Source organism: Rhodanobacter panaciterrae (assembly GCF_014651895.1).
In the GTDB taxonomy this organism is placed as follows: Bacteria; Pseudomonadota; Gammaproteobacteria; order Xanthomonadales; family Rhodanobacteraceae; genus Rhodanobacter; species Rhodanobacter panaciterrae.
In genome coordinates, this window is the sequence record NZ_BMXT01000004.1 from 56,366 (window position 1) to 156,065 (window position 99,700).

General features: G+C 64.8%; 80 protein-coding genes (1 of these 80 only partly in view). 42 read left to right on the forward strand and 38 right to left on the reverse strand.

Going from position 1 to position 99,700, the window contains the following annotated elements; translation table 11 throughout:
- The 9 genes from IE071_RS14505 to IE071_RS14545 all read left to right on the forward strand — a co-directional run.
- Positions 1-283 carry the final stretch of a TonB-dependent receptor gene (locus tag IE071_RS14505; RefSeq protein ID WP_425503468.1) on the forward strand. It extends 2,528 nt beyond the left edge of the window, so only the last 283 of its 2,811 coding nucleotides appear in the window; the start codon falls outside the window, past its left edge; it ends in the stop codon at positions 281-283.
- 282 nt (positions 284-565) lie between these two features.
- Positions 566-2,245: an alpha-amylase family glycosyl hydrolase gene (locus IE071_RS14510; RefSeq protein ID WP_189442189.1), complete on the forward strand. Its 1,680-nt coding sequence runs from the start codon at positions 566-568 to the stop codon at positions 2,243-2,245.
- On the forward strand, positions 2,242-4,647 hold the full coding sequence (locus IE071_RS14515; RefSeq protein ID WP_229792925.1) for a glycoside hydrolase family 31 protein: 2,406 nt from the start codon (positions 2,242-2,244) through the stop codon (positions 4,645-4,647). The genes IE071_RS14510 and IE071_RS14515 overlap by 4 nt, the downstream gene beginning before the upstream one ends.
- 128 nt (positions 4,648-4,775) lie before the next feature.
- The gene (locus IE071_RS14520; RefSeq protein ID WP_425503469.1) at positions 4,776-6,314 is read left to right on the forward strand and encodes a GH39 family glycosyl hydrolase; all 1,539 of its coding nucleotides are present in this window, start codon (positions 4,776-4,778) and stop codon (positions 6,312-6,314) included.
- Between the two features lie 246 nt (positions 6,315-6,560).
- Positions 6,561-8,750 carry an alpha-L-rhamnosidase-related protein gene (locus tag IE071_RS14525; protein WP_189442193.1) on the forward strand — a complete coding sequence of 730 codons (2,190 nt, stop codon included), beginning with the start codon at positions 6,561-6,563 and terminating at the stop codon, positions 8,748-8,750.
- Entirely contained in the window at positions 8,747-10,210 is a 1,464-nt protein-coding gene (locus tag IE071_RS14530; RefSeq protein ID WP_189442195.1) for an MFS transporter, read from the forward strand. The genes IE071_RS14525 and IE071_RS14530 overlap by 4 nt, the downstream gene beginning before the upstream one ends.
- 38 nt (positions 10,211-10,248) lie before the next feature.
- Positions 10,249-11,937, forward strand: coding sequence for an alpha-amylase family glycosyl hydrolase (locus tag IE071_RS14535; RefSeq protein WP_189442196.1), 1,689 nt, complete (start codon positions 10,249-10,251; stop codon positions 11,935-11,937).
- A gap of 166 nt (positions 11,938-12,103) precedes the next feature.
- A complete protein-coding gene (locus IE071_RS14540; protein ID WP_189442198.1) occupies positions 12,104-12,556 on the forward strand; it encodes a DUF4826 family protein in 453 nt (150 codons plus the stop codon).
- Positions 12,557-12,734: 178 nt separating this feature from the next.
- Positions 12,735-13,097, forward strand: a complete 363-nt coding sequence (locus IE071_RS14545) for a cytochrome-c oxidase (RefSeq protein ID WP_189442200.1) — start codon at positions 12,735-12,737, stop codon at positions 13,095-13,097.
- 48 nt (positions 13,098-13,145) lie between these two features.
- Here the strand turns inward: IE071_RS14545 and IE071_RS14550 are convergent, their stop codons facing one another.
- The 6 genes from IE071_RS14550 to IE071_RS14575 form a co-directional block, all read right to left on the reverse strand.
- On the reverse strand, positions 13,146-16,037 hold the full coding sequence (locus tag IE071_RS14550; RefSeq protein WP_189442202.1) for a sensor domain-containing protein: 2,892 nt from the start codon (positions 16,035-16,037) through the stop codon (positions 13,146-13,148).
- 112 nt (positions 16,038-16,149) lie between these two features.
- Positions 16,150-17,178 (reverse strand): LacI family DNA-binding transcriptional regulator, encoded by a 1,029-nt coding sequence (locus IE071_RS14555; protein WP_229792930.1) that lies wholly within the window; start codon positions 17,176-17,178, stop codon positions 16,150-16,152.
- A gap of 153 nt (positions 17,179-17,331) precedes the next feature.
- Positions 17,332-18,753, reverse strand: coding sequence for a sugar porter family MFS transporter (locus IE071_RS14560; RefSeq protein ID WP_189442205.1), 1,422 nt, complete (start codon positions 18,751-18,753; stop codon positions 17,332-17,334).
- Between the two features lie 103 nt (positions 18,754-18,856).
- Positions 18,857-20,572: a cation:proton antiporter domain-containing protein gene (locus IE071_RS14565; RefSeq protein WP_189442207.1), complete on the reverse strand. Its 1,716-nt coding sequence runs from the start codon at positions 20,570-20,572 to the stop codon at positions 18,857-18,859.
- 166 nt (positions 20,573-20,738) lie between these two features.
- Positions 20,739-22,553, reverse strand: coding sequence for a DNA helicase RecQ (recQ, locus tag IE071_RS14570; RefSeq protein WP_189442209.1), 1,815 nt, complete (start codon positions 22,551-22,553; stop codon positions 20,739-20,741).
- Positions 22,554-22,627: 74 nt separating this feature from the next.
- Complete coding sequence (locus IE071_RS14575; RefSeq protein WP_189442211.1) at positions 22,628-22,969, reverse strand: MGMT family protein; 342 nt, start codon at positions 22,967-22,969, stop codon at positions 22,628-22,630.
- A gap of 70 nt (positions 22,970-23,039) precedes the next feature.
- Between IE071_RS14575 and IE071_RS14580 the strand changes: the two genes are divergently transcribed.
- Complete coding sequence (locus IE071_RS14580) at positions 23,040-23,444, forward strand: hypothetical protein (RefSeq protein WP_189442214.1); 405 nt, start codon at positions 23,040-23,042, stop codon at positions 23,442-23,444.
- 6 nt (positions 23,445-23,450) lie between these two features.
- On the opposite strand, the gene IE071_RS14585 is transcribed toward IE071_RS14580, so the two are convergent.
- Positions 23,451-24,563, reverse strand: a complete 1,113-nt coding sequence (locus IE071_RS14585; RefSeq protein WP_189442216.1) for an inorganic phosphate transporter — start codon at positions 24,561-24,563, stop codon at positions 23,451-23,453.
- A gap of 108 nt (positions 24,564-24,671) precedes the next feature.
- On the reverse strand, positions 24,672-25,301 hold the full coding sequence (locus tag IE071_RS14590) for a DUF47 domain-containing protein (protein WP_189442218.1): 630 nt from the start codon (positions 25,299-25,301) through the stop codon (positions 24,672-24,674).
- Between the two features lie 147 nt (positions 25,302-25,448).
- On the opposite strand from IE071_RS14590, the gene IE071_RS14595 reads away from it, so the two are divergent.
- Positions 25,449-26,771, forward strand: coding sequence for a hemolysin family protein (locus IE071_RS14595; protein WP_189442219.1), 1,323 nt, complete (start codon positions 25,449-25,451; stop codon positions 26,769-26,771).
- A 45-nt stretch (positions 26,772-26,816) separates the two neighbouring features.
- Here IE071_RS14595 and IE071_RS14600 read toward each other — a convergent pair whose 3' ends face one another.
- Positions 26,817-27,575, reverse strand: coding sequence for an RNA methyltransferase (locus tag IE071_RS14600; RefSeq protein WP_189442221.1), 759 nt, complete (start codon positions 27,573-27,575; stop codon positions 26,817-26,819).
- A gap of 125 nt (positions 27,576-27,700) precedes the next feature.
- Between IE071_RS14600 and IE071_RS14605 the strand changes: the two genes are divergently transcribed.
- Complete coding sequence (locus tag IE071_RS14605) at positions 27,701-28,504, forward strand: inositol monophosphatase family protein (protein ID WP_189442223.1); 804 nt, start codon at positions 27,701-27,703, stop codon at positions 28,502-28,504.
- 51 nt (positions 28,505-28,555) lie between these two features.
- Here the strand turns inward: IE071_RS14605 and hda are convergent, their stop codons facing one another.
- Genes hda through IE071_RS14620 form a run of 3 tightly spaced genes read right to left on the reverse strand, consistent with a single transcriptional unit; the run spans position 28,556 to position 31,421 of the window.
- Complete coding sequence (hda, locus tag IE071_RS14610; protein WP_189442225.1) at positions 28,556-29,263, reverse strand: DnaA regulatory inactivator Hda; 708 nt, start codon at positions 29,261-29,263, stop codon at positions 28,556-28,558.
- Positions 29,260-30,429 carry an AI-2E family transporter gene (locus IE071_RS14615; protein WP_425503470.1) on the reverse strand — a complete coding sequence of 390 codons (1,170 nt, stop codon included), beginning with the start codon at positions 30,427-30,429 and terminating at the stop codon, positions 29,260-29,262. The genes hda and IE071_RS14615 overlap by 4 nt, the downstream gene beginning before the upstream one ends.
- 2 nt (positions 30,430-30,431) lie before the next feature.
- On the reverse strand, positions 30,432-31,421 hold the full coding sequence (locus IE071_RS14620) for a DUF2066 domain-containing protein (protein ID WP_189442229.1): 990 nt from the start codon (positions 31,419-31,421) through the stop codon (positions 30,432-30,434).
- Between the two features lie 152 nt (positions 31,422-31,573).
- Between IE071_RS14620 and purM the strand changes: the two genes are divergently transcribed.
- Genes purM through IE071_RS14635 form a run of 3 tightly spaced genes read left to right on the forward strand, consistent with a single transcriptional unit; the run spans position 31,574 to position 34,039 of the window.
- Positions 31,574-32,602, forward strand: a complete 1,029-nt coding sequence (gene purM, locus IE071_RS14625; RefSeq protein ID WP_189442231.1) for a phosphoribosylformylglycinamidine cyclo-ligase — start codon at positions 31,574-31,576, stop codon at positions 32,600-32,602.
- A 22-nt stretch (positions 32,603-32,624) separates the two neighbouring features.
- A complete protein-coding gene (purN, locus tag IE071_RS14630) occupies positions 32,625-33,296 on the forward strand; it encodes a phosphoribosylglycinamide formyltransferase (protein WP_189442233.1) in 672 nt (223 codons plus the stop codon).
- A gap of 35 nt (positions 33,297-33,331) precedes the next feature.
- Positions 33,332-34,039 (forward strand): DUF3108 domain-containing protein, encoded by a 708-nt coding sequence (locus IE071_RS14635; RefSeq protein ID WP_189442235.1) that lies wholly within the window; start codon positions 33,332-33,334, stop codon positions 34,037-34,039.
- Between the two features lie 80 nt (positions 34,040-34,119).
- Here the strand turns inward: IE071_RS14635 and murA are convergent, their stop codons facing one another.
- Positions 34,120-35,379, reverse strand: coding sequence for a UDP-N-acetylglucosamine 1-carboxyvinyltransferase (gene murA / locus IE071_RS14640; protein WP_189442237.1), 1,260 nt, complete (start codon positions 35,377-35,379; stop codon positions 34,120-34,122).
- 81 nt (positions 35,380-35,460) lie between these two features.
- Positions 35,461-35,703: a BolA family protein gene (locus tag IE071_RS14645; protein ID WP_189442238.1), complete on the reverse strand. Its 243-nt coding sequence runs from the start codon at positions 35,701-35,703 to the stop codon at positions 35,461-35,463.
- Between the two features lie 210 nt (positions 35,704-35,913).
- Between IE071_RS14645 and IE071_RS14650 the strand changes: the two genes are divergently transcribed.
- The 13 genes from IE071_RS14650 (at position 35,914) to IE071_RS14710 (ending at position 47,082) form a co-directional block, all read left to right on the forward strand.
- Positions 35,914-36,924 carry a KpsF/GutQ family sugar-phosphate isomerase gene (locus tag IE071_RS14650; protein WP_189442240.1) on the forward strand — a complete coding sequence of 337 codons (1,011 nt, stop codon included), beginning with the start codon at positions 35,914-35,916 and terminating at the stop codon, positions 36,922-36,924.
- 80 nt (positions 36,925-37,004) lie between these two features.
- A complete protein-coding gene (locus IE071_RS14655; protein ID WP_189442243.1) occupies positions 37,005-37,553 on the forward strand; it encodes a KdsC family phosphatase in 549 nt (182 codons plus the stop codon).
- Positions 37,550-38,152: an LPS export ABC transporter periplasmic protein LptC gene (gene lptC, locus IE071_RS14660; RefSeq protein WP_189442245.1), complete on the forward strand. Its 603-nt coding sequence runs from the start codon at positions 37,550-37,552 to the stop codon at positions 38,150-38,152. The genes IE071_RS14655 and lptC overlap by 4 nt, the downstream gene beginning before the upstream one ends.
- Positions 38,109-38,756 carry a lipopolysaccharide transport periplasmic protein LptA gene (gene lptA / locus IE071_RS14665; protein ID WP_189442247.1) on the forward strand — a complete coding sequence of 216 codons (648 nt, stop codon included), beginning with the start codon at positions 38,109-38,111 and terminating at the stop codon, positions 38,754-38,756. Before lptC ends, lptA begins: the two co-directional genes overlap by 44 nt.
- 3 nt (positions 38,757-38,759) lie before the next feature.
- Positions 38,760-39,479 (forward strand): LPS export ABC transporter ATP-binding protein, encoded by a 720-nt coding sequence (gene lptB / locus IE071_RS14670; RefSeq protein WP_189442249.1) that lies wholly within the window; start codon positions 38,760-38,762, stop codon positions 39,477-39,479.
- A gap of 97 nt (positions 39,480-39,576) precedes the next feature.
- Positions 39,577-41,040: an RNA polymerase factor sigma-54 gene (locus IE071_RS14675; RefSeq protein WP_189442333.1), complete on the forward strand. Its 1,464-nt coding sequence runs from the start codon at positions 39,577-39,579 to the stop codon at positions 41,038-41,040.
- A gap of 148 nt (positions 41,041-41,188) precedes the next feature.
- Entirely contained in the window at positions 41,189-41,512 is a 324-nt protein-coding gene (gene hpf / locus IE071_RS14680) for a ribosome hibernation-promoting factor, HPF/YfiA family (RefSeq protein ID WP_189442250.1), read from the forward strand.
- A 135-nt stretch (positions 41,513-41,647) separates the two neighbouring features.
- The gene (gene hprK / locus IE071_RS14685) at positions 41,648-42,598 is read left to right on the forward strand and encodes an HPr(Ser) kinase/phosphatase (protein WP_189442252.1); all 951 of its coding nucleotides are present in this window, start codon (positions 41,648-41,650) and stop codon (positions 42,596-42,598) included.
- A gap of 4 nt (positions 42,599-42,602) precedes the next feature.
- A complete protein-coding gene (gene rapZ, locus IE071_RS14690) occupies positions 42,603-43,511 on the forward strand; it encodes an RNase adapter RapZ (RefSeq protein ID WP_189442255.1) in 909 nt (302 codons plus the stop codon).
- A 37-nt stretch (positions 43,512-43,548) separates the two neighbouring features.
- Positions 43,549-43,941, forward strand: a complete 393-nt coding sequence (locus IE071_RS14695; protein ID WP_189442256.1) for a PTS sugar transporter subunit IIA — start codon at positions 43,549-43,551, stop codon at positions 43,939-43,941.
- A gap of 8 nt (positions 43,942-43,949) precedes the next feature.
- Entirely contained in the window at positions 43,950-44,219 is a 270-nt protein-coding gene (locus IE071_RS14700; protein ID WP_189442258.1) for an HPr family phosphocarrier protein, read from the forward strand.
- An 86-nt stretch (positions 44,220-44,305) separates the two neighbouring features.
- A complete protein-coding gene (gene ptsP / locus IE071_RS14705) occupies positions 44,306-46,051 on the forward strand; it encodes a phosphoenolpyruvate--protein phosphotransferase (RefSeq protein ID WP_189442260.1) in 1,746 nt (581 codons plus the stop codon).
- 227 nt (positions 46,052-46,278) lie between these two features.
- Positions 46,279-47,082 (forward strand): hypothetical protein, encoded by an 804-nt coding sequence (locus IE071_RS14710; RefSeq protein WP_229792926.1) that lies wholly within the window; start codon positions 46,279-46,281, stop codon positions 47,080-47,082.
- Between the two features lie 42 nt (positions 47,083-47,124).
- On the opposite strand, the gene IE071_RS14715 is transcribed toward IE071_RS14710, so the two are convergent.
- Positions 47,125-48,036 (reverse strand): LysR family transcriptional regulator, encoded by a 912-nt coding sequence (locus tag IE071_RS14715; RefSeq protein WP_189442262.1) that lies wholly within the window; start codon positions 48,034-48,036, stop codon positions 47,125-47,127.
- Between the two features lie 99 nt (positions 48,037-48,135).
- Here IE071_RS14715 and IE071_RS14720 point away from each other — a divergent pair, with 99 nt between their 5' ends.
- Positions 48,136-49,176, forward strand: a complete 1,041-nt coding sequence (locus tag IE071_RS14720) for a YeiH family protein (protein ID WP_189442263.1) — start codon at positions 48,136-48,138, stop codon at positions 49,174-49,176.
- Between the two features lie 60 nt (positions 49,177-49,236).
- On the opposite strand, the gene IE071_RS14725 is transcribed toward IE071_RS14720, so the two are convergent.
- The 7 genes from IE071_RS14725 to yoaA form a co-directional block, all read right to left on the reverse strand.
- The gene (locus IE071_RS14725) at positions 49,237-49,554 is read right to left on the reverse strand and encodes an EF-hand domain-containing protein (RefSeq protein WP_229792927.1); all 318 of its coding nucleotides are present in this window, start codon (positions 49,552-49,554) and stop codon (positions 49,237-49,239) included.
- A gap of 172 nt (positions 49,555-49,726) precedes the next feature.
- Positions 49,727-50,197: a hypothetical protein gene (locus IE071_RS14730; protein ID WP_189442265.1), complete on the reverse strand. Its 471-nt coding sequence runs from the start codon at positions 50,195-50,197 to the stop codon at positions 49,727-49,729.
- Positions 50,198-50,252: 55 nt separating this feature from the next.
- Positions 50,253-50,945 (reverse strand): tRNA (adenosine(37)-N6)-threonylcarbamoyltransferase complex dimerization subunit type 1 TsaB, encoded by a 693-nt coding sequence (tsaB, locus tag IE071_RS14735; RefSeq protein ID WP_189442267.1) that lies wholly within the window; start codon positions 50,943-50,945, stop codon positions 50,253-50,255.
- Positions 50,942-52,315, reverse strand: coding sequence for a cell envelope integrity protein CreD (creD, locus tag IE071_RS14740; RefSeq protein ID WP_189442269.1), 1,374 nt, complete (start codon positions 52,313-52,315; stop codon positions 50,942-50,944). The genes tsaB and creD overlap by 4 nt, the downstream gene beginning before the upstream one ends.
- A 329-nt stretch (positions 52,316-52,644) precedes the next feature.
- Positions 52,645-53,085, reverse strand: a complete 441-nt coding sequence (locus tag IE071_RS14745) for a nuclear transport factor 2 family protein (RefSeq protein WP_229792928.1) — start codon at positions 53,083-53,085, stop codon at positions 52,645-52,647.
- Positions 53,067-53,435: a VOC family protein gene (locus IE071_RS14750; protein WP_189442271.1), complete on the reverse strand. Its 369-nt coding sequence runs from the start codon at positions 53,433-53,435 to the stop codon at positions 53,067-53,069. Before IE071_RS14750 ends, IE071_RS14745 begins: the two co-directional genes overlap by 19 nt.
- 3 nt (positions 53,436-53,438) lie before the next feature.
- Positions 53,439-55,421 carry a DNA repair helicase YoaA gene (gene yoaA / locus IE071_RS14755; protein ID WP_189442340.1) on the reverse strand — a complete coding sequence of 661 codons (1,983 nt, stop codon included), beginning with the start codon at positions 55,419-55,421 and terminating at the stop codon, positions 53,439-53,441.
- Between the two features lie 123 nt (positions 55,422-55,544).
- Here yoaA and IE071_RS14760 point away from each other — a divergent pair, with 123 nt between their 5' ends.
- The 4 genes from IE071_RS14760 (at position 55,545) to IE071_RS14775 (ending at position 57,665) form a co-directional block, all read left to right on the forward strand.
- Positions 55,545-56,093: a redoxin domain-containing protein gene (locus IE071_RS14760; protein ID WP_189442273.1), complete on the forward strand. Its 549-nt coding sequence runs from the start codon at positions 55,545-55,547 to the stop codon at positions 56,091-56,093.
- Positions 56,094-56,176: 83 nt separating this feature from the next.
- Positions 56,177-56,566, forward strand: a complete 390-nt coding sequence (locus IE071_RS14765) for an MAPEG family protein (RefSeq protein ID WP_189442274.1) — start codon at positions 56,177-56,179, stop codon at positions 56,564-56,566.
- 24 nt (positions 56,567-56,590) lie between these two features.
- Entirely contained in the window at positions 56,591-57,136 is a 546-nt protein-coding gene (locus IE071_RS14770) for a hypothetical protein (RefSeq protein WP_189442276.1), read from the forward strand.
- Between the two features lie 79 nt (positions 57,137-57,215).
- Positions 57,216-57,665: a GFA family protein gene (locus tag IE071_RS14775; protein ID WP_189442278.1), complete on the forward strand. Its 450-nt coding sequence runs from the start codon at positions 57,216-57,218 to the stop codon at positions 57,663-57,665.
- Between the two features lie 71 nt (positions 57,666-57,736).
- On the opposite strand, the gene IE071_RS14780 is transcribed toward IE071_RS14775, so the two are convergent.
- From IE071_RS14780 to hrpA, 6 genes are all read right to left on the reverse strand, one after another.
- Entirely contained in the window at positions 57,737-58,270 is a 534-nt protein-coding gene (locus IE071_RS14780) for a tetratricopeptide repeat protein (protein ID WP_189442280.1), read from the reverse strand.
- A 2-nt stretch (positions 58,271-58,272) separates the two neighbouring features.
- Positions 58,273-60,618, reverse strand: a complete 2,346-nt coding sequence (mrcB, locus tag IE071_RS14785; protein WP_189442281.1) for a penicillin-binding protein 1B — start codon at positions 60,616-60,618, stop codon at positions 58,273-58,275.
- Positions 60,619-60,730: 112 nt separating this feature from the next.
- The gene (locus IE071_RS14790; RefSeq protein ID WP_189442283.1) at positions 60,731-61,570 is read right to left on the reverse strand and encodes an SDR family oxidoreductase; all 840 of its coding nucleotides are present in this window, start codon (positions 61,568-61,570) and stop codon (positions 60,731-60,733) included.
- A gap of 7 nt (positions 61,571-61,577) precedes the next feature.
- Positions 61,578-63,269 (reverse strand): tetratricopeptide repeat protein, encoded by a 1,692-nt coding sequence (locus tag IE071_RS14795; protein WP_189442285.1) that lies wholly within the window; start codon positions 63,267-63,269, stop codon positions 61,578-61,580.
- A gap of 86 nt (positions 63,270-63,355) precedes the next feature.
- A complete protein-coding gene (locus tag IE071_RS14800; RefSeq protein ID WP_189442287.1) occupies positions 63,356-65,470 on the reverse strand; it encodes a bifunctional (p)ppGpp synthetase/guanosine-3',5'-bis(diphosphate) 3'-pyrophosphohydrolase in 2,115 nt (704 codons plus the stop codon).
- A gap of 91 nt (positions 65,471-65,561) precedes the next feature.
- A complete protein-coding gene (gene hrpA, locus IE071_RS14805; protein ID WP_189442289.1) occupies positions 65,562-69,617 on the reverse strand; it encodes an ATP-dependent RNA helicase HrpA in 4,056 nt (1,351 codons plus the stop codon).
- A 351-nt stretch (positions 69,618-69,968) separates the two neighbouring features.
- On the opposite strand from hrpA, the gene IE071_RS14810 reads away from it, so the two are divergent.
- The 4 genes from IE071_RS14810 to IE071_RS14825 all read left to right on the forward strand — a co-directional run bounded on the left by IE071_RS14810 (position 69,969) and on the right by IE071_RS14825 (position 80,464).
- Entirely contained in the window at positions 69,969-72,572 is a 2,604-nt protein-coding gene (locus IE071_RS14810) for a glycosyltransferase family 2 protein (RefSeq protein WP_189442291.1), read from the forward strand.
- Positions 72,573-72,714: 142 nt separating this feature from the next.
- Complete coding sequence (locus IE071_RS14815) at positions 72,715-74,490, forward strand: autotransporter assembly complex protein TamA (RefSeq protein WP_189442293.1); 1,776 nt, start codon at positions 72,715-72,717, stop codon at positions 74,488-74,490.
- A 1-nt stretch (position 74,491) separates the two neighbouring features.
- A complete protein-coding gene (locus IE071_RS14820; RefSeq protein WP_189442295.1) occupies positions 74,492-78,295 on the forward strand; it encodes a translocation/assembly module TamB domain-containing protein in 3,804 nt (1,267 codons plus the stop codon).
- Positions 78,296-78,394: 99 nt separating this feature from the next.
- Positions 78,395-80,464, forward strand: a complete 2,070-nt coding sequence (locus IE071_RS14825; protein ID WP_189442297.1) for a M13 family metallopeptidase — start codon at positions 78,395-78,397, stop codon at positions 80,462-80,464.
- An 82-nt stretch (positions 80,465-80,546) separates the two neighbouring features.
- Here the strand turns inward: IE071_RS14825 and murD are convergent, their stop codons facing one another.
- From murD to IE071_RS14845, 4 genes are all read right to left on the reverse strand, one after another.
- Positions 80,547-81,920: a UDP-N-acetylmuramoyl-L-alanine--D-glutamate ligase gene (gene murD, locus IE071_RS14830; protein ID WP_189442299.1), complete on the reverse strand. Its 1,374-nt coding sequence runs from the start codon at positions 81,918-81,920 to the stop codon at positions 80,547-80,549.
- Complete coding sequence (gene murL, locus IE071_RS14835) at positions 81,920-83,254, reverse strand: UDP-N-acetyl-alpha-D-muramoyl-L-alanyl-L-glutamate epimerase (protein WP_425503472.1); 1,335 nt, start codon at positions 83,252-83,254, stop codon at positions 81,920-81,922. Before murL ends, murD begins: the two co-directional genes overlap by 1 nt.
- A 34-nt stretch (positions 83,255-83,288) precedes the next feature.
- Positions 83,289-85,901, reverse strand: coding sequence for a bifunctional aspartate kinase/diaminopimelate decarboxylase (locus IE071_RS14840; RefSeq protein WP_268244969.1), 2,613 nt, complete (start codon positions 85,899-85,901; stop codon positions 83,289-83,291).
- A 228-nt stretch (positions 85,902-86,129) separates the two neighbouring features.
- Entirely contained in the window at positions 86,130-87,644 is a 1,515-nt protein-coding gene (locus IE071_RS14845; RefSeq protein WP_189442303.1) for a fumarate hydratase, read from the reverse strand.
- A 435-nt stretch (positions 87,645-88,079) separates the two neighbouring features.
- Here IE071_RS14845 and IE071_RS14850 point away from each other — a divergent pair, with 435 nt between their 5' ends.
- From IE071_RS14850 to IE071_RS14870, 5 genes are all read left to right on the forward strand, one after another.
- Entirely contained in the window at positions 88,080-90,002 is a 1,923-nt protein-coding gene (locus IE071_RS14850; protein ID WP_189442305.1) for a S53 family peptidase, read from the forward strand.
- A 175-nt stretch (positions 90,003-90,177) separates the two neighbouring features.
- A complete protein-coding gene (locus IE071_RS14855; RefSeq protein ID WP_189442307.1) occupies positions 90,178-91,071 on the forward strand; it encodes a PhzF family phenazine biosynthesis protein in 894 nt (297 codons plus the stop codon).
- 69 nt (positions 91,072-91,140) lie between these two features.
- Positions 91,141-92,460 (forward strand): APC family permease, encoded by a 1,320-nt coding sequence (locus IE071_RS14860; protein WP_189442310.1) that lies wholly within the window; start codon positions 91,141-91,143, stop codon positions 92,458-92,460.
- Between the two features lie 53 nt (positions 92,461-92,513).
- Positions 92,514-93,050, forward strand: a complete 537-nt coding sequence (locus tag IE071_RS14865; RefSeq protein WP_189442312.1) for a (2Fe-2S)-binding protein — start codon at positions 92,514-92,516, stop codon at positions 93,048-93,050.
- A complete protein-coding gene (locus IE071_RS14870; protein ID WP_189442313.1) occupies positions 93,047-95,320 on the forward strand; it encodes a xanthine dehydrogenase family protein molybdopterin-binding subunit in 2,274 nt (757 codons plus the stop codon). The genes IE071_RS14865 and IE071_RS14870 overlap by 4 nt, the downstream gene beginning before the upstream one ends.
- A 30-nt stretch (positions 95,321-95,350) precedes the next feature.
- Here the strand turns inward: IE071_RS14870 and IE071_RS14875 are convergent, their stop codons facing one another.
- From IE071_RS14875 to IE071_RS14900, 6 genes are all read right to left on the reverse strand, one after another.
- Positions 95,351-96,373, reverse strand: a complete 1,023-nt coding sequence (locus tag IE071_RS14875; RefSeq protein ID WP_189442315.1) for an urea transporter — start codon at positions 96,371-96,373, stop codon at positions 95,351-95,353.
- Positions 96,374-96,472: 99 nt separating this feature from the next.
- The gene (locus tag IE071_RS14880) at positions 96,473-96,994 is read right to left on the reverse strand and encodes a dihydrofolate reductase family protein (RefSeq protein WP_189442317.1); all 522 of its coding nucleotides are present in this window, start codon (positions 96,992-96,994) and stop codon (positions 96,473-96,475) included.
- Positions 96,995-97,091: 97 nt separating this feature from the next.
- Positions 97,092-97,466 (reverse strand): VOC family protein, encoded by a 375-nt coding sequence (locus tag IE071_RS14885; RefSeq protein ID WP_189442319.1) that lies wholly within the window; start codon positions 97,464-97,466, stop codon positions 97,092-97,094.
- 26 nt (positions 97,467-97,492) lie between these two features.
- Positions 97,493-97,918: an LIC_13387 family protein gene (locus tag IE071_RS14890; RefSeq protein WP_189442321.1), complete on the reverse strand. Its 426-nt coding sequence runs from the start codon at positions 97,916-97,918 to the stop codon at positions 97,493-97,495.
- 105 nt (positions 97,919-98,023) lie between these two features.
- Positions 98,024-98,518: a hypothetical protein gene (locus IE071_RS14895; RefSeq protein ID WP_189442322.1), complete on the reverse strand. Its 495-nt coding sequence runs from the start codon at positions 98,516-98,518 to the stop codon at positions 98,024-98,026.
- A 324-nt stretch (positions 98,519-98,842) separates the two neighbouring features.
- Positions 98,843-99,184: a nucleoside triphosphate pyrophosphohydrolase family protein gene (locus IE071_RS14900; protein ID WP_189442324.1), complete on the reverse strand. Its 342-nt coding sequence runs from the start codon at positions 99,182-99,184 to the stop codon at positions 98,843-98,845.
- Between the last annotated feature and the right edge of the window lie 516 nt (positions 99,185-99,700).

The following is a 99,700-nucleotide window of genomic DNA, read 5'->3' on the forward strand; positions in this document are numbered from 1 at the left end:
CGACGCACGCATCAGCGAGCGCAAGCGTTCGGACTTCATCGGCGAGATTGGCAACTTCGACGGCGCCCGCACGCTGCGCTACGTCGTCGGTGAAAATATCTTCGACGCCCAAGTCGGTTACACCTTCGGCCCCGCCAGCAGCCTCCATGGGCTGAGCGTGCAGTTGCAGGCCAGTAACCTGACGAACGCGCCCTACCGCACTTACGCTGGCACGAAGGATCGCCCACTCGAGTACATCGAGTGGGGTCGCACCTACCTGCTTGGCGCTACCTACAAGTTCTGAGCTAACGCGCCCCCATCCTGCCGGCGGCGACGCTGGCAGGTTTTTTTTGGCTGACCTTTGTATAGCGTTCGCGACTCGACAAGCCTGCCCAAAACGTCGACTGTCCACGCCTGCTGTTGTCGATCGGAGTAACCACGCTCCGCCTGTGCAATTAAAAACCTGCCGCTCACCCCGCATTGCTTCGCGGAAAACCGCACGACCGTGCGGATGAATAAATATGCAAAACCAATGGCACCCGCCGCGCTGCGGCCTGCCATGAAGAGCGCTCCCGAGGATTGATCGATGCCGTTCCGTGCACATCATCAGCCACACGAGAACAACGCGATCACCCGCAAGTTGTCGGAGTCTCCGTTTATACGCCTGATACGCCCTGCTGCCCTCGCCCCACTCCTGTGCACCACCCTGCTCGCCACCGGATGCGCGACGCAATCACCGCATGCGCCCGTCGCTGACCACGGTACCGCCACCAAGACGTCGCCGCCGAGCGAGTCATCCATCGCCTGCTCGGATGTCTGGTACGAAATCTTCGTGCGCAGCTGGTACGACACCAATGGCGACGGCATCGGTGACCTCAACGGCGTCACCGCGAAACTCGATTACCTCAAGTCGCTCGGTATCAGCGGCATCTGGCTGATGCCGATCAATCCATCGCCGAGCTACCACGGCTACGACGTCACCGATTACTACGGCATCAACCCGCAATACGGCACGATGAAGGATTTCCAGCGCCTGCTGGATGAAGCGCACAAGCGCGGTATCAAGGTGATCATCGACCTGGTGATCAACCACACCAGCGACCAGCATCCGTGGTTCCTCGCCGCCAGCAACCCTGCCGACCCGCATCACGACTGGTACAGCTGGGCAAAACCCGGCACCGATCTGAATGCCACCAGCGCCACTGACACACCTGCGTGGCATGCCACACCGAGCGGCCAGCACTACATCGGCGTGTTCACCGGCACGATGCCGGATCTGGATTACGACACGCCGGCGGTACGCGAAGAGATGGTTCGCCTGGGCCAGTTCTGGCTGAAGAAGGGTGTCGACGGCTTCCGTCTCGATGCGGCCCAGCACATCTATTACGACTTCAAGTCGCAAGATGGCGATCCAGCCGTGCTGAAAAAGAACCTAACCTGGGGGTCGGAGTTCCGCCGCGGTCTCGACGAGGTCAGGCCCGATGCCTACGTGGTCGGCGAGGTTACCCAGGACGACGCGGAAAAACTCGCACCCTGGTTCAAGCCACTGAGCGCCGTGTTCGATTTTCCACTGGCGACGCATCTGATCGACAGCGCGAAGAGTGAACGCGCAGGCGATCTTGGTGGCGTCCTCGCACGCACCGATGCCGCCTATCGCAAGGCCACCGGCAAGTCAGGCGTGGATGCGCCGTTCCTGTCCAACCACGATCAGGAGCGCGTGATGAGCCAGCTCGACGGCAATGCGCAGCACATGCGCATGGCCGCCGCGCTGCTGCTCACCCTGCCCGGCCAGCCGTTCGTCTACTACGGCGAGGAACTCGGCATGCGCGGCAAGAAGCCCGATCCGGATCTGCGCGAACCGATGCGCTGGAACCGCGATCCGCACGCCAGGGGCACCACCGCGTGGGAGGCATCGACCTCCGGCAACGGCTCGGCAGTGTCGGTCGCGGCCGAACAGGCCGACCCCGATTCGCTGCTCAACTACTACACGAAGTTGATCCACTGGCGCAGCACCATCCCCGCACTGCGCGACGGCGACTACCGCATCTACCCGGAGGCGAACGACCACCTGCTGGCGTGGCAGCGCGCCGACGCGCATGGCGCGGTACTGGTTATCCACAACCTTTCCGGCCAGCCGCAATCGATGCCTCTGGACGTGCCCGGCCAGCCGCGCTACACCCGCGTGCTGCGCCAGAGCACGCACGGTGCTTCCCTCCACGACGGCCGCGTGCAGCTGCCGCCCTACAGCAGCGTGGTCCTGCAATGACGACACGACAACACTTCCTCGCCACGTTCGCTGCGATTGCCTTCGCAGTGGCCATGCCTGCGGCCGGAGACGCTGCGGACACCGCTGCATCGGCCACGTCGGTCGATGGCCGCGGCGTCACGTTCCAGCTCGACCACGAGCAGGTCTGGATCCACCTCGACGGCCCCGGCGTGGTGCACGTGCAGGCGCTGCCCGCCGGCGCCACCGACACGCATACGCTGGTGCTCGATCCTCATGCGAAGCCGGCGGTCGTCGCGAACGCGCGCGTGCACGATGACGACGACACGCTCACCCTAGCCAGCGACCGCCTCGCCGCGATCTGGCACAAGCGGACCAACACGCTGGAGCTGCAGGACGCGCAACGCCACCCGCTGCTCACGCTCGACCTGGCCGCGCTGGCGCATGGCGAAGTGCAGCTGACCCACGCGCCGGGTGACGCACTGTACGGCATCGGCGGCTACGACAAGGACGCCGACGCCTCCGCCGGACTGCTGCGCACCGGTGCGCAGGTGGCCAAGGCCGGCGAACAGGGCCACGCCGGCGCGCCGTTCGTGTGGAGCACGGCCGGCTACAGCGTGCTGGTGGACAGCGACGGCGCGGACTTCAAACTGCACGACGGGCGCATCGACATCGGCGGCATGTCAAAACCAGAGACAGACGTCTATTTGATGGTCGGCGATCCGCCGCAACTGTTCGGCGATCTGGCGAACCTCAGCGGCCACGCGCCACTGTTCCCGAAGTGGGCGAACGGCTTCATCAACAGCCAGTGGGGCATCGACGAGCCGGAGTTCCGCTACATCATCGCCAACTACCGTCAACGACACATCCCGCTCGACGCCTTCACCTTCGATTTCGACTGGAAGGCGTGGGGCGAGGACTGGGGTGAGTTCCGCTGGAACGCGGAGAAATTCCCCAACGGCCCCATCGGCCAGCTGAAGGCCAACATGGACAAGCTCGGTGTGCACATGACCGGCATCATGAAGCCGCGCGTGCACGTGGACACCGTCGAGGGCCGCTATGCCACCGCGCACGACCTGTGGCTGCCCAACGAGAAGGCATCGCCGGACTACTTCTCGCACAAGAGCGTGAAGGACATCGACTTCGACAAGTCCGCCGCGCGCGTGTGGTGGTTCAACGATGCGCTCAAGCACAGCTTCGACACCGGCATCGTCGGCTGGTGGAACGACGAGGCCGACACCACTCAGAGCGACACTCAGTTCCTCAACATGCAGCGTGCCACCTACGACGGCCAGCGCGCGATTTCCAACCAGCGCGTGTGGTCGATCAACCGCAACTTCTGGCTAGGCTCGCAGCGCTACGCCTACGGCCTGTGGTCGGGCGACATCGACACGGGCTTCGCCAGCATGGCCGCGCAACGGCCGCGCATGTTGAGCGCGATCAACGTGGGCGAGATGCAATGGGGCATGGATGGCGGCGGTTTCAAGGGCCATCCGTCCGACGAGAACTATGCGCGCTGGATCGAGTTCGGCGCGTTCACGCCGATCTTCCGCGTGCACGGTGAGCAGGGCGAAAAGCGCCAGCCATGGGTGTACGGCGCGGAGCACAGGCTGCCTGACGCCCCACTGCCGATCGGTTACAACGGCGCAGCGGCCGAAGTGGCGGCAATCAAGGCGATCCGCCTGCGCTACGCACTGCTGCCCTACATTTACGCCTACCAGCACCGCGCAAGCAGCATAGGCATTGGCTTGGTACAACCGCTCGCCTTCGTCTGGCCGCACGATGCCAACGTGCGCAACGATGTCGACAGCTGGCTGTTCGGCGACTGGCTGCTGGTGTCGCCGGTGGTCGAGCCAGGCCAGACTTCGAAAGACGTCTACCTGCCGGCCGGACGCTGGACCGACTGGTTCAGCGGCAAGGTCCATCAAGGCGGTCAGACCATCCACCTCGCCATCGACAACACGCATTGGAACGACATCCCGCTGTTCATCCGCGACGGCGCGATCATCCCGACTCAGCCACCGATGGATTACGTCGGTGAGAAGCCGCTAACCCAACTCGATGTCGAGGTGTTTCCCGCCGCCCAGCGCAGCCACTTCGATTACTACGACGATGACGGCGCAACTTACGATTACGAGCACGGCGCGTATTTCAGCCAGCTTCTGTCCGTGCAGCAGAATGGCGATGGCGTGCAGTTCGAGACCAGCGCAGTCACCGGCAGCTACAAGCCGGCGTTGCAGTTCTATCTGCTGAAGATTCACGGCAACACGACCACTACGATCACCGGCAACAACACGCAGCTACCGTCCTTCGCCAGTCTTGATGCCTTGCAACACAGTCAGGGCGAAGGCTGGGCCAGCGGCCACGACCGTTTCGGCGCCGTAACCTGGGTACGGATCGCCACAGGCAAGTCGCAAACCCTGGTGCTTGCGTCGAAGCACTGAGCGCTCGGAGCTTTGCCGCAGCAGTGGACGCAGCGGCCGGCTCGGACGAGACTCTACGTCTCGGTGCCTGCTTGGTCAGCCACCAACGATCCCGCGGGCCTTTCCGCCGCGACAGCATGGACATCGCCATGTCATCCGCTCGCCACTTCGCCATTGCCGTTTGCATCGCCCTGCTGCTCGCCGGCACGCTCCACGCGTCACCTGCCGTCACCGAGCAGATCCGCGTCGACGCCAGCGCCAGCACCACGCCCTTCCCGCATTTCTGGGAGCAGATGCTCGGCTCCGGCCGCGCCTCGCTGGCCCTGCGCGACGACTACCGCAAGGATCTGGACGCGGTACACCAAGCCACCGGCGTCGGCTACATCCGCTTCCACGGCATCCTCGACCACGACGTAGGCCTGGTGCAACGCGACGCGCAAGGAAAGATTTCCTACAACTTCTCCTACGTCGACCAGATCTACGACGGCCTGCTCGAGCATGGCTTCAAACCGTTCGTCGAACTCGGCTTCATGCCGCCGGAACTGACTTCGGACCCGAACGCGCTGCATCCATTCTGGTACCACCCGAACATCGCGCCGCCGAAAGACTACGCCGAGTGGGACGCGATGATCGGCGTGCTGGCGAAGCACCTGGTCGAACGCTATGGCATCGACGAAGTGGCCAGCTGGTACTTCGAGGTGTGGAACGAACCGAACATCGGGTTCTGGGCGGGCACGCCGCCGCAGGCCACCTACTTCACCCTGTACGACCACACCGTGCGCGCGCTCAAGGCCGTGAGCCCGCGCATCCGTGTGGGCGGCCCGTCCACCGCACAGGCCGCATGGGCCACCGAGTTCCTCGCGCACACGCACAAGAACAACGTGCCGGTCGATTTCGTCAGCACGCACGTCTACGGCGACGACACCGCCGACAATGTGTTCCACACCAACGAGAAGATTCCGCGCGCCGACATGGTCTGCCGCTCGGTCGACAAGGTGCACAAGGAAATCGCCGCCTCGCCCTACCCGCACCTGCCGCTTGTCTTCAGCGAATACAACGCCAGCTACGCCAACCTGCCCAACGTCACCGACACCGTGTTCATGGGGCCGTGGCTCGCCAACACGATCCGCGAGTGCGCCGGCAAGGTCGAGATCATGAGCTACTGGTCGTTCTCCGACGTGTTCGAGGAACAAGGCGTCGTGCGCAACCCGTTCTACGGCGGCTTCGGCCTGATCGCCGCCGACCGCATTCCCAAACCCGCGTTCAACGCGTTCAGCATGCTACACAAGCTGGGCGACAAACGGCTCGCGGTCGATTCCGATTCCGCCCTGGTCACCCGGCGCGACGATGGCAGCGTGGTCATCGCGCTGTGGAACTACGCCCCACCCGTCGGCGACACCGCCAGCTATACGCCGGGCGTACCCGCCGGCACACCGAAACACTTCAGCATCGACGTGCAGCATCTGCCCGCCAGCGCCCATGCCACGGTCTGGCGGGTAGACGCCACCCACGGCAATGCTGTCGCCCCGTTCGACCGGATGGGCCGCCCCGACTTCCCCAGCCGCAAGCAGATCGTCGAACTGCGCAAAGCCGGTGAGCTGGCCGCACCGGAGTCCATGGCGGTGAGCAACGGCAAGTTCGAGCTCACCGTTCCGGTACAGGGGCTGGTCGTGGTGGTGATTCGCTGAGGCCGGCCAACCCGACGGAAGCTCAACGCCCATCCCGCAGCTCGCGCCGGTCTCTGCCGCCCATGAATACGTATGCATGGGCTGGTTGCTGCAGTGCGACGCTATCTACCATGCGGTAGTCCAAGCCAATCGGCATGAACCGACATGCTGCGCCTGCCGGGCGAAGTCCAGACGTGACACAACAGCTGCAGGAGGGGTCATGCCGATCGAGCACATCATCCAACGCGGGCCGCGCGCGGCACACGCATGCTGAGCATCGCCCTGGCTGCCGCGCTGGCCGCAAGTGCGGCGACACCGGCCTGGCACGACGGACTGGATTGGCACGGTGTGCACGTGAGCATGAGCCAGGACGCGCAAGGCAGCTACACGCTGGCGTGGCCTTACGGGCAACGCGTGATTCCAGTCCAGCCATTACACACGGATACCGCCAGTCCGCTGTTCGATGGTTTGTTCGCCATGGCGCAAGACGACCTGAAGCAGGACTCGGTGACGGCGATCCGCGATGGCGCGTTCGATCACGGCCAGCCGATTCCCTGCCAGTGTTTCGAGACCGGGTTGAAGTGGCCGTATGTATGGACACGCGACCTGTCGTATTCGGTCGACCTCGGGCTGTGGCGCTTCGATCCCGCACGTTCGCGCAACGGCTTGCAGTTCAAGCTGTCCGACGTGCGTGTGCCGTCTGCGCCGCAAGGCCTGTATGTGATGCAGGACACCGGCTCCGGCGGCAGCTGGCCGATCAGCACCGATCGCGTGGTGTGGTTCCTCGGCGCCCAGCACCTGCTCGGCGACAAGGCGTTCGCTGCGGACGTCTACCGCGCGCTGGGCAACACGCTGGCGCAGGATCGGCAGTACGCATTCGATGCCGGGTTCGGGTTGTACCGCGGCGAGACCTCGTTCCTCGACTGGCGCGAACAGACCTATCCGGCGTGGACGGCGGACAACGTCGTCGCCATCGGGCAATCGTTCGCGCTATCCACCAATGTGTTGCACTACCAGGCGCTTCAGCTGGCCGCATCACAGGCCGATGCGCATCACGATGCGAAAGCCGCCAGCGATTACCGCGCTCAAGCCGCCACACTGAAGACCGCGATCAACGCGCACTTCTGGCGCGCCGATCGCGGTCTGTACATGAGCTATCTCGGTGGCGACGGTACGCCATACGACACCTACGACCTGCTCGGCATCGCGCTGGCGATCACCAGCGGCGTAGCCGATGGCGAGCGTGCGCGACAGACGCTGGCGAACTATCCGACCTGGCCGGCCGGCAGTCCGGTGATCTGGCCCGAACGCGCCGACCAGCCGATCTACCACAATCGCGCGATCTGGCCGTTCGTCAGCGCCTACGCGCTGCGCGCTGCGCGCACAGTGAACGCACCGTCACGCATCGCGCACGAGATCGAGTCGGTGATGCGCGGCGCGGCACTGTACGGCTCCAATATGGAGAACTACGAGCTGCTGACCCAGGGCCAGCACGTGGACGAGGGCAAGCTCAGCGGCCCGGTGGTCAATTCGCCGAGGCAGGTGTGGTCGGTGGCAGCCTATTTCGCGGTAGTGACCGAGGGCGTGTTCGGTCTCACCGAAGATGGGCATGTCGAACCCAAACTCCCCACCTCGCTGGTGCCGATGCTGTTCGGCCAGCGCACGTCGATCACGCTGAACCTGCCGGATCGACAGATCACGCTACAGCTTCCCGCGCATCACGACGGCAACCTGCTGGTCGCCGACCGCGCCGACACCCATGGCACCAGTACGGTCGTAACGCTCAAGGCGATCCAGGTGCAAGACACGCCGCTGCGCACCGACGCACCGCTGTACGCACCAACCGCTCCCGCCGCGCCGGTGCTCACCGCCGATGCCGGCAGCTGGCACGTGCAAGTCGATGGCAAGGTGATGCTCTTCATCAACGGCCAGCGCCATGGCAGCATCGACGGCAATGGCCAGCTCGCACGTCAGCCGGGACTGCTCTGCGTCAACGCCACGCGCATCGATGCACAAGGCCTCGAATCACTGCACAGCCCCGACATCTGCGTGGGCGATGTGACGAAAATGGCTGGCAACTGGCCGCGCATGTGGATGGCATCAGCCACCGGCAACTATCGCGTCTCACTCGACTACGCCAATGAACATGGCCCGATCAATACCGGCATCACCGCCACGGTGAAAATGCTACTGATCCGCTGCGCCGGCAGCGACGAGCAACGCCTGCCGATCGTGATGCCGCACAGCATCGGCGTGCAGCACTCGACCTGGGGCCGCTTCGCCGCGAAAGCCGGCGCCGGCTGCCAGTTCACCCTCGATGACGGCTTCAACATGAGCTATCTCACCCACTTCGCCCACTACACCGGCGGCGCCGGCGGCAGCGACGGCCCGTTGAACCAGGCCGACGTGCGCGAGCTGGTGATCGCCCCTCTTGCCACGGAAACCACCACTCCATGAAGTCAAAACCCGAACTGTCGTTCTGGCAGATCTGGAACATGTGCTTCGGCTTCCTCGGCATCCAGTTCGGCTTCGCGCTGCAGAACGCCAACGTCAGCCGGATCTTCCAGACGCTGGGCGCGAACGTGGACCAGATTCCGGTGCTTTGGATCGCCGCGCCATTTACCGGGCTGATCGTGCAGCCGGTCATCGGCTACTTCTCCGACCGCACCTGGAACCGCTTCGGTCGGCGCCGGCCGTATTTCTTCGCCGGCGCGGTGCTGGCGACGATCGCCCTGCTGGCGATACCCAACTCGCCCACGCTGTGGATCGCCGCCGGCCTGCTGTGGATCATGGATGCGTCGTTCAACGTCTCGATGGAACCGTTCCGCGCCTTCGTCGGCGACCAGCTGCCGCCATCGCAGCGCCCGCTGGGCTACGCGATGCAAAGTGTGTTCATCGGCGTGGGCGCGGTGGTGGCCTCGTTCCTGCCCTATCTGCTCACCCACTTCGGCGTGGCCAACACGGCACCGGCTGGCGTGGTGCCGCACTCGGTGAAGTACGCCTTCTTCGCCGGCGCGCTCGTGCTGCTTGCGGCGATGCTGTGGACCATCCTGAGCACCCGCGAGTATCCACCGGAACAACTGGAGTCGTTCTCGGACAACCGCATCGCGGAGGCGCCCGGCAGCGTGGCCGGCGCGTGGAAGATCGGCACGCTGTTTCTGGTGCTGGGGCTGGTGCTGCTCGGTCTGATCCTGCGCTTCGCGCTGGACAAGGAGCTGTACCTGCTGGCCGCCGGGCTGGTCGGTTTCGGCGCACTGTTCGTGTGGCTCAGCCAAACCCGCAGCGATGGCGCGCTACGCCACATCATGGGCGATCTGCATGGCATGCCCAAACCGATGCGCCGGCTCAACTGGGTGCAATTCTTCTCCTGGTTCGCCATGTTCGCGATGTGGATCAACACCACCTCGGCCGTATCGCAGACTTTCTACGGCAGCAGCGATACGACGTCCGTGGCCTATAACGAGGGCGCCAACTGGGCCGGCGTGTTGATGGGCACCTACAACGGCGTGGGCGTGCTTGCGGCGATCCTGATCCCGCTGCTGGTGCGCGCCTGTGGGCTGCGCATGAGTCATCTGATCAACCTGTGGCTGGGCGGGCTGGGTCTGCTGTCGTTCCTGGTGATCCGCGATCCGCACTGGCTGATCGCGTCGATGGTTGGCGTGGGCTTCGCCTGGGCGTCGATCCTCTCGCTGCCCTACGCGATGCTGTCGGACAACCTGCCGGCGGCGAAGATGGGCATCTACATGGGCATCTTCAATTTCTTCATCGTGATCCCGCAACTGCTCGCCGCCAGCGTGCTGGGTGTGCTGCTGAAGCTGTTCTTCCACAACCAGCCGATCTGGGCGCTGGGTATGGGTGGCGCCAGCCTGCTCATCGCGGGCCTGTGCACGCTGCGCGTGCCCGACCCCGAAGCCTGACCAGACACGCCCGCGCCCCGCTCCACGGAACCCGAACCATGTCCAAGCTGCGCCTGCTTCCCGCCCTCGTCGCCACCCTCGCCTGCAGCTTCGCGCACGCGGCCACACCGGCGAAGGCAGCCGAGTTCGTTGGCACCGACGAGCCGTTCGCCTCCAACGCGATCTACTTCGTGATGACCGACCGCTTCGTCAACGGCGATCCGTCCAACGACCAGCGCCACCAGGGTGGTGCGCATCCCACCTTCGACATTCCGGTACCAGGCGCGCCCGAGGGCCAGAGCGACAACATCGGCTACCTCGGCGGCGACTTCAAGGGCGTGCTGAACAACGCCGGCTATATCCGCGGCATGGGCTTCGGCGCTGTGTGGATCACGCCGATCGTGCAGAACCCGGACGAGGCGTTCACCGGCGGCGACCCGGTGAGCTGGGGCTCGAAGTTCACCGACCGCGGCAAGACCGGTTTCCACGGCTACTGGGGCGTCAACTTCTACAAGCTCGACCCGCACCTGCCCAGCAAGGGCCTCGACTTCGCCCAGTTCACCACGGCGATGCATGCGCAAGGCCTGAAGGTGGTGCAGGACATCGTCGCCAATCACGGCTCGCCCGCCTTCAGCATGCCGAAGGCGCAGCCGATGTTCGGCCAGATCTACGACAAGGACGGCAAGCTGATCGCCGACCATCAGAACCTGCGCCCGGACCAGCTCGACCCCGTGCGCAATCCACTGCACCGCTTCTATCACGCGTATGAAGATCTAGCGCAACTGTCCAACAACGACGACGAGAACCCGGCCGTACTGGACTACTTCGTCGGTGCCTACCTGCAATGGGCCGGCGAAGGCGCTGACGAGTTCCGCATCGACACCATCAGCCACATGCCCACCGCGTTCTGGAAACAGTTCGCCGCGCGCATACGCGCGAAGCATCCGGGCTTCTTCATGTTCGGCGAGGCGTTCGACTACAGCCCCGACAATATCGGCCAGTACACCTGGGCGAAGAACGGCGGCATCAGCGTGCTCGACTTCCCGCTGCGCGGGCGCGTCGCCGACGTGTTCGAACATCCCGGCAGCGACTACGCCCACCTGCTCGACCGCCTCTACCTCACCAACGGCCCCTACGCGAACCCGTACGACCTAGTCACGTTCTACGACAACCACGACATGGCCCGACTCAAGGCCAGCGACAACGGCTTCATCGACGCCAACAACTGGCTGTTCACCGCGCGCGGCATCCCGGCGGTCTATTACGGCTCGGAAACCGGCTTCGAGCGCGGCAAGGCCGAGCACGAAGGCAACCGCAACTACTACGGCCAACAGCGCATCGACGACGCGTCAAAGAGTCCGATCTACCATCAGCTCAAACGCATCGCACAACTGCGCGAAAAGGCGCCAGCACTGCAACGCGGCCTGATGCTGCCGCTGCGCTTCGCCGGCGACCAGGCCGCGTTCTATCGCGTGTACCAGAAAGGCGACGTACACCAGATCGCGCTGGTGCTGCTCAACAAGGGCGACCAGCCAGCCGACTTCACCATCAGCGACAAGCTGCAGTCGGGGCACTGGCAACCCGCCTTCGGCGGCAACGCCATCGAAGTAGCGGACGGCGGCAACCTGCACACCAGCGTCGCCGCCCACGACGTGCAGGTCTACCTGCTCGACGCCACTGCCACCCGCGCCGATTTCGTCGCCGAGCTGACGCGGCTGATGGAAGAGCGCGGGCACCCTGTCAACTGAACCACCTTGCTAAACACTGCGTGATTAGGCTGCAGAATTAGACGACACCCCAGAACACAAGCTATTGATCTGCGTAAACCGACGCATCGAAAACAACAGCCACCGCACGGGATAGGCTGCAGGATTACACTGCGTTATGAAATCTACTAAGCGTTAGCACTCATCTATGGAAGATCGCGACGATCCCTACGCCGATCCCGAAGTTGAAGCTCGGTGGTTCGCTGAGCAACGCAATGACGTGCTCGATTACCTCATGCAAGAAGGTGTGAGCCACGGCGGCGTCCCAGAAGCGCCTGCCTGGTCCGCATCACCGTATGTTTCTGTCTGGCGCGTCGGCAGTGTCAAAACGCCAGCGACTGTCGGTTGGTGGGCTATCTGTGGCGACTGCCCTTGCGACTACGTTTCAGCAGCGGACGCCAGCAACCCACGCGAAGCAATCAAAGCCATCGCATCACTTTGGCAAGAGAAGGCAGCGTTCATGGCACGTGGCGAAACGCATCCAACCTTTGTCATCGGTTTGGGCGAGAGCGACGAGGAGCTTGCTCCACTGCTGTCATCAAGAGCTGAACTGCTTCTTGAGTGGGTTGAGGACGATGACGCATGGGGCGATGAGTCGTAGCATCAAGTTTGAACTGCACGGTTGATCAGTCTTCATCGAAGCACTCCTGGGGTGTTTGGTAGTTCAACCTCTTTCGCGGTCTGGCGTTGAGAGCATCAGCGATCAGACTGCAATCGAGCTGCGTGATCGCGTGCATGCTGGTGCCTTTAGGCAAGCGCATTCAAAAAGGGGAAAACTCATGGCACATCGACTGATCTGGATCGCGGCGCTGTATCTGGTCTTGGGCGCCACTCTCGGCCTGTATATGGGGGCCACCCAGAACTTCATACTGGCACCGGTTCATGCCCACATCCTGTTGGCTGGTTGGCTTTCGTTGGCAATGGCTGGCGTCATCTATCGCTTATACCCAGCCGCAAGCGACACCCGACTCGCCAAGGCACATTTTTGGCTGCACAACCTGGGACTTCCCATCTTCATGCTTGGCCTGGCGTCCATGCTGACGGGTCACAATGTGCCTGCCCTGGTACCCGTAGGAGCGCTTGCTTTCTTCGTTGGCTTGCTGTGTTTCAGCATTAACCTGTGGCGTCGTGTCAGAGGCTGAGGCGGTCTAACTTCAGCATCAGGCCGATGTGCTGACGACGCGCTCGACTCAGGGGCGCGCCTTCGGCAACGCGCTGAAGAACGCCTCTGCCTCCCGCACCGGCAGCGCAGGGCCGAGATGATTGCCCTGCAGTTCGTCACAGCCCATCTCTGCCAGAAAATCTGTCTGCGCCTGCGTCTCCACGCCCTCGGCGGCCACCGTCATGTGCAGTTGATGGCCGAGCGTGATGATGGCCTGGGCGATCGCGGCGTCATCGGCGTCCGTCGGCAGACCACGCACAAAACTCTGGTCGATCTTCAGCTTGTCGATGGGAAACTGCTTAAGGTAGGCCAGGCTGGAATAGCCGGTACCGAAGTCGTCCAATGACAGCAGGGTACCGAGTGCCTTGAGCCCGGTCAGGGTGCGACGAATCCACTCGACGTTTTCCATCAACGAGCTCTCGGTCATTTCGATGTCCAGCATTGCCGGCGGCACGGCTTGCCGCTGCAATGCCGCAGCCACCGTATCGACCAGGCCTGGACGCAAAAGCTGTTGCGCCGAGACGTTCACTGCCACGCAGAAATCGCGATGGCCGCGATCCAGCCATGTGCGCACCTGTCTGCACGCGGTATCAAGCACCCATTCACCGATCTCGGGCATCAATCCAAGCGCCTCGGCCACAGGTATGAAGCGGCCTGGCGATACCAGACCGAGTTCATGACTGTTCCAGCGCAGCAGCGCCTCGAACCCGGTCAAGGCGTGATCGTGCGCCCGATGCTGTGGTTGGTAGTAAAGCTCCAGCTCGTTGTCGCGAATCGCATCGCGCAGATGAGTGCCCAGCACCAGCCGCTCTTCGAGTGCGCGCATCTGCTCGATGGAAAATTCGGAAACGCGGTCGCGGCCATCGCGCTTGGCTCGGGTCATCGCGGCCTCGGCACTGCGCAGCAGACTCTTCGGCGTATCGCCATGATCGGGCGAGTGGCTGATGCCGACACTGGCGGTCAGCAGCAGCCGGTAGTCGTCACCCTCGATGGGCTCGGCCACCGCTGCACGCAATCGTTCGGCCAGTTCAAGCACGCTTTGCCGAGACATGCCGCGAATCGCGACGACGAATTTGTCGCCGGCAAAACGCGCGACCTGGCCCTGCCGTCCCAGCGCCGCCTGCAACCGGCTGGCCAGCCGTTTCAGCACGTCATCGCCGGTCGCGTGCCCCACGGATTCATTGACCACCTGGAAACGATCCGGCCCGACAATCATTACCCAGACTGACGCCGCCCTATCCTGCAGCATCGCAGCGAGGACCTGCTCGATCACCAGGTGATGAGGCAGTCCGGTGACCGCGTCGTGGCTGGAGGCGTAGGCCAGCTCCGCCTCGGCGCGACGACGTTCGGTGATGTCGCGCGCCACGGCATAGAGCATGCCGTCCGGCGCGGCAAACGACACCCACTCCAACCAGTGCTCGCTACCATCCTTGTAGACGCAGCGATTGACGAACTCATGGACCTGCGGCCCCGACCCGCTCAACGTCAGCATCGGGTCCGCGCTGTCCGAACCAACTTCCGGCCGCAGGAATTCCCGGTAGTTCCTCGACATCAGCTCGTCGGCGCTGTAGCCGGTGGCGTGCGACAACGCCGGATTGAACTGGACGATCCGCTCGCTCTGCGGATCGAGAATGCAGAAGATCTCCAGCGACATCTCGAAGAAGCGGTTGCGCTCGCGCAGCCGCCCGACCAGCCGGGCGCTCTCGATGGCGATGCCGGTGATCGGCAACATGCGATCGATGCTCTGCAGTTCCTCCAGGCGTGGCTCGCGCGGCTCGCGGTAATACACGGCAAACGTACCCAGAACCTGGCCGTGGCTGCCAGGCACAGGTGTCGACCAGCAAGCCCTCAGTCCGTGGGCCAGCGCTGGCGCCTTGTAGTTCTCCCAGTACGGGTGACTGGCGATGTCGGCCACCACGACGCGCTCGCCACGCCACGCCGCGGTACCGCATGAGCCGCATGCCTCGCCGACTTCCAGTCCATGAATGGATTGGTTGTAGGTTTCCGGCAGGCTCGGCGCAGCACCGTGCAATACGTGCCGCCCATCGTCGTCCAGCAGCAGCAACGAGCAGAGCGCACCGGGGTTCAGCACCTCGTGCAGGCGCGCGATGCGCTCCAGACTTTCAGCCAGTGGCCGGTGTGCGGCGATTCCCACCAGAATCTCGTGCTGGCCGGCCGCCATCTGCTCCGTTCTCTTGCGCTCGGTGATGTCCTGACAGGCACCCAGCATGCGGACAGCACGACCGGTCTCATCGACATCCACGGCACCACGGCTCAGCAAGCTGCGCTCGGAGCCGTCCGTGCGAACAATGCATTCCTCGAACTCGAACGGCTGGTGATTGTTGGCCGCCAGCTCGATGACTTGCTGCACCCGTGCGCGATCCAGCGGATGCACCAGGGCGAGATAGGCCTCGAACGTGGCCGCATACTGCTCCGGTGTCACGCCATAGATGCGGTACAGCTCCGTCGACCAGGTCACCCGATTGCTGGCGATGTCCCACTCCCAACTGCCGAGGTGTGCCACCTGCTGCGCTTGATCGAGCATCCGCTGCTGCTGTTGCAGCATCTGCTCGGCCTGCTTGCGCTCGGTGATGTCGCGGAAATAAATGGTCAGACCGTTCAGCGACGGATAGATACGGTTCTCGAACCAGCGGTTGTACGGAGGGTAGAACGCCTCGATCTGGATCATCCGCTGTTCGGCCATCGCCTGCTCGTAGGCACGCTGGAATGGCTGGTCGACGCCCTCCGGAAATTCCGTCCAGATGTGCCGGCCGATCAGTTCCTCGGCGCGGCGCCCGAAAAATTCGCAGGCTTTCGCGTTCAGAAAGGTGTAGCGCCACTCACAATCCAATGCCACATAGGCATCGGTGATGCGCTCGAACACCTGATGAAACTCCATCTCTGACGGGGTACGTCCCATGGCGTGCTCGTTCCTGTCATTTGGGAATGCGCGGTGCAGGGTAAGTGATCGCGCAGGCGCGCCACAATGGCGGCTTGCCGATGGCACTACCAGGCCGCGTCAACCCCGCAGCTCAGCGCAGGCTCGACCGCCGCACCATCAGCTTCACCGGCAACACCTCGCTGTCAGCCGGCTCGCCGCGGATCAAGGCGAGCAGGCTGTCGACGAGCACTTCACCGGCCTGCTTGGTGTCCTGCAATACGGTGGTCAGCGGCGGGTTGACGAAGCTGGCCATGGCAATGTCGTCGAAGCCGGCCAGCGCCACATCCTGCGGCACGCGCAGGCCGTGATCGCTGAGCGCACGCATGGCGCCGATCGCGATCAGGTCGCTGGCGGCGAATACCGCATCGAAACCGGCCTCGCGGGTGATCAGGTTGCGCATCGCTTCATAGCCGGAGCGTTCGGTGCTCTCGGCATTTTCCTGCAGCGCCGGGTCGACCTCCACACCAGCCTGCTGCAGGGCATCGGCATAGCCGCGATAGCGTCCGAAGAATTCCGGGTAGTGGCTGGAGGCGTCGCCGAGGAAGGCGATGCGGCGGCAGCCGCGCTCCAGAAGGTGTTCGGCCACAACCTGGCCGCCGCGGAAGTTGTCGCTGCCGATCGAGACGCCCGGCTGGTCCGGCAACACCGCGCCCCAGCGCACGAAACGGGTGCCCTGGGCGACCAGTTTTTCCAGCTTGTCGGTATAAGCCAGATAGTCGCCGTAGCCGAGCAGGATCAGGCCATCGGCTTTCTTGCTGTCGGCAAAATCGGCGTGCCAGTCGCGCGAGAACTGCTGGAACGAGATCAGCAGGTCGTAGCCCTGCAGCGCGCAGGCACGGGTGATCGAGCCGAGCATCGACAGGAAGAACGGGTTGATGTGCGACTCGTCGGCGGTGGGGTCTTCGAAGAACAGCAGCGCCAGCGTGCCGGTATGCATCCGACGCAGGTTGGAGGCGTTCTTGTCGAGTTTGTAGTTGAGCTGTTCGGCCGCGGCCTCGATGCGCCGGCGGGTTTCCTCATTGACCAGCGGACTGCCACGCAGCGCACGCGACACGGTGGCCTGGGAAACCCCGGCCAAGTGGGCGATGTCGATCGAGGTGGACTTTCCCTTCATCTGCAGCCTGATCCGGAATCCGCCCAACCGACCGTGAAGCGCCGTGGGCTGATCCGAATCCTAGCTGCTTTGCGCGCAGCCTGCCGCCCACCGCTCCGGTGGCAGCCACAAGCCGGCTGCGGAGACCGCCGACCGTCTGACGATCTGGCTTTGAAGCCCTCAGGCTTGCATGTCCTCCAGCTCGATCCCCTTGGTCTCACGCACCGCGTACAGCACGAACAGCAGCGACAGCAGCGCAAAGCCGGCGTACAGCCCGTAGGCGAAGGTAAGCCCGATCTCGGCCAGCGCCGGGAAGCTGCTGGTGATCGCGAAGTTCGCCAGCCACTGCGCCGCCGCGGCCACCGCCAGCGCGGTGGCGCGGATCCGGTTCGGGAACATCTCGCCCAGCAGCACCCACACCACCGGACCCCAGCTCACCCCGAAAAACACCACATAGGCATTCGCGGCAATCAGCGCGACGATGCCGGTGGCACCGGGCAGGCTGAGCGTGGCACCGCTGCCCGTCGCCTGCGAGAAGCACCACGCCATCAACCCCAGGGTGATCGCCATGCCGGCCGAACCGATCACCAGCAAGGGCTTGCGGCCGATCCGGTCGACCAGGGCGATCGCCACCAGCGTCACCAGCACGTTGACGATCGAGGTAGCCACCGTGATCGTGAACGAGTCGGCCTCGCTGAAGCCGACCGAATGCCACAGGGTCGACGAGTAATAGAAGATCACGTTGATGCCGACGAACTGCTGGAACACCGACAGCAGGATGCCGATCCACACCACCGGCAACAGGCCGGCAGCCTTGCCGAGCAGATCGCTGAGGCGCGGCTGATGCTCGGAACGCAGGCTGTCCTCGATGTCGTGCAGTTTGCTGTCCAGCGCGGCTTCGTCGTGCAGGTTCAGCACACTGCGCAGCACCACCTTGGCTTCGGCCAGACGGCCCTTGGCCACCAGATAGCGCGGTGACTCCGGCACGCCCAGCACCAGGGTGCCGTAGACCAGCGCGGGCAGCACCGCCGCCAGGAACATCCAGCGCCACGCGGCCAGCCCCAGCCACGACGGCAGCGACGAACCGCCGGCCGCACCGGCCAGCCACGCATCACTGAGCAGCGCGGCGAAGATGCCAAGCACGATCGCCAGCTGCTGCATCGAGCCGAGTCGGCCACGAATGTATGCGGGCGACACTTCGGCGATATAGGTCGGTGCGATCACCGAGGCCACGCCGACGCCGATGCCGCCGACCAGTCGCCACAGAATCAGTTGCCACACGGCACCGGCCAGTCCCGAGCCCAGCGCACTGGCGACCAGCAGCACCGCGGCCACCTGCATGGTGCGCACGCGACCCCAGCGGTTGGCCAGCATGCCGGCATACCAGGCGCCCAGCGCCGAACCGAGCAAGGCGCACGACACCGCGAAACCGGTCTGTGTGGCATCCAGCGTAAAGGCGCCACGGATCGCATCGACTGCGCCGTTGATCACCGCCGTATCGAAACCGAACAGGAAGCCACCCAGCGCCGCTGCGGCCGAGATCAACACCACCCGCGTGGTGGCATGCTGGTCCGATCCATCTGTCGCGTGCACTGTGCTCATCGCGTCTCCCCAACGTCATGGCATAAAGATGTACGCCGAGTCTGCACTGCGGCCTTGGCCATGTCCGGCTGAATACGTATGCAGCCGGATGGGACGGCGTGGATCAGGCCGCGTCCGGCGTGACCGTCTGACCGGCCTGCCCCGCACGCAGATGTTCGAGCATGCCGCGCGCCAGTTCGGACTGTGCCAGTACCACCAGGTCGGCACCCTGCTGCTGCAGGTGCGCCTCGCTGGCCGCGGAGTCGGCGCGCGCGATGATCTGCAACCGCGGATTGGCCAGCCGCGCCACTCGCACCACCTCGCCGCTCTCGAACGCATCGGGCACGGTCACCACCAAAGCGCGCGCGTGGGCGAGATTGGCCGCTTCCAGCACATCGTCCCGCGCCGCGTTGCCGACGATCGTCGCGATGCCGTGCTGATGCAGCATCGCGACACGCTCCTTTTCCTCTTCCAGTACAAGCACCGCCTGACCCTGATCGTGCAACGCCTCGCCGATCAGCCGCCCCACACGACCGTAGCCGGCCACCACCACATGTGCGCTCAGCGTGCTGGTGATCAAAATTTCGGGGGGCGTTGCGATGATCGTGGCGGCGTCATGACCACGTTGCCGTGCCTCGCGCGCATCCAGCCATGGCTTCGCGCGATCGAGCAGCTTGAACAGCAGCGGATTGAGCAGGATCGACAGGATCGCGGCGGCCAGCAGCACGTCCTGCGCCTCTTTCGAGACCAGGTTCTGCACCACGCCCACGCCGATCAGGATGAACGAGAATTCGCCGATCTGCGCCAGGCTGGTGGCGATCGTCAGCGCGGTGCGCAACGGACGTCCGGACACCAGCACGATGCCGAACGCGGCCAACGACTTGCCGAGCACCACGATCAGCAGCGCCGCCAGCACCACCCATGGCTGGGTCAGCACCACCTGATAGTTGAACAACATGCCGATCGAGACGAAGAACAGCACCGCGAACGCATCGCGCAGCGGCAACGTTTCCTCGGTGGCGCGCTGAGCCAGCTTCGACTCGCCCATCATCATGCCGGCGAAGAACGCACCCAGTTCGAACGACACCCCGAACAGACCGGCCGCCCCAAACGCCACACCCAGCGCGATCGCCAGCACGGCCAGACGAAACAGTTCGCGCGAACCGGTATATGCGACGACCTTGAGAATCCACGGGATCAGCCGCTTGCCGACCACCAGCATCAGCGCCACGAACAGCGCCACCTTGCCGATAGTGAACGCGACCGTGCCGGCGATCGCGCCGAACGACAACGCGGCGCCACCTTGCGTGCCACTACCCAGCGCCAGCCCGATCGCCGGCAGCAGCACCAGCGCCAACACCATCGCCAGGTCCTCGACGATCAGCCAGCCGACCGCGATGCGGCCGCGTTCGGTTTCCATCAGGCGGTGCTCTTCCATCGCCCGCAACAGCACCACCGTGCTGGCCACCGACAGCGCCAGACCGAACACAAAGCCCTGCGCAAACGGCCAGCCCAGCGCCCAGCCCAGCAGCATGCCGAGCACGGTGGCGACCGCCATCTGGCCGAGCGCGCCGGGGATCGCGATGTTCTTGACCGACAGCAGATCCTTCAACGAAAAGTGCAGGCCGACACCGAACATCAGCAGCACCACGCCCACCTCGGCCAGCTGATGCGCCAGATGCCCGTCGGCGACGTAGCCCGGCGTGAACGGCCCGACCACCACACCGGCCATCAGATAACCGGCCAGTGGCGGCAGCCTCAGTTTGTGCGCCAGCGCAGCAAACACGAAGGCCAGCACGATGCCGCTGACGAGGGTGGCGATGAGTGGGGCGTCGTGCATGCGCGATCCTTTCAGTGCAACGATGGAAACCGCACGACGTGACAGCCGCGCGACATGCAGAGGTGTGCGCCGCCGTCGTCCGACGCTGGCCTGCACGTGCAAGATCCTTCAGTTGTAAGGGCGATCCATGGCCAGCGCAAGCGCCACGGGAACTTTGAACAGGCGCTTATTCCTGCGCGTTGATGACTGCCAGAAAATCGCGGCCGTAACGCTTCAGCTTGGCCTCGCCGACACCGCTGATGGTGGCCAGCTCGTCCTCGTTCGCCGGCAGCGCACGCAGCATCGCCAGCAAGGTGGCGTCGTGGAACACCACGTACGGCGGCACGCCCTGCTGCTTGGCCAGCTGCGTGCGCAGCGCGCGCAGTTCGTCCCACATCGACTGCTCGTAGGCTTCGATGCCGAGGCTGCCGCCGGTCACCAATTTACTGTCGCGGCGGCGCCGGCTGCCACGCTCTGGCCGCGCATCCTCGCGCAGCTTCACCGGCTTGCCGCCGCTGAGCACGGCGCGACTGGCGGCGGTCAGCCGCAGCGTGCCGTAGCCTTCGACATCCGCTTCGAGCAGGCCGGCAGCGAGCAATTGGCGAAACACCGAGCGCCACTGCTTCTCGTCCATCTCGGCACCGATGCCGAACGTGCTGAGACGATGATGGTCGAGGCTGAGCACACGCTCGGTTTCCTCGCCGCGCAACACGTCGATCACGTGGCCGGAGCCGAAACGCTGGCCGGTGCGATACACCGCCGACAGCGCCTTCTGCGCCGGCACGGTGGCGTCCCACGTCTTCGGTGGAGCGATGCAGTTGTCGCAATGGCCGCAGGGGCCGGGATAGGTCTCACCGAACGTGCCGAGCAGCAGCTGGCGACGGCAATCGGTGGCCTCGGCATAGGCCAGCAGCGACTCCAGCTTCTGCCGCTCGACCCGCTTGCGCTCGTCGGCAGACTCCGACTGCGCGATCATCTGACTCATCGTCACCACGTCGGACAGGCCGTAGATCATCCACGCCTCAGCCGGCAGGCTGTCGCGGCCGGCGCGACCGGTTTCCTGGTAGTAGCCCTCGATGCTGCGCGGCAGGTCCAGGTGCGCCACGAAGCGCACGTCGGGCTTGTCGATGCCCATGCCGAACGCGACCGTGGCGACCATCACCACGCCGTCCTCACGCAGGAAACGCTTCTGGTTTTTCGCGCGCGTCGGCGCGTCGAGGCCGGCGTGATACGGCAACGCCTCGACACCCATTTCAGCCAGCCATTCGGCGGTGTCGCCCACCTTCTTGCGACTGAGGCAGTACACGATGCCGGACTCGCCCTGATGTCCCTGCAGGAATTCGGTGAGCTGACGCTTCGCGTTGTGGCGCAGGCCGACCCGGTAGCCGATGTTCGGTCGGTCGAAACTCGACACGAACTGGCGCGCGTCCTGCAACGACAGACGCTCGACGATCTCCTCGCGCGTGCGCGGGTCGGCGGTGGCGGTGAGCGCGATCCGCGGCACCGCGGGGAAGCGCTGATGCAAGATCGCCAGCTCGCGGTATTCCGGACGGAAATCGTGACCCCACTGCGATACGCAATGCGCTTCGTCGATCGCGAACAATGCCACTTCGGTGCGCTCGAGCTGACCGAGGAAGCGCTGGGTCAGCAACCGCTCCGGCGCCACGTAGAGCAGGTTCAGTTCGCCGGCCAGCAACTGCCGCTCGACCTCGCGCTGTTCGTCCGCACCGAGACTGGAGTTGAGATACGCGGCGGCCACGCCGGCCTCGCGCAGCGCGTCGACCTGGTCCTGCATCAGCGCGATCAGCGGCGACACCACGATGCCGGTGCCCTGGCGCAGCAGCGCGGGGATCTGATAGCACAAGGATTTGCCGCCGCCCGTCGGCATCAGCACCAGCGCGTCACCACCTTCGCTCAGATGCTCGACGACGGCCTGTTGCTGGCCGCGGAAACTGGAATAACCGAAAACGCTTTGGAGCAGGTCGAGGGCAGAGGCATTCATCGGCCACATGCTACCAAACCGGGCCAGCCGACCCGACGGCAAAGCCTGTGGCGTATCGTCAGAGCCGCCGCCATTCAGGCGTCCGGCATGCCCCACAAAGCGTGGTCGAGATCACCGTCCAGGCCGAATCGCGACAGTGGCACGCGGCCATTCTTCACCTCGACGCCTTCGGCCCGCAGCAGCCGGGATTGCTCGCGAAAACCACAACTGCCCGGCGGCATCGCGATGTGGCCGCTGGAACGCAGCACGCGATACCACGGCAGTTCCATGCCATCGGGCACTTCGCCGAGCAGCCGGCCGACCAGTCGCGCCCGTCCCGGCAGGCCCGCGCGGGCGGCAATGGCGCCATAACTGGCCACGCGACCGGGCGGAATCGCGGCGATGGCAACGTAAATACGGGTGGCGGGATCGTTCATGGCAGGCGCGACTTGGACACGGAGTCGTGTCAGAGTAGCAGTGCTTTTCGCCAGCCAAGGAAGTCGCACCATGCGCCACTTCGAAGCCGTGCGTTCCCATATCGGCAGCCAGCACGAGCTGCGCCACAACGATCCGTATCTGATCAGTTTCGATCTGGAACTGGCGCATGAGCGCCATCAGGGCATCTATCTGGCCGAACTCGAGGACGAAGCGGGCCGCCGTTACCTGCGCATCTCCACTCCGATCGGTCCGCTCGCCGGCACCGATCCCAACCGCTGCCTGCGCTTCAATTGGCAGCAGCGCACCGGCTTTCTGGCGGTGGCCGATCTGGACGGTTCACCGTACCTGCATCTGTGCGAGAACCGCCCCTACGAATATCTCGACACTGCCGAACTGCAGCGCGTGGTGCGCGAGCTGGGCACGTTGGGCGACCAGCTGGAACAGATCATCGCCAGCGGTGGTGACGCGCTCTGAGCCGAATCAGGACACCATCTTGACCAGCATCACCAACCCGTAGGCCAGCAACGCGGTGATCGGCAGGGTCAGGATCCACGCCCACACCATCCGTTCGACCACCGACCAGCGGATCGCATTGAAACGCTTGGCCGCGCCCACGCCCATGATCGAGGCGGACACGTTGTGGGTGGTCGACACCGGGATGCCGAACGCCGAAGCGGTGAGGATCACCAGCGCGGAACTGGTCTCGGCGGCAAAACCGTTGATCGGATGCAGCTTGACCATCTTGTGGCCGAGCGTCTTGATGATGCGCCAGCCGCCACCGGCAGTGCCGGCAGCCATGGTCAGCGCGGACACCACTTTCACCCACACGGGAATGGCGAAGCCACCAGCCGGATTCTCGTCGATGCGCAGGAAATCCAGCCACGCCGGTAGCTGGTCGAACTGATGCGCGGCGGTGGCGCCGGCCAATGCCAGCGCGATGATGCCCATGCTCTTCTGCGCGTCGTTCATGCCGTGCGCCACGCCCATCGCGCTGGCCGAAACGATCTGCGCCTTGCCGAAGAAGGAGTTGACGAACGGCGTGCGCCCGAACCGGCGCAACCAGCCGTGCCGATTCGCGAACCAGGCCAGCAGCGCGTACAAGCCGCCCATCAGGAGGAAGCTGATGACGAAACCAGCCGCCGGCGACATCACCATCGGGATGATCACCTTGGGAATCACGCCATGGCCCTTCAGCCAGCTGTCCTCGATCCAGATCACCGAGGCGAAATTGTTGTCCGAAGCCGCCAGCGCCGCGCCCACCAGCGAACCGACCAGCGCATGGCTGGAGCTGGACGGCAGGCCCAGCCACCAAGTGATCAGGTTCCACACGATCGCCCCGAGCAGCGCGCAGATCAGCAACTGCGAGCCCATCTCGACCACGCCGACATTGATCAGCCCCGACGCGATCGTGGCCGCGACCGCCGTGCCCATGAACGCGCCGATGAGGTTGGTGCCGGCAGCCAGCAACACCGCCTGACCGGGGGTGAGCACCTTGGTCGCCACCACCGTGGCGATCGAGTTGGCGGTGTCGTGGAAGCCGTTGATATAGGTGAAGACGAGCGCGATCACCACCACCGCGATGACGATGCTCATGCGCGAGCTCCGCTCAGCAACTGGAGGTCACGTGGTACTGGCATCACGCCCGACAACGTCGGCATCGCGGCGGGGCAATGCAGAATACGCAAGGTCACGGCGGCGGCCTCAGGAGTTCTTCAGCACGATCGAATAGACGATGTTGCCGACGTCGCGGCACTTGTCGATGGCTTTCTCGATCAGCTCGAACAGGTCTTTCGCCAGCATCGCGCGCATCACGTCACCACCTTCGATGTACAGCGTGCGATACGGCGCCAGCAGCATGCGGTCGCCTTCCGACTCCAGCGCCTGCAAGCGATCCTGCAGCTTCTTCACCGGGTCGATGCGCAGGCCGCGACGCAACTCGCCGATCATCTCCGCAACGACTTCGCTGGAACGCTGCAGCACCTGCGCGCGTTGGGCGAAATCCACCCCGACCAGACGATCGGCCACGATCTCGTAGCGTTCGGCAAACTTCTCGATGGTCTTGGGAATCTTGTACAGCGCCGAGTTCAGTGCCTCGATGTCCTCGCGGTCGAGCGCAGTGACGAACGTGTTCACCAGTCCCTCGCTGATCTGCGCCGCCAGTTCTTTCTCGCGGGCACGCGTGGCGGTGAAAGCCGCCATGACCGAACCGCCAGCGGGGTTGGTCAGCAGCTCATGCAGGGCCTTGGCGCTTTCGTGGGCGGTGGCGGCGCTCTGTTCAAGCAGCCCGTAGAACTTGTCGCCTTTGCCGAAAATCGTCTGCAGTGAAAACATGCGGGCCACGCCTGAGGGGAAACAGAGTGACGGGAATGTTACAGGACTGCCATGCTGCCCTGCATCAACACCCGGAACTCCCGGCGTGAAGTGTTGGCCCCGCAGCCCTTACACTGTACCCATGCGCCCTCCCCCATCTAGCCCACGATGCTGACCGAAATTGCGCTCGTCCTCGTGCTGGCCCTGTGCAATGCCTTCTTCGCGCTATCGGAGATGGCACTCGTCGCCTCGCGCAAGAGCCGTCTCAGACAAATGGCCAAAACCAGCCGCGGTGCCGCGCTGGCCCTGCGCCACGCCGAGGCCCCGGAACACTTCCTGTCCACCATCCAGGTCGGCATCACCCTGCTGATGCTGATCACTGGCGCAATCGCCGGCGATGCACTCGGCGGCCATATCGCCGATGCGCTGCAAGGCGAGCAACTGGCGTGGTTGGCTCCGTACAGCCGGATCCTCGGCATCGTGCTCGGCTTCGTGCTGATTTCGTTCATCCAGATCGTGATCGGCGAACTGGTGCCAAAGCGGTTGGCGCTGTCGGCTCCGGAACGGTTCTCGTCGTACGCAGCGTTCCCGATGCTGCTGCTGTCACGGCTGACCTTGCCATTCGTGTGGCTGCTGAATGTGTCGAGCAACCTGCTGTTGCGGCTGATGCGGGTCAAACAGCACGGCCAGGGCGTAGTCACCGAGGAAGAGATTCGCCTGTTGGTGGCTGAAAGTGCCGAACAAGGCGTGCTCGATCCGGACGAGCACAACATGGTCAACCGCGTGCTGCGCCTGGGCGACCGTACGGTGGACAGCGTGATGACGCCGCGCATGCGCATCGCCTGGCTGGATACCGCTGCCACCCGTGAAGAGAACATTGAAGTGCTCCGAGCAACTCCGTATTCGCGCTATCCGGTGTATCGGGGCGACGAGAGCGAAGTGGTCGGTGTGGTCGAGGTGAAGCGCCTGCTGCACAGCTTTGCCGACGGCAAGCTGGAGCTGTTCGATCACCTGTCCAAGCCGCTGTTCGTGCCAGCTACCGCGCGCGCGCTGGATCTGCTGGAAGAGTTCCGCGACGCCGAAACGCCGCTGGCGCTGGTGGTCGACGAGTATGGCGACATCGAGGGCGTGGTCACGGTCAACGACCTGCTCGCTGCGGTAGTCGGCGCCAGCCAGATCGGCCACAACGGCGCCGACGACAACGCACCGATCATGCAGCGCGCGGATGGCAGCTGGCTGATCGACGGCAGCCTGTCCACCGACGATCTGCGCGAACTGCTGCAGGTCGGCGAATTGCCCGGCGAGGACGAGCACGAATACCGCACCGCCGCCGGCATGGTGATGACGGCGCTGGGCCATGTGCCGCAGACCGGTGAAGTGTTCGCCTGGCACGGCATCCGCTTCGAGGTGGTCGACCTCGATGGTGCCCGCATCGACAAGCTGCTGGTCACGCCCGCACCGTCGCTGGAACTCTCGGACGACGAGCAGTAGCGCAACTGTCCCTCCCCTGCATCGCAGGGGAGGGAGAAAATCTGGTTACTTGTTCTTCGCCAACCCCGCCATCCGCTGCGCGTCAGCCAGAATGCCGTGCAACACCCGCAACTCGCGCTCATCCGGCTGCGCACGCTGGAACAGCTTGCGCAGGCGCAACATGATCGTGGTCGGCTCGCGCCCCTTGTGGAACTCGATCTCGTCCAGCGTCTGCGCCAGATGCCGGTAGAACTGCTCCATCTGCGCCGCATCGGCTGGCGGCTCGTCGTGCGCTGGCGGCAACGGCGCGGGTGCGTCGCCGAGCATCGCCACGCGCAGCTCATAGGCCATCACCTGCACGGCCTGTGACAGGTTGAGTGAACTGAAATCGTCCACGCTGGGAATCCGCACCATCGCATGGCAGCGCGCCAGCTCATCGTTCTCCAGTCCGGTGCGCTCGTTGCCGAACACCAGCGCCACCTGTTCGCCGCGAGCCGCCGCGGCCAGTACCTGTTGCGCGGCCTCGCGGGGGGGAATCTCCGGCAGGTTCACTCCGCGCCGGCGCGCCGACAAGCCCAATGCCAGGCTGGTCCCCGTCAGGCTGTCGACCAGGTCAGCGTGGATGCCGGCCTTGGCCAGCACCTCGTCCGCGCCAGCGGCCAGCGCACTGGCCTCCGGATCGGGAAAGCGGTGCGGCGTCACCAGTTCCAGCCGGGTGAAACCCATCGTGCGGATCGCCCGTGCCGCACTGCCGATATTGCCCGGATGCGAGGTACGTACCAGCACGTAGCGGATGCGGGCGGTGAGGTCGTATAGATCGGTCATCTGGTGCATGGCTTGGCGGTAAGTAGCTGACAAGGATAATGGACACGGGGCAGCTGCGGCCCGGTCCGGCCCCAGCTCTGCTAGAATCGCCGACCGCAAACCCGCTCTCTTCCAAAGTCGAAACCATGGCCAGACCACACGTCACGATCGCGGCGCGCGCCGCGCGTTCTGCAGGCAATGTGATCCTGCGCTACATGAACCGCATCGACGGCCTCAACATCGTCGAGAAGCAGCAGCTCGATTTCGTCTCCGAAGTCGACAAGCTGGCCGAGGCGGAGATCATCAAGGAATTGCGCCGCGCCTACCCCGACCACGCCATCCTCGCCGAGGAAAGCGGCGCGACCGGCAAGGGCCCGCTGACCTGGGTGATCGACCCGCTCGATGGCACCCACAACTACCTGCGCGGCATCCCGCACTTCAGCGTGTCTATCGCGCTGCTGGAGAAGGGTGTGCCGATCCACGCCGTGGTGTTCGACCCGCTGCGCGACGAGCTGTACACAGCCAGCAAGGGCGACGGCGCCTATCTCAACGACCGCCGCATGCGCGTCTCCAAGCGCGAGAACCTCGGCGGCGCGATGATCGCCACCGGCTTCCCGTTCCGCCAGCGCGAGCACCTGGTGCCGCAACTCGACATGACCCGCGCCATCCTCGGCCAGGCCGAAGACATCCGCCGCTCCGGCTCCGCCGCACTCGACCTGGCCTACGTCGCCGCCGGCCGCTACGACGGCTACTTCGAGATCGGCCTGAAGCCGTGGGACATGGCTGCCGGCGTGCTGCTGGTGCACGAGGCCGGTGGCCGCTACTGCGACTTCGCCGGCCGCGACGGCATCCCCGAAAGCGGCAACATCATCGCCGGCAACCTCAACGTGGCCAAGGCGATGGTCGATGCGATCGGGCAGCAGGCGACGCCGGTGTTGCTCAAGGCTTGAGCGGTTTGTTCGATTGAAACAGTGAAGGCGCCCTTGGGCGCCTTCACTGTTTCAGGGAGAGGCTTCGCCCGTTTCGCGCAGGAAGCCACGCAAGAACGGCACCGTGATTCGCCGCTGCGCGGCGAGCGACGCCACATCCAGCCGGTCGAGCAGATCAAGCAACGCGCCGAGGTCGCGTGCATAACGGGCGAACAGCCAGTCCAGCACGTTGTCGTCCAGTTCGATGCCGCGCGAGGCGGCCTGCGCTTTCAGTACGGCGCGGCGTTCGTCGTCGTCGAGCGGCTTGAGCGCGAACTGGGTGCAGGCGCCGAGACGGGAACGCAGGTCGGGCAGTTCGATACCGAGCTGGGCTGGCGTGGCATCGGCGGCGAATAGCAGTGCGCTGCCTTCGGCGCGGGCACGGTTGTACAGGTCGAACAGCGCATGCTCTGCTTCGCGGTTGCCGGCGATGGCGCCGAGATCGTCCAGCGCCAGCAGTTCGCTGCCGGCGACGCCACGCAGGGCAGCCACATGATCGCCCAGCGTCGCCAGCGGCAGATACTGCACGCGCCGGCCGGCGGCGCTGGCCGCCTGGCAGGCCGCCATCAGCAGATGACTGCGACCGCTGCCGCTGGCGCCGTGCAGGTAGATCCACGGCGCAGCGGGCTCCAGCGCGAGCGCCTGCACCGCGGCCAACGCGACCGCATTGGCGCCAGCGTGGAAATGTTCAAAGCGCTGGCGACGCGGCCAGCGCAGCGCCAGCGGCAGCTGCGGGATCATGGTTCGGCCCGTTCGTCCTGCGATGGCTTGACGATGGTGTCGGTCTCGACCTCGCCATCCTGACGCACGGTGGCATCCACTTCGGCGATCACCGGATCGTCCGGCCCCTCTTCGGTATACAGCTCGCTCAACCGGTAGCGTTCGAGCAGATAGCGCAGCAGCACCATGATCACCGACGCCGCCGGCAACGCCAGCAACACGCCGAGGAAGCCGAACAGGTAACCGCCGGCCAGCACCGCGAAGATCACCGCCACCGGATGCAGGCCGATCTTGTCGCCGACCAGCTTGGGCACCAGTACATAGCCTTCCAGCAGCTGGCCGACCATGAACACGCCGCAGACCAGCAGCACGTGGGTCCAGTCCCCGTATTGCACCAGCGCGGCGATGATTGCCGCGACGAAGCCGATGATGAAACCCAGGTACGGCACGAAGCTGAGCAGGCCGGCGACCAAGCCGATCAGCAAGCCGACCGACAGTCCGACCAGCCCCAAACCAACACCGTAGAACACGCCCAGCGCCAGCATCACCAGCAATTGGCCGCGCACGAAGGCACCGAGGATCTTGTCGGACTCGCGCGCCAGATGCGCGACGGTCGGCTGGATCGAGCGCGGCAGCATGCGGTCGATGGTGGCGACCAGGCGGTCCCAGTCGCGCAGCAGGTAGAACGCCACCACCGGGATCAGCACCAGGTTGGTCATCCACATGACGACGCCCAGCCCGGAGCGCGAGACCTTGCCCAGCACCGTCGTGGCGACATCGCCGATCGAGCCGATATGTGCCTTGATCGCGGCCAGCAGGCGGTCACTGTCGAACGTGTGCGGGTCCAGATGCAGGCGCGCCTGCAGCCACGGCCACGCCACGTTCTGCGCCCACTCGCCGTAGCGCGGCAGGTTCTCGACCAGGTTCTCGACCTGGCGTGCGATCAGCGGGATCAGCAGCAGCAACACGCCGATCACCACGACCAGCAGCACCGCGAAAACGATGGTGGCTGCCCAACTGCGGTTCAGCCCGAGCCGCTCCAGCCGGTCCGCCAGCGGATCACCCAGATAGGCCAGCATGGCGGCGACCGCAAACGGCATCAGCACCGGCGCCAGCAGCCAGATCAGGTAGACGATGACCGCCGCGATGGCGAACAGCTGCCAGCGGCGCGAACTGTCCTGATTCATGTTCAATGCCCCGGCAGCCAACGCAGGTTCGCGTCGGCACCGGCATGCGGCTCACCCTGCAACAGCAGGCGGCCACCGGCAGCGAGATTTGCGGCCAGTCCGCTCATCGGCACGGACGCCTTGACGTGCAGCAGCACGGCATCGTTCTCCGCGCCCAGCGTCGTGACCTGCTTGATCGAGGGGTCGGCCTGCAGGGTAGCCAGCAGGTTCGCGTAATCCGTCGCCGAAGCCAGCCCGCTGACCCACAGCTTGCCTTCGCTGGGGCCGGCGCCGATCACATTGAGCTGCTTGCCGATGTGATCGACCATGCTGTTGCCGGCATCGCCGAGCAACACGTCCCGGGTCGCGCCCTGGCTGCTCCAATGCTGCGGCTGGCCACCGGAAATCAGCGTCCAGTCGGCGCCACCGTCGTGCAGCTTGCCGAGCAGGACCAGGCCGGTGTGGTACTGCTGGTTGATCGTTGCCAGTGCGGCCGGATCGGCGCTGGCGACCTTTGCCGTATCGGGCGCACCGGCGGCATCGGGATACACCACGTTGGTACCGCGCGCGGCCGCTGCCGTGGCCAGGCCGGCCAGTGCCGCCTGATTCAACAAGTGGCCATCACTGCCCTGCACCAGCAGCAGGACCGGCGGCTTGATACCCGCGCTGGTCACGCCAAGCTTCGACACCAGCCGGCGCACCGAACCCGGATCGAAGTCCACATTCAGGATCATGCCGGTGGCGGCGCGCTGGTACTGGAATTTCTTCACGATCGAGCTGGCTTTGCCGAGCGCATCGGCATAACCGGCGTTGCTGCGCAGATCCTGGCCACCGGCAATCCGCGTCAGCACCTGCCCGAGCGCGGTAGCGAACGCCTGATCGCGTTGCGCGTCGCTGGTGTCGGCCACCGGCACGACGACCGAATACGGCGAGCCCGAACTCTGTGCATGCAGCGGCGACAGTGCGGCAAAACCCAGCAACAGGACGACGATGAGCAGGCGGGACAGGCGCATGGGGGTGGGCATCTTCGGAGGAAAGCTTCTGGAAGTCTGCCCAATCGCGCCTCCAGCGTCCATCGGAGCCGTCACCAAACCAGCATTCGGCGACCGGCAACGACGCCACAAGCTGCTAAACTTGCGCGTTTCATCCACGCCGGTTCTTCGCCATGTCTGACGCCCTCACCTACCGCGCCGCCGGCGTTGACATCGACGCTGGCAATGCGCTGGTCGAACGCATCAAGCCGCTGGTCAAGCGCACGATCCGCCCGGAAGTGATGGGCGGACTGGGCGGCTTCGGCGGCCTGTTCGACCTGTCCGGCCGCTACAAGGAACCGGTGCTGGTATCCGGCACCGACGGCGTCGGCACCAAGCTGAAGCTGGCGCAGATCCTCAACCGTCACGACACCATCGGCATCGACCTGGTCGGCATGTGCGTCAACGACGTGCTGGTGCAGGGCGCCGAGCCGCTGTTCTTCCTCGACTACTTCGCCACCGGCAAGCTCGATGTGGATACCGCGGTGGCCGTGGTCGGCGGCATCGCGAAAGGCTGCGAACTGGCCGGCTGCGCGCTGATCGGCGGCGAGACCGCCGAGATGCCGGACATGTATCCGCCGGGCGAATACGACCTGGCCGGCTTCACCGTCGGTGCGGTGGAGAAGTCGCAGATGCTCAGCGGCGACGGCATCGTCGCCGGCGACGTGGTCCTTGGTGTGGCTTCGTCCGGCCCGCACTCGAACGGTTATTCGCTGGTCCGCAAAATTCTCGAGCGCGCCGGCAATCCTCTCGATCTCGATCTCGGTGGCGTAAAGCTGGCCGACGCATTGATGGCGCCGACGACGATCTACGTGAAGTCGATGCTGGAGTTGCTGAAAAGTGAGTCCGTGCACGGCATGGCCCACATCACCGGTGGCGGCTTGAAAGAGAACATCATCCGCGTGGTGCCAGACGGTCTCGGCATCGCACTGGATGCCAGCACCATCGTGCTGCCACCGGTGTTCGACTGGCTGATGCGCGAAGGCAACGTGGCGCGCGAGGAAATGTGGCGGACGTTCAACTGCGGCGTCGGCTTCACCGTGATCCTGCCGCGCGATGCCGTCAGCGCTGCTTCGGCGCTGCTGGCGAAACACGGCCTGGCCAGTTCGGTGGTCGGCGAGATCGTGCCGGCGCAAGGCGACGAACGCGTGCATATCGGCTGACCACGACTCCGCAACGCCTTCGATGACTACGCCACTGCCACGCGTCGCCGTGCTCGCCTCCGGGCGCGGCAGCAATCTTGCCGCGCTGCTCGAAGCGCGTGAGCGTGGCGAACTGCCGGTCGAGTTCGTGCTGGTCGGCAGCGACAAGGCCAGCGCCGGCGCACTGCGACTGGCCGAAGCGGCCAATATCCCCACGCTGGCGCTCGATCCGCGCAGTTATCCGGATCGGCGCGCGTTCGATCTGGACCTGTTCGCCCGCATCAGTGCCAGCGGCGCCGAGTGGCTGGTGCTGGCCGGCTTCATGCGCATCCTCGATGGTGAGGCGCTGACGCCGTGGGTTGGCCGGATGATCAATATCCATCCGTCGCTGCTGCCGAAATACCGCGGCCTGCATACCCATCGTCGCGCGCTGGAAGCGGGCGACCATGAGCACGGCGCCAGCGTGCACTTCGTCACCGCCGAACTGGACGGCGGCCCGGTGATCGCACAGGCGCGCCTCGCGATCGCTGCTGGCGACGATGAACACAAACTCGCGCTACGACTGTTGCCGCTGGAACATCGGCTGCTGCCGGCCGTGCTGGGTTTGTTGGCCAATCGACGCCTGCAATGGGATGGCCACGCGGTGCGATTCGACGGACAGCTTTTGCACAAGCCGCTGGTACTCGGCGATGAAGGCCTGCAGCCGGCAGAGTGATCCCCGGTTCAGCCCGGCGCCGGCAGACTCGGCGCATGACTATCCGAACCCTGCTTGCTCCCCTGATCGGCCTCGGCCTGCTGCTCGGCACCCAGGCCACCCTCGCCGCTGCGCCCGGCGCCTTCACCGCCACCTATAACGTGTCGCAAGGCGGCGAGCCGATGGGCGTCGCCACCGTCACCCTGCGCAACGCCGGCAACGGCGAATGGGTCTACAGCAAGGACGTCAAGAGCACCGGCGGACTGGCGGCGATGCTCGGCGCCAGCCTCACCGAGGCCTCGCGCTTCCGCTGGAAAGGTGATGCACCCGAAGCGATCCGCTACGACTACCAGTTGCAGACCGGCATCAAGAACAAGCAGCGGCACATGACCGTGGATTGGGCCAGCAATCAGGTGACCCTCGACGAAGGCAAGGGTCCGCAGACCTATCCGGCCAGCCCCGGCATGGTCGAGCGCAATACCACGTCACTGGCACTTGGCCTGGCACTGCGCGACGGCAAGCAGCAGATCACCCTGCCGGTCGCCGTGCGCCAGCAGGTGCAGACGCAGAGCTTCAAGGTGACCGGCAAGGAAGCCGTCAAGGTTCCGGCCGGCAGTTTCAACGCCGAGCGGATCGACCGCACCGACGCCGAACGCGGTTTCAGCGCGTGGTATGTACCGGCCCGCTACCTGCTGCCGGTGAAATTGTCGCAGCACGACGGCGGTGATCTGACGATGGAGCTGGTGAGCTACCGCGCCAACTGAAGGCAACTTCAGATTTGCCCGGCAACCCGACATAAAAAAGCCCGGCATTGCCGGGCTTTTTGTTTGCGACGATCAACGACTCAGTTCGGCAGACGCCGAATCTTCGCGCCGAGCACGCCGAGTTTCTCCTCGATGTTCTCGTAGCCGCGGTCGATGTGGTAGACGCGGTCGACGATGGTGTCGCCCTTCGCCACCAGACCGGCCAGCACCAGGCAGGCCGACGCGCGCAGGTCGGTCGCCATGATCGGCGCACCGCTCATCTGCTCGACGCCCTGCACCACGGCGGTGTTGCCTTCGAGCTGGATGTTGGCACCCAGTCGCTGCAATTCCTGCGCATGCATGAAGCGGTTCTCGAACACCGTCTCGGTGACCACACCGGTGCCTTCGGCGACGCAGTTGAGCGCGGTGAATTGTGCCTGCATGTCGGTCGGAAACGCCGGGTACGGCGCGGTGCTGATATTGACCGCCTTCGGCCGGCGCCCGCCCATGTCCAGCTCGATCCAGTCGTCGCCGGTCGAGATGTGCGCACCGGCCTCTTCCAGCTTGGCCAGCACGGCGTCGAGCGTGTTGGCGCGCGCGTGCCGCGTGCGTACCTTGCCGCCGGTCATCGCCGCGCCGACCAGGAAAGTACCGGTTTCGATGCGGTCGGGCAGCACATCGTATTCAGCACCGTGCAAGCGCTCGACGCCGTGGATGATCATGGTCGAGGTACCGGCGCCTTCGATCTGCGCGCCCATCGCGATCAGGCAGTGGGCCAGATCGACCACCTCGGGTTCCTGCGCGGCGTTCTCGATCACCGTAGTGCCTTGCGCCAAGGTGGCGGCCATCATGATGTTCTCGGTACCGGTGACGGTGACCATGTCCATCTGGATGTGCGCGCCCTTGAGCCGCTTCGCCTTTGCCTTGATGTAGCCGTTCTCGACCGTGATGTCGGCGCCCAGCGCCTGCAGGCCACGGATGTGCTGGTCGACCGGGCGCGAACCGATCGCGCAGCCGCCCGGCAGCGAGACCTCAGCCTGGCCGAAACGTGCCACCAGCGGGCCGAGCACCAAGATCGATGCGCGCATGGTGCGCACCAGGTCGTACGGCGCGATGCAGGTGCTGGTGGTGCGCGGATCGACGTGCATCTTCATGCGGTCGTCCAGCACCAACTGCACGCCCATCTGGCCGAGCAGTTCGATGAACGTAGTGACGTCGTGCAGATGCGGCACGTTGCCGATGCTGACCGGCTCATCGGCCAGCAGGCAGGCGGCGAGAATCGGCAGCACGGCGTTCTTGGCGCCGGAAATACCGACCTCGCCATTGAGCGGCACGCCGCCACTGATCAGGATCTTGGCCATCGTTGTTCCTAACTTGTGCGCTCCTCCATGAGCGCAAAGAAGAACCGGCATCCATGCCGGACTTTTCAATTCGAGCGGAAATCACCCTTGGCGCGCTGCGGCTTCCTCGGGTGTGAGGGTTTTCAGCGCCAGCGCGTGGATCGCGCCGCCCATCAGGTCGCCCAGCGTGGCATACACCAGCCGATGCCGCGCCAGCGGCAACTTGCCGGCGAACTGGCTGGCCACCACAGTGGCCTCGAAATGCACGCCATCGGCGCCACTGACCTCGGCCTGGGCACCGAGCAGGCCGTTTTCGATCATTGCCTGGATGCTGGCTGAGTCCATCGGGGGCGTTCCATACGAAGCTTGAGTCGGCAAAGACGTGGATTCAGCCGTTGCTGGAATCCATTGCGCTGACTTATGACGTTAAAATACGAATGTGCCATGGTAATGGAAATCCGCTGGCGCAGAAACGACAACGGTCCCAGATCAGCACAACCGGCGCCTCGTCCCATGGCGTCAGCGGCACCTGATCCCTCCTTTTACCGAGCCTCCATGAACGCACGCATCGCCTCGCCCGCCCCGATCGACCTGAGCCCGGACGCCATCACGCGCAGCGCGCGCACGGTGATTGCCACCGAAGCGGCCGCGGTGCACGCGCTGGAGCCGAGGATCGGGACGGACTTCGTCGAGGCCTGCCGGCTGATCCTGGCCTGCAAGGGCCGCGTGGTGGTCAGCGGCATGGGCAAGTCCGGCCATGTGGCGCGCAAGATCGCCGCCACCCTGGCCTCGACCGGCACGCCGGCGTTCTTCGTCCATCCGGGCGAGGCCAGCCACGGCGACCTCGGCATGATCCTGCCGCAGGACGTGGTGCTGGCGCTGTCCTACTCGGGCGAGACCGACGAGCTGCTGTTCATCCTGCCGGTGATCAAGCGCCAGGGCATCCCGCTGATCGCGATCACCGGCAAGCCCGGCTCGTCGCTGGCAAGCCAGGCCGACGTGCATCTGGATGGCAGCATTTCCAGCGAAGCCTGCCCGTTGGGTCTGGCGCCGACCACCAGTACCACGGTCGCGCTGGTGCTGGGCGATGCGTTGGCGATCGCGCTGCTGGAAGCGCGCGGTTTCACCTCGGACGATTTCGCCCGCTCGCACCCGGCCGGCGCGTTGGGCCGGCGCCTGCTGCTGCGCATCAGCGACGTGATGCACAGTGGCGACGACGTGCCACGCGTATCGCCGGACTCAGGCATCACCGCCGCGCTGGTCGAGATGACCCGCAAGCACCTAGGCATGACTGCGGTAGTCGACGCCGATCAACGTTTGCTTGGCGTATTCACCGACGGCGATCTGCGTCGCGCGCTGGACGACGAGGGCGTGGACCTGCGCGGCGCCACCGTGGCCGAACTGATGACTCGCGGCCCCAAGACGATCGGTGCCGACAAGCTGGCTGCGGAAGCGGCGCAGCTGATGGAAAAGCACCAGATCCACGCCTTGCTGGTGGTCGACGATGAACAGCGCGTGGTCGGCGCATTGAACATTCATGATCTGCTCCGTGCGCGTGTGGTCTGATCCCGACTCTGATTTGCCTTGGCAAATCAGAAAAATCAAACACGCCGCTCTTGACTTGGCTCCCCCAGAACACCAAAGCCGTGCCCATCAACTACCTCGCCAACCTCTCCGCTGACCTCCTCGCCCGTGCCGCCAAGATCCGGCTGGCAGTGTTCGACGTGGACGGCACCCTGACCGACGGTCGCCTGTGGTACGGCGAAGACGGCCGCGAGACCAAGGTGTTCCACGTGCACGACGGGCTCGGCCTGAAGCGTCTGCAGGCGAACGGCGTGCAGGTTGCGTTGATCACCGCGCGGATCAGCCACCCGGTGGCGCTGCGCGCCGAAGAACTGGACATCGCCCACGTCTACCAGGGCCAAGGCGACAAGCGTGCCTGCCTGCAGGAACTGCTCGACGCGCTGCATCTCACCACCGAACAGGTCGCCTTCGTCGGCGACGACCTGCCCGACCTGCCGCCGATGCGCATCGCCGGGCTGGCCGTGGCGGTGGCGAACGCGCACCCGTGGGTGGCCGAGGCAGCGCATTGGCAGACCACCAAGGGCGGCGGCATGGGTGCCGCGCGCGAAGTGTGCGATCTGATCCTGCACGCGCAGGGCAAGAGTGTCGCCGAGCGGGAGCGCTGGCAGTGAGCCTGCTCCTCTGGCTGCGCGACCGGCGGCTGCCGGCCGCGATCATCGTGTTGGCACTGGCTGCCGGCGCGGCTCAAATACTGCTGTGGTGGATCGGCCCGGCGCCGAAGGCCAACGACTTTGTCGGGCCGCCACGTTCCGGCTACACCCTCACCAACTTCCGGATGTGGTCCTACGGTCTCGACGGCCTACCCGCCTTCCGGATGCAGTCGCCGCACCTGGAACGCCACGAGGGCGACGAGTCGCTGTACATCAATTCGCCCAAGTTCGAGCTGCCTTCCAACGAGGCCGGCGTACCGGACTGGCTGGGCGAGTCGCTGTACAGCTGGGTCGACAAGAGCGGCACCCTGATCAAGCTGCAGGGTCCGGTTTACATGCACCGGCCGGCTTTTGCCGGCACGGACGCCGCGGAAATGCACACCAGCGAGGTCACTGCGTGGCCGAAAGAAAACCGCATGGAAACTGCCGCGCCGGTGCAGATGGTGCAAGGCGCCACTACAATGAGTGGAACCGGCATGCGTGCCAGTCTCAACGACAATCACCTGGAGTTGCTCGATGACAGCCACGGCTCGTTCCCACCGCGCAAGCGCAAGTCGTAAGTTCGCCGTCGGCCTGCTCTGGGCCGCGCTGTTGGGTCTGCTGCCAGGGCTCGCGCTGGCCAAGAAGTCCGATCGCGAACAGCCGCTGAACTATGTGGCCAAGACCACCAATGCCTTCAACGCGCCAAACACGATCACCACGCTCACTGGCAGCGTGAAGATCACCCAAGGCACGCTGCTGGTCACCGGCGACGTGGCCAAGCTGTACCTGGACGCCGACACCCAGATTTCCCGCGTGGTGGTCACCGGCAATCCGGCGCATATCCAGCAGCTGGACGAGAACAACAATCTCATGCAGGGCGATGCCGCCACGCTCGACTATGACAACATCCATGGCATCGCCGTGCTCAGCACCCACGCTTCGGTGAAGCAGCAGGGTCGCGGTGAATTCCACGGCGACAAGCTGACCTACAACACCGATACCAGCCTGATCACCGGCGAATCCAATGGCACCGGACTGGTATCGGGCACCATCATGCCCAAGCTCAAGCCGGCCGCAGCCACGCCGGCCAAGCCCGCTGCGCCTGCACAGACCACGACACCCACCACGCCGGCCACCGTTCCGGCCCACAGTGCCTCGACCTCCATACCGGGGCAGCCGTAACCGATGCTATCTGCCGAAGGTCTGCAAAAAAGTTTCAAGGCACGTCAGGTCGTGCGCGACTTCGCTTTCTCGATCCGCGAGGGGGAGGTCGTCGGCCTGCTTGGCCCCAACGGCGCCGGCAAGACCACCTGCTTCTACATGGTGGTCGGCCTGATTGAGGCCGATGCCGGCACCATCAAGCTGGACATGCAGGACATCACCAGTCTGCCGATGCACTCGCGCGCCAAGCTCGGCATCGGCTACCTGCCGCAGGAAGCGTCGGTGTTCCGCCGGCTCAGCGTGGCCGACAACATCATGGCCGTGCTGGAACTGCGCGACGGCCTCAGTGCGCAACAGCGCAGCACCGAGCTGGAGAGCCTGCTCGATGAACTGAAGATCGCCCATATCGCCGGCCAGAAAGGCATCAGCCTGTCCGGCGGCGAACGGCGCCGGGTCGAGATTGCCCGCGCGCTGGCCGCGCAACCGCGCTACATGCTGCTGGATGAACCCTTCGCCGGCGTCGACCCGATCTCGGTCGGCGAGATCCAGCGCATCGTGCGGCACCTGAAGGAACGCGGCATCGGCGTGCTGATCACCGACCACAACGTGCGCGAGACGCTCGGCATCTGTGACCGTGCCTATATCCTCAACGACGGCGAAGTGCTGTCACGCGGCACTCCAGCGCACATCCTCGCCGATGAAAAGGTGCGCGAGGTGTATCTCGGACGCGAGTTCCGTCTCTGATTTACCTGTCGTGGTTTCCTTCTGATTCGTCAGCTGGCTATGGCTGCGCCTTCGGGCAAGCGTTAGGATGGCCGCGAGTTCCTTCGACCCGGCTGGCATGAAACCCGCACTGCAGTTTCGCCTCCATCAGCAACTGACCCTGACGCCGCAATTGCAGCAGGCGATCCGTCTGTTGCAGCTGTCGCAGCTGGAGCTGGAAGCGGAGTTGCGCCAGATCGCCGAAAGCAATCCGTTGCTGGAATTCGCCGAGGAAATCGAGGACGACGAAGCGGTCGACAACGCCGAGGCCGAAAGCGAATACCCGAGCGCCGAGAGTGTCGCCGCCACCAGCAGCAGCGAACACGATGGCGACGACGTCAGCGACTGGGCCGACGGCGGCGGTGTCGCCGAAGCGCCGATCGACTTCTCCAGCAGCAGCGTCAGCAGTGGCTCCAGCTCACGCAATGACGAAGACTTCGAGCCGCAGAACGCCGCGCCGGAAACCCTGCAGCAACATCTGCTGTGGCAGCTCAACCTGGCCTCGTTCAATCCGCGCCAGCACCTGATCGCCACCGTGTTGATCGACGCGCTGAATACCGCCGGTTATCTGACCGAGGGACTGGACGCGGTACTTGCCGCACTGCCGGCCGATCTCAACGCCACCCTCGACGAAGTCGACGCCGTGCGCCGCCAGCTGCAAGGCTTCGACCCTGCCGGCGTGGGCAGCCTCGACCTGCGCGACTGTCTGCGCGTGCAGCTGGAACAATTCGACCCAGACACGCCGCAACGCGAGCTGGCGCTGCGCATGGTCGACACCGAGCTGGAGCTGCTCGCGCGCAACGACATCGCCCGACTCGCACGACGTCTGCGTGCCAGCGAGGACGATGTCGCGGCGGCGGCGGTGCTGATCCGCAGCCTCGATCCGCGCCCCGGCGCAGCACTCGATGCCACCCCGGTGGAATACGTCGCACCGGATGTCTACGCGTTGCGCGACGGCAGCCGCTGGCGGGTCAGCCTGAATCCGGACGCGCAGCCACGGCTTGGCTTGAATCAGCATTACTGCGGCCTGATCGCCCGCGCCCGCGGTGAGGATGCCAGCTGGATGCGCGGCCAGCTGCAGGAAGCGCGCTGGCTGATCAAGAGTCTGGAATCGCGTGCCGAAACCCTGCTCAAGGTCGCCGATGCGATCGTGCGGCGGCAGAGCGCGTTTCTCGACTACGGTCCCGAAGCGATGCACCCGCTGGTGCTGCGCGAGGTGGCCGAGGAAGTGGGCATGCACGAGTCCACCATCTCGCGCGTCACCACCCGCAAGTACCTGCACACGCCGCGTGGTACGTTCGAACTGAAGTATTTCTTTTCCAGCGGTGTCTCCACCGAGGATGGCGGCAGCGCCTCAGCCACCGCGATCCAGGCCATGCTGCGCAAGCTGATCGACGCCGAGGATGCGCGCAAGCCACTGTCCGACCAGGCGATTGCCGAGGAGCTTCAACGCAAGGGTATCCAGGTGGCCCGTCGCACCGTGGCCAAATACCGCGAGGGACTGCGCATTCCCACCTCCAGCGAACGTCAACGCGCCAGTTGACCCGTGGCGGAAGATCCACGGGAACTTGGTTATCGCAAAAGCGTTCCCATACCTGTACCGACTGCTTGACGATGTACCGCCGCCACCTCGGCTACGGTACGTTCACCCGCCGCGAAAAGCGGCACTGCACCACCAGAGGAGGCGCCCTATGCAATTCCAACTCAGCGGCCAGCAGATTGAAGTCACCCCGGCCCTGCGCGAACACGCCACCGCCAAGCTCGACCGCCTCACGCGCCTCGATGAAAAACTGCTCAGCCTCGCCATCGTGCTGTCGGTCGACAAGCTCCGACAACGTGCCGAAGGCACGCTCGGCGCGATCGGCGCCACCTTGCATGCCGAAGCCACCGAGGCCGACATGTATGCTTCCATCGACGTGCTGTTCGACAAACTGGTCATCCAGTTGCGCAAGCATCGCGAAAAGGTCAGCGACAAGCACCAGCAGGAAGCGCGCGAAGCGCGTCAATACGGCTGAGTCCGGCTGAGTTGCCACCCACGGCCCGCCCGATCCAGGCGGGCCGTTCTCGTTTCTGAACACGCGCATCCGCCCAAGCTGGCACAATGCCGGTGACACCGCCAAAGCCTACCCGGCGGTGCAAGGGATCGCCGCTTGGACCGTATCAGCGCACGACAACTCTACGATGGCGTCCACGAACGCATGGCCCTGCGCTGGCTCTCCGGCATGCGCGGGGAATCGCGGGTGATCGAACCCGGTGCCGCGCAGTCGCGCCGGCCGTCGCTGATCGGCTACCTCAACGTCATCTACCCGAACAAGATCCAGATCATCGGCACCGAGGAGCTGAACTTCCTCGACGGACTGGATTCGCGCCAACGCTGGGAAGTGATGCACAAGATCGCTGCCTACCAGCCGCTGGCGCTGATCGTGACCAAGGATCAATCGGTGCCCGCCGACCTGCGCGAAGTCGCCGAGGAAACCAACACGCCGCTGTGGATCAGCCCCAAGCGCGGCCACGAACTGCTGACCTACATGCAATACCACCTGGCGCGCATGCTGGCGGCGAAGACGACCCTGCACGGCGTGTTCCTGGAAGTGTTCTCGATCGGCGTGCTGATCACCGGCGAAGCCGGCTCCGGCAAGAGCGAGCTGGCGCTGGAGCTGATCAGCCGCGGCCATCGGCTGGTCGCCGACGATGCCACCGAGTTCACCCTGATCGCGCCGGACGTGATCGACGGCAGCTGCCCCGAACTGCTGCAGGACTTGCTCGAAGTGCGCGGACTGGGTGTGCTCAACGTGCGCGAGATGTTCGGCCACATGTCGGTCAAGACGTCCAAGTACCTGCGCCTGGTGATCCACCTGAAGCCGATGCGCGACGGCGAGGAAACTGACGCACTGACCCGCCTCACCGGCGACATCGGCCATCGCGAGATCTTCGACGTGCCGATGCCGATGATCACCATCCCGGTGGCTCCCGGACGCAACCTGGCCGTGCTGGTCGAAGCTGCGGTGCGCAGTCACGCCCTGAAGAGCAAGGGCATCGATCCGGCACAGACCTTCATTGACCGGCAGGCGCATCAACTGCGCCGGCTGCCTCCATGGTGATTGCATGAGCGACAACAATACTTTCCAGCTCAATCCGCTGACCGATCCGCACGAGATCCACCTGATCGTGCTCACCGGCATGTCCGGTGGTGGCAAGACGGTAGCGTTGCGCGCGCTGGAAGACCTGGAGTTCTACTGCGTCGACAACCTGCCCTCGGTGTTGTTGCCGCAGCTGGTCGATGCCGCCACCAGCGGCGATCGCCGCGGCCGGCCGCGACGCATCGCGGTCGGCGTGGACGTGCGCAACCGCGGCACCGATTTCACGCACATGCCGACCGTGCTGTCGGAGCTGGCGGCCGCCGGCGTACAGGTGCATCTGATTTTTCTGGATTGCCGTGACGAAGTTCTGATCAAGCGCTATTCGGAAACCCGCCGCCGCCATCCACTGGCCCTCCGTGGCGTGTCGCTGGCCGATGCGATCGTCGAGGAACGCAAACTGCTGCGCCCGCTGATGGCGATCGCCGAGAAAGTGATCGATTCCAGCGAGCTCAACGTGCATCAATTGCGCCGGCTGGTCGCCACCGGCTACGCGCAGGCAACCGAAGGGCTGACCTTGATGTTCCAGTCGTTCGCGTTCCGTCGCGGGCTGCCGCTGGACGCGGATTTCGTGTTCGACGCGCGCTGCCTGCCGAATCCGCACTGGCAACCACATCTGCGCCCACTGTCGGGCAAGGACGCAGCGGTGCGCGAGTTCCTCGACGCGGAACCGCTGGTCGGCGAATACTTCACCGACACCGCGCGCTGGCTGGATGCCTGGCTGCCGCGCTTCGAGCAGGACGACCGCAGCTACGTGACGATCTCGATCGGCTGCACCGGCGGCCGGCATCGTTCGGTCTATCTGGTCGAAAAGCTCGCCGCCTACTATCGCGATCGTCGCGAAGGCGTGCTCACCTTCCATCGCGAGCTCGAATGATGAACATGACTCTCGCAAACTCCAGCGGCCGCCGCCCATGAGCGTCGGCGTGCTGCTGATGACCCACGAGGCGGTCGGCAAGGCGCTGATCTCCGCCGCGCATCACGTGATGCCGAAGCTGCCGTTGCAGGTGGCAGCGGTGGAAGTGCCGCCCAGCGCCGACCCGGACGTGATGCGCACGCTCACTGCCCACCACGCGCGCGAACTCGATCAGGGTGACGGCGTACTGATCCTGGCCGACCTTTACGGCGCCACGCCGTGCAATATCGGCCTGTCGCTCAGCGCGCTCGGCGTGCATCTGCGCTGCGTCTCCGGCCTCAACTTGCCGATGCTGCTGCGCGTACTCAACTATGCGGAAAAACCACTGGACGAACTGGCCGAGATCGCGGCCAGCGGTGGCCGCGGAGGAATCTTCATAGATCATGCCTGACCTAAATTATGCTTGAGCAAGAGATTGTCATTTCCAACCGGCTGGGGCTGCACGCCCGCGCCTCGGCCAAACTGGTGCAGCTGGTGCAGGGTTTCAAATCCACGGTGTGGCTGGTCAGCAAGGGTCGCGAAGTCAACGCCCAGAGCATCATGGGCGTGATGATGCTGGCCGCCGGCCTCGGCAGCCCGGTGACCATCCGCGCCGATGGCCCGGACGAGGAAGCCGCACTGACCGCGGTGGTTGCACTGTTCGAGCGCAAGTTCGACGAAGGAGCGTGAATGGGTGACGCGTTGATCAGACTGACAGCAGCGGCAGCCGACGTGTCGCCGGGCGCGCCTGTCTGTCTGCGACCGGAGCGGCATGCATGAGGCACCTGCTCAACGGCACCATTGCAGCCCATGGCATGGCACTGGGCCGCGCCCGGCTGGTACAGCCGAGTCGCTATAGCGTCGACACGCGCCCGCTGGCCGAGGATGAGATCGAGGGCGAGTTGTTGCTGCTGCATCGCGCACTGGATACCGCTCGACAGGAGCTGCGCGAACTGCGCGGCAAGCTGCACGGCGCGCTGGCGCGCGAGGTCAACGAATTCATCGACGCGCACAGCCTGCTGCTGGACGACGCCGAACTGCTGCGCGGGCTGGACGACCTGGTCCGGATCGGCCACTACCGCCCCGGTGCCGCACTGAAGAAACAGCGCGACCGCCTGTCTGCCGTGTTCGAGGCGATGGACGACCCCTACCTGCGCAGCCGCAAGGAAGACGTCGAACAAGTAATCAACCGGGTGATCTCCGCGCTGCAGCGGCAGACCAGCCCGGAGGAACGCAAGCTGGCCGCGCGCGTCGGCGAGATCCTGATCGCCGACTCCATCGCGCCGGGCGACATGGCGCAGCTGGCCGGCAATGGCTTGCTCGGCGTGGTCGCCAGCTCCGGCAGCGCGTATTCGCACAGCGCGATCCTGGCACGCAGTCTCGGCCTGCCGATGCTGGTCGGCACCCGCGATGCGCTGTCGAACATCCACGACGACGACCTGATCCTGCTCGACGCCGAGAAAGGCGAGGCCGTGGTGCACCCGACCGCGCAAGACCTGTCGCGCTATCGCGCCTGGCAACGCGAGGCCGCGATCGAAGGTCGCCGGCTGGCCAAGCTGGCGAACGCACCCACGCGCACCCGCGACGGCATCGAGGTCGGCTTGCTGGCGAATGCCGAGACCGCGGCCGACGTGGCGATGGCGCGTGCCCGCGGCGCCGACGGCGTCGGCCTGTACCGCACCGAATTCCTGTTCCTCAAGCACAAGGGCCTGCCGTCCGAAGACGAGCAGTTCATCGCCTATCGCGACCTGGTGATGGGCATGGGCGGCCTGCCGGTGACCATCCGCACGCTGGACCTGGGCGCCGACAAGGCCGATGCCGCCGGGCTGTCGCTGCGCGGCGAGGACAACCCCGCGCTCGGCGTGCGCGGCGTGCGCCTGTCGCTGCGCTACCCGGCGGTGTTCACCACCCAGATCCGCGCGATCCTGCGCGCCGCCTGCTACGGCCCGGTACGCGTGCTGGTGCCGATGGTGACCCAGCCGGATGAGCTCATTGCGGTGCGCACGCTGTTCAAGCTGGCACGGCAGGACCTGAAGCGCGAGAACATCGACCTGCCGGAGAAGCTGCCGCTGGGCGCGATGATCGAGGTGCCGGCGGCGGCGATCAACGTGCGCGCGCTGCTTGAATACTCCGACTTCCTCGCTATCGGTACCAACGACCTGGCCCAGTACGTACTCGCCGCCGACCGCGGCAACGACGCGCTGGAAAACATCTACAACCCGTTGCAACCAGCATTGCTGCGGTTGCTCTCGCACGTGATCAGTGCCGGCCGGCGCGCGAAGAAACCAGTCAGCCTGTGTGGCGAGATCGCCGGCGACGTGAACTTCACTGCCCTGCTGCTGATGCTCGGCCTGCACGAATTCAGCATGCACCCGAGTCAGATCCTGCACGTGCGCGACCGCCTCGCCACGCTCGACCATGCCGACCTGCGCCGGCATGCCGCGCAGTTGATGCGTGCGCATACCCACGAACAAGCCGAAGCACTGTTGAACCGGATCGTGGGCGCGTCGGCACCAGGCTGAAGTCTCCGGCCCCGGCACAGGGCAAAGCCACCTCGCGACCCACCGGCAACACGGCGGCTCAGCCACCTCCAATTGTCACGAATTATTTCGCTGCGCTTTACATATCCCGGCGCATTGTCAGCGGTCAGGGGAAAGCAGTGGCGTGCCCGTTCAGACCGCCCGGGACTTCAGCACGACAACTCCGTATATCTCATGAAACCGATCAACGGCTATGGGGAGTGTCAACCATGAAAAAGCTACTTTTCGCTGGACTGCTGGGAGGTTTGCTGGGGGTATGCCTGATACCCTCGCTCGCCATGGCGCAGAGCGCCTTCGACGGTACCTGGAAGATCGATCTGCATCGGGTGCAGATGCCGAAGAAGCCGGACGTCATCCTGCTGCAGAACGACATGTACCAATGCAAGACCTGCGCTCCGGCGATCAACGTCAAGGCCGACGGTGAGGATCAGAGCGTCACCGGCCATCCGTATTTCGACATGATCGCGATCAAGGTCGTCGACGATCACACGGTTCGGGAAACCGCGAAGAAAGCCGGCAAGGTCGTCTCGACCTCGACCACCACGGTCGCCGCCGACGGCAAGACCGCCAGCTTCGAGTTCACCGACAGCAGCAACAGCAACGCCGAACCGGTGACCGGCAATGGCACCATGACGCGAGTGGAGAAAGGCCCGGCCGGATCGCATGCCATTTCCGGCTCCTGGCGGACGACGACGGTCAACAACGTCTCCGACAACGGACTGACGATGACCTATAAAGTGGAGGGGGACAGCCTCCACATGAGCAGCCCGACCGGGCAGTCCTACAGCGCGAAGATGGATGGCACCGATGCGCCGTACATGGGCGACCCGGGAACCACCAGCGTCTCGGTGAAACAGCTCGGCAAGAACATGCTGCAGGAAACCGACAAGCGCGACGGCAAGGTGATCAGCGTCGCGAAAATGACCGTCGCGGCAGACGGCAAGAGCATGACCATCACGGTCGAGGACAAGCTGCACGGCTCAAGCTCGTCGTTCGTGGCGATGAAGAATTAGTCCTGACGCGCAGGCCATGGATGGCCTGCCCCGACAGCCGGCTCAGCGACGGCGGCTGCCGGGCTGGGCGTTGTCAAGATCGGTGCCTTCCAGGAACGCATCCAGCAAGGCACCGCGGTATTTCTGCCGATGCAGCAGCAGCGAAAGCTTGCGGCGCAGGTCGAGGAATGGTGTCTTCAATGCCTTCAATCGTCCGGTCGCCAACGCGTCGGTGACCGCCACCGCCGGCAGGCAGGCGATGCCGAGGCCGGCCACCACGGCCTGCTTGATCGCCTCGATCTGGTCGAGCTCGAGCACGGTTTCGCCAGGCGGCAGTTGCGCCAGCACACGCTCGCTGGTCGCACGCGTGGCCGAGCCGGGCTCGCGCAGGACCCAGCGTGCGCCGGCAAAGTCGGCGGGCTTCAAGCCGCGCTTGCGCGCCAATGGATGCTCCGGCGGCGCGCACACCACCAGCAAGTCGTCGCGCCACGGTCGCACTTCCAGCAGGGGATGCGTCACTGGCCCTTCGACGCAGCCGATATCCAGGCTGTGGTCGAGCATGCCGGCGGCAATCGCTTCGGTATTCGCCACGCGCAGGCGGATCGCCACCTGCGGATGCGCGCGCACGAACGCGCCGAGCAGTTCGCCGACGCGGTAATTGCCGACCGTGTTGCTGGCGCCGATGCGCAACTCGCCGCTCAGCGTCGCACCGTCTTCGCTGCCGCGTCGACCGAACTCGGCGTGCCGCTCCAGCAGCTCTTGCGCCAGCGGCAACAGCTCGCGGCCGCGCGCATTCAGATGCAGACGGCCGCGCTCGCGTGCGAACACCGGCGCATCCAGCTGCCGCTCCATTTCCGCCAGCGCCATGCTGGCGGCCGGCTGGGTCAGGTGCAGCCGTTCGGCAGCAGCGCGCACACTGCCGTGCAGCGCAATCTGCACGAACACATCGAGCTGGCGCGGACTGATATTGATCATCAGCCGATCTTATCAGCTTGCCTTATACATCCGATCATATTTTCCAAGTTTTACTGATTGATGCGCGAGCGGACAATGGCGCATTGCCGGAGCCCATGCATGACCGCATCGTCCATCGCCACCCTCATTCGCCCCACGCTGCGCGACAGCGCCCCCGGCCTGCTACTTGCCGTGGGCATCGGCCTGCTCGCACTGCTGCTGGGGCGCTGGGCGCCTCTGATCGGTGGGCCGGTGATCGGCATCGTGCTGGGCATCGTCGTGCGCAACCTGCTGTCGCCGGGCGCACGCTACACGCCGGGCATCGCGTTCGCCGGCAAGAAGGTGCTGCAGTGGTCGATCATCGCGCTGGGCTTCGGGCTCAGCTTGAATCAAGTAGCCAAGACCGGCCTCGAATCGCTGTCGGTGACCCTGGTGACGATGACCGTAGCCTTCCTCACCGCGTGGCTGCTCGGCCGCTGGCTCGGCGTGCACGACAAGCTGAAGATCCTGATCGGCGTCGGCACCGCGATCTGTGGCGGCTCGGCGATCGCCGCGGTGACGCCAATCATCCGCCCGGACGATCACGACACTGCGTTCGCGATCTCCACCATCTTTTTGTTCAACCTGGTTGCGGTGCTGCTGTTCCCGTTGCTTGGCCACCTGATGCATCTGAGCGACCTGGGCTTCGGCTTATGGGCCGGTACCGCGATCAACGACACCTCGTCAGTGGTCGCCGCCGGCTACAGCTTCAGCAAGGCCGCCGGCGACTACGCCACCATCGTCAAGCTGACCCGCGCCACCCTGATCATTCCGGTCTGCCTGGTGCTGGCCTTCGTCGTCGCCGCGCGCGAGAAGCGCAAGCATGCACAAGCCGGCAGCGTCGGCCACTTCAGCCTCGCCAGCATCTTCCCGTGGTTCATCCTGTGGTTCCTGGTCGCCTCGGCACTACGCACCGTCGGCCTGATTCCGCTGGCCATCCAGCCGGCCATCCACACCCTGGCCGAGTTCCTGATCATCGTCGCGCTCACCGCGATCGGGCTGTCCGCGAACCTGCGCAAGATGGCCGCCAGCGGCGCACGGCCGATCCTGCTGGGGCTTGGGGTGTGGATTGCCGTGTCAGTCAGCAGCTTGCTGGTGCAGCTGGTGATCGGGCAGCTTTAGCAGGGAGTGGAGAGGAGTGAGAAAGAGTGGATTGCCCGACTCGTTTCTCGTTCCTCACCTTCACTTGCCACTTGAAGCCGATGCCGGCTGGCCGTGCATCAGCAAGTGCCGGATATAGGCGTGCACGTCGTCCTTCGACACCAAGCCACGCTTGGACGTATCGATGGCATCGAAGTTTTTGGCGATGAACGGAACATGTCCGGCTTCCGCCTCATCCTTGCTGAGCAGACCGTCGTGGCTCCTGTCGGCAGCGTCGAAATTCCTGTCCAGTCTGTCGACGCTGTCGGCAATATTGCCGAGTCCGTTCTGTGCGGAGGCCAACAACGGCGCACTCATGCAGGCGCCAAACACAAGCAGGATGAGCATCGTACGAAACATGGCAATCTCCTGTGGGCAAGACCGGCAGCAGCATATCGCATGCTAGTGATCTCCCACACTCACAACCACTCAAGCCCTGCCTTGCTCCACCAACGTCAACGCCACCTTGTCACGCAGATACACCGGTAGCGCCAACCACCAAGAGCGTAAGTCGGCAACGACTAATCAATCGCTATAACATTCGATCAGGCACGACGGCGCCTGTGTCGTATACACGAAGACTTACAACCGTACCTGCATGCAGGAATCTGCCTGAATCCACTCGGATGCTGAGAACGCGACCATCCGGCAGCGCTACCTCCGAAGCGAATACAGTTCCGTAGTGCCGACCAGACCAGATAGCTGAGCTGCTTCGTACTGTGCCTGTAACCAGGTGGTAGGGACCGGTTGCTCGTGGTGCCGTAAACGCCCAGTACATCTTCATCGCAAACAGCGGTACCAGTGCGATTAAAAACCACGCATGGTATGGGTGGCGTGCCGCATAAGACTGCTGCTCGATGGAAGACTGATTGAAATGAAGCGAAGTTTCCCGGTCGACTTCTTGATCAATCGGTTTGGCGGATTCCTTTTCGCGAGATTCGGCCTCCAGATCCTGCAGCTGCTTGTCTGCCTGGCTGAAAAGTTCATCCAGATCCTTGTTCATTTGAAGTCCCCCGACCGCTTCAACACCCGCTCTTCGGTTTCGAGCGCTTCACAGCTCAAGCCCTGCCCTGCTCCACCAACGTCAACGCCACCTTGTCGCGCAGATACACCGGCAGTGCCAGATCCGGCGCTTGCACATGGCCGGCCTTGAACTCGCGCAGCGCCAGCTCGGCGACGTGCGTGGCTTGCGGATAACGCAGGCCATCGGCGGAATGCAGGGTCCCGGTGAGGCGCTGGCTCAGCACGGCGGCATAGGTGGCCCAACCGCTGCCGACTACCTGCCAGGCATCGGCTTCGGGCAACTGCAGCGACTCGGCGGTGCAGATGCGTTCGTCGTCCAGCGCGATCAGGCCACCGTTGTCGTCACGGCGGTAGCAGGCCGCGTAGATCTCGCCCATGCGCGCGTCGATCACGGCGAGGATCGTGGCGCCCTCTTCCTCCGGCGCCTCCAGCGCCAGTGCAGCCAGCGAAGAGATGGTGATCACCGGCAGATCCAGTGCCAGCGCCATGCCCTGCGCCAACGACACCCCGAGGCGCACGCCGGTGAACGCGCCAGGACCGCGGCCTACCGCGATCGCGTCCAGCGCTTGCCGACCGATACCGGCTTCGGCCAGCAGCGCATCGGCCATCGGCAACACCAGCTCGGTGTGCCGGCGCGGCGCGATCTCGCTGCGCGCGATCAGTTCGTCGCCGTGGATCAGGGCAACGGAGCAGGCTTCGGTGGCGGTTTCGATCGCGAGCAAGTTCATGATCGCTCCATGATAGCGGCTGGCGGCGCCGGCGGCTCGGTCGAGGTCGGCCCCGTGGTCGTCGGTACATACGCATACCAGTCGATGCGGCGGGTCAGATACATCATCAGCGCCACCATCACCAGCAGCACCAGCGCGCCGATCAGCAACGCGTACTGCTCGGCCGCAATCAGTCCGTACAGCATCGCGTAGATCAGCCCCAGCACGCCGCCCAGCAGCAGGCCGGCACGCCGCGCGTGCAGCACCGCCGTCGCGTAACCGCCCACGATCAGGGCTACCGCAGCCGCGGCCAGCGCATAGGCCGGACCGAAACCGATCTGCTCGGACAGCGCCAGCAACACCACATAGAACGTGGCCAGCGCCGCACCGACCAGCAAGTATTGCACCGGATGCACACGCAACCGCTTGAGGATCTCGAACAGGAAGAACGCCACGAAGGTCATCGCGATGAACAGCAAGCCGTATTTGCCCGCGCGCACGTTGCGCTGGTACACGTCGACCGGCTGGTACAACTGCACGCCGAAGGTGGATGCCTGCAGCGCCTTGTCCATGCCGTCGCCAGCATCGGTCCAGTGCTGGCCATAGTTGCGGTTGAGATCGAGCATGTGCCAGTGCGCGCTGAAACCCTTGGCATCGATCGCTTGCTCCAGCGGCAGCGCCGCACCGATGAAACTCGGATCGCGCCACGGTGCACGCATCGTCACATCGGTGCTGCGCGCCAGCGGCAGCAGCTGCAGTGATTCGGTACCGGCCAGCTTGAGCGTGATCTCGACGTCGATCGGCTGATCGGCCAGCGCATCCAGGTCGATCGGCACCACCACGTTCGACCACGGACCGACATGATTGGCCGACGAATCGAAGCGTGCCGGCTTGCCGTTGATGCGCAGCTCGCTCACCTCCTGCAGCCCGCGCAGATCGCCGATCGGCAGCCGCAACTCGGCCTTGCTGCCCTGCCACTGTGCATTGCTGGCACGGCGGAACTGGGCCAGGTCCTCGACCCGGAACTGCGTGTCGAGCTTCACCGTGGAAACGAAGACCGGTGCGGTGTAGATGCCGTAGCTGCGTGTCTGCACGTCCAGTACCGCATCCATTTTCAACGTATCCGCCAGCATGCTTTCGCTGCCAGCACGCGTTTGCGGCGGTTGGTTCTCCGCCACCGCCACCTGGCTCAGCGTCGGCACCGTCAGCACCGGGCCACCCAGCACCTGCTGGCCGCCCCAGCCCTGCGCGATCTGCGCAATCGCCATCTCGCGCAGTTGCTGCCGCTCGCTCACCAGCCCGCTCACCTGCATCAGCGGTATCGTCATCAGCAACGCCAGCACGCCGATGCCGAGCACCTTGGCCGTCACCGTCTGTGTCCATGCATTCATCGGATCGCACTCCCTTGGATGGAGTGTGGATCACAACAGCCGCCGCGGCGGTGACGCGGGCAATCCGGGGCGAGCAGCGGGCCATCAGATGGCACTGGCGTGTCCGTGTTGGTGACAGCTCCTGTCGCCGCGGGAAACTCCATGCGTCCCGCACGGTCGCCTTGTATCAGGCGATCATCGTTTGCCGAGACTGCCCCACCGCCATCCATCCAGCCGAAGGTCAGGTGGCTCCATGCACACGATCGCTCCTGGACTGCAACTTCGATATCAAGCATGCCATGGCGATCTTCCGATCGAAATCGGACTCCCGATAATCATCACATCGCGTTTCAAGGCATTCCTGCCAACGTTCCCTGATGAAACATGATCTTCCACTCGCCACTATCGAGCCGCCAGATCGTGCTGCGCCGGCTCAGCCGTTCACCCTGCTCCAAGGTGTAAGTGAGCAGATAGGTATCTGGCCCGAGTTCGCGGCAGTGGAAGTCGCGGGTGATCCAGCTGCGTTCGTCGGGATCGGGTGCGCGCTGTTCGAGTACGTCGAGCACGTGCGCACGGCCGTAACGGTTGCCGGAGGCGCCGATTTCCCAGAAGTCGTCGGCGGTCATGCGTTCGAAGTCGGCGCGGGTGCTGCCGAACTCGGGGCGATGGAAGATCGGCTCGCGCCGGCGCAGCTCGTCGAGTACGCCGGCCAGTTCGGGCGCGGTCGTGAGGTCGGGTTCCATTGCGGCCATCATCGCCTCCGGCGACAGGATCAGGCTGGCGGCTGCCACAGTTCGATGCGTGTACCTTCCGGATCGACGATCCAGCCGAAGTGGCCGAATTCGCTCTTGTCGACGCGCTCGTCCACTTCGACACCATCGGCACGCAGCTGCGCCAGCAACGCATCGAGATCATCGACGCGGAAGTTGAGCATGTACGGCTGCGCACCGGCGCCGAAGTAGGTGGTGTCGGCGGCGAACGGCGACCACAGCGTGTAGCCGGGGCGCTGCTCGTCTTCTTTGAAGCGCACGCCGCCCCATTTCTCCGCGACGAGGCCGAGGTGCTTCGCATACCACGCCGACAGTGCGGCCGGGTCGCGTGACTTGAAGAAGATGCCGCCAAGTCCGGTCACTTTTGCCATCGTTCAATCCTCGCTGAGATTAGCCACATCTACCCCGACTCTGTCGGGGGAAAGGTAATTCATGAAGAATGCTCGCACATCCGCCAGCTCGCGCGTGCGCGGCATCGGTGGCAGGCTGGCCAGGAACAGCTTGCCGTAACCCTTCGTAGTCAGCCGCGGATCGCACAGCACCAGCACGCCGCGGTCGTGCACGTCGCGGATCAGCCGGCCGGCGCCCTGCTTCAGCGCGATCACCGCGCTAGGCACCTGCCAACCCATGAACGGGTTGATACCGGATTGTTCGAGTGCTTCCAGCCTTGCCATCAGCACAGGATCGTCCGGTGCGGCGAAAGGTAGCTTGTCGATCACCACTACACTGAGCGCCTCACCGACCACGTCGACGCCTTCCCAGAAACTCGCCGCACCGAGCAGCACACCGTGGCCGCTGGCGCGGAATTCCTCCAGCAGGCGTGGCCGCGGTGCGGTGCCCTGCACGAACAGCGGCCACGGCACCTTGTCCTGCAGCAGCTCGGCGGCGCGGCGCAATGCGCGATGTGAGGTGAACAGCAGAAACGCGCGACCGTTCGAGGCGTGCAGCACCGGCAACACCGTCTCGATCACCTGCTCGGTGTAATCACGCGCGTTCGGATCGGTCAGGCCGGACGGCAGATAGCACAGCGCCTGCCGCGCATAGTCGAACGGACTTTCCAGGCTCAGCGTCTGCGGATCGTCCAGACCGAGCTGGCGCGCGAAGTGCTCGAAGTTGCCGGCGACCGACAACGTAGCCGAGGTGTGAATCCACGCCGCATGGGTGCGCTCACGCAGGCTGCGCATCGGCACGGCCAGATCCAGCGGCGTGGCGTACAGCGCAAAACCGCGCGGAAAGGTTTCGTACCAGCGCACGTCACGATCGCCGTGCGACTCGACGATGCGATCCAGCCGCTCGGTGAACAGGTCGGCGCGTTCGTGCAAGTTGGTGAAACCACGCGAACGCTCGGCCTGCGAGGCGAGCAGCTCGGCCAGCGTGGCGAGCAGTTCGCGCAGATCATGCAGCGACTCGCGCACGCCGGCGCGATCTTCCAGTTGCTGGAATGCGCCGCGCGACGGCAAGGCATCCATCGCCAGCCGCAGCTTGCGCAATGCATCCTGCAGCGCTTCCACCGGCTCCAGCAGCAGGCCGATCGCGCCGGTAATGCCATTGCATTCGGTCAGTGCGTCCTGCGCCAGTTCAGTCAACTGGCGCGCACTGATGCTTTGCGAAAAGAACTGGCCGGCCAGCTCAGGAATCTGGTGCGCCTCGTCCAGGATGAAGGCCGCTGCACCCGGCAGGATCTCGCCGAAACCTTCCTGCTTCAGCGCGAGGTCGGCAAACAGCAGATGGTGATTGACCACCACCACGTCCGCCTCCATCGCTTCGCGGCGCGCCTTCACCACATGGCAGTCGTCGAAGAACGGGCACTCCACGCCGAGGCAGTTTTCCGGCGTGGAGGTGACGCGTGGCCACAGCGGCGATTCCTCCGGCACCTCGGCCAGCTCCATCCGGTCGCCGCGGCGTGTACGTGCCGACCACGCGCGGATCGTCGCCAGCTGCGCGGCCTGCGTGCGTTCGTAGGTGGCGCCCTCACGCACGGTCTGGTCGAGTCGGTACAGGCAAAGATAATTCGCACGCCCTTTAAGCAACGCCGTCTTCAGCCGCGCGCCCAGCACCGAACGCACCTTGGGCAGGTCGCGGAAATACAGCTGGTCCTGCAGTGTCTTGGTGCCAGTGGAGATGATCACCCGCTCGCCTGACAGCAGTGCTGGTACCAGGTAGGCGAAGGTCTTGCCGGTGCCGGTGCCGGCTTCGGCAATCAGCGTGTCGCGCCCGGCGATCGCGTGCTGCACCGCGCGCGCCATCGCCTGCTGCGCCAGCCGCGGTGCGAAGTTCGGCAGCTCGCGCGCGAACGGGCCATCGGCACCGAGCAGGGCGCCGATGTCGTCGGACTCGGTGTCATCGAGGTCGGTCATCCGCCAAGTATGGCCGAGCGGATCGGTATGGCAAACCAACTCGCTCACCCGGCCACGGGAACCTTGCGCAGCGGCATCGCATCCACTGGCAGCGTTCCATCCGTCCATCGAAGGGGAATCGATATGAGACTACTTGCACCTGCACTGGCACCCGCACTCGATCTGGTCGACATCCACGGCCAGCCGATCGTGATCGGCCACAGCGGCCGCCTCACCCTGCTCTCGTTCTTTCGCGATGCCGCCTGCCCGTTCTGCAATTTCAGGATCTACGAACTGACCAACCGGCACGCGGAACTGTCAGCGCTGGGGTTGGAGATCGTCGCCGTATTCAGCGCGTCGCAAGCAGAGGTTCTGCGCTTCGCCGGACATCGTCCACGCCCCTTTCCGCTCGCCGCCGATCCCACCTCGACCGCGCACGAGATCTACGGCATCGAGCGCTCGCTGTGGCGCAAGCTGAAGGCGATCGTGTCGCGCGTGCCGACCCTGCTCAAGGGCATGCGTCTGGTCGGCCTGGCCGGTTTGAACACCAGCAACCTGATGCCCGCCGATTTCCTGATCGACGAACGCGGCCGCATCGTCGAGGCTTACTACGGTGACGATGCCGGCGATCGCATCCCGATCGAGCGGGTCGAGCAGTTCCTCAGCCGTCGCCAGTACCGACACGCGGCATAAGCTCCGGTTCCCGCACAACGCCGCCACTGGCACGCGTGCCGGCAAAGGTTCACCATGCCGGCACCATCACGGGGGAACGCATCATGACGACCGAACTGAGCATGTTGTGCTGGAGTGTTGTGCTGGGGCTGCTGCAGATCGCGATCGCCGCGACTTTTTCTGTCAGCCAGCGCGGACTGGGCTGGGCGGCAGGAGCCCGCGACGCGGTGCTGCCACCGCTCACCGGCATCGGTGGCCGGTTCGATCGCGCCCGCGCCAACTTCCTGGAAACCTTCCCGCTGTTCCTCGCCGTCGTGCTGATCACCCATCTGCTGCAACGTCACGACAGCATGACCGTGCTCGGCGCGCAGCTCTATTTCTGGAGTCGGTTGATCTACGTGCCGCTATACGCCGCCGGTATTGCCTACGTGCGCACGCTGGCCTGGGCTGTGAGCATCGTCGGCATCGTGCTGTTGCTGACGGCGTTGTTCTGAAACAATCCGCTGGAATTAGTCGCCATGACCCACAGTCTCGACTTTGTTGGTCTCAACAAGAAGCTATTCCTCCTACGCCATCTGATCGCAGGCAACAAAGAATTCTCCCGGCGCGAACAGCAATACCAAGGCACCCAAGCCGAACCATCTGAGGGATGGGATCAGCATGCCGCGCGATTGCAATACATGGTCAGTAATGACCTGATTGAGATTGCGGCGAAGTTTCGTGTGATGCAGGACACAGCTTCCATACAACTTTCGTCGGCTTCTCTGCGTGAACTAGATCATTCTTGCTTGGGAAAAAGGAGCATTGGAACTGTTCTATCGGGTGATGTTGAGCTAACTCTTCGTGAGTCTTGTAACAAGATCATCCACGCAAGCAAGTTCCAGCTCATATTTCAGAATGCCCGCAGTGCCGTACCTCGTCATCTTTATTCTTACTGGAACGGCATTTGTCAGTTCTCAGGATCACAAGGCAAGAACAACTGGAGAATCGCATTGGATGTCTATAGATGGGCTGACGCAATGGACTGTTTCTTGGAGGAACTCGCGGGCAATGTTGACTCGTGACACAGATGGCGCCTAACGATTTACAAAAACGAACCGCTGCGCCGCCGCTTAACTCCAGCGTCAGACCTCAGGTGTAACGATGCCGCGCTTGAATAATGCATTTGCGTTTCGCGGCGGCTGTCACTGCGGCCAGCTTCGCGTGGACTTCTCAACCGCGCTGGACCCGGCAAGCATCACTCCCCGAGCCTGCGACTGTTCGTTCTGTCAAAAGCACGGTGCCGCCTACATTTCAGATCCGGCCGGGCAACTGTCCGTCACCATGCAGAGCGCAGATGCGTTGCGTCGGTATCGCCAGGGATCAAATACGGCTGAATTCCTGCTCTGCGATCGATGCGGCGTGCTGGTTGCCGTCGTCTTTGAACACAACGCGCGCATTTACGGCGCTGTCAACGCTCGATCCCTGGATGGGGCCACTGGCTTTGGGGCTGCAATCCCGGCTTCGCCGCAGTTGCTGGCGCCTGGCGAAAAGGTCGAACGATGGTCGCAACTGTGGGTTCCAGATGTTGAGCTGGTCACATCCGATCGTTAACGCAGGCTTGCCGGAAGAGCACCACTAACTGCAGTTAGCTGGCCCAGCAAGATGGCCCTGGCAACACCGACTCAGTAACGCGAAACGCCACCCTTGTGGCACTCCTGCACACCCTTCCGCGCGGTGTCTGCGCCGCCGGCATCGCCAGCCTGCAGGCGCATCTCGACGATGGTCTGCCAGTTGCGTGCGCACAGCGGGCCGAGCTTGGGACCGAGCGACCATGATTGGTGGGCAAGTCGTTCCGCCGTGGCGAAGTCCTTCAGGCGGATCGCAACTTCGGCGCGATCCTGCAGCATGTCGGGTGAGTCGGGCCTGAGTTTGAGCGCCTGGTCGAGCTTGCCTGCCGCATCCGCATAGCGACCGGCCTGCTCGTCGTTCTTTGCCATGTCCTGCAAGGCAGCGACGCCGGGATCGCGCAGTGGGTTGACGTCGATGACGGATTTTTCGCGATCACCGGCGGCGCGGATCGCGCCGATCATGTCGCGGTCTGGCGCTACAGTCGGCTTGACCGTTGTCGGCGTCGACTCGAACAGGCTGCAGCCACCAAGCAATGTGACAGCCAGCAGGAAGGGCAGTACGGACAGGCGCTTGAACGAAGACAACATGGTCAGTTCCGGATCGGAGTATCGGTGGTGGCAGGTGCGACGCTGCCGGCGGATGCAGGATGATCGCCGCCGCCGAACAGGTTTTGCACACCTTGCCAGAAGCAGCCTTCGGTATCGCTCGACAAGGTGCCGGCGACGACCGGGAACTGGCGAGCGCCTTCGCACTGCGACTCGGTGCGCTTGCCGTCGCTCGGATTGATCCAGGCCATCTCCAGTCCGTCGCCCGGTGCGGCGGACAACGGCTGGGTGGGCAGCTTGGCGAACAGGTCGCGCCAGGCACGCAGCGCGCCGGTGGCGCCGAACAGGCCGGTCGACTTGTTGTCGTCACGACCCATCCAGAACACCGCCAGATGCTCGCCCGTGAAGCCAGCGAACCAGCTGTCGCGGGTGTCGTTGCTGGTACCGGTCTTGCCGGCGGCATGCAGCCATGACAGCCCGGAATTGCCGATCGAGCTGGCGGTGCCGTACAGCGCCACCTGCTGCATCGCCCAGGTGGTCAGGCGCACGGCGTCCTGGTATTCGCCATTGCCACCTTGCACCTGATAGCGCTTGATGGTGCGGCCGTTGCCGTCGACCACGCCGCGCACGGCGACCAGCGGCAAGGCATGACCGTCGGCGGCGATGTATTGATACAGCTGTGCCAGCTGCAGCGGCGCCAGGTCGATCGCGCCGATCAGCAGCGACGGACTCGGATTGACGTCGGTGAGGCCGAACGATTCCAGGAACGACTTGATCCGCGGCAAGCCCACTTCGAGACCGAGATGGATGGTGGCGAGGTTCCACGACTTCGCCAGCGCATCGACCATCGGCATCTGGCCGTGGCTCTGGTTGTCGTCGTTCTGCGGCGTCCACATGCTGCCGTTCGGCTGGCGCATGTTGATCGGGCTGTCGTCGAGCAGGCTGGACAGGTTCCAGCGCTCGGGCTGGGTCAACGCCACCAGATAGACGAATGGCTTGATCGTCGAGCCGATCGGCCGGCGCGCATCGAGCGCGCGATTGAAGCCCTGGTCGCCGGGAATCTTGCTGCCGACTACGGCCAGCACGCTGCCGGTCTGCGCGTTGGTCACCACCGCTGCCGCCTGCAGCGGATCGGCGCGCTTGCCGAGACTCTTCATGGTCTCGGCGATTGCCTGCTCGGTGTACAGCTGCGCGGCCGGATCGAGTGTGGTGAATACCGACAGATTGCCCTGGCTCAGCGTCTCGTCGTCGAAGTCGGCGGTGATCTGGGTGCGCACCAGCTGCATGAAGGCGGGGAAGCGGTTGTGCGGCAACTGGCCGTTACTGACGATATCCAGCGGCGCGGCCTGCGCCGCGTTGAGCTGCGCCGCGCTGAGCAGGCCGGTGCTGGCGAACTCCTGCAACACCAGGTTGCGTCGAGTCAGCGCGCGCTCCGGCGAACGGCGTGGATCGTAATAGCTCGGTCCCTTCACCATGCCGACCAGCAGCGCGATCTCCTGCGGGCGAAGATCTTCCAGCCGGCGTCCGAAGTAGAACTCGGACGCCGCCGCAAAACCGTGCACCGCCTGGCCGCCCTGCTGGCCAAGGAAAACGTCATTGACGTAGGCCTCGAGAATCCGCCCCTTGTCGTAATGCGCCTCCAGCAGCAGCGACATCAGCGCTTCGTTGATCTTGCGCGTGAAGTTCTGGTCGCGACTGAGGAACAGGTTGCGCACCAGCTGCTGGGTCAGCGTGGAACCGCCCTGCACGGTATGCCCGGCACGCAGGTTGGCAAACGCGGCACGCATGATCGCGCTGAAGTCGATGCCGATGTGATGCTTGAAATCGCGGTCCTCGACCGCCTGCAGACCGTTCAGCAGCAGCGGTGGCACGTCGGCCAGATGCACGAAGCGGCGCTCTTCCTGGCTGGCGCCGTACAGTGTGGCGATGCGCGCCGGATCCAGATGCGCAAGCGCCAGCTTCTTGTCGCTGGCGGCATCCTGCACCGACTGTACGGTGCCCTTGCCGAGAGTTACGCGAATGCGCTTCGGCAACTCGCCGCCATCAGGGCCGGCGTAGCCGCGCGAGGTGATCGTGTAGCGCGAGCCCTGCTTCACCCAGCTGCCGGCGACCTGGCCGTGGCCGTCGTTGCTGTAACCGGCGAAGGTCAGTTCCAGCTCCAGCGCGGCCGGGGTCATCGGCATGTCGGCGGCCAGCGGCAGCGGGCGCGCGTAGACCCGGGTCGGCACGGCGAACACCAGATCGTTGAAGCGATCCTGCACGCGCTTGTTCAGCACCAGCGTGTACGGCAGCACGAAGCCGAACAACAGGCCCATGCCGATCCAGAACGGGATGCGCAGCCACGGCCAGCAGCGGCGCGCGAGCGAACAAAGGCGATTCAAAAAGTCCAACGCGGGGGAATCCGGCAATCAAGTGGTTCGATCATAGGGCCTGCTACCCGGCGGGCATATGAACGCGGCGGCCGGTTTGGTGGCGAATTGCAGGCAATGTGGCGGGTTGCGGCTACGGCGGCGAGACCCACATCGAAGCTTCCGGCCGGAATGGCCGTGGGCGAATCCCGAGTAGCCGCTGCAATTCGTCGTTGTCGGCGATCAGGTCGCTGTCCAGCCGGCTCAACGGCCCGCGCAACGGTGGCAGCGCGTGCTGACCCAGCCGCAGCAGCCACGTCGGCAGCGGCAGCGGCACGGTGGCCTGCGGCAGGCTACGGCGCACGCGCGCAAACATCTCGCCAGCCGGCAGACGCTCGCCGCCGCCGATCGGCAGAATCCGGCCGGATGTCGCCGGGCAATCCAGCACCGCCATGACAATCTGCGCAACATCGTCCGCGTGCACCGGCTGGCGCAGGCCGCGGCCGGCGGGTAACGGGAACAGGCGCATGCGCAGTGCACGGCGGGCGATCGGGGTCAGGCTCTTGTCGAGTCCGGCGCCGTAAACCAGGGTCGGCCGCAGTACCGTCCAGGCACAACCGTGGCGGGCACACGCCGCGGCGAGCGCGGTTTCGCCGTCGCGCAACTGGCGCGAAATCTCGCGTTCGGCCGGCACGCTGGAGTCGTGTTTGGTCTCGGCACTCATCGAACTGGTGGCGATCACCCGTGGCGCGTCGGTCAAACGGGTCTGCGCCAGCCAGTCGGCCAACTCCTGCAAGGGACCGAAACTGATGATCGCCGACAATGGCGGCAAGGCCGGTACGTCGGCGGGCAGCGCGCCCTGCAGCCAGCTCACTCCGGCCTGCGCCGGCCGCGGATACCGGCTCAATGCCAACACCGGCTCGCCACTGGCCAACAGGCGTGGCAACAGGAAGTGGCCGATCTGGCTGCTGCCGCCAAACACCAGTACCGTCATGCAGCGCTCACCGGTTGCCCTGCAGGCGCGCGGTCAGATCGAGGACGCGCGGATGATTCGGTGCCAGCTTGCGGGCGTGCTCCAGCGACTGGCCGGCGTCGATCTGGTCACCACGCGCGAGCTGCTGCTCGGCCTGATCGAGCCAGGCGCTGGCCAGCCGATCGCTCAACGCACTCTGCGCCGCATCGCCCGGCGCCAGCTCGGCCAGGTTCGCCAGCATGTCGTCGGCCTGCTTCAGTTTGCCGGCGGCGAGTGCCTGGTTGAACTGCTGCTCGACCTGGCCAGGCAAGGCCTGCAGACCATGCATGGCTGCGTCGTTGTTGCCGTCGATCGCCAGCGCGCTGCGATACAGGTCGTACGCGCTGTCGCCGGGCGGCATCATGATGTCGCCGTTCTTCGTGGCCGCCTGCGCGCGCTGCACCAGTCGCGCCACCGCCGCGCTCTGCTGCGGCGACAGCGCCGCCGGTGCGGGTGGTGCTTCGCTGTCGTCTGCCGCCGCAGCCGTCGCCGGCTGTGATGTCGCACTGCCCAGACGTGCACGTGCGGCGGCAAGATCGGCCGACTTCGGCGCCAACTCCGTCGCCTGATCGAGCAGCTTCGTCGCCTGTGCGGCGTCGCCGGCATCGATCGCGGCATTCGCCTGCACCGTCATCGCCTGCGCCACCTTGCCAAGGCCGGCCCTGGCCTGCGCATTGTCCGGATCGAGCTTGAGTGCAGCCTGGAAATAAGCCAGCGCGGTGTCGTCACCTGTGCCGCCGATGCGACCGGCGCGCAAGGCATCCTGACCCTGCTTGAGGGTCGCATCCAGTGCGCTGTTGTCCTGCTTGCGGGTCTGCGCCTGCAGCGCACGCAGCGCCGGCAGCGCACCGTTGTTCGGCTGCAACGCGGCGAGTTGTTCGATGCTGGCGTTGGCCGCGTCGGTGTCCTTCGCATCGAGTGCCTTGCGCGCCTGCACTGCCAGTGCGTAACCGACCTGATCGAGTCCGTGTGCCGCCACCGCATTGCCGGGATCGCTGCGCAACACGCGCTGGTACAGCGCACCGGCACCATCGGCGCCATCCAGCTTGCCGGCGGCCAATGCCTGCTGGGCCTGGTCGACCAGGTCCACCGTCTGCACCTGCGACGCGTGGGCGCTGCTGATCGCATGATCCAACCGATCGATATCGCTGCCGCCGCCGAGCAGTTCACGGGCAATCGCTGCCTGCTGGGTGGCCTGATCGAGATGACCGGCCTGCAGCGCGGCGTCGGCCTGCGCCAGTTCGGCCTGACCCACCTGGCGCAAGCCATCGTGTGCGCGCTCGTTGTCCGGCTCCAGCGCGATCGCGGCCTGGAACAGTTCGCGCGCACTGGTACCGTCCTGGCCGTCCAGACGGCCATCCTGCAAGGCCTGCTGTGCCTGCGTCAGCACCGTGTTGAGGTCGGTACGCGGCAGCATGTCGCGCAAGCGGTTCTGGTTAAGCCAGAGTGCACCAACCACCGCGATTACCAGCAACAGCAACAGCGGAACCAGCCAGTTGCGCCGACGGCTTCGGCGCGTCGGCACGGCCGTCCTCCCATGCGGACGGCGCGGCTCGACCGACACTTGCGGCAGACCGTCGGTGGATGACGCGCGCGGCGCATCCAGACGATCGAGATCCCCCAGGGTGGGCTCGGTGCGCGTGGGTGGATGTGCGTCGTGCTGGTCTCGGCGTCCGCTCATGATCCGTGGCTGTGCAGGTTGTCGCTGCAGCTTAACATCGGGCCACTAGCCGCTATCCCGCCAACGCGCGGGCATTGCGGGGGCATTCAGCCGACGCCGACCCGGCGTACGTCGATCACATTCGGCAATGCCAGCAGTTTGCCGAGCAGGGTCGACAGTTGTTCGAAATCGCGCACGCGCAGGGTGAAGCGCATCTCCACTTCGCCGGTATGTGCGAACAGCCGGCTGGAGGAGGCGATGATGTGCGTGCCGGCGTTGCTGACGACGCTGGTGACGTCCTTCTGCAAGCCCTTGCGATCGTAGCCACGCAGTTCGATGTCGACCTCGTAAGCCTGGCTGGCGGCGCTGCCCCAGTTCACCTCGATCACTCGATCCGGATCGCGCCGCGCCAACCGCGCCAGGCTGCCGCAATCGGCGCGATGCACCGACACGCCGCGACCCTTGGTGATGAAGCCGCGCACGGAGTCGCCGGGCAGCGGCTGGCAACAGCGTGCCAACGTGGTCAGCAGGTTGCCGATGCCCTCGATGCTGAGTGCGCTGCGATCGAGCGTGACCGGTCGTGCCGTCACCGGCGGCGGCGGTGCCGGCGGTTGCGCAGCTTCCTGCACCACGCGGGCGATCTGGCCGGGCGTGATCTCGCCCAGCGCCAGCGCGATCAGCAACTCGTCGTGGGTCTGCAGGTGGAAATGCGCGGGCAGCTTGCTCACGTCCGCGCCCGACAGCGCCAACCGCTTCAGTTCGCGCTCGAACATGCTGCGGCCAACCGCAAGATTCGCGTCGTGCGCGATCCGGCGGAACCACGCGCGCACCTTGTCTTTCGCCCGCGAGGTGGTGAGGTAACCGTGGTGCGGCGAAAGCCAGTCGCGACTGGGCTCGCCGATCTTGGTGGTGAGGATTTCCACCCGATCGCCACTTTGCGGCTGGAACGTCAGCGGCACGATGCGGCCGTTGACCTTGGCGCCGCGGCAACGATGGCCGACCTCGGTATGCACCAAGTAGGCAAAATCCAGCACGGTCGAACCACGCGCCAGATCGAACACCTCGCCCTTGGGCGTCAGCAGGTAGACGCGATCTTCCAGCAGTTCGGTATGCAGCTCGGCGGCCAGCGCACTGTCGTCGCCGCGCGGCTCCAGCAGCTTGCGCATCCAGGCGATCTTCGCCTCGAATTCGGCATCGCTGCTGCCGCCTTCCTTGTAACGCCAGTGCGCAGCCACACCCAGTTCGTTCGCGCGATGCATCTCGTGGGTGCGGATCTGCACTTCGAGCGTCTTGCCTTCCGGTCCCAGCACGGCGGTATGCAATGACTGGTAGCCGTTCGCCTTGGGCCGCGCGATGTAGTCGTCGAATTCGCCCGGCAGATGCGGCCAACGCGCATGTACCACGCCCAGCGCGGCGTAGCAGTCGGTGATGTTGTCGACCAGCACGCGCACCGCGCGGATGTCGTACATGTCGGAGAAGTCCAGCGACTTGCGCTGCATCTTCTTCCAGATCGAATAGATGTGCTTGGGCCGCCCGGCCAGCTCGGCATGGATGCCGGCGGCGGCGAGCGAGCGCTGCAATTCGTCCAGCGACTCGCGGATGAAACTCTCGCGGTCGCTGCGCCGCTCGTCGAGCAGCTTGGCGATGCGGCGGTAGGTGTCCAGCTGCAGGAAGCGGAACGCCAGATCCTCCAGCTCCCATTTCAACTGCCAGATGCCGAGCCGGTTCGCCAGCGGTGCATGGATGTCGCGGGTCAGCCGTGCCAGCGCTGCCGCCTGCTCTGCCGGCAGCGACGCCGCCGCACGCATCCGCGCCAGCTGTCGCGCCAGCAGCACGAACACCACACGCAAATCGCGCACGATCGCCAGCAGCAGGCGACGCAAACCTTCGGCCGCGCCCTCCGGCGCTCGCTGCGCATGCAGTGCCCACACTTGCTCGGCCGCCTGCTGGCCGCCGACCAGCCGCTGCAGTTCCGCCGGCAGCTTCGCGGCGTGGGTCTTCCACAATGCTGGGGCGATCCGCGCCAGCTCGAACCACAAGGCCGCCGCCTGGGTCTGCGCATCGCAACCGAGCATGCCGAGCAGATCCAGCACGTCGGCGCATTCGGCCTCGGGAACGGGATGCGCCGCGCAGGCCTGCAACGCCTCGGCCAGCACCGGCGGCAACGTGCCGGCGCGATCGCGCCAGGGCTGCAGGCTGGTGGATGTGACGGGCGGAGCCATGCGAAGGAATGTCCGGTTACGGACGTCCATAGTAGCCGCAGTGCCTGCGTTTTCCTCAGTAATTCGCCTAGTGCCCGCCGCAGACTTCCACTCAGCCCAGCGCCGCCAACGCCTTCACCAGCCGCTTCGCCGAGACCGGTTCGGCGGTCTTCAGTTCCTGCGCGAACAGCGACACGCGCCATTCCTCGATCAGCCAGCGCAGCTCGGACAAGTCCTTCGCATCGGCGCCGGCGGCGCGGTGCTGCAGGTATGCGCGCCAGTACGGCATCACCTGCAGCATGCGCTGCTGATCCTTCGCCGGATCCTGGCGCAGACGCTCGCCGCGCAGGCGCATCGCCTTGAGGTAACGCGGGTAATGCGCCAGCCGCGCCGCCGGCAGCTCGCGCAGGAAGCCTGGCGTCAGCAAGGCGTCGAACTGTTCGCGCAGGTCGTCATAGCTGGCGCGCGCGAAGCCCAGCAAGGGTGGCTGCAGCCACGGCTTCAGTTCAGCCTGCGCCTCGATGATCGGCTCGGCCAGCTTCAGCCGTTCGACGCCGGCACCGAACAGCTCGCGCGAAAACTGGGTGCGCAGCTTCTCGAACGCACCAGCCGTGCGCACATCCAGCTCATGCTGTTCGAGCAGATCGCCGAAGCCACCTTCGAGCAGGTCCTCGCGCAAGCCGTCAACGCCGCCCAGCGGCGCGTATTTCAACGCCAGTGCATTGCCGATCGGCAGGCGCCGACGCGCCTGTTTCGCATCGCTGGCCAGCGCGTTGCGCAGCAGCCGCACCACGCCCTGCCGGTGCGCCGCGCGCGCCTCGTCGCTGCGCTCGAACACGCGCAACGCCACCGTCTCGCCCAGATCGACCAGCGCCGGGAACGCCATCAGGCCGCCGTCGGAACGCACCTGCGCGGGAATCTCCTCGAAATCCCAGCTGGCGACGTTCTCGCGAGTCAGCTCGATGTCGGTCTTGCGCGAGAACGCTTCGCGCGCCTGACCCTCCCATTGCCCGCGCAGCGCGGCGAGGTCGCGGCCGCTGGACAGCGTTTTGCCGCCCTCGTCATGAAGCCGGTATCGCATACGAAAATGCGGCGGCAGCTCGACAGCGGAAAATTCCGCCGCGGCGATATCGGCACCGGTGGCGCGCTTGAGGAACGTCGCCAGAGTTTTCGCGAGTGGTTCGTCGCGCGGCGACTCGGCCTCAACGAACGCGCGTGCGAAATCCGGCGCCGGCACGAAGTTGCGCCGCAGCGCCTTGGGCAGACCACGGATCAGCTCGGCCACCTTTTCGCCCAGCAGGCCGGGCACCAGCCATTCGCAACGCGCGGGCGGCAGCGCGTTCAACATCGCCAGCGGCAGATGCAGAGTGACGCCATCCGCTTCGTCGCCCGGCATGAAACGGTATTCGAGCTTGTACCTTTGCGGCGGGATTTCGAGCGCAGCAGGAAACGCCTTCGCATCCAGTCCGGCACCACCGACCATCACATCGTCCAGCGACCAGCGCAACGCCGCCTGATCCGCCGGGCGCGCCTTGCGATACCACGCATCCAGTGCGCGGCTGCTGGCGATCTCTTCGGGCAGCTTGCCCTCGAAGAACGCAACCAGATCGTCTTCGTGACGGATCAGTCCTTCGCGACGCTGCTTCGCCTCGATGCCGAGCGCATCTTCCAGCACGCGTTGGTTCGCGCGCACGAAATCGGCTCTGCTGTCGATGTCGCCACGGACCAGTGCCTCGCGCAGGAAGATCGCGTGCGCCAGCGTCGGGTCCTGCTGCTGGAACGTCACCGGACGTTTCTCCACCAGCACCAGACCGAACAAGCTGACCTGCTCGTACGCCACCACGCAGCCGCGCTTCTTCGACCAATGGGCTTCGCGGCAACTCATGCGCAACAGATGCGCCGCCTGCTGCTCGATCCACTGCGGCTCGACTCGCGCATTCATCATGCCCCACACGCGACCGCCCACATCGAGAATCTGCGCGGAGAAGATCCAGTTCGGTGGCACCTTGGACAGTACCGAGCCGGGAAATACGTGGAACTTGCGCTCGCGCGTGCTCTGGTAGACGCCCTTCTCATCCTTGCGGCCGACCTGGGTCGGCAGGCCGGCCAGGAGGCTGCGGTGGACGGATTCGTACAGATGCTCGGCGGCATCGCCGTCCTGGCTCCCTCCCCTGCTCGCAGGGGAGGGTTGGGGAGGGGTTCGCTTTTGACTTTGCGCGACAGAGCGAAAAGCTTCACCCCCTCCCGACCTCCCCCTGCGCGCAGGGAGAGGAGCAGAGCCCGCATTCCGCGCTTCGTCTTGAGTGGAAGTCGATCCATCCAGCTTCCAGCCCAGCTCCTGCACCACCAGCAACAACTGCCGATGCAATTCGCGCCACTCGCGCATGCGCATGAAGCTGAGGAAATGCCGCGAACACCAGTCGCGCAGCTTCGACTGGGTCAGTTCCTCATGCGCGTCGTGATAGGCGCGCCACAGGTTCAGCACGCCGACGAAATCGGATTTCGGATCGGTGAACACCGCATGCGCGGCGTCGGCCTGCTGGCGTGCATCCGACGGGCGCTCGCGTGGATCCTGGATGCTGAGAAACGACACGATGGTGAGCAGTTCGCGCAACGAATGCAGTTTCTCGCCCTCGACCAGCATGCGCGCCAGCTGCACGTCGATCGGCAGCTTCGCCAGCGTGCGGCCGATCGCGGTGAGCTTGCGTGCATCGTCGATCGCCGAAATCTCGGCGAGCCGACGGTAGCCGTCGGCCACCACGCGCGGGTCCGGCGCCTCCAGGAACGGGAACGCCTCCACGTCGCCCAGCTGCAACGCCAGCATGCGCAGGATCACGTTGGCCAGCGACGAGCGCAACAATTCCGGATCGGTGAACGCGGCACGGCTGGCGAAGTCGGCTTCGTCGTAGAGGCGATAGCAGATACCGGGGCCGACACGCCCGCAACGGCCCTTGCGCTGGTCGGCGGCGGCCTGGGAAATCGGCTCCACATGCAACCGCTCGAGCTGGCTGCGCTGGCTGTAACGCTTCACCCGCGCCGTGCCAGTGTCGATCACGTAGCGGATGCGCGGCACGGTCAGCGACGTCTCGGCCACATTGGTCGCCAGCACCACGCGGCGCTTGATGCCGGGCTTGAACACGCGATCCTGGTCGCCGGCGGAGAGCCGCGCATACAGCGGCATGATCTCGGTCTCGCGATACTGCCGACGCGACAACAGCAGATGCGCGTCGCGAATCTCGCGCTCACCAGGCAGGAAGATCAGCACGTCGCCGCGCGGATCGTCATGGCTGATTTCATCGAGTACGGCCGCAATATGTTCGGCGCTGCCCTGCTGCATGTCCTTGCTGCGACCCTGCCGCGCGGCGATCTCGTCCAGCGATCGCCAGCGCAATTCGACCGGATACGCACGCCCCTCCACCTCGACCACCGGCGCGCCGTCGAAATGCTCGGCGAAGCGTGCAGTGTCGATCGTCGCCGAGGTGACGATGATCTTCAGTTCGGGCCGCTTCAGCGCCAGCTGCTTCAGATAGCCGAGCAGGAAGTCGATGTTGAGGCTGCGCTCGTGCGCCTCGTCGATGATGATGGTGTCGTACGCGCTCAGCCACGGATCGCCCTGCGTCTCGGCGAGCAGGATGCCGTCGGTCATGAACTTGATCAGGCTGCGCTCGGAGACCTGGTCGTTGAAGCGCACCTGGAAACCAACGATATCGCCGACCTGCGTACCCAGCTCCTCGGCCACGCGGCGGGCGACCGAGCGCGCCGCCAACCGGCGCGGCTGGGTGCACCCGATCATGCCGGCCTCGCCACGACCGGCGGCCAGGCACAACTTCGGCAACTGGGTGGTCTTGCCCGAACCGGTCTCGCCGGCGATCACCACCACCTGATGCTCGCGGATCAGCTTGATGATGTCCTCGCCGCGCGCGCTGATCGGCAGCGATTCGTCCAGGCTGATCGCCGGCTTCGCCGCGACACGGGCGCGCCGCTTCGCCGCCGAACGCTCGATATCCGCGATCAAGGCCGCCAGCTTGTTCTCGTCGGGCCGGCGCGACAGCGCACGCCAACGACCCAGCAAGCGACCGAAGTCGCGGCTGGAAACCGTATCCAGCTGTCTGCGCAGCTGGCGCAGACCGGGATCGGCGGCGGGTTCGGGAGTGCGGAGGTCGTTCATCGGACCGCACATGATAGCGGTTGGCGGGTTGCCAACTTGATAGCCTCCGGCGACGAAGGCACTCCCGACATGGTCACCGGCCAGTTGGATGCTGCTTGGCTGCTCATAAGTGTGCCGACAAACGGCTCGCGACCGCGAAAGCGGCTGGCGGGACGCCATATGGTGCCGCTTTTCATGTTCCATGCCCAAGTCGCGGCGGATGCGCACGGACAGTTCCGGAAGTCGAAATCTTCCATCAGGGCTGACCTTGCGCTGACCGCGGCGAACGATCCTTGTTGAGCCTACTGCCATGCATTGGTTAAGCTCCTCAGGCTTCACCGCCTGTTGCGCAGGCTTCCTCCGGGGATTTTTTTGAGCGCCACCGCAGCAAACCACAACAGTCGGTATCCGCTGCTCATTGCGATCATGCTTGCCTTGGTCGTGGCCGCGATGAATATCGGGCTGTGGTGGTGGGGCAACCTGCCGCATGGTCCGGACGACTGGCACGGCAAGATCGGCGGCTTCGCGTTCTCCCCGTTCCAGCGCTACCAGGACCCGCTCAAGCAGGACTACCCCAGCGACGACGAGATCGATCGCGACCTCAAGCTGGTCGCCAAGTATTCCGATCGCATCCGCACCTACTCGATGCAGGTCAATCCGCAGGCCTACCGGCTGGCCGAAAAGGACGGCCTGGACGTGATGGCCGGCGCCGAGATCGGCCGACGGATGGACAACAACGAGAAGGAGATCGACACGCTGATTGCGATGGCGCGTCATTTCCCCGGCTCGATCAAGCGGGTCATCGTGGGCAACGAGGTGCTGTTCCGCAACGACCTCACGCCCGAACAGATGATGGTCTACCTCGATCGCGTGCGTGCCGCCGTGCGCCAGCCGGTGTCGATCGCCGAACCGGAATACATCTGGCTGAAGTATCCCGAGCTGGCCGACCATGTCGACTTCATCACCATTCACATCTTCCCGTTCTGGAATGGCATACCGGTAGCCAACGGCAACGCACTTGATGCGGCACTGGGCTCGTACCAGACGTTGCAGCAGCGGTTTCCGTACAAGCACATCGTGGTCGGCGAGATCGGCTGGCCGTCCAACGGCGACCGTCACGAGCACGCCGATCCGTCGGTATCGAACGAGGCGATCTTCATCCGCGAGTGGCTGCTCGCGGCGAAGCAGCGCAACATCGACTACTACCTGATGGAAGCGTTCGACCAACCGTGGAAGGAGCAGCTGTCGGGCCGCACCGAAGCGTACTGGGGCATCTTCAACGCCGACCGCCAGCCGAAATTTCCGTTCACCGGCCCGGTGACCGAGGACACCGGCTGGCCGTGGAAGGCGATCGCGGCGAGCCTGCTGGCGCTGCTGCCAATGATTTTCTTCGCGCGCCGCTTCAGCCGCTTCAAGCTGATGGGGCGGCTGTTCTTCTGCATGCTGATCCAGCTCGCCTGCGGCCTGATCACCTGGTCGGCCACGCTGCCGTTCAACTTCTACCTGAGCTGGATCGACTGGACCATGCTGGTGCTGTTGTTCCCGGCCCAGATCGCGATCCTGGCGATCCTGCTGATCAACGGCTTCGAGTTCACCGAAGTGCTGTGGCGGCGCGAGTGGATCCGCCACGCCGGCATGCTGACGCCGGACCCGCCGGAGAAGCAGCCGTTCGTGTCGATCCATCTGGCCTGCTACAACGAGCCGCCGGAGATGGTGATCGTCACGCTCGATTCGCTGGCCGCGCTCGACTACGCCAACTTCGAAGTGCTGGTGATCGACAACAACACCAAGGACCCGGTGGTGTGGAAGCCGGTGCAGGAGTACTGCGAGAAACTCGGCAAGCGCTTCCGCTTCTTCCATCTGGAACCGTGGCCCGGCTACAAGGCCGGCGCGCTGAACTTTGGCCTGAAGGAAACCGACCCGCAGGCCGACGTGGTGGCGGTGATCGACGCCGACTACGAGGTACGCGCCGACTGGCTGGCCACGCTCACCGGTTACTTCCACGATCCCAAGGTCGCCGTGGTGCAGTGCCCGCAGGCGCACCGCGAGTTTGAGCACAACGTGTTCCGCCGGATGACCGCGTGGGAGTACGACGGCTTCTTCCGCATCGGCATGCACCATCGCAACGAGCGCAACGCGATCATCCAGCACGGCACCATGACGATGGTCCGGCGCAGCGCGCTGGAAGGCACCGGCGGCTGGTCCGAATGGACGATCTGCGAGGACGCCGAGCTGGGCCTGCGCCTGATGCACTCCGGCTACGAACTGGTCTATGTCGACGAGCTGATGGGCAAGGGCCTGACCCCGGCCGACTTCAAGGCGTACAAGAGCCAGCGCTATCGCTGGGCGTTCGGCGCGATGCAGATCCTCAAGGGTCGCTGGAGCTGGATGACCCAGAAGGGTCCGCTCAGTGCCGGCCAGCGCTTCCACTTCCTCACCGGCTGGTTCAGCTGGTTCGCCGATGCGCTGCACCTGATCTTCACCCTGATGGCGCTGTTCTGGACCGCCGGCATGGTGGCCTACCCGCAGTACTTCAGCCTGCCGATGCAGCTGTTCCTGATCCCGGTGATCGGCTTCTTCTTCGCCAAGGCGATCTTCGGCATCGTGCTGTATCGCGCCCGCGTGCCGTGCAGCTGGTATGACACGCTGATGGCGTCGCTGGCCAGCATGGGCCTGTCGCACGCGATCGCCCGCGGCATCCTGCATGGCCTGACCCGCGAGAAGACCTCGTTCGTGGTCACCGCCAAGAGCCGGCGCCTGGGTGGCAGCAACTTCGCCGCATTCGCACCGGTACGCGAGGAAGGCCTGATGGCGATCGCACTGGCGTTGTGCATCGTCGGCATGGCGCTGGGTTACGGCACGCGCTTCATCGAAGGCACGCTGTGGATGTTCATCCTCGCGGCGCAGTCGATTCCGTATGTCTCCGCGGTGATCGGCGCGTGGATCGCACACAAGGCGGGCGACAAGGCCGGCTGATGCGGCCTCGGCCGCATCGGCAAATCAGACACGCGGCTTTGCTCTGAAGCTGGAGGAAACGCCAGCGTTCATACCCAGCCAACAACGACTTGGGTAAGCTGCCCTCACTCGCGAAGACGCCATCGAGGACGGAACCCCACGCATGCGCCGAATCCCCCGACGCCTGAGCCTGCTGTTACTGCCGCTGGTGCTGTTGTCGACACGGGCCCATGCCGGCGTGCAGCTGACGGTGGATGGTGTGGCGGATCCGTTGAAAAGCGCAGTGATCTCCGGCGTCGAGCTTTCGCAATACGCCACGCGTGAGGTCAGCGATGCGCAGCTGCGCCGCCTGTACGAACGCGCGCCCGAACAGGTGAAATCCTCGCTGGAGCCCTACGGCTATTACGACGCCACCGTCACCGGCGACCTGCAGCAGGTTGGCAAGAACTGGCAGGTCACGCTGCATGTAAAACCCGGCGAACCGGTGAAGGTCACCGCCGTCGACGTGCAACTGGACAAGACGGCTGCCGATATCGCACCGATCCGGCGCGCGCAGCGCGCGCTTGAACGGATGAAGGGCAAGACGCTGGATCACGGCGCCTACGACGCTGCCCGCGACACGCTGAGCGCACAGCTCACCGCCAATGGTTTTCTCGATGCCCGGCTGCTCACCCATCGGGTCGAAGTGAACCGCGCCAACCACAGCGCCTCGATCAAACTGGCGTGGCAGGCCGGACCACGCTATCGCTACGGTCAGGTGCACTTCGAAGGATCGCAGTTCAACGACGGTTTCCTCGACCGCTATGTGCCGTTCAAGTCCGGCGACTATTTTTCGCAGGATCAGCTGCTTGGTCTGCAGCAAGCACTGAATGGCGCCGATTATTTCGCGGTGGTGAATGTGCTGCCCGATGTGGACGAGGCGAAGAACGGCGTCGTCGATGTCGACGTGCAGTTGGCGCCGGCCAAGCGCACGATCTACACCGGCGGCCCGTTCATCGGCACCGATACCGGCTTCGGCCTGCGCGGCGGCATGGAGCGGCGCTGGGTCAACCGGCGCGGGCACAAGTGGAAGAACGAACTGGTCGTGGCGGAGCGGCTGAAGACGCTGTCCACGCTGTACTCGATCCCGATGCCCGGCGACAACCAGCGCAGCTTCAACGTCGGCGCGAACTTCCGCGACGCGAATACCACCACGTCGCAATCGCGTACGCTCGAGTTGGTCGGCAACGAGACCCGGCTATGGCATGGCTGGACGCGCACGCTGGGTGTGCATGCGCTGGATGGCACCTTCACCGTTGGCAAGCACGGCAACGAGCCGGACAACACGCCGGGCATCGAGCACGGTCGCAGCACCGAGGTATTCGCCGAAGCTACGCTGTCGCGCAAGCAGGTCGATAATCCGACGTTCGCGCGCAGTGGCTGGTCGCTCACCCTGAGCGCGCGCAGCACCGCCGGTGCGCTGTTGTCCGATGCCAGCTTCAGCCAGCTCACCGCCGATGCGAAATGGATCCGCGCGTTCGGTGCGAAGAAGCGCAACCGGCTGATCCTGCGCGGCAGCGCCGGCTACACCTGGACCAACGACTTCACCGCGCTGCCGCCGCAGCTGCGCTTCTTCGCTGGTGGCGACCGCTCGGTGCGTGGCTACGGCTACCAGTCGATCGGCCCACGCAACAGCGACGACCGCGTGATCGGCGGCACCAGCCTGCTGGTCGCCAGCACCGAGGTCGAGCATTACTTCACGCGCAACTGGGGCATGGCCGCGTTCGTCGATACCGGCAATGCGTTCAGTGGCACCGATTATCGCCCCAAGATCGGCGCCGGCCTGGGCGTTCGCTGGCTGTCACCGGTCGGCATGATCCGCGTCGACCTCGGCACGCCGATCCACGACTCACGCAACCATGGCATCGAATTGCACCTGGTGATCGGGCCGGATTTCTGAGATGACCACGACGACCGCCATCGTTGCCGTTCCCCGTCGCCGTCGCTGGTTGCGACGACTGGGCATCGCGTTGCTGCTGATCCTGCTGCTGTTCGCCGTCGCCGCTGGCTGGTTGCTCGGCACCGGCTCGGGCCTGCGCTTTGCGCTGGCGCGGATGCAGGCGGCCACCGATGGCGCGCTGCGCGTGCAGCATGCGCAGGGACGCTTGATCGGGCCACTGGATCTGGCCGGCGTGCGTTACGACGATGGCAAGGGCACCGTGGTGAATGTGGCGAAGGCGCATCTGGACCTGCGCCTCTGGCCGCTGCTGGCCAAACGCGTGCACGTACTCGTGCTGGATGTCGATGACGTCGACGTGGCGTTGCCCAAGCCAGCGCCGGAGCAGACTTCCAGCTCCAGTAGTTTCTCGCTGCAGCCGCCGATCGAGTTGATCCTCGATCGCGTCCACGTCGGCACGGTGAAGGTGACACAGGACGGCCAACTACTGTTTGCCTCCGACAATCTCGACCTGGCCGGCAGCTGGACTCATAACGGCATCGAATTCAGCCGGCTCGCCCTGCAGGCACCGGACGGTCACGTCGATCTCGTCGGCACGCTGGCGATCGGCAAGGGTTACCAGGGCGACAGCAAGGCCAGCTTCGCGTGGAAGGTCGACGATACCGACTACGCCGGCAACCTCGTCGCGCACAGCGACAGCAGACAGGCGCATCTCGAGCTCACGCTCAGCGCGCCGACCGTCGCGCAGCTGCAACTGGATCTGAGCCAGGGCGGCGACTACGCCTGGACCGGCAAGCTCGATGTGCCACGTTTCGACCCGAAGCCGCTGCTCGGCGCCAGCTCGCTGAAGGCGCTGGCGATTGCCGTGCAGGGTCATGGCGACCGTTACGGCGGCACGCTCGATGGCCGGCTCGACCTCAACGACTACCAGCTGTTGTTGCAGCCGTTGCGCGCGCAGTTCAGCCACGACTTCAGCACGCTGACCTTGCAGCAGCTCAATCTCGGCTCGCCGCAGATCAAGGGCAGTGTCGCCGCCAGCGGCGTGGTGCAGCTCGATGCGAAACCGCTCAGCGCCCAGCTCGACATCCAGTGGAACGATCTGCTGCTGCCGCAGGAACTGGTCGGCCAGGTGCTGGCCAGCCATGGCGTGCTCAAGGCCAGCGGCACGGCCGACAAGTATCACGCCGAGGGTGATGTCGAGATCGGACCACCCGGCAAGCTGGCAAAGCTGGCGCTGAACCTCGACGGCACCGCGCAGCTGATCACCTTGCACACGCTGGCATTGAAACAGCCGCAAGGCGTCGTGCAGGCGAACGGCACGCTGACCCTGCAACCCGCTTTCGCATGGCAGGCCGAGGCCAGCGCCGACCGCTTCGATCCCGGCCAGCTGTTTGCCGGCTGGAACGGCGCGCTGGATTTCGACATCGCCAGCCACGGCACACTGCCGAAGGATGGCCCCGACGCCACATTGGAAATCCGCAAGCTGGCCGGCAAGCTGCGCGATCGCTCGATCGGCGGCAACGGCAAGCTGCACCTGTCATCGAACGAGGTGATCGACGGTCAGCTCGAACTCGCCTCGGGCAGCAGCACGGTGAAACTGGATGCCAGGCCCGGCACCGAGAACAACGCGGAACTGCAACTGGCGGTCGCCTCGCTCGGCGACTGGCTGCCGAATGCCAGCGGCCATCTGGATGGCCATTTCACTATCCGAGGCAGGCAGCCGAGGCTCAGCATCAATGGCCAGCTGCATGGCCAGTCGCTGGCGTGGCAGCAACAGAAGGTGGACACCCTGCAGCTGATCGTCGGCCTGCCTGACATCAGTCGCCTCGCCGGCAAGCTGGATCTGCAGACCAGCAACGTGCACTTGCAGGGGCTGACGTTCCAGCACTTCAACCTGCTTGCCGAAGGCAGCGAGGGCGATCATAGGTTGAGTGTGGACGCGCGTGGCACCCAGCTCTCCGGCAAGCTGGCCCTGCACGGTGCGCTGAAGGGTTCGGCATGGAACGGCACGCTCGCCACGCTCGATCTGGAGCCGCAGGGCATGCCCGGCTGGCGCCTGCAGCAGCCATCGCAGCTGAGCTACCACGACGGCGCGATGAGCCTGTCCGAACTGTGCCTGAGCGCCGGCGATCCGCAGCTGTGCGTGGCGGCGAAACAGGACAAGCCCGGCAATCTCGACGCCAGCTACCGGCTGCATGCGTTGCCGCTGGCGCTGCTGCTGAACGCAGCCGGCGATGCCGACTTGCCGATGCGCGCCGACGGCATCCTGGAAGGCAACGGAAAAATTCGCCGCAACGCTGCCGGCGCGCTCAGCGGCAATGCCTCGATCAGCTCGGCACAAGGCAGCATCACCTACATCGATCGCGCGGATGCGCCGCTGCTTCGCTACGACCAGCTGCGCCTGAATGCCGAGCTCTCCCCCGCCAGCCAGCGCATCGACGTGCACAGTGGGCTCGATGATGGCGGCCGTCTGGATGGCCAGATCACCATCAGTGGCGCGCAGCAGACACTGGGCGGCCAGCTCGACCTGCGCCTGAACAACCTCGCCTTCATCGAGCTGTTCAGCAGTGAGGTGGCCAACATCAAGGGTGGTGCCGACGGCAACTTCCGCTTCGCCGGCACGCTGAAGCAGCCGGCGATCACCGGCCAGGCCAACGTCCGCGAGTTCGCTGCCGAAGTGCCTTCGGCCGGACTCAAACTGACCCAGGGCCGCCTCAGCGTTAGCACCATCGACGCGCGCCAGTTCCTCGTCAACGGCAGCGTGCAGTCAGGCAAGGGCACACTCGCGATCAATGGCACCGCCAGCCTCGGCACAGACAGTACCGGCCAGGGCAGCCAAACCGCCATCACACTCAAGGGCAGCCAGTTCACCGCTGCCGATATTCCGGCCGCGAAAGTGGTGATCTCGCCTGACCTGACCTTGAAACAGGACGCCAAGGGCATCGACATCGGCGGCGGCCTCACCATCGACAGTGCCGACGTGAACACCGAAAAATTGCCGGGCGCCGGCGCCACCAAGGCTTCGCCCGACGTGGTCGTGATCGACCAGAAACAGCAGGAGCAAGCCGCCAGCAAGCTGCCGATCAGCGCGCTGGTGAAGGTTGATCTTGGCCGCAAGACGCATGTCGTCGGCATGGGCCTGGATGGCCGCGTGACTGGCCTGCTGACGGTCAGCGAACGCCCCGGCCGCGCCACCACCGGCCAGGGCCAGCTTGCGGTGGATGGCACTTATCGCGCGTACGGCCAGAACCTGCAGATCCAGCGCGGCCAGCTGCTGTTCGCCAGCACGCCGATCGACAACCCGGGGCTGAACATCCGCGCGGTGCGCAAGCTCAATCCGAACGCCACCATCGACGAAGGCCAGGAAGTCGGCTTACTGGTTTCCGGCACCGCGCAGCGGCCGATCCTCACCGTGTTCTCCAACCCGGTGATGGAACAGTCCGATGCGTTGTCCTACCTGATCACCGGCAAGCCACTGTCCGAGGTGAAAGGCGGCGAAGGCAGCATGGTCAGCGCCGCCGCGCAGGCGCTCGGTTCGGCCGGCGGCGACCTGCTGGCCAAGCGCATCGGCTCGAAGCTCGGCGTCGACGACATCGGCGTGTCCAGCAACGAGGCGCTCGGCGGCAGCTCGGCGTTCACCGTCGGCAAGTACCTGTCGCCGCGACTCTATCTCAGTTACGGCGTCGGCCTGTTCGAGCCGGGCGAAGTGATCACCCTGCGTTACCGTTTCGGCAAGCGCTGGAATTTCGAGGCGCAGCAGGCCACCGACTTCAGTCGCGCCAGTCTCAACTACCGCTTCGAGAAGTAGAGCGCCAGAGCCACCCTGCTCTCGCTAGCCCATCAGTCATGCGCACAAACCGGGATTGGCGCACTATCTTGGGCACTCCATCCTGCCGGGATATAAACCATGCAACGCATCCGTTGGATTCTGACCGCCGCCGTCCTGTGCGGATCGAGTGTCTGGGCGGCCACGCCTGCACCAACACCGCACGCTGCCGACCACCCCACCGGCGTGGATCTGGCCGGCATCGACCACAGCGTGAAGCCGGGCGACGACTTCGACAGCTACGCCAACGGCAACTGGCGCAAGACCGCGGTGATTCCGGCCGACCGTGCCAGCACCGGCATCTTCCTGCAGGTATTCAACAAGGCCGAGCAACGCAACGCCGAGCTGATCAAGGCAGCCGCCGCGGCCAAGGCACCCGCCGGTTCCAACGAAAGCAAGATCGCCGACTACTACGCCGCCTTCATGGATCAGGCCGGCATCGCCAAGCATGGCCTGAGCCCGCTCAAGCCCGAACTTGCGAAGATCGACGCGATCAAGACGCCAGCCGATCTCGCCAGCGTGCTGGGCAGCCAGCTGCGCGCCGACGTCGATCCGGTCAACGCGACCAACTTCAGCACCGAGCATCTGTTCGGCCTGTTCGTGACGCAAGGGCTGGAGGATTCCGCGCACAACGTGGCCTACCTGCTGCAGGGCGGCCTCGGCATGCCGAACCGCGACTACTACCTCGCCACCGACAAGGACATGGCCGGCATCCGCGCCAAGTACCAGTCCTACATCGCCGCCCAGCTGAAGAACGCCGGCATCGCCGACGCGGACCCCAAGGCGAAGGCCGTGTTCGAACTGGAAATGAAGATCGCCAAGGTGCAGGAAAGCCTGGTCGACAGCGAAGACGTGCACAAGGCCAACAACCCGTGGAACACCGGAGACTTTGCCAGCAAGGCGCCGGGCTTGGACTGGGCCGCCTATCTGCACGCCGCCGGCCTCGACACGCAGAAACAGATCACCGTGTGGCAGCCAAGCGCGATCAAGGGCATCTCCGCACTGGTCGCCAGCGAACCGCTGGACACCTGGAAGGCCTTCCTCACCTTCCACACCATCAATCACAGCGCCGGCCTGCTGCCGCCGGCCTTCGCCGACGCCAGTTTCGAGTTCTACGGCCACACGCTGCAGGGCACGCCGAAACAGCGTGATCGCTGGAAGCGTGCGATCGGCGCGGTCAACGCCGACCTCGGCGACGCAGTCGGGCAGATCTACGTGAAGAAATACTTCCCTGCCTCGTCCAAGGCGCAGGTGAAGCAGATGGTCGACAACATCCTCGCCGCGTTCAACGACCGCGTCGACCAGCTCGATTGGATGACGCCGGCCACCAAGCAGAAGGCCAAGGCGAAGATCGCCACCGTCCGTGTCGGCGTCGGCTATCCGGAAACCTGGCGCGACTACTCCGATCTGACGATCAGCCGCGACGATCCGGTCGGCAATCGCCTGCGCGCCGAGCAGCACGAGTACCAGCACCAGCTGGCCAAGCTCGGCCAGAGCGTCGACAAGGGCGAGTGGTGGATGACGCCGCAGACCGTCAACGCGGTGAACCTGCCATTGCAGAACGCGCTGAACTTCCCGGCCGCGATCCTCGAAGCACCGTTCTTCGATCCGAAGGCCGATGCGGCGTCGAACTATGGTTCGATCGGCGCGGTGATCGGTCACGAGATCAGCCACAGCTTCGACAACACCGGCGCCGAGTTCGACGCCGAAGGCCGCTTGGCGAACTGGTGGACGCCGGAAGACCAGGCCCACTTCAAGGCCACCGGCCAGAAGCTGGTCGAACAGTACAACGCGTATGAGCCGCTGCCCGGACTGCACGTCAACGGCCAGCAGACGCTGGGCGAGAACATCGCCGACGTGTCCGGCCTGACCATCGCCTGGATCGCGTATCACAAGTCGCTCGACGGCAAGCCCGCGCCGGTGATCGACGGCCTCACCGGCGACCAGCGCTTCTTCCTCGCGTTCGCGCAGTCATGGCGCGAGAAGACCCGCGATGCCGCACTGCGTGCCCAGGTGATCGGCGACGGCCACGCCCCCGGCAACTTCCGCGCACAGACCGTGCGGAACCTCGACGCCTGGTACGACGCGTTCTCGCCGAAGCCCGGCGAGAAGCTGTACCTGGCACCAAAGGATCGCGTGAAGATCTGGTAATTCCGCTCAGTTCTTGATGGCAAAAGGGCCGCGATTCGCAGGAATCGCGGCCCTTTTCTTTACGACATCAGCTTTATGACAATCAGCCGATGCCCAGGCCGTCGATACCCGTGATCGTTGCCGCATCGAATCCGGCCAGTTCCGTGAAACGGCGACCGCGCTCGGCGTAGTCCTTGAACTGATCGAAACTGGGTGCGCCGGGTGATAGAAGGATTACGCCGTCCCGTGGCGTGCGAGCTTTCGCCTCGGCGACAGCGCTGGCGAGATCGTCGACTCGCACCATCGAGCAATTCACTTCAGCCGCACGCAGGGCCGCTTCGATACGTGCGCCATTGCTGCCCATGCAGACAATCGCGTTCGGCGGCGCGGTGCGCACCGCCTCGACGAACGGCGTCCAGTCCAGCCCGCGATCATGACCGCCAACCAGCACAGTCACCGCGCGACCATGCAGACTTTCCAGTGCCGCCAGCGTAGCCAGCGGCGTGGTGCTGATCGAGTCGTTGACCCAGTGCCAGCCATCGTGTTCGCCCAGCGGTTGCAGGCGATTCGGCAGCGGGCGGAAGCGCGCAAGTGCCGGTGCAGCCGCCAGTGCATCCATGCCGACTGCAGCCAGCGCCGCCAGTGCGGCGCAAGCGTTGAGTGCATTGTGCAAGCCCGGCGCAGCCAGCTGCGCAACGGGAAAGACTTCATGCGAACCACGGCAGATGAAACCGTCAGCGACATGCCAGCCTTCCGGCTGACCGAACAACAACCGATGTGGATGAGCTTGCGTGCGCTCCAGCAAGGCCGGCTGCAGCGCATTGACCAGCAGCTGCCGCGAAACGTCGGCCAGGCGCAGCTTGTCGGCGACGTAACGTTCGCGCGAACCGTGCCAGTCCAGGTGTTCCTCGTACAGGCTGGTGATCACGCCGAACTCAAGCGGGCCTGCTTCGCCGGTCTGGAAGCTGGACAGTTCGATCACCCACAGATCAGCGCGCTGATCGAGCAGTTCCAGCAGTGGCAGGCCGATATTGCCGGCCAGTGCCGTGCGCACACCGAGTGCACGCGCCAGATGAGCGATCAGGGCACTCGTGGTGCTCTTGCCCTTGGTGCCGGTGACCGCGATGACATGCGCGTCCGGTTGCTTTTCGAAGCAGTGCTCGCCAAACCACAGCGCCGTACCGGAAGTAACCTGCAGGCCCTGCGCCTGCGCCGCCAACAAGGCCGGCTTGTATGCCGAGATGCCAGGCGATTTCACCACCACATCGAATTGGCCCAGCGTGGTCGCGTCCGGTTCGCCAGCAACAACATCAATCGCCGCGTCGAACGCGCGGGCAGCATCGACTTCGGCCGCACTGCAGAACAAGGTGAAGTGCTGATCGCCACAGCGCTGACGCAACGCATGGATGGCCGCACGCCCTTCGCGCCCGAAACCCCAGACCGCCACGCGGCGGCCGCGCAGATCGGCAATACGCATCAGCCGATCGTCGCCAAGGCCGGCTGCAACCGGGTCGGCACATGATGTTCGGCCGACGGCTCAAGCCACGGCTCCAGCGCCAGCTGCGATGCATCCAGCTGCGGCAGGATTTCGCTACGGAAGCGTTCGATCAGCGCGTCCTCCTGCCACTCCGGCCGCTGGCTCAGCGCGTACATCGCGGCGCGCGCCTCGGCGCCCTCGCCCACGCATTCGAACGGCTTGTGGTCCTGGTATTCCAGCAGCGCGTCGAAACCACTGGCCTGATTCTCGTCGTCCAGCAGGTTGCGCCCGAAGATCGACAGCAGCCGCGGCTTGGGCAGGAACGGCGCCAGCGCAAGGAACACGAAATGGCATTTCGGACATTGTCCGCACCAGCGGTCGGCCGGCTTGGGACCGAGCAGCTTGAAGTTGCGATTGCAGCTGGAGAACGCGTCGAAGTACGGCATGAGCTTCGCGAACGCACGGGTGATCGCCAGTTCCGAATACGGGCGCAGCAGCGAGCAGTAGTCGAGATCGCTGGCCACATGCGTGTGCAGCCAGTTGCCCAGCAGCTGCTCGAACGCGTAGCCCTTGCTCCACTGATGGTTCACCTGCTGGCCTTCGTACTCCAGCGTGGCGGCCGAGGCGGAGCGCTCGTTGGCGAACGCGATCGAATCGTAGCCGTACAGGATCGCGGCGACGGCGAGGATCGCCGAGTTCACCGCGGTCACCGGGATGTGCCCGTTCCACGCACCGAGCCGGTTCAGCTCGAACAAGCCGGGCGCCAGCTCGCGCTGGATGTTCAGCGTGGGCAGGCCGGTGCGCTCGGCGCAGGCGGCGATCAGCGCTGAATTGCCGACCCATACGGCGGTCGCCTCGCCGCCGATCGACTTGATCGCCTCGACCGCGACCAGTGAATCCTTGCCGCCGCCGATTGGCACCAGCGTGCGTTTGGGCAAACCTGCTGCAGGTGCCGGCGGCTGTGCCGCAGCGCCACGCGGAAACGTGATACGTCCACGCAGATCCAGCCCGTTGCGATAGGCGAACTCGGCCAGTCCATGCAGATACAACTGATCCAGCAACTCGGCGGTGGCGTCATCCAGCGGACCGCTGGCCACTTCAATCTTCGGCGGCACGCCAGCCTTGTAGTAACTGACACCCGCAATCAGATGCAGCAGTTTCAGCGCCGCATCGAATGCCGCCGCATGCCCAGCCGGAATCGCCGGCGCATGCGGGAAACGAATCCGCTCGACCAGTTCCTCACCGTCGTCGAACGCGTACGCCAGCTCGGCCACGCCATCGGCGTAGCTGCAGCGCACGAAGCGGAACAGCTGGGTCAGCCGCGGTTGAATCATCTTGCTCACCAATACTTTCTCCAGCGCCAGGCGCCTATTCGATCACGATCTCGTCGGCTTCGTCGCGCAGGTTGTAATGCGAGGACATCACCTTGCCGTAAGCACCCGCCTGCGCAATCAGCATCACGTCGCCCTCCTGCGCCTCGGGCAGGCGACGGTCGGTGCCGAGCACGTCGCCACTCTCGCAGATCGGGCCGACCACCTGGTACAGCGCGGTGGCAGGCTCATCGAGCCGGCTGAGATTGACGATCTCGTGCCAGGCGTCGTAGAGGGCGGGACGGATCAGGCTGTTCATGCCGGTGTCGATGCCGAGATAGCGGAACGCACTCTTGCCCTTCTGCTGGGTCACCCGCGCCAGCAGCACACCGGCATCGGCGACCAGGTAACGGCCGGGTTCCATCCACAGCTGGTATTGCGGATAAGCCGCCTTGACCTCGCGCAGCACCCGATCGAGTTCAGCGATGTCGAGCCGTGCCTCGCCCGGATGCGATGGCACGCCAAGGCCACCACCGATATTCAGGAAGGTCACGCTGCCGATGCGCTCGGCCAGGCTGGCCAGCTGCGCATAGACCTCGCCCCAGTGGCCAGCATCAAGTACGCCCGAACCCAGATGCGCATGCAGGCCGCGCACGATCACGCCATGGGTTTCGGCCAGCTGCAGGAAGATCGCCAGCTGATCCAGCGGCAGGCCAAACTTGCTGCCGCTGCCGCCGGTGCGCACCTTTTCGTGATGACCGAGGCCGCGGCCCAGATCCACCCGCAGCACGATCTCCCGGCCGCGGAACAATTCGCCCCAATGCTCGATCGGGTACAACGAATCCAGCGTCACCGCGGCGCGGGTGCCGAGCGCAAAGACGTAATCCTCGCGGGGCGCGAAGTTCGGTGTGAACAGCAGCGGCGTGGCTTCCGGCACGATCGCGCTGACCGCCCTCAATTCGCCTGGCGAGACGCACTCGAACGCGAAGCCTTCCGCGACCAGTGCGCGCAGGATCGCCGGATGGGTGTTCGCCTTCACCGCATAATGCAGACGATCGACCGCAGCCAGCGTGTTCAGCTCGCGCGCCTGCTGGCGCACCGTCGGCAAGTGATAGACGTAACGCGGCGTTGCCTCGGCAGCCAGCTCCAGCAGACGCTGCCGTTGCGACTCGCGCCACCATGCCGTCGCTGCGCTGGGTGCTTCGCCACTGCCGTACAAGGTCTGCCAGCTGGGGCCGAACAGTTCACTGTCGTCGGTACGCAGCGCACCGGCCGAAATCAGCAGGTCGTGCAGATGCGGCAGCAGAGTATCAACCACCTCCTCGTCCACCACGAAAGTGAGATTGAGGTTGTTCGACGACTGCGAAATCATGTGCACGCGCAACTGGCCGAACTCGGCCAGCACGCCGGACAGCGTGTGCAGCAGCGAACGCATGCCGCGGCCGACCAAAGTAATTGCAGCGCATGGCGCGATCACCTTGACCCGACACACCTTGGCCAGATCGCTGGCCAGTGCGGCGATCGCGTCGGAGTCGAGCAGGTTCTCGGTGGGATCGAGCGACACCGTGACATTGGTCTCGGCCGAACCGATCAGGTCCACCGACAGCCCGTGCTGCTTGAAGTGCGCGAATACGTCGGCGAGGAAACCGACCTGCTGCCACATGCCGACCGATTCCATCGACACCAGGGTGATGCCTTTGCGCGCGCTGATCGCCTTGACGCTGGGCGCATGTGCGCGTACTTCGGGGCCGATCACGGTGCCATCCAACTCCGGCCGGTTGGTGTCCTTGATCAGCAGCGGCACGCGCGGTTCGCGCAGAGGCGACAGGCAGCGCGGATGCAGCACCTTGGCACCGGTGGAGGCGATTTCCTGCGCCTCCTCGTAGTCCAGTCGCTGCAGCAGGCGTGCGCCCGGCACCTGGCGTGGGTTGGCGGTGAACATGCCGGCTACGTCGGTCCAGATCTCCACCCGCTGCGCCTTCAGCAACGCGCCGAAGTAGGAGGCGGACGTGTCGGAGCCGCCGCGTCCCAGCAACACGGTGCGACCCTGCGACTCCCGGGCGATGAAGCCCTGGGTGATGAACACCTCACCCAGCGTGGCCAGCCGTGCGGCCAGCACCGGATCAGGTCGCGAATCGACCATCGAGGACAGCAGCCGGGTGCGCTCGTTCTGGTTTGGCAAAGCAATCGCAGCGAGACAGTCACGCGCGTCCAGCCACTGTGTGGGCAGTCCGCTATGGCTGAGAAAGGCGGCACCGAGTGCGCTGGAGAGCAGCTCGCCATGGGCCTGGATCGCCGCTGCCCATGCCAGCTCGCCAAGAACAGCCGAACCGTTCTCAGCCAGCGTGGCCAATTCGGACAGTCGCGCACCGAGCGTATCCGGAACCGCCAGCTGCATGTGATCGAGCAGGTCGTAGTGACGCTGTGCGATCGCCTTGGCAGCCTCGATGCGTTTGCCCTTGTCACCGTGGGTGCACAGTTGTTTGAGTGCGTCGGTGATGCCGGTGAGCGCCGAAACGACAACCAGTACACGCGCGCCTTCGGCACGACGGCTGGCTACCAGCTCCAGAATGTTCTGCCAGCGCGGCAAGGTGGCGACACTGGTGCCGCCAAACTTCATCACGATCCAGGATGCGTCGGCATGGAGCGACGCGGGGCTTTGCGGATTCACGGCTACCTTCAGTGGCGGTGGTGGAAAACAATCCGGCCAGTGTTGCGCCGCAGCAGGTGGAATGCAACCGCTCGGAGGCTGCATACGTTTGGATGGCTAAATGCGGTGACGTATGGACCGAAGAACCGTCATCCCGGCGGAAGCCGGGATCCAGTGACTCTCTCCGCCAGACGTGCAGGCGCTGGATTCCAGCGTTCGCTGGGATGACGGGTCAGAAGAAAGTTGGTGTTACGCCACGACCACGGGAATCTTGCCGATCCGTGCCTGCCATTCTTTCGGTCCCGTCTGATGCACCGAGGTACCCGCGGAATCCACTGCCACCGTCACCGGCATGTCCTGCACGGTGAACTCGTAGATCGCCTCCATGCCCAGATCGGCAAAGCCGACCACGCGCGAAGCCTTGATCGCCTTGGACACCAGATACGCCGCGCCGCCGACCGCCATCAGGTACACCGACTGGTGCTTCTTGATCGCCTCGATTGCCGCCGGACCGCGCTCGGCCTTGCCGACCATACCGAGCAGACCGGTCTGCGCCAGCACCTGTTCGGTGAACTTGTCCATGCGGGTGGCCGTGGTCGGGCCGGCGGGACCGACCACTTCGTCGCGCACCGCATCGACCGGGCCGACGTAATAGATGAAGCGGCCCTTGAAATCCACCGGCAGCGGCTCGCCCTTGTTCAACATCTCGACCATGCGCTTGTGCGCGGCGTCGCGACCGGTCAGCAGCTTGCCGTTGAGCAGCAGCACTTCGCCCGGCTTCCAGCTCGCCACTTCCTCGCGCGTCACGCTGTCGAGGTTCACCCGACGCCCCTTCGAGCTGTCGTAGGTCAGCTTCGGCCAGTCTTCCAGCGACGGCGGATCGAGCATCACCGGGCCGGAACCGTCCAGCGTGAAGTGCGCGTGGCGGGTCGCCGCGCAGTTCGGGATCAGCGCCACCGGCAGGTTCGCCGCGTGGGTCGGGTAATCCTTGATCTTGATGTCGAGCACGGTGGTGAGGCCGCCCAGGCCTTGCGCACCGATGCCGAGCGCGTTGACCTTTTCGTACAGCTCGATGCGCAGTTCCTCGGCGCGATTGCTCGGTCCGCGCGCGATCAGCTCCTGGATGTCGATCGGCTCCATCAGCGCCTCCTTCGCCAGCAGCATCGCCTTCTCGGCGGTGCCGCCGATACCCAGGCCGAGCATGCCCGGCGGGCACCAGCCGGCGCCCATCGTGGGCACGGTCTTCAGCACCCAGTCGACGATCGAGTCGGACGGGTTGAGCATCACGAACTTCGATTTCGCCTCGGAGCCGCCACCCTTCGCCGCCACGATCACGTCGAGCTTGTCGCCCGGCACGATAGCCACGTTGATGATCGCCGGTGTGTTGTCCTTGGTGTTGACGCGCTTGCCGGCCGGGTCGGCCAGGATGCTCGCACGCAGCTTGTTGTCCGGGTCGTTGTAGGCACGACGCACGCCCTCGTTGACCATCTCGTCCAGCGACAGCGTGGCGTCCCACTGCACGTTCATGCCGACCTTGAGAAACACGGTCACGATGCCAGTGTCCTGGCACAGCGGGCGATGCCCTTCCGCGGCCATGCGCGAATTGATCAGGATCTGCGCCATCGCATCCCTGGCCGCCGGGCTCTCTTCACGCTCGTAGGCGGCGGCGAGGCCCTTGATGTAGTCGACCGGGTGGTAATAACTGATGTACTGCAGCGCGTCGGCGACGGACTGGATCAGATCGTCTTGCTTGATGATGGTCATGAGGCGGCTTCGACTCCGGGAAATACCGCGTCGAAAACGGCCGTTTGCGACGCACAATCTCTCTATTGTGCCGCAACTCGGCCTGCGACCAGAAAGTGGGCGGACCGTCAGCAGACGCAGGCAAGATCCAACACCTGGCGTTTTGCCAGCCTGCGGCAGCCTCGATCCAAAAAGCACAACCGCAATTTCATGCGGGATATTTTGAGCTGTGGCCTGCGTTTCGAGAAATATTTCGCCTGATCAGACACTTCCAAGATCGATCTCACGCTGCTAGCGTCGCCGAACCAGCGCGGATTGATCTTCAGGGGCCGTCCTGGGTTCTCGGGAACGAGATTACGAACGTACGGCTCACCGGCCTGCCGGGCGCGCGGGCGCTACGCAATGTGGTGCCACAGCGTTACCCAGCGTGACCGTTTCAACCCTTGGAGAAAGCTCATGCTCACGCACTTGCATCGCAAGTCGCTCGCGACTTCGTTGGCGTTGCTGCTTTGCGGCTTCGCTACCACATCTTTCGCCGCAAGCGGCTCGACGCCTACCGACCTGGGGGCAAGCAATCCCGGTCAAACCGTGAATGTCACGCTGGTGCTCGGCCTGCACAATCAGGACGCACTCGAGCAGTACATCTACAGCACGGTCACTCAGGGCAATCCCTCGTATCACCGCTTCCTCACCACGGCACAGTTTGCGGATCGCTATGGCGCCACTGCCGACGAGATCGCCAAAGTGCAGTCGTACCTGAAGCAGCAGGGGCTCACCCAGGTCGAGTTGCTGCCGAATCATCTGGCGATCAAGGTCAGCGGCACGATCGGCCAGTTCAATACGGCCTTCCATACGTCCATCCATGATTACCAGGCCAGTGACGGCACCACCTTCCACCGACCGAATGCCACACCAAGTATGCCCTCGGCGCTTTCCGGCACGCTGGTCGTGGCCTCGGGCCTCAGCAGCGAGGCCCGCTATCGCTCGCATCGCGTCAGCGTGCTCCCGCTACCGCAGGGTCCGACAACCAATGCACTGGCGAGGAGCGCGACGGCGCCCGCCACCGTTCCGTGCACCGGCAACCCCACCGCCACCTGCACACCCGAGGCATTCACGGTCGGTGACGTGGCCAACCGCTACAACATCAACCCGCTCTACAAGGCCGGCGTGAACGGCAAGGGCTCGACCATCGGCATCGCCACGCTGGCGAATTTCCTGCCCGCCGACGCCTACAGCTACTGGAGCACGATCGGCTTGGCCGTGAAGCCCAAGCGCATCACCCAGGTGCACGTGGACGGTGGCGGCCCACTCGGCAGCAATGCCGGCTCTGGCGAAACCTCGCTCGATGTCGAACAGTCCGGTGGCCTGGCGCCCTGGGCGAACATCATCGTGTACGACGCACCCAATACCGATGCCGGCTTCTTCGATGTATTCAATCAGGCGGTGTCCGACAACAAGGTGGACAGCCTGTCGGTCAGTTGGGGCTCGCCGGAAATCGCCTACTTCCCGCAGCTCAACAGCGGCGTCGACTACACGGACGAATTGCTGGCCTTCCACCAGGTCTTCATGGAAGCGGCTGCGCAGGGCATCTCGATGTTCGCCACATCCGGTGATTCGGGCGCCTACGACACGGTGCGCGGACTGGGCGGCTTTCTCACCGACCCCGTACCACCGCCGCTCACCACCGACGCCCCAGGCTCCGATCCCTTCATCACCACCGCAGGCGGCACCACCGTACCGTTTTCTTTCAGCTTCAGCGGTGGGCCGACGGCGTCGATCAGCAAGGAAAGTGTCTGGGCTTGGGACTGGATCTCCAACTACTTCAACACCAATTTCGGCGTGGATATCACCGATGAGGTGTTCTCGGTCGGTGGCGGTGGCGGCGTGAGCGTGTTCTGGTCGTTGCCGCGCTATCAGCAGTTCACCTCCGGCATCCGCAAGAGTGAGAAGAACCAGACCCTGCTGCTCCCGCCGTCGCGTATTTTTCCGCTCGGCGTCAACTACACGTTGCCGGCCAACTACCGCGGCCGCAACGTACCCGACATCTCGCTCGACGCGGACCCCTATACCGGCTACAGCTTCGTCTCGTCATTGGATGGCACGGGCCTGCTGACGGGCGAAGGCGGCACCAGTTTCGTCGCACCCCAGCTCAACGGCATCAGCGCCCTGCTGAAGCAGTCGACCCGCGGTCGCGTCGGTTTCTGGAATCCACAGGTCTATCCGCTGCAGAACATCTTCGGCTATGGCCCGTTCTCGCCGTTCAACGACATCAGGGCCGGCGACAACTGGTTCTACAACGGCGTCAATGGCTATGACCCCGGCGCAGGCATCGGCACGCTCAACGTGACGAACCTGTCCTTGTTCCTCAGCGTCTTCTGACCATCCCTGGACCCGCCGCACAGGAAGCCGACGCCGCAAGACGTCGGCTTCCTGCTTGCTGGTGCCTCGTCCCCGTCTGCCGTAACCCACCGTGCGCACGCTGGCCGGGGCGCACTCCACTTGTGACGGACGCTTGCGGGTGGCATCGTCAGGCGATTGCCCAGCCGGAATCGCCATGCCCCGCACTCGCCGCTTCATGCAGCTCGATGTGTTCTCCAGCCTGCCGCTGCTCGGCAACGCGCTGGCCGTGGTGATCGACGGCGACGGCCTGGACGACGCCACGATGCAAGCATTCGCATGCTGGACCAACCTGTCTGAAACCACCTTCCTGCTGCCGCCAACCCGCGCCGACGCAGACTACCGCGTACGCATCTTCACCCCGCGCCAGGAGCTGCCTTTCTCCGGCCACCCGAGCGTCGGTAGCGCGTATGCCGCGATCGAATCCGCGCTGGTACCGCCCGGCAAATTCGATCTGGTACAGGAGTGCGCCGCCGGGTTATTGCCCGTGCGCGTCAAGGGCCGCGGCGAGGAACGGATCATCCATGTGCAGGCGCCGCCTGCCAGCGTGCAGACGCTAGACGCACGCGAGCGTGCCCAGTTGGCGAAAGCCTTGCACCTCGATCTCACGCATGCCCGGATGCGACTGGTCGACAACGGACCGCTCTGGCTCGTCTGCGATCTGCACAGCGCTGCAGACGTGCGCCAATTGCAACCTGATCTTGCGCTGATCGCCACGCTCAGCCAGGCCACCGGCGCGGTCGGTGCCTGTGTATTCGGCCGCGAGCTCACACGTGATGCGAGGGGTGATGCAGCGATGGCTGTGCGTGCATTCTGTCCCGCCGATGGCATTCCCGAAGATCCCGTCACCGGCAGTGCGAATGCCGCGATCATGGCCTTCCTGGCCGAGGTCGGCGACCCCGCCGGCTACGGCCTGCACTACCGCACCAGCCAAGGACGCGAAGTAGGTCGCGATGGCTACATCGAGGTGATGCGCGATGCGGCGACCGGCGCCATCAGCATCGGCGGCGCCTGCGCCATGGGTATCCGCGGCGAGTTTCGCCTGGACTGAAACACCACAGGCTTGCCCGCATGCGTGACGCCCGCCATGCTGCGCCTCCCGCCCTTGGTGACCTACTGCATGAACGACCACCAGCCCGGTTATCTGCGCAGCCTGCGCCCGTGGGATGCCGCCCTGATCGTGGTTGGCGGCATCATCGGCGGCGGCATTTTTCTCAACCCCGGGATTGCCGCACAGCGCACCGAGTCGGGCCTGGCGTTGCTGTTGATGTGGGCTGGTGCCGGCGTACTCACCCTGATCGGCGCGCTGTGCTACGCCGAGCTCGGTGCACGCCGCCCGCATGCGGGCGGCACGTATGTCTATCTGCGCGAAGCGTTTGGACCACTGGCCGGCTTCCTGTTCGGCTGGACCATGTTGCTGGTGATCTATTCCGGTTCCACCGCGGCGGTGGCGACGATCTTCGCCAGCTATGCATCGGCGGTGTTCGGCCTGCCACCGTCGATGGCGCTGCCGCTGACGATCGGTGCGCTGGTGTTCGTCAGCGGCATCAACCTGTTTGGCATCCGCCTCGGCGCGCAGATCCAGAACCTGTTCGCCCTGCTCAAGCTGCTGGCGGTGGCCGTGCTGGTGGTATGCGGGCTGTTCCTCGCCGGTGCCGGTCATGGCCAGGTGCTGGCGATCGATCCGGCGCGCAGCGGGGTCGGCTTCATCGGTGCAGCGCTGCCAGTGCTGTTCGCGTACTCCGGCTTCACCTATCTCAACAACCTAGCCGGCGAGGTGCGCGATCCGCAACGCACGCTGCCGCGCGCGCTGACGCTCGGCATGCTGCTGGTGATCGTCGCCTACGTGCTGGTCAACGTGGCCTATCTGGCCGTGCTCGGGCATGACGGCCTCGCCGCCAGCCGCGCGCCGGCAGCCGACGTGATGCAACAGGTCGTCGGCCCGATCGGCGCCAAAATCATTGCGCTTGGCGTGGCGATATCCACGCTGGGCTTCTGCAACATCACCCTGGTCGCCGGCGCACGCGTGCTGCAGGTGATGGGCGAGGACGGCCTGTTCTTCCGTGCGGTAGCGCGGCTGCACCCGCGCTACCGCACGCCGAACACCGCGTTGCTGCTGCTGGCCGGCTGGGCAATCGTGCTGGCGCTGTCGGGCAGTTACGGCCAGTTGCTGGACTACGCCACGTTCGGCGACTGGCTGGCCTGCGCGGTCGGTGTCGCCACACTGTTCTGGTATCGCCGCCGCGATGGCGCCACGGCGAGCTTCAAGGTGCCGGGTTATCCGTGGCTGCCGCTGCTGTTCATCGGCACGGTGGCGTGGGTGGTGGTGATGACGATGCGCGACAACCCGCGCAACGCCGGCATCGGTGCGCTGATCATGCTGGCCGGCGTGCCGGTATACGTGGTCTGGCGCCGCCTGTTCAGTCGCGCACACCCCTAAGCGGGCGGCAGCAATGCCACAATGTGCGGACAGATTTCGTGAGGAGATGATGGATGGCGCCCGTGCAAGCCCAGGCCGTGCCGGTCACTACGGACAGCAGTATCGTGCCCGAGAAGGTACGCGACGGCATTGATCTGCAGATCAACGGCGAGCACTACCGCCACACCGGCGATCCGCAGATGCCGCTGTTGTGGTACCTGCGCGACGTGCTGCGGCTGACCGGCACCAAGTACGGTGGCGAGCGCGGCGAAAACGGCGCCGACCTGGTGCTGCTCGACGGCAAGGCGGTCTCCGCGATCACCCAGCCGCTCGCCAAGCTGGCCGACAGGCAGATCGTCACGGTGGAAGGCCTGGCCGGCAACGACGGCAGCCTGCATCCGATGCAGCAGGCCTTTGTCGACGAGGATGCGATCGGTTGCGGCTACTGCACGCCCGGCTGGCTGATCGCCGCGGTCGACCTGCTCAGGCGCAAGCCGCATCCCGGCGACGACGATATCGACCAGTTGCCGAACCTGTGCCGCTGCGGCTGCCAGACCCGTGTGCGCCGCGCGATCAAGCGCGTCGCCGCCGGCAAGGCGGGCCAGCCATGAGCAACCATCCCACCACGCCGAACCAGATCCGACTCTCACGCCGCCGCTTCCTGCAGGTACTGGCTGGCACCGCCGGCGCGCTGGTCGTCGGCATCCGCATGGCCGATGCGGCCGATGCGCCGCTGCCGCTGGCCCTGCTCGGCGACAGCTTTTATGACCTCGGCGTCTACGTGCGCATCGACGCCGACGGCAACGTGCTGATCGGCGCACGCGATCCGGACACCGGCACCGGCGTCGCCACCTCGCTGCCACGAATCATCGCCGACGAACTCGATGCCGACTGGAACCGCGTCAGCGTAGTGCCGCTCGGCCTCGGCGTGACCGACAACAACGGCCAGCCGCGCTGGACCTACGGACGCCAGGTCGGCGGCAGCGGCGGTTCGATCCCCGCCGCCTGGAACGACCTGCGCCAGGTCGGCGCGACCGCACGCTGGTTGCTGCTGCAAGCCGCGGCGCGTCGACTCGGCGTGCCCGCCAACAAGTTGCGCTGCGAGGCCGGCACCGTGATCGCGCCGGACGGCCGTCGCTTCACCTACGGCAACCTGGCCGCGGACGCCAGCAAGATCGCCCTGCCCACCACCGCGCCGCCGCTGAAAGACGCCGCGAACTATCAGCTGATCGGCAAGCCGGCCGGTGACGTCGACGCACGCGAGATCGTCACCGGCCTGACCCGCTATGCGATCGACGAGCACTACGGCGATGCGCTGGTCGCCGTGCTGGTGCACTGCCCGTGGTCGGACGGCACGCTGGCGCATATCGACGACACCGACACGCTCGCCGTCAAAGGCGTTGTGAAAGTGGTGCGCCTGCGACCCGAACCCGGCCAGCCGCTGGGCAGCACGGTGATCGCCCCGGCCGTGGCGGTGCTGGCCGAAGACACCTGGTCGGCATTGCAAGGCCGCGAGAAGCTCAAGCTCGAATGGAAGCCCGGCGCCAGCGGCAGTGAAAGCAGCTACGTACTGGAGCAGCAAGCCGGCGCCCTGCTCGCCGGCAAGACCGATCCCACCACGCGCGTACGCAACGACGGCGACGTCGATGCCGCGGGCAGGAAAGCCGCACGCCGGCTCGACGCCACCTACTACCAGCCGTGGCTGGCGCATGCCACTGCTGAACCGATGAATTGTCTGGTGAAGCTGGACAAGGATCGCGCCAGCCTCGTCGTGCCGACCCAGGCACCGCAGAAAGCATGGGCGGTGGTGCAGCGACTGACCGGCCTGAGTCCCGCGCAGATCGACATCCGCGTGCCACGCGTCGGCGGCGGTTACGGCCGCCGGCTCGATCACGACTATGTCGCCGAGGCGGTGATGCTGGCCAGAGCCGTCGACAAGCCGGTGCGCCTGCTGTGGACACGCGGCCAGGACTTCGGCCACGACTATTATCGCTCCGGCAGCGTGCACCAGCTCAGCGCGACCCTCGATCGCAAGCGCCAACTGACCGGCTGGAACCAGCGCATGGCCAGCGCCTCGGCGCTGACCCGGCGCAACATGCCCGACAACCGGTTATGGACGTCCGAACTGCACGCTGACCAGCTGCCCGCCGCGCTGGTGCCGAACTATCGCAGCGACTGGTATGCGCTGGATTCCGTGATTCCGCGCGGCCCGATGCGCGGCATGCCACACCTCAGCAACGCGTTCGCGGTGGAAAGTTTCATCGACGAAATCGCGAACAGCATGAAAGAGGATCCGCTGGTCACTCGCCTGCGCATGCTCGGCGCGCCGCGCGAGCTGCCGCTGAGCGCCGGCGGCACGCTCGATACCGGTCGCCTGGCCAACGTGCTGAAGCTGGTCACCGACCGGATCGAATGGAAGAACTGGCTGCACAGCGTCAACGGCCTCGGCATCGCCTGCTGGCATGTCGACGGCGCCTACGTGGCGCATGCGATCGAGGTGGCGATGCAGGGCCAGAAGCTGGTGATCCAGCGCGTGGTCTGTGCCGCCGACGTCGGTCGCGTGATCAACCCGCTGGGTCTGGAAGGTCAGCTCGCCGGCGCCACGCTCGATGCGCTGTCCACCGCGTTGAACCTCGCCATCACCTTCAAGGACGGCCAGATTCAGCAACACAACTACAAGGACTATCCGCTGGCCAGCATGGCGCAGCTGCCGAACGCGGTCGAAGTCATCGTCGTGCCCGCCGATGACCGCCCGCCTGCCGGTGCCAGCTTCCTCGCCATGCCGACCGCCGCCCCGGCGCTGGCCAATGCCGTCTTCCGCGCCAGCGCCGTGCGCGTGCGTCGGCTGCCGCTGATGAAGGAGTTGCTGCGCATGCTGTAAGGCCGCGCCGGTGCCGTAGACCTGCCCTCGTCACGCAGCTGCCACCGGCCGCAACCGCGGAAAATATGGGCCCGCCAGCACGAACAGCCACACCACCAGCACGAACGGAAACGTCAGCGCCGGCATCCCGATCGGCTGCAGTGCCGCCGATGTCGCCGCGAACACGATCGTCGTGGTGATCGCGGCCAGCACTGCATAGGCGATCGACGCCGCATCCAGCACGAAGAACACGCCGCCCAGCGCGATCGCCGCCAGGACGGCGTTGAAGCCGAACGCGCCGGAGCGGATCGCCGGTTCGGCCGCACCCATCCCCCACGCCACCAGCAAGCCGGTCAGCGAACCCAGCAGGGCCGTGACACAGGCCACCCGCGAACTGACCAGCAACGCGATCACGAAGATCACGCCGGTGATCACGTTGCCCTGGAAGAACACCTGCGCCACCCCATTGAAGGTTCCCTGCAGTACGGTCGACGCGCTCACGATGCCCTCAACCGTCGCCGCCTGCGGCAGTCCGGCCGTCGGCAGCACATGCGTCGAATGCAGCCGGCCGAAGCGCGCGCACGCCAGCAGAAATCCCAGCGCGGTGAATACAAACGGCGCGGTCAGCACCGGCATTTTCCAGACACTCAGCAAGTGCAGCATTGCGGCCATAAGGATCGTCGTGCAGGCCGAAGCCAGCACCACATAGCTCCAGCTCAACAGGTCCGGCTGCAGGAAATACAGCAGCGCAATCGCCACCAGCGCGCCATTGAAACCGAACAGCCCGACCCGCACCAGCGCGCGGTCGACCCCAAGCAGCATCGCCGTCGCCGTGCTCACCGCCGTACCGACCAGCACCGCCAGCCCGAACAGCGTCGAGTTGTAGAAAATCCCGAACAGGAACAGCAGGCCCGCATAGCTGTTGTTCTGCAGCATCACCTGGCCGATGCCGCGAAGCAGCGCATCCACAAACCCCAGCAGCTGTTGCAGCGAGCCATTGCCGTCAACCATCAGCCCGGTCGAAGTGACCCGCACGGTCGCCGCCGATGTGGCAGAAATATCCACAGACCCCATGACCCCGTCTCCCGCTGAGATGTTGACCTTGAACTCGTGCAAAGTGCCAGAAACGGCGCGTCATCGCGACCACCACCGCGGCCGATACGCCATGAATGCTCAGGCGAGCACCACATACTCGCTCTGCACGAGGCCGCTGGCGTACTGCCGTGTGCCGACGTGTCTGAGGATGATGTCGCGCGACAGCTCACCAAACAGCGGAATCCCTACCCCGATAAGCACAGGAACCCGTGTAACCACGAGGCGCTGGATCAACCCGGCCTGAAGGAAGCGCTGAATGGTGATTCCGCCGTCCACATAGATATGCCGGATACCGCGGGCGTCGAGCTGCGCAACGATCTCGGCCGGGTCCCCCGACAGGTGCTCCACCACGGCGTCAGCGGGCGCCGGAGACAGTGCGCGAGTGCTGAGCACAAACACCGGCTTCGTGCCGTACGGCCACGCATCAAAGCCGAGCACCGTTTCGAACGTCTTGCGACCTATCACCAGAGCATCCACCGTGGCCATGAACTCGTCGTAGCCATGCGGTTCGCCACCACCAGGCGGAAGAAAATCGAGCTCGCCATGAAGTCGCGCGATGAAACCATCGAGGCTGGTACCGACAAAGACGGATGCTTGCATGGTCGAGGCCTCTACTTGGCGTATGAACCGATTGGCGCCCGGTTTTCGAGCGGCGTCGACGGGATATCGCTATCGAAACAGTCAGGCAGCACCCGCCTCATTCTGCAGCAGGCGCGCGACCGATGTTGAACACGACGCCATAGGGGTCACGGATGTAACACCGTGGAACGGAAGCGTTCTCTTCCACGATGGTGCAGCCAGCGTCGACCAGCCGGCGTTTTGCTGCCTCGACGTCGGGCACCAGAAACTCGAAGACCGGCCCGTGCTCATCACCCTTCTCGACGTACAGGCAGAACGCACCCGTCTCGAAGCCCATCAACTCCTCGCTCCGATGACTGACCGGAAGCCCAAGCACCGACTCGTAAAACCTGGTGGCATCTGCCCAGGCATCGGTTCGGATAATGACGTCACGTGAAGATTGAAATGCTTTTTTCACGACGATCTCCGAATAGTGACGTGTGGCTTTTGACATGAGCGGGCATCCGCTCGACGGAAGGATCAGGCGTCTCTGCGTTTCCCAGCGGCGTAAAACGCAAGCCCGAGACAAACAGCCACCGCGCTGAACGAGACAACTGGCACCACGAAAATGAACTTCCATGCCAGGGCGGCAGACGCAACGGACACCAACAAGAACGAGCCGATCAGAGGGCGAACGCGACGTGCATCAGACTTCGCGATGGATGCAAGTTGCCACAAGGCAACCGCCTGTATGAACAGGTAGGCGCTGATGGTGAAGCCGAAGCCAAGAAAAAAGTCCATGTAGGTACGGCTGGCGCCACCGGCATCGAAGTGAAACGACCTCATGGCGCGTAGCACTTCAGTATCCCCTGCGGGAGACCAGAAACCCACTCCGCCGGAGGTGTGTCCCGCGGCAAGCAGCAAGGTGAGAATCGACGCAATTCGCAACAAGAGGAAGCATCGCATGTGGCTCTCCAAGTTCGAGGCGCCTGCCGCTGGACTCAAGCGGTCGCTGCCGCGAGGACTAACTGCTTACGGCGACACAACGCAGCAATCCGCTTGAACGAATAGTCAGGCGGCACTCTCGGGTTTGCGCCGCGGACGCTGCTTGCTGGAAACCGATTGAATGACTGTACGCCCCACACCCGTGAATGGAAGTGGGACTTTGGCTTGTGCGATGGCTGCGTGGATGAGTGCAAGCGTTTCAGGCGCGCGAAGGGTTTTGATACTGGGCACACGTATGAAGCGGTTCTGCTTTCCACTGCCCTGGAGCAGCCTGTCCGGGTCGGCCAGCGTGGCACCTTGGTAGAAAGAAATACCGACTCCGTTTGCTGCCGCGGCAATCGAAACAATGCAATCGGAAGCCCGCGGAGTTGTGCAGTAGCCGATGACGAAGAAGTTGTAGTTGTCGTAGACCAACTCGATGGCGGTGGGCATGAGCTTGCGAAGCTCGACACGGCACTGCCGAATGAGCCCGGCGTTGGCGGGTTCGAACTTGTCGACAAACTCGGCCAGTCGCTTTTCGATGCTCGAATCAGATGCGGTAGTCGCGGTTGATGACTTCATGATTCGTGTTCGCCGAGTTGAATGTTGCCCACGCCACCTGACATCTGAATCAAGCCGCGTTGCACGCATGATCAGACGCCACTAGAGGGCCGATGTGCGGATGAATCAAGTTACTCAATACTGTCAGGAAGGTGTAGCCGTGATTTCCATCTTGCGCCCTAACGCTGGGGCTAAGCGGCGGCGAAGCCACCCGCCTCGAATGACTGGTTACCGAAGGCGTCACGCCCAGACTCCTGTTCGATTTGGTATTGCATGAGCCGGCTCCTTGAGGCCTAACGCCAGAATTAAGCCGAACCGCGAAGCGGCTTCGGCTTGAATGAATTGTTAGTCGGCACCCGCCGATTTGCCAAGTTCGTTGGACACATACTCAGATATCTCCTTAGTGTTCCTGACGAATTCGGCCTGCAGATCAATCCCGCACTTGTTCGCCAAGACGAGAACCGACCATAAGCAGTCCGATAACTCGTGACCTAGTTTGGCTTGAACATCATCGATTGTGCGGACGCCGGCGTGTGCTTGGACAAGTTTTGCCAGATCGCCAACGTCTCCCATGAAGCCGAGTGCGAGTTCTTGTGTGCTCCAGACGCGGCCGTACCTCTTCGCCTCGAGCTGCTCGTAGAGCTCGTTTAGCTGGAGGGCTGCCTTTTCAAGGTCGCTGAAGTTCATGTGTGCCGCCTAACGCTGGAGTTAAGCGGCGGCGAAGCCGTCCGCCTTGAACGAGTTGTTAGCCATCATTGACCACCAGCCTGAGGGTTGATGTCAGCGCGGGAAGGTTGAGATGGGTCGTAGAACGTATAGTCAACGAACTGGCTCGGACCTTTGTATGGGCGTTTGGAAAGGAATGCGCGTGCGGCCGTCACATAGCTTGCCGGAATTGTTACTTGCACAGGGCCGGAACTGGAGCCCTTGACGTCTCTGACCTGGACGACTTGGAGAGAGCTTATTTTGCCAGCGGCGTCGACCGTCACCAGAAAAAACACCGAATAAAATTTAGTTGGAGTGGCGCACTGTGTCAGCGTAGGAACCGCCAAGAAAGCCGTAAGCAGAATTGCGAATATTCGCCGCATAACGAACCCCTGATGGCTAACGCTTGAGTTAAGCGGCGGCGAAGCCGTCCGCCTTGAATGATTGAATGGACTCCTCCCGCGTCGCCACACGGCTTCGATGAGCCAGACAGGAGCG

What these genes read in the sequence shown, in the direction of transcription:
- IE071_RS14815 (WP_189442293.1), top strand. Translation starts at nt 72,715, where the DNA reads ATGCGCCGAATCCCCCGACGCCTGAGCCTGCTGTTACTGCCGCTGGTG.
- IE071_RS14715 (WP_189442262.1), bottom strand. Translation starts at nt 48,036, where the DNA reads ATGATCAATATCAGTCCGCGCCAGCTCGATGTGTTCGTGCAGATTGCG.
- IE071_RS14545 (WP_189442200.1), top strand. Translation starts at nt 12,735, where the DNA reads ATGGCACATCGACTGATCTGGATCGCGGCGCTGTATCTGGTCTTGGGC.
- IE071_RS14875 (WP_189442315.1), bottom strand. Translation starts at nt 96,373, where the DNA reads ATGGGGTCTGTGGATATTTCTGCCACATCGGCGGCGACCGTGCGGGTC.
- IE071_RS14510 (WP_189442189.1), top strand. Translation starts at nt 566, where the DNA reads ATGCCGTTCCGTGCACATCATCAGCCACACGAGAACAACGCGATCACC.
- IE071_RS14720 (WP_189442263.1), top strand. Translation starts at nt 48,136, where the DNA reads ATGACCGCATCGTCCATCGCCACCCTCATTCGCCCCACGCTGCGCGAC.
- IE071_RS14520 (WP_425503469.1), top strand. Translation starts at nt 4,776, where the DNA reads ATGTCATCCGCTCGCCACTTCGCCATTGCCGTTTGCATCGCCCTGCTG.
- IE071_RS14845 (WP_189442303.1), bottom strand. Translation starts at nt 87,644, where the DNA reads ATGACCATCATCAAGCAAGACGATCTGATCCAGTCCGTCGCCGACGCG.
- IE071_RS14725 (WP_229792927.1), bottom strand. Translation starts at nt 49,554, where the DNA reads ATGTTTCGTACGATGCTCATCCTGCTTGTGTTTGGCGCCTGCATGAGT.
- IE071_RS14580 (WP_189442214.1), top strand. Translation starts at nt 23,040, where the DNA reads ATGCGCCACTTCGAAGCCGTGCGTTCCCATATCGGCAGCCAGCACGAG.
- murD (WP_189442299.1), bottom strand. Translation starts at nt 81,920, where the DNA reads ATGCGTATTGCCGATCTGCGCGGCCGCCGCGTGGCGGTCTGGGGTTTC.
- IE071_RS14825 (WP_189442297.1), top strand. Translation starts at nt 78,395, where the DNA reads ATGCAACGCATCCGTTGGATTCTGACCGCCGCCGTCCTGTGCGGATCG.
- IE071_RS14540 (WP_189442198.1), top strand. Translation starts at nt 12,104, where the DNA reads ATGGAAGATCGCGACGATCCCTACGCCGATCCCGAAGTTGAAGCTCGG.
- IE071_RS14590 (WP_189442218.1), bottom strand. Translation starts at nt 25,301, where the DNA reads ATGTTTTCACTGCAGACGATTTTCGGCAAAGGCGACAAGTTCTACGGG.
- IE071_RS14645 (WP_189442238.1), bottom strand. Translation starts at nt 35,703, where the DNA reads ATGGACTCAGCCAGCATCCAGGCAATGATCGAAAACGGCCTGCTCGGT.
- tsaB (WP_189442267.1), bottom strand. Translation starts at nt 50,945, where the DNA reads ATGAACTTGCTCGCGATCGAAACCGCCACCGAAGCCTGCTCCGTTGCC.
- IE071_RS14895 (WP_189442322.1), bottom strand. Translation starts at nt 98,518, where the DNA reads ATGAAGTCATCAACCGCGACTACCGCATCTGATTCGAGCATCGAAAAG.
- IE071_RS14865 (WP_189442312.1), top strand. Translation starts at nt 92,514, where the DNA reads ATGGCGCCCGTGCAAGCCCAGGCCGTGCCGGTCACTACGGACAGCAGT.
- IE071_RS14710 (WP_229792926.1), top strand. Translation starts at nt 46,279, where the DNA reads ATGAAAAAGCTACTTTTCGCTGGACTGCTGGGAGGTTTGCTGGGGGTA.
- IE071_RS14650 (WP_189442240.1), top strand. Translation starts at nt 35,914, where the DNA reads ATGAACGCACGCATCGCCTCGCCCGCCCCGATCGACCTGAGCCCGGAC.
- IE071_RS14750 (WP_189442271.1), bottom strand. Translation starts at nt 53,435, where the DNA reads ATGGCAAAAGTGACCGGACTTGGCGGCATCTTCTTCAAGTCACGCGAC.
- murA (WP_189442237.1), bottom strand. Translation starts at nt 35,379, where the DNA reads ATGGCCAAGATCCTGATCAGTGGCGGCGTGCCGCTCAATGGCGAGGTC.
- IE071_RS14530 (WP_189442195.1), top strand. Translation starts at nt 8,747, where the DNA reads ATGAAGTCAAAACCCGAACTGTCGTTCTGGCAGATCTGGAACATGTGC.
- rapZ (WP_189442255.1), top strand. Translation starts at nt 42,603, where the DNA reads ATGAGCGACAACAATACTTTCCAGCTCAATCCGCTGACCGATCCGCAC.
- IE071_RS14820 (WP_189442295.1), top strand. Translation starts at nt 74,492, where the DNA reads ATGACCACGACGACCGCCATCGTTGCCGTTCCCCGTCGCCGTCGCTGG.
- IE071_RS14600 (WP_189442221.1), bottom strand. Translation starts at nt 27,575, where the DNA reads ATGACCGATCTATACGACCTCACCGCCCGCATCCGCTACGTGCTGGTA.
- IE071_RS14855 (WP_189442307.1), top strand. Translation starts at nt 90,178, where the DNA reads ATGCCCCGCACTCGCCGCTTCATGCAGCTCGATGTGTTCTCCAGCCTG.
- hda (WP_189442225.1), bottom strand. Translation starts at nt 29,263, where the DNA reads ATGATCCCGCAGCTGCCGCTGGCGCTGCGCTGGCCGCGTCGCCAGCGC.
- IE071_RS14620 (WP_189442229.1), bottom strand. Translation starts at nt 31,421, where the DNA reads ATGCGCCTGTCCCGCCTGCTCATCGTCGTCCTGTTGCTGGGTTTTGCC.
- IE071_RS14700 (WP_189442258.1), top strand. Translation starts at nt 43,950, where the DNA reads ATGCTTGAGCAAGAGATTGTCATTTCCAACCGGCTGGGGCTGCACGCC.
- IE071_RS14900 (WP_189442324.1), bottom strand. Translation starts at nt 99,184, where the DNA reads ATGAACTTCAGCGACCTTGAAAAGGCAGCCCTCCAGCTAAACGAGCTC.
- IE071_RS14800 (WP_189442287.1), bottom strand. Translation starts at nt 65,470, where the DNA reads ATGGCTCCGCCCGTCACATCCACCAGCCTGCAGCCCTGGCGCGATCGC.
- murL (WP_425503472.1), bottom strand. Translation starts at nt 83,254, where the DNA reads ATGATTCAACCGCGGCTGACCCAGCTGTTCCGCTTCGTGCGCTGCAGC.
- IE071_RS14860 (WP_189442310.1), top strand. Translation starts at nt 91,141, where the DNA reads ATGAACGACCACCAGCCCGGTTATCTGCGCAGCCTGCGCCCGTGGGAT.
- IE071_RS14525 (WP_189442193.1), top strand. Translation starts at nt 6,561, where the DNA reads ATGCTGAGCATCGCCCTGGCTGCCGCGCTGGCCGCAAGTGCGGCGACA.
- IE071_RS14790 (WP_189442283.1), bottom strand. Translation starts at nt 61,570, where the DNA reads ATGACGGTACTGGTGTTTGGCGGCAGCAGCCAGATCGGCCACTTCCTG.
- IE071_RS14585 (WP_189442216.1), bottom strand. Translation starts at nt 24,563, where the DNA reads ATGAGCATCGTCATCGCGGTGGTGGTGATCGCGCTCGTCTTCACCTAT.
- ptsP (WP_189442260.1), top strand. Translation starts at nt 44,306, where the DNA reads ATGAGGCACCTGCTCAACGGCACCATTGCAGCCCATGGCATGGCACTG.
- hpf (WP_189442250.1), top strand. Translation starts at nt 41,189, where the DNA reads ATGCAATTCCAACTCAGCGGCCAGCAGATTGAAGTCACCCCGGCCCTG.
- IE071_RS14635 (WP_189442235.1), top strand. Translation starts at nt 33,332, where the DNA reads ATGACTATCCGAACCCTGCTTGCTCCCCTGATCGGCCTCGGCCTGCTG.
- IE071_RS14675 (WP_189442333.1), top strand. Translation starts at nt 39,577, where the DNA reads ATGAAACCCGCACTGCAGTTTCGCCTCCATCAGCAACTGACCCTGACG.
- IE071_RS14565 (WP_189442207.1), bottom strand. Translation starts at nt 20,572, where the DNA reads ATGCACGACGCCCCACTCATCGCCACCCTCGTCAGCGGCATCGTGCTG.
- hrpA (WP_189442289.1), bottom strand. Translation starts at nt 69,617, where the DNA reads ATGAACGACCTCCGCACTCCCGAACCCGCCGCCGATCCCGGTCTGCGC.
- purN (WP_189442233.1), top strand. Translation starts at nt 32,625, where the DNA reads ATGACTACGCCACTGCCACGCGTCGCCGTGCTCGCCTCCGGGCGCGGC.
- IE071_RS14775 (WP_189442278.1), top strand. Translation starts at nt 57,216, where the DNA reads ATGCCGCGCTTGAATAATGCATTTGCGTTTCGCGGCGGCTGTCACTGC.
- IE071_RS14515 (WP_229792925.1), top strand. Translation starts at nt 2,242, where the DNA reads ATGACGACACGACAACACTTCCTCGCCACGTTCGCTGCGATTGCCTTC.
- IE071_RS14765 (WP_189442274.1), top strand. Translation starts at nt 56,177, where the DNA reads ATGACGACCGAACTGAGCATGTTGTGCTGGAGTGTTGTGCTGGGGCTG.
- IE071_RS14870 (WP_189442313.1), top strand. Translation starts at nt 93,047, where the DNA reads ATGAGCAACCATCCCACCACGCCGAACCAGATCCGACTCTCACGCCGC.
- IE071_RS14535 (WP_189442196.1), top strand. Translation starts at nt 10,249, where the DNA reads ATGTCCAAGCTGCGCCTGCTTCCCGCCCTCGTCGCCACCCTCGCCTGC.
- lptA (WP_189442247.1), top strand. Translation starts at nt 38,109, where the DNA reads ATGACAGCCACGGCTCGTTCCCACCGCGCAAGCGCAAGTCGTAAGTTC.
- IE071_RS14885 (WP_189442319.1), bottom strand. Translation starts at nt 97,466, where the DNA reads ATGTCAAAAGCCACACGTCACTATTCGGAGATCGTCGTGAAAAAAGCA.
- IE071_RS14890 (WP_189442321.1), bottom strand. Translation starts at nt 97,918, where the DNA reads ATGCGATGCTTCCTCTTGTTGCGAATTGCGTCGATTCTCACCTTGCTG.
- IE071_RS14850 (WP_189442305.1), top strand. Translation starts at nt 88,080, where the DNA reads ATGCTCACGCACTTGCATCGCAAGTCGCTCGCGACTTCGTTGGCGTTG.
- IE071_RS14550 (WP_189442202.1), bottom strand. Translation starts at nt 16,037, where the DNA reads ATGGGACGTACCCCGTCAGAGATGGAGTTTCATCAGGTGTTCGAGCGC.
- IE071_RS14575 (WP_189442211.1), bottom strand. Translation starts at nt 22,969, where the DNA reads ATGAACGATCCCGCCACCCGTATTTACGTTGCCATCGCCGCGATTCCG.
- IE071_RS14730 (WP_189442265.1), bottom strand. Translation starts at nt 50,197, where the DNA reads ATGAACAAGGATCTGGATGAACTTTTCAGCCAGGCAGACAAGCAGCTG.
- IE071_RS14795 (WP_189442285.1), bottom strand. Translation starts at nt 63,269, where the DNA reads ATGAGCGGACGCCGAGACCAGCACGACGCACATCCACCCACGCGCACC.
- IE071_RS14595 (WP_189442219.1), top strand. Translation starts at nt 25,449, where the DNA reads ATGCTGACCGAAATTGCGCTCGTCCTCGTGCTGGCCCTGTGCAATGCC.
- creD (WP_189442269.1), bottom strand. Translation starts at nt 52,315, where the DNA reads ATGAATGCATGGACACAGACGGTGACGGCCAAGGTGCTCGGCATCGGC.
- IE071_RS14695 (WP_189442256.1), top strand. Translation starts at nt 43,549, where the DNA reads ATGAGCGTCGGCGTGCTGCTGATGACCCACGAGGCGGTCGGCAAGGCG.
- lptB (WP_189442249.1), top strand. Translation starts at nt 38,760, where the DNA reads ATGCTATCTGCCGAAGGTCTGCAAAAAAGTTTCAAGGCACGTCAGGTC.
- IE071_RS14880 (WP_189442317.1), bottom strand. Translation starts at nt 96,994, where the DNA reads ATGCAAGCATCCGTCTTTGTCGGTACCAGCCTCGATGGTTTCATCGCG.
- IE071_RS14560 (WP_189442205.1), bottom strand. Translation starts at nt 18,753, where the DNA reads ATGAGCACAGTGCACGCGACAGATGGATCGGACCAGCATGCCACCACG.
- recQ (WP_189442209.1), bottom strand. Translation starts at nt 22,553, where the DNA reads ATGAATGCCTCTGCCCTCGACCTGCTCCAAAGCGTTTTCGGTTATTCC.
- IE071_RS14605 (WP_189442223.1), top strand. Translation starts at nt 27,701, where the DNA reads ATGGCCAGACCACACGTCACGATCGCGGCGCGCGCCGCGCGTTCTGCA.
- IE071_RS14770 (WP_189442276.1), top strand. Translation starts at nt 56,591, where the DNA reads ATGACCCACAGTCTCGACTTTGTTGGTCTCAACAAGAAGCTATTCCTC.
- IE071_RS14615 (WP_425503470.1), bottom strand. Translation starts at nt 30,429, where the DNA reads ATGAATCAGGACAGTTCGCGCCGCTGGCAGCTGTTCGCCATCGCGGCG.
- yoaA (WP_189442340.1), bottom strand. Translation starts at nt 55,421, where the DNA reads ATGACCGACCTCGATGACACCGAGTCCGACGACATCGGCGCCCTGCTC.
- IE071_RS14780 (WP_189442280.1), bottom strand. Translation starts at nt 58,270, where the DNA reads ATGTTGTCTTCGTTCAAGCGCCTGTCCGTACTGCCCTTCCTGCTGGCT.
- purM (WP_189442231.1), top strand. Translation starts at nt 31,574, where the DNA reads ATGTCTGACGCCCTCACCTACCGCGCCGCCGGCGTTGACATCGACGCT.
- IE071_RS14760 (WP_189442273.1), top strand. Translation starts at nt 55,545, where the DNA reads ATGAGACTACTTGCACCTGCACTGGCACCCGCACTCGATCTGGTCGAC.